Here is a 115343-nt window from a genome sequence, read left to right on the forward strand (position 1 = left end):
GCGCAGCTGGACAAAAAGCTTACAGATCAAGTTTACGACGAGGAAGCTTTCATCGCGCAGGAGAATGCTTTGAAAGAAAGCTCCCATCAGCTAAAAGTGCTCACAGAGAATGTTGCCAAATACGAGCAGGAGCTGCATCAGCTGGAAACTGCTTATAAGAAAAAGGAGGTTTTACTTCAACAACAAGCAACGTTAAACTTGCGTAATGACAATCTAAAACAGCTCTTTAACCTCTTTAAGGGTGCAGGATTTGTGCAATATGTATCTTCGATCTATTTACGTCAGCTCTGCGATCATGCGAATATCCGCTTTCACCGCATGACCCGCAACCAACTGAGTCTACAGATCAATGAAAACAATGAGTTTGAAATCATAGACTATCTGAATGAAGGAAAAAGCCGGAGTGTTAAGACACTCTCCGGGGGGCAAGCTTTTCAGGTGTCATTGAGTCTGGCCCTGGCCCTGGCCGAAAGTGTACAATCCAATACCAAAGCCACAAAAAATTTCTTTTTTATTGACGAAGGTTTTGGCACCCAAGACATCGCATCCGTCAATATCGTCTTTGAGACCTTACTTGATCTTCAAAAAGAAAATCGGATCGTAGGTATTATCTCCCACGTGGAAGAGTTGAAAGAACGGATTCCACTATCACTTTCCATAGAAAAAGATGAAGAACGGGGCAGTCAAATTTTTATCAATTAATTGCAAATCTTGAGGAAATTTTGTAAATTAGGGATAGCACCGGTAGCCAAAAGACTGGTGCCATAACCAAAAACGAAAGATTATGGGCTTATTTTCAAATAACAGAAAAGGGAAAGGGTCGCATCCTTTTTTTCATAAATCAGCTAAATCAACCGTTCATCCAGCTGCTGCAAATACCAATCCATCCATTGTGCAACGGACAACACGATCCGTGCTCTTCATCAAGCAATATGATATTATGACCATCTTAAAAGAAATTTTAATGCCACAGAATCAGAATTAACGATACCAACTTATTTAAGCGGAATGATCGTTGTTCCCTTCTCGTTTATTTATATCGCTGCCTATTAGATGACATTGTTGTTTCTCTGCATAGTGTTCGCCACCTATTTACTGGATTCGCCCACCTGAAAAAGAAATAAAAAAAACCATTGAAATTCTAAAAAGGAAATTTAATTTAACAATATAAAACATTTACAGAAAAATATTGTCATACGATACATACAAATTTAGAGCGATACTTATTCCAGACACATGAAATACAAACAGATAAACAACAATTCCATTAACCAGATCATGCTTATCGTCATTATTCTGCTGATATGCATCTTAATATTTACGAGTTTATTCTATTATCTTCCCGGCTTTTTGGGCGCGATAACATTATATGTCCTGTTCCGAAAAATCAATTTTAAATTAACCGAAGAAAGAAAATGGAAAAAATCCCTCGCAAGTCTTTTATTAATTCTGCTCACAATTGTATTTCTGGTCGGCCCGCTTTACTTGCTGATCAATTATATGGTCCCTCAGGTAACTGATGCAATCAGCAATAAAGATGAGATTATGGAAAAATTTGATTCCATTAAAACCTATTTCAAGAATAGTCCATACCTCAGCAGCATTGATCTATCGGATACCGCTTTGATGGGCGGACTACAGCGGGCGGCAAAGTTTATTCCGAATATTCTGAATTCCGTTGCCGAAGTTGGTGTTAATGTTTTGGTCGCCTTATTTGTACTTTATTTTATGTTGGTAAGCAGCAAGGAGCTAGAACGGACCATCTATAATGCCATCCCATTTTCCACTGGCAGTAAAGCAGAACTATGGAAAGAATTCGACATGATGGTCAAATCAAATGCTATCGGTATTCCGATCCTTGCCATGTGCCAAGGTGTTGTTGCCGGTGTAGGCTATTGGATTTTCGGGCTTGAAAGCCCCATTTTTTTAGGCATCTTAACGGCGGTATCGACCATTATCCCCATTTTAGGCACAATGGTGGTCTATCTTCCGGCAGCTGTATTTCTTTTGGCAAATGGACAATCTGGCAATGCCATTGGACTTGCACTATACGGTATCATTATCATTGGGAGTATTGACAATGTCCTTCGTTTTACGATCTTAAAAAAACTTGGCGACGTCCATCCTTTAATTACTGTTTTTGGTGTATTGCTGGGATTAAATCTATTCGGCATGCTTGGATTGATATTTGGACCTCTAATTCTTTCTTGCGTGGGCGTACTCCTTAAAGTCTATAGCAATGAATTTGGCCGTGGTACACCAGAAATCATCCAATCCACCTCGCTGATAGACCCAAACAGTCCACCTGACATCAGAGACAGGTCAGAGTAAGACAAATCCCGGGACTAATGGCGGCGGCCAGTGATATCGATGTTTAACCAGTAAACTGTCATAACTTAAGATTAGACACTGCATAATCCCATTTTTTTTATAGTTTTGATCCTTCATTGATATCGTTGAGGCATGGCTGATATTCAGCTAAAGTTGAGTTAAAAAACACATCCTGTTGACGAATCTAAAAAAATAAAAAATCACGGAAACTGATTTAAAATCAAAGGTAGTCTATGAACAAAAAAATAATCTTAGGAGCAGCCGCTGTATTCGCAGCAGCCATGCTTTATTCATGTGACAATAAAGGCAGTCAAAAGGCAGCTGGTACGGAAAGTAGCACAGCGGAAAATACCGCAGATAGTCACGATCATGCTGGTCACGATCATGCTGGTCACGATCATGCTGGCCATGACCATGCGCAAGCGGCCCCCGCGCAGTCGTCCGAGCCGGCAGCAATTCTTCCTAATTTCACTTTTTATCAACTTCGATCAGGTATACGGGTCAGCAATGAGAACCTTGCGAAAGATAAGAATACCGTTTTTATTTTATTTGATCCGGGATGCAGCCACTGCCAGCATGAAGCAACTGAACTTGAAAAAAATATCGATCGTCTAAAAGATGTAAACATCTTCTACATTTCCATGAATGATCCGGCATTGGTTTTAGGCTTCTTCGACAGTTTTGCCCCAAAATTATCCAAATCCTCCAATGTGGAGGTGTTGATAGACAAAGATCAAACCTTTATCCAAAGCATACATGTCCCTTCGCAATTCCCGGCAAACTATGTCTACGGTGCTGATGGCAAACTAAAAGCACATTGGGAAGGTGAAAAAAATATTAATGAGGCGATAAGCCAATTTCATAAATAAGTTGAAATGCTGAATATAGCAATAAACGGATTCGGACGTATCGGAAGAAACACTTTGCGCAATATTTTTCTGCGTGATGTTTTTGACCAGCTGCAGGTAGTCGCCATCAATGATTTGGCTGATACCCAGACTTTGGCGCATTTGTTCAAATATGATTCAGTACATGGGCCTTTCCGTGGCACGGTGACACACGATGAAGATCATATTATCGTGAATGGCCATCCCATTTTGGTGACCAATGAAAGAGATCCGGCTCTACTGCCCTGGAAATCCTTACATATTGATGTTGTTATTGAATCCACAGGCCATTTTACAAGTCGCGATAAAGCGACACTACATTTAACTGCCGGTGCGAAAAAGGTGATCATCTCCGCTCCGCCGACAGACAAAGATATTCCAACAGTGGTATTGGGCATCAACGATAATGCGGTGGACCTCTCCGACTCCATTCTCTCGAATGCCTCCTGCACAACAAACAACGTTGCACCCTTGGTCAAAATATTAGACGACAATTGGGGGATAAAAGACGGATATATTACGACTGTACACTCCATGACGGGAGATCAGAATCTGCATGATGCACCGCATAAAGATTTGAGACGCGCACGGGCAGCCTCTTCGGCGATCATACCGACAACGACAGGTGCTGCCAAGGCAATTACCAACGTCTTTCCGCATTTACAGGATAAATTGGGTGGCGCGGGTATACGTGTTCCTGTACTGAACGGATCATTGACAGATTTTACCTGTACCTTGGAAAAAGAAACAACGGTTGAAGAAATCAACAGCGCATTCAAAGCTGCAGCAGAAAATGAATTAAAGAATGTATTGTTTTATACGGAAGATCCTATTGTATCTGTCGATATCATAAACAATCCCTACTCGTGTGTTTTCGATGCACAGTTGACCTCGGTTGTGGGAGGATTGGTAAAAGTCGTGGGTTGGTATGACAATGAATTTGGTTATTCCAATCGTTTGGTTGACCTCTTGATCAAGATCGACCAGCTTGTTTAATATCTGTCTGCTGAAAATAAAGAAAGCCCGTATCTTAAAAATACAGGCTTTCTTTATTTTCAGCTTTTAGATGCATATTGGATGCATATCAACGACATAGATCAAGCATAGATAAGATACAGAAAAAGTACTTTTCCCTTTGTGTAATATTAGTCTATCACGACTAGCTCACTAGTACATGTTTCGGACGATCAGTATGCTGAAGAAGACATTCCACGCCCCTGTGTACCTGTTGGCCGTATGCCCCGTTGTTGGGATAATACTGCTATATGAGTACAAGATCTGTGTAATATCTGTACCGGAGTAAGGTAGTTGAAGGGACTTGAACGGAGTTCAACGAACTTGAAGGGACTTTAAAGCTCCCTTTCCACCCCTAAGCCGAAAAGTGCAAAATCATACTTGACCGGATCATTTGGATCCAGTAGGCGAAGGTTTGCCGTTAGTTCCTGAGCCGTCTTCCAGTTGACTTTTTCCAAGGTTATCAGTCCAAATTTTCGTGCGACACGCTCCACATGGACATCACATGGGCAGATCAGATCTTTTGGTGACAGGCGGTTCCAAATACCAAAATCAACGCCATTGTTATCTTTTCGGACCATCCAACGCAAAAACATATTGATGCGCTTGACAGTGGATTTTTGTGCCGGGCTGCTGATATGCTTACGCGTACGTTGCGGATAGTCGGGCAGGGAAAAGAAATATGTCTTAAACGCGTTGAGTGCCTGTTCTAAATTGACCTCTGTCCGGGTTTCCTGTCCTACCAAAAAAGCATCCTCCAAAGAGTTAAAGTGATTGTAATGATGCTTAAAAAAAGCGACAAAATAGAGTATATCCGTATCATTGAACGTACGGTGCTTAAAACCAAGCAGGCTTTTAAGATCTTGGTCTCGATGATTCATCATAAAATCATAAGGAGCACCATCCATTCTTTGGATCAACTCATTACATTTATTGATGATCGTTTTACGTTGTCCCCAAGCCATAATAGCTGCCAGGAATCCCATAATTTCAATATCATTCTTACTAGAAAACTGATGCGGAATGGAGATCGGATCATTGGGAATAAAATTAGGCTGATTATATTCATCAACCTTTTTATCCAAAAAATCTTTTAAATTAAAATCTACGGCCATTATCCCGATCTATCGTCCTGTCTGTAATATTCCTTTGCAAATATTTGCAATCAAACCCGGTCCCTCATAGATAAATCCGGTGTAGACCTGAACAAGGCTAGCGCCAGCATCCAGCTTTTCAATAGCGTCTTTTGCAGAATGAATGCCACCGACACCAATAATCGGAAATGCTTTATTGGATTTTTCGCTTAAGTAACGGATTACCTCGGTAGAACGCTTGGTCAATGGGCGTCCGCTTACCCCACCCGCTTCTTGGGTCAATTCTTGTTGGCTCTTTAAACCTTCTCTAGAAATTGTGGTATTGGTCGCGATAACCCCAGCGATCTGAGTCTCCATGACGATTTCCACAATATCATCCAGTTGGTTATCGGTAAGATCAGGAGCGATCTTAAGCAAGATAGGCTTTGGCGCCGGTTTTGCTTTGTTCAGATCCTGCAGCGTATTTAATATATTTTTTAACGGTTCTTTTTCCTGCAGGTCCCTTAGCCCTGGTGTATTGGGAGAGCTGACATTGACAACAAAGTAATCCACATAATCAAAGAGTGCATTGAAGCAATAAATATAATCGTTCACCGCTTCTTCGTTCGGTGTCACCTTATTTTTCCCGATATTACCGCCAATCAAAAGCCCTTTTCGGTCTTTTAGATTCTTCAAGCGATTTGCAGCGACATCCGCTCCCTGATTATTGAATCCCATGCGGTTAATCAACGCTTCATCTGGTACAAGACGGAACATCCGGGGTTTGTCATTTCCAGGCTGTGGTTTTGGTGTTACTGTTCCAATTTCGATAAAACCGAATCCTAAATTAGTCATGTCGGATATATATTCGGCATTTTTATCGAAGCCCGCAGCCAGGCCTACCGGATTTTTAAATTTCAATCCAAATACCTCACGTTCCAAGCGAGGATCTTCCACGGTAAAAATAGCATTCAATAATTGCTTGGCGCCCCAGATTTTTGAGAAGACATTCAATCCGCTGGTCACTTTGTGGTGAGCCATCTCCGGATTCATGGTAAAGAATATAGGTTTGACTAATTTATACATAATCGCAAAGTTACTCAAACAAGAAGAAATATTCATTACTTTTGTACTTTTGCATTTGAAATGATATCAATAAATAACTTAACATTTGAAATAGGGTCCCGTGCGTTGTATGACGAGGCAAACTGGCACATTAAACCGGGTGATAAAGTAGGCTTAATTGGTGCCAATGGAGCCGGAAAATCTACCTTATTGCGGTTGATCGTGGGACAGTACGCCCCAACTTCGGGAACGATTTCCATGGCAAAAGATCTTAAGATCGGTTACCTCAACCAAGACTTACTGTCCTATCACTCCGATAAGAGCATACTATATGTAGCCATGGAAGCGTTTGAACGCCAAAATCAATTACATGCCGAGATCGAGGACTTACTTGCTAAATTAGAAACAGATTATTCGGACGATATTCTAAATAAACTCAGTGACAGACAATTGGAATTTGAAGCGCTGGACGGTTACAATGTGGAATTCAAGGCCCACGAAATCCTGGCCGGTCTAGGTTTTTCAGAAGAAGAACAAAAAAGACCGTTAGCGACATTCTCAGGAGGCTGGCGTATGCGTGTGATGCTGGCCAAAATCCTGTTGCAAACTCCTGATATCCTCTTATTGGATGAGCCGACCAACCACATGGACTTACCTTCGATCAAATGGCTAGAGAATTATTTACAGGCATTTGACGGCGCTATTGTCATCGTATCGCACGATAGGTATTTTCTCGACCGTATCATCAAAAAGACAGTTGAATCACGAAAAGGAAAATTAACACTTTATGCGGGCAACTACAGTTTTTATCTGGAAGAAAAGGAATTAAGAAACGAATTACAGGCCAACCAGTTCAAAAATCAGCAAGCGAAGATCAAACAGGAAGAGCGACTTATCGAACGTTTCCGTGCCAAAGCTTCCAAAGCAAAAATGGCGCAGTCGCGGATTAAAGCCCTGGATAGAATGGAGCGAATTGAAGATGTGGATGATGATAATCCAACGGTCAACTTTAGCTTCAAGTTTTCAAAACCTTCCGGCCGTCATGTGGTAACTTTAGACCATATTTCTAAATCTTATCCGAATTTAGAAATATTAAAAAATACCTCTGCAATCATTGAAAAAGGGGATAAGATCGCCTTGATCGGTGCAAATGGAAAAGGTAAGTCTACCCTACTCCGTATTGTGGCTGGCGCAGATAACCAATTTGAGGGAAAATCGGAACATGGGCATAATGTGTCGCAAACGTTCTTTGCACAGCACCAGCTCGAAGCACTTCACCTCGAAAACTCGATCTTGGCCGAACTGCAGGCTTTTGCTCCAAAGCATACGGAGACCGAATTGCGTTCAATATTGGGCTGTTTCCTATTTACAGGCGACGATGCCTTCAAAAAAATCAAGGTATTATCAGGAGGTGAAAAATCCCGTGTAGCTCTTGCTAAGGCATTGACTGCCGATGCCAATTTCCTGGCACTCGATGAGCCCACCAACCACTTGGATATGCAATCGGTCAATATTTTGATTCAGGCCTTGCAGCAATTCGAAGGCACCTTTATTGTTGTTTCCCACGACCGCTATTTCTTGGATCACGTGGCCAATAAAATATGGTATATCGAAGACAAAGAGATCAAAGAATATCCGGGTACGTATCAGGAGTATGAGGAATGGGCTTCAAAGCGCCTTGTAAAAACAGAGGTCAAACCAGAGAAAAAAGTCAAAGAAGAACCAAAAGTTAAAAAAGAGAAACAAGCGCCATCTGAAGACCGCACCCGACTGCTGAGCAAAAAGAACAAGGAACTTTCCACATTGGAGAAAAAGATCGAAGAACAGGAAATATCGGTCAAGGACCTTGAACAGAAGCTGGCGGATGAAGCTGTTTATTCGGATGCGACTAAGTTACAGGAAACTACGCGAGCTTACAATTCGGCCAAGGCCGAGTTAACCCATTATCAGGAACAATGGGAGCAATTGGCCGAAGAAATTATGGAATTGGAAAATGATTAATTTTTTTTGCTTAAAATCAGCTTTTTAAGCTGATGAGTGCGATTTAAAGCCAGAAAAATTTGCAGGAATAGGATTAAAGCCCTACTTTTGCATCACTTCAAAAAAGGAACGATAGTTCAAAAAAGAAGTACGATTCCGTAGCTCAGCTGGTAGAGCAATACACTTTTAATGTATGGGTCCTGGGTTCGAATCCCAGCGGGATCACAGAGGAAAAGCTAATCGCAAGATTGGCTTTTCTTGTTTAAGCAGATTAGGATTCTTTTGCCAACGTAAACGAGGATCATACCGAAAGTTTGGGGGTTAAAGATAATTAAGCATACAATTTCATCACCCTATACAAGAAAAAAGTAGTATCTCTTACACCACGGAATACACTGCGAAAAGCCTTTAATTTAGCATTGAAAGACTCAGCTGAAGCATTTGTGCTCCTGTTGTCAAAGTAATGCAGGATTTCAGGGTGGTGTGCTGCAATAGACTTTGCTACACTCTCAAAAGATAGGATGCCCGCATTCTCCACTTGATTATGCCACAGACCCAATTTGGTAAAGGCAAGTGTTTTGTCTTTGCATTTGGTAAAAATAGCACCCAGAGCAATCCCTAAATCATATGCTTGTCTTAGCTTTGGGAAGCGAATAAACAATAACTCTGCACGATGTTTTTGACTTTCTGTCCACCGCCCAGGGTGCTTGAACAACAGATGTCTAGATCTAGCCAATAGTTGCCTGATGGTGTCTCCATTGGATAATACCTCTGGCTCATAAGGAAGACTTTGCTTTCTTGCATCCTTTATTTTTTGGCTTTCTATATCCAATACTTCCCAGCGATACTGGATCCGTAGTTCCTGAACAGCATCGTATGCTAGCTTTTGAACATGAAAACGATCTATTACCCGCCTGGCATTTCTGAAACATCTACGGATAGCCTTAGCCATATTAGGAGCCATATCCATGGTCACCTCTTTAACCTTGTTTCTTGTACCAAGAGGAATTCGCTCTAATACAGCGATAATATCTTCCGCTTTTGTTCCCTTGATTGTCGCTAGAATGGTTCCTTTCCTACCTTTTGCAGATTTACTACTTACAATGGTATAAAGTTCACCATTACTAAAACTGGTCTCATCAATACTTAAGTGTTCAGCTATATTCTGTGGAAATAGTGTCCAATTCTCTGCATGTGATTTTTGATCCCAATCATGGAAATCGCTCAGATGATTCTTATATTGATCTTGTAGCAGCTTGCCATCCATCTGAAAGAACAAACCTACTAACTGGGCACTTACAGGATGGTTATCCAAATATCTTCTTTAAAAAAAGCCCGAATTCTGTTGTCATTCGGGTACCCTCACGTACTAGATTCCAATCTCTTGTGATAATCTCTCCAGTGTCCAAAACAGTCCAACGACGACGACGGATATGCAGGGTAACTTTCTGCCCCCGAATGGGAAAATCGGAAATCTCCGTAGAAGGCATAAAACCTTTTGATTCTAGGTTACTATTTTCATAACCCGCTGGAGTAATATTAAGCTCATCTAAATAGATATGAAGTTGATCTTCTACCTGATCTACTTCTAAAATCTGAAAATATTCTAATAGCCCTTCGGGCATTAACAAGGATAATAATTTACGTTCGGCAGCTTCCAAGTGTTCTCTAGTTTTTAAAAACACTAAACTAAGTATTTTTTCAATTCCCCCAAGAATTATGCTTGATCCGTAAACGACTGAATAGATCATATACTGAATAGATCATATAAAGTCAAGTTTAATCATTTTATAATCATGTTGCGTTTCTGAAGTCACTAGGTGGCCTGAATAATCCGTATCAAAAAATAGTTCATGACAAAACCAGTTGTTATTTCCAATGTGAACAATATCTTTTTTTACGCAAACTTTGTCCGGATCAGTTAGGAACCCTGTCCCTTCGGCTTTTAAAGCTGCTTCTTTTAATGTCCACATCCGATAAAACTCTCGCAATGGGTCAATTGCAGCCCTAATATATAGCCATTCCGTTGCATTCATGATTTGATGCACTTCTGAGAAATTGATTGGCTTCAACTCTTCAATGTCAATACCAACCTTCGATCCTTCTGCTATAGCGCAGAAAATATAATTGCCTGAGTGACTTATATTAAAATCGATATGGTCATACAGATAAGGCTTTCCAAAAGGGTTATATTTCACTTCGTCAAGAGATATATTTGGTATTCCGAAATCTCGCATGCCTTCGATTAACAATAATCTACCCAGTAATTTTCTTGTTTTATCTTCTTCCAACTTATACCGTGAAATGATATCTCGAAATTTAATGGGCAGAAATGACAGCCACTGCGTTAGAATGGCTGTCTTATTTTCTGCGTTGAATTGGGTGTAAAATATTTTTACGCTCATTTTATAGCACACCTAGATATTTACAGAATGCCTCCACGCTGTTGCGATTAACTTTGGTGATCTCTATATCGCTATTTTTTATAAAGCGCTTGGTGTTGCTTATATCAAAATCAGGCGTATTCTGGTGAATCTCGATAAGCGACTTGTTGTCATAAGCTTTGAATTTAAATAAATTGAGGAGCGGATATAGCGGACTGTTTTCGTCAGCTTCCCAGAGTGCTAACCAATCCTGATAAGGAACTGGCTGTAAGTCAAATTTAAATTCATGCCTAAGCATTTCAAAAAATTCCGTTACTGTCATGTTGTCTTTCGGTTCCGGACTTAAATGAAAAACCTCGCCTATTGATGCTGGATTTTTGGAAATATGTGCAATTGCCTTGCTCACAAAATCAACCATAATCAACTCCTCCTTCTGATTGACCAGCGTTGGATATGTTTTTAACTGAATACATGTTTTGATCAAGAGGGACCACCATTGATAACTCGCTGTTGCGCCTGTCTTACTATGGCAAAAAACATAGCCAAGCCGGAAAATGATGATGGGAACACCTTGTTTGATCGCTTCTTGTGCAACTTGCTCCATGACCCATTTACTCTGGATATACCCCATGTCGCGGCTCAGATATTTAAAAGCACTTTGTATGTCGGTATCTTCCTTCAGAAGAGCTGGTTTGGTAAAATAATGTTCCCAGCTAAAAGCGCCTACGGTCGATAGCAAGGACAACTGTTTTAATTTGTGGGTTGTCACAAATCTGATCAATTTATGTAATGCGTCAACATTTGCTGCCCGCATATAAGAATATGGTTGTATAAAATTCACGGAACTACCAGCGTGGTATACTACATCAATGATTTTAGTTAAGTGGTCATAACTGTCGGCATCCAGTCCTAAAAACGGTTTTGCAAGATCTCCGCATAAATAATTGATGCGCGCTTCGTTGTAACTATCTAGTGAAATATGCTGGTCAGTCATGGTTTTTAACAGACGAATTTTGGCCTGTTTTTTATCTTCAGCACGAATTAATAAATATATGTCGGCCGTGGTTGACTTGAGCAGCTCAACTAAAATATTGATTCCAACAAAACCAGTTACACCGGTCAGCAGAATAGCACCAGGGTTTTCAAAATCTCCTTTCTCTACGGTGTTGAACATAAAAAAATCAGAAGGTATTGTCGCATCTTTTTTTATCTCTCCGCTCAACGGATCTTCTCCCAAGCCGTATTCGTGAATGTGTGGATTTGCATCCCTTTCTTCTATTAAATCCGCTAGCTTTCTGATCGTACTGTTTAAATAGAGTTCACCTAACGTGAGCTTATTTGGATATTCTGCATACAGTTTATTATAAAGTTTGGTAAGTAAGAGCGAATGGCCCCCAAGATGGAAAAAGTCATCCTCCAGACTTGTTATTTTGGATTCAAGAACCTCGTTCCAGATTTTTTTTATTGTTTTCTCATACTGATTTAGGCTATCTTCATCCAGATCTTTTGTTTCTTTAATCCTATCTTCGGCTATTGAAGAAAGCACCTGCCAGTCAATTTTACCATTTGTTTTCAAGGGTAAGTCTTCAATGTGGTAAATCTCATTTGGTATCATATACGCCGGAAGTTTTTTGCTTAATTCATTTCTAAGATCTGAAGCTTGAGCCTGCCCTGTCACAAAAGCACGTAACAATTTCACATCTTCTGAAGACTGATGAACATGGACGGCCGCGTTTATTACCCCTTTCGTCTGACAGATCACTTTCTCTATTTCTGACAATTCAATCCGATTGGTTAAAACAAAAGCAGATGGGGACATTTGTGGATATCCGCCGAAGCTTCAAATAGTTTGCAATCTGGCTCGATCGCGCTTCCAACTCTGAGAACGAAATTTTGTTTCCTTCGAAAATAAGAGCCGTCTTTTTGGGATTGAGACTTGCTGAAGTTTCAAATAAAGATAAAACTGACGATTTTTGTGTTAACACTTTGTTTACTTTGATTTATTATGGCATTTATTTTTGTTGTAACATAAAATTATAATAAAAAACAATTAAATTCACACATTATTGAATTTAATTATAATATTTTTTTATAGAAAGATTACTTGAACAACCACAACTGACCTTTAAAATGTATGAATTGATCAGCGGATACTGAGTGGCATGTTGTATACATGTCGTAACACAACTAAGTATAGCGGATATACTACTAAAGGGTCCCAAAACACTAGCTGAACTCGCTGCAGAAGCACAGTCAGATGCAAAATCGTTAAGTCGCCTATTAAGAGCCGTTACTAGTGTCGGAATTTTTACAGAGAAGGAAGACGGCACCTTTGAACTGGAATGATTTTGGAGCAACTTTACTTAGTGATGTTCCCAGTTCGGTAAAACCTTGGGCATTAGCAAATATGGGAGAACATTATCCTGCATTCGGCGCATTAACATATGGTGTGCAAACAGGAAAGGTGCCATTCGAACATGCGCATGGAAAACCTGTCTGGGAATATTACAAAGATAATCCGGTACGTGGCGCCAATCTTGCAAAAGCAATGGCCGGAATGTCTGGTGCTGTCCTTAAAAACTATTATTGATGCCTATGATTTTAATCCATACAAAAAAATGGTTGAATTATTAATCATAGATTCCGTTATTCCAGATTATTCTAGAAATCGTCCTCATGCAGGAAAACTTTTGGATATCAATATTCTAGCGATGACCACTGGACAAGAACGGACGCTGAGTGAATTTAAGACAATTATCGAAAGAGCTGGGCTCAAATTTAACAGGTTAATTGAAACTGAAACTGAAACTGAAATTTCAAGTATAATTGAGTGCGGGAGATATTAAGTTTTATAGCATCAGCCCCCCCCAAAAAAGCTAATCTTTTGATCCGCTTTTTTGGGGGGCTCCTAGGTTTTTACCGAATATCTTCTAAAAGTGTGTTATGCCAAAAGGACTTTACCCTCCTAAAAATGGGAGGGCAAATTTAATGGTTTATCTGTATTGCGATAGTTGCCGAAACTTAATATGTTTGTCAATGGATAGAGCTTGTCATTTTAAAACACTGATCAGCACGCAATTACTAGCTCCCAATGAAGAAACTCCTTTTCCATTTGATCTATGCGATGCTATCGCTACCGCTGGCATATAGTCAAGAGACTGGTACGATAGATAGTTTAAGAACTGAATTTATAGCGGCCAAATCCGACACCGCTAAACTTTCACTCTCGAATAAGCTCACCCGAGAATATTTTATGCGTGGAGATAGTAGTTCTGCCTTTCAATATGGCTATAGATCGCTAGCGCTGTCAAAAAAAACGAAGGTTCCGTTATATCAGGCAAAGGGCAGACAGATCATGGGTTATCTGCATACGATATTGATCCACCTGGACAGTGCGGAGTACTATAACAATCAGGTTATCCAGATCTTAAAAAATGCAAAATCCAATGAGGAAATGCGGGTTGTCGCCTATGCGAAAAATAACTTAGCAGCCAACTATCAGGTTACCGGGCACCTCAAAAAGTCAGCTAAGTTATTAATTGACAACCTCCCCATATTTGAAAAAATAAAAGATAATAGGCTTTATCATGTAACTTTAGAAAATATCGCTGCCACCTTTAATGAACTGGAAGACTTTGAGAAAGCGACATTTTATATTAAAAAGGGAATCGATTTTCTGAATAAAAATAATTTTGATGAAGAACATAAAATTGGTACTTATCTCATAGCCAGTTTGATTGCCTATGGCCAGAACAATCTTTCATTGATGAAAAATCACTTGGATCAGGTGAAATCCTATTTGGAGCATGTGGGCCCAACCACATTATACTCAGGCCGTTATTATTCCTATCTGACTTGGTATTATGTAAAAAAGAAGGACCTAAATAATGCAAGGAAAGCCATTACACAGGCGGGAAAAGCGCTCGATAAGCTGAAGAGCAGAACCAATTATTATGATTTTTACAATTCCCAATATGAGCTTGCCTATTTCGCCGGAGAGTACAAAAAAGCGCAACGAGCTGCACTCACATTATATGAGATGGCAAAAGAAGACGATCGGAAATCGGTCGCAGCAAAACATGCGCAGGATGTTGCTCTTCTGGCTAGCATGTCCGGTGATTATAGGACAGCCTATGATTTTCAGAAAAAATATTCGGATATCTCAGATAGCACGAAATTTGAAAATATGGAAGTTGAGATTCAGGATCTGGAAATTGACTATCAAACAGCTGAAAAAGAGAAGCGAATAGCTTTATTGGAAAATGAGAAACGGGAGGCCACACTGAAAAACAAAAATCAGGTTTTGCTTAATTTAGTTTTGGGCATTGGCGCATCCGCACTTTTAGTGATCCTGTTTTTTCTTTTCTATGTGTTAAGAACAAATAAAAAAAATAATAAAAAACGGCTGGAAGAAATTGAAAAAGATAAGGAATTAAAGATAGCACAGGCTCTTCTGGAAGGTGAAGACCGTGAGCGCATGCGGCTCGCCCGGGACTTACATGATGGCATTGGCGGAACCTTGAGTGGTATAAAACTAAAACTTTCCGATCCAAGCGGAGATAAAGCAATTAAGGTACAGCATGCAAATGAGCAATTAGGCATCGCTATTGGTGAGCTCAGAAGAACCGCAAGGGGGATGATGCCCGAAAATCTTCTAAAAAACGGACTTGCAACAGCAGTGCATGACTTATGCGCGGATAGAATAAGCTCAGAAGTGCAGATAGAGTTTCAGTCCAATAGTTTATTCGCTGATCTTTGTCCAAATAATACCGTTCATATTTACCGTATTGTGCAGGAATTATTAACGAATGCGATCAAGCATGGTGAGGCTAAAAATATCCTTATCCAACTTATTCAAGAAAAGGACAGCATTTTAATCACAGTAGATGACGATGGTAAAGGATTCGACCCGACAAAACTTGCAAATGCGTCGGGAATTGGCTTGAAGAATATCCAGAATCGGGTTAATTTTCTCAAAGGGAAATTGTCGATAGATAGTACGCCCGAACATGGCACCTCAGTAAATATTGAGACTTATGTGCGATAAAGAACTGATTATCGTTTTCTAGATGAAAACCCAATAGTATTACGGAATTCAAGAGATTATCCAAAAAAAATCGCTCCAATGCGACAGTGATCGACATCTTGCCTGTTTCGCTGTTTACTGATATTATTCGGCCCAAATCTGTAGACTTACTGTTGGTGGACATGTTTCTCGGCAATGGCTGTGTATAGAAATTTAACGTGGGCAGCATCATTGCATTATTATCGCTTGTTCCTAGCAATAATATGCTAGGAAAATCCTAAATTTAATAAAAGCAATCGGATGAAAAAAACTGTTTTAACCATAACATTAAACCCCTCGGTCGACAAGAGTACCAGCGTTCAAAATATTGTTCCCGAAAAGAAATTGCGCTGCGATCGCCCAAAGTATGAAGCTGGCGGTGGCGGCATTAATGTAAGTCGGGCGCTCAAGCGACTTGACATACCTTCAGATGCACTTTTCACATCTGGCGGAAAAACGGGCAGTATGCTCGAGAATTTATTGAAAAAGGAAGATCTCGATATCCTACCCGTGCATTTAGGCAGTGAAACAAGGGAAAATTTTATCGTAGTTGACAAGACCACTAATCAACAATACCGATTTGGATTTCCAGGTGAGGCGTTTTCGAAAAATGAACAGGATGAGATTCTGGCTCTTATCGACCAAATAAGCCCAGCACCGGATTTTGTCGTCATTAGCGGCAGTCTCCCCGGCGATGTTCCTGCTGACTTTATTGGACTTCTTATCAATAAATATAAAGCGAAAGGAAGTAAGGTAATCGTGGATACTTCAGGCGATGCACTGAAAGTAGCACTTAAAGAAGGAGTATTTTTATTGAAACCCAATGCCGGTGAGTTGGCGGCCCTTGTTGGAAAAGAGGAACTGGAAAACGCCGATTTAGATCACGCTGCTCAACAGATCATTATGCAAGGTCAAGCCAACATTGTTGTCGTCTCTTTGGGCGCTCAAGGAGCTGTATTGTACACCGCGACAGAAAAAATTCAGATGGTACCACCACTTGTAAAAATACGGAGTACTGTCGGTGCCGGAGATAGTATGGTTGCCGGCATGGTATCCGTCTTGGTCAACCAGGGCACAACTGAAGAAATACTCCGTATGGGAATCGCATGCGGTTCGGCCACCACAATGGCTGAAGGAACTGCGCTCTTTCAAAAGAAAGATGTTGACAGGTTGTATAACGAGGTCAGAAAACAATAAAAATGTAAACCTCTGCTAGCGCTTAGCCTGTCTTATCATTGTTGGTTGCTAACTTACAAAAAGGAGATTTTTAACCTATTCAGTTACCATTATCTATGCATTTTAATAAAATTCAGCACCAAAATCTTTTTGCCTATCGAAGATTACGCAGGGCGATCGGTTATTTGGGCATTTTTTTACCCATTATCTTAGTATTACTTTCGCTATTCAAGTTTTTCGGTACCGGTATCCAACCTTCGATAAGTCACTATTACTTCTCAAACCTGCGGGAAATTTTTACCGGAACATTATGTGCTGTAGGTCTATTTTTAATTTGTTATAAGGGTAATGGCAACAAAGTCTTCTGGAAGAACGATAACTACCTCACAAACCTTGCGGGATTCATGGCTATTGGAGTTGCATTTATACCGACGGATCCGATCGGCACCAGCTGTACACAATGTACATTGATCTCTTTTGGCTTAAAGGAACTGCATTATGGATTTGCTGCAGTGCTTTTTCTCACTTTTGCCTTCCTCTCTATTCACGTATTTACGATTGGCCAGGCGCTCAATACAGCAATTCCAATCAGCATGGTCAATGAAAATAACATCTACAGATTTTGCGGTTATGGTATAATCTTTTGTATTGCCTTAATCCCATTTAAGCTTTTTGAGTATGCCACATTGGTCTTTGAAGCACTTTCACTGTTTCTATTTGGCACGTCATGGCTTATTAAGGGACGGGCCTTGGGTGACAAAGGTATTATTGGCAGAAAATTGTATCGTGAGCAAAATATCATAGACACCGAAGAAACGGTGCCTCAATAGGGATTTAGCAGCTGCTCCCCTCCCCGACAACCTCCGCCTAGCTCATGGCGTCCTAGCTCCGGAATCAGATTTCTGATCAGATACGACCTGTTTCTCCTCCTGCGTAAGCGGGGCTGGAGGAATCTCTCCGTCCGAGCGTTCGATCTCCTGAGTTTCGACATGTACCGCAAATTGAGCCGGCTCAATCGGAATACCCATCACGGTTGCATACTCTCTGGTGTAGATTGCTCCAAAATATAATATAGCAGCCGTATAATACACCCATAGTAAAATCAGGACAAAGGAACCTGCAGCACCATAGGTATCCTGGGTTGCCGAATGTTCCAGATATATTCCAATCAGGTAACGGCCCAGCACAAATAAGATGGAGGTAAATAGGGCTCCTGCACGTACATTACGCCACTGAATATTGACGTCGGGAAGAACCTTAAAGATAATGCTAAAAAGTACGAATATAATACCAAACGATAATGCAAAGTTGATTCCGTCAACCAACATGACGGTCATGTCAGGAAAATAGCGCTGTAACTGTCCAGTCAATGCCAAAATTATACCATTGATGATCAGGGTAACCACCAGTAAAAACCCTAGGCCGATGACTAAGGAAGAAGATAACAAACGATCCTGAATTAACTTCAACCAGCCTTTCTTTGGCTTGGCCCGCACATGCCAGATTTTATTGATCGAATTTTGGATATCCCCAAATACACTTGTTGCCCCTAAGATTAGGGTGATACTACTGATCAGCAGGGCCATATTGGATTTGCCCGATAGTTCGAGATTTTGAATAACTTCCTGAATCTGTTTGGCGGCACTGTTACCGACTAATCCCCGTAACTCCATAAATACCTTGCCTTCAATGGCATCTTCGCCGTAAAATATGCCCGCTAGGGAAATGATCAACACGAGTATCGGGCCAATGGAAAAAACGGTATAGTAAGATAAGGAGGCACTATATTTCATGGAATCTTCATTCAGAAACCCGGCAACTGAACTCTTCAAAATTCGCCAGTAGGTCTTTATTTTACTTCGACTTTTAGTCCTTATATCCATATTGATGGTCTTTTTTAATATGAATAAACCACCTACTGGCAAAGAATGTTTTGGATTTACGAAGAAACGCTGCCGGGTAACTGGCGAATTCCCTTGTTATTCATACGAATAATCCCGAATGGTCCCCTGAAGAATAAGCTGATTGGACCGGACAACTTTCAAACTCAGATCCATATCCGATGCAATGGCCTTTAGCATTAAAACCGGAGGCACTTTGAGGCCATTCGGCCAGTCTGCAAGATGAATCGCCAGGTGCGAAAGACTATTGGTCTTCGCGTATTTTGACTGTAATTTATCTATCGTTGGGGCAGTAGATAAGATACTGACCTGATCATCTCTTTTCTGAAACCATTGGTAAAATAACTTATTGGGCAAAAATTTTGGTAATCCTGCATCACCTCTTACGCTCAACCTAACATTAGGCACTTTACTTTCATAAGGGGTTTTCTCCTCCACGGTTTCAAAATTGTCGTTGACGGCATAATTAATAATGGTATCCGTTTGTACAACTTGATTATTCAACACTTCAATGTCAACATAATCCCCATTTGCATGCGCCATAATCGAGTCCGCGGCTAACGGTAGATCAATAAGAATATCCTTTATCAGGGTTTTCAAACGTTTGTCCGGAAAATTGACCCAGCCTTTGCCAATATAATCCGCATCGACCAGCTCACGGACAAGATATTCTTGCGGAAAATTCCATGTATTTGACTGAAGCTCCCCCATAATTTCAATGCGGCTGCCTTTCAGGTCAAATTCTATGAAATTTTTTGTTGAAATATCGCTATAACGCAACGATTTACGTGTTAATTCACTCGGGTGATTAATGAAACTTTCAATGGAGATACGATCAGAGTCTGATTGGATTAAGCGCAGCATCTCTTCCTTCTTTTTGTCAAGATGAAAGCCCAGTCCTACCAATAGAGCGTCTCCTTTCCAGACAAATGCTATTTTATTCGCCTCCTGGTATGCATAATTTACTCCCGGAGCAGCATTATTTTCAATGGAATCCACAGAAAGGCCTTCTTTTAAAAAGGTCAGAAATTGCTTTTCATTTTTCAGATCCAAAAATGCATAGAAGTTCTTCGCGCTATCTTCAAGAGAAAAAAGAAATACATTGGCCTTGATATCGATTCCATTATCCTTTAGCTTAGTCAATTTTTTAGCGAAGTCCTGTCCTCCCTTTGGTGCCGTCTGCCAATTATCAAAGAGTTGGTTAAGCAAAATATCATCCAATGAGATGGTTAATAATGCCTTACTCTTTTTATGAACGACAGATTTATACGACTGCTGCTGTCGAACGATATAGATGCCCCAGCCTATTATCGCTAATCCTACGATAATTCCTAAAGTCCAAATTATTCCTTTTTTAATCATTGTCAGTTACATCAATTGGTTCATCCAAGTTGTATTGTTCATCCGGCACAATTCCATCTAGCAATTGGTTGATCACAAACTGTAGCGCATTGTTTGCCTTTGTCGGTAACTCAAGTTGCAAATCTGTTTCCAATCTATCACCAACAATTCCTTTCGAACTCAACGTAAAATTACCATAATTATTCAATTCATCTAATGTAGCGCGCCAACTATTGCCCAATATGAGATTCAAATCTTTTGTTAACCCTGGTATTTTCTTTGTTTGGAAAGCCGCAGAAAATTTACTTCCTTTCATAAGCTTAACAAAAGATGCATTGGATTTGGTCGAATAGCTATCTTTGTGCAAAATTTTATTTAGCTGCAGGCTATCGTTGCTGATCATCACCAGATCTTCATGGAACATCAGGTATAAAGGAAATTCTTTGCCATTGCCTTGTTTGATTTTGTAGATACCTCCAGCAAAGCTTGCATCGGCCTTTGATACCGCGACATCCAATGCCTTTTTAAAAATCCTTTGATCTTCAGATGTAAACATCCAGATAAAAGACGGTACCCGCTCCTCCTTGGTTTTATGAACCTCCTTTACATCGTAATTATCGTCGTAATCGTAATCAACATAGTCGATCTTTAAATTAGTGATTCCATTGACGACAACCAAATTATCGCCGGGCATAATTTTGGCGATAGCCTTTTCATCCAGTGCAATTTCAAGTCCAAGGGCCATAAGCTCAAGGACCTCATTTTCTTTTCCAAAATATTTTTTCAGGTTTTTTGTAAAAAATACTGGTATTTCCTTCAGGTAAGCTTCGGTGTTCACATTGACATTAAAATATGCGAATGTTTCCGCTGTTAAATACTTAGCGAACTTCGGATTGGGCTTCCTGGCGTACAATTTTTTGGTTAGGCTTATCAAGTCTTTTCCCAAAGTCACGCTGGTTTTCAGCATAATTTTATTGCGTTGCTGGGCCAGATCAAAAAACATGTCCCTATATCCTCTTTCCAAAGAAAAATTACTGGTATTATAATAAGCGTCCACAATCGAGCGGACAGAATGAAGCTCGTTATAAAAGCCGTCAATTTTTGGTAGCCACACACGCACAAGATCGATATTTTTTACTAATCGAGCCTGCTCCTGCGCACTTATACCTGGATATTTACCACTCAATAATTGCTCTTGTTCATGCAGCAGCCATTTTTCCAACAATATATTTTTAATGGAATCATTTCGTCTATCCACTTCCTCAAAAGTCGTATCAAGTGAATCATAGTTGATAGGGTTGTCATAAATCTCCAACGGTTCTCCTTCCTCTTGCTGTAGCTCAGTTTGCAATGTATCAAAGTCAAACGCGTCCCACTCCATTGTGGCGGAATCCGTTAATACAGAATCAGCACAATTAGCAGCAGCCTCATCTGCCGCAGTAGCAGCAGATACCGCAGCTGCGGCATAATCTATATTTTCAATACCATATACCCCTGCGATAGAATCGTTGGCAAAATAAGTTGGTCCAACCTCTCCCTTCAGCACCCTAAGTTCCTTTGCATTCCAAGCGAGCAATTGACCATCCGCCGTTCTAAGTCGGCTATAACCGTTCAAGACCGGAAGCGAAGTCCCTTCCATCTTCAGCAATCTTTCAAAGTGATCGATATCAGCGATCGGGAGAATCAGCTCGCCATACAGCAAACTATCCCTATTATTTCTGTAATATACAGCGACACCTTTTGCGTCCACGCCAGTCTGCTGAAAATCATTTTGCAGATCAAGGTCTTTCTTTTCAAAGTATTTGAAAAAACCAATACGATCCAACAATTTATTCAATGTGGCAGCTTCAGCGGGTTCAACGACCTTGGCTAAATTAATAGCCACTACTGTATTCGAGCCATCGGGTATTTTGCTCACAGATCCCTGCGCATAAACGGTACCGAAACCAGCTCCCAAGCACAATACTACGCCAAAACCATAACGCAGCAGTCTTCTTCCCCGATAACTCGACAAACAATTTGATATAACCATACATTTGATACTTTCTACTACTTATCTATCGCATCAAAAGTATCAAATGCAAGAGGCTATTCTCATCCCTGAATTCAGGTAATTCGAGGATTTCCTTTAAGCTTCTCGTATCAAACCGTATTCTATGGCAGATTTCACCGCCGCGGTCACACTTTTTGTCTGAAATTTTTCCATTAAATTTTTACGATGGCTTTCCACGGTGTGTGAACTGATAAATAAGGATTCAGCAATCTGATTGGTTGTCATTCCTTTAGCCACAAAGGTCAGTATCTCTTTTTCGCGACGGGTAAGTTTGGGAACTTGCTTCAGTCCCGCTTCCGTCTTCTTATTGAGTATAACCTGGGTTTTCGCACAGATGTAGCGCTTACCGACCAAAACATCGGATATAGCGGCAATGATCTCCGTGCCGGTGGCATTTTTTTGAAGATAAGCATCCGCCCCCTCATTTAATATACTGTTGATTACAGCCAGTTCGTTATGAACACTAAAAGCTATAATTTTTAGTTCTTTATAGTTCTCTTTCAATCCCTTTACCAGATCAATTCCATTTGCATCTGGAAGGTTGATATCCAGTAACAATACAAGCGGCGCATCCGATGCAATGTTTTTGGATAAGTCCAGAGCACTTGCATACATACCCACCACCTCAAAATCTTCATGGGTATTAATAATATTTTTTAGTCCCTCCAACAAAAGAGGATGATCATCTGTAATCGCTATCTTTATCATTTTACACTATAATTAAACAAGCGGCATTTCAATTTCTATCGTAGTTCCCTCACCTGGCGCGGACATAATCTTCATATCACCATGTAGAAAAGAAAGCCTTGACTGTATGTTGTGCATTCCTGCGGAATGTTGCAAATCTATCTTTTCAATATCAAATCCCTTGCCATCATCTTCTATCGTTATATGTAAACGCTCATTGTATACAGAAAGTTGTATGATGATATTGCTTGCTTCGGCATGCTTCAATGCATTGTTCACAAGCTCCTGAATGATTCTGTACAGCGAGATCTGGTGCTCTACACTAAAATTGGATTCAAACTGAAGAAATTCGCACTCTACCTGACAATTCGGCTGACTCATCCGTGCGGCATAATCCCTTAGGGCTTCCTGTAAACCGTATTTGACAATCAGATCCGGCATCAGGTTATGTGCGAGTTTACGAAGCTCATCGACGGCATCATCCAATAGTTCAATACTCCGCGTAATGCCCTCCTTCACTGCGGGCTGATTGGCTCCCTTATCGCTGAGCGAGGACAACCCAAGTTTTGTACTCGACAATAATCCCCCCAAACCATCATGTAAATCCCGAGCTAAACGTGTCCGCTCTTTCTCTTCTCCGGCCAGCATGGCGGTCAGATTTTTGATAGCATGCTGCTGGTTATTCTTCTCGATTTCAAGGCCATGTAGGTGCTCCTTTTGCCTCAACGTGTTGGAACGCTGCCAATAGGCATAAAAAAGTAAGATAACAGCAATTAAACAACTAATAAATAACCAGATATAGATCGAGTTCATACGCGATTTAAAAGCAATTTCCTGTTTGGAGACATCAAGTTCCTGCAATCGCTGTTCATTTTCCAGGCGGCTTAATTGCAGGTCTTTTTCCTTTTTGTCTCGTTCCAGCTGAAGTACTTTCAACTGTTGCGTCCGATTTAGTTCGTTTAGCTTTAAATTCTCGACCAATTGATTTTGTCGGTCATTAAGGGCTTTCATCAACTTGATCTGTTGTTCTTTTTTCTCCCCTTCCAATCGCAACCGCATTAATTTTTGGTTCTGCAGTTCCCGTTCATATTTAATTTCAAGTTGTTTGGTTTTATCCAGCTTATCTGAATTGAAAGCCTCCTCGAACACTTTGATATAACTCTTTTGATACTGAAATGCTTCCTCATATCTACCTTCTTCGACGCTCACTTCAGCAAGTCTACTGTAGAGACTGAGCCCTACCTGGTAATCGTAATGTGGTTCCCGCTGTAAGTTATATAGCGCCTGCTGTAAATACTTTTTTCCCTGATCCCGACGTCCATTTTTGAATGCTTCATCAGCCAATATGCCATAAGCTGGTACAGTAAGCGAATATTGTCCGGTCTCCTGCGCAATTTGCAAGGCTTGTTGAGCAAATGAAGTGGCTTTTTTAGCCGAATTTTCGGGATAGAATTCGTGATATAGATTCGCTAAATTAACGGAAACATAGGCCATATCCGTTGGGTTGATAAGATTCTTCTGGTTATTCTTAGCTATTCGATAAGCTTCGAGATAATGTTCCTCAGCTTTCTTCAATATGTTTGGGTCCGTTCGATCTGACCGATATTCTTCCTCAAACAGATAACCTGCCTGCATATAGGCATCGAACAAACTATTTATATTTCGGCCGGCTTTGGCTGTCTCCAGCAAAAGGTTTGTGTACTTCTCCTGAAAATCATAATTCCGCTGATTGGCGTAAATGGCTGTTAACTCCTTATAAATAGCCAATTTCCGCGCTATGTTGGCATCTGTTTGTGGTGCCTTTTCCAAAAAGGTAATTGCTTTGTGAAACTGTGAAACCGCCTGATCCTCTTTGCTCTGTCTTGTCATAATCCAGCCATCACAATAATAAACATACCCCTTGGTACTGTTGTCATTGATAATGGGCAGCACGGACTTTGCATGCTCCAGATAAAAACGTGATTTCTCAAAGAGATGATCGTTGTAGCTATTCATTGCTGCAATGCAATTTAAATAAGCGTAGTACTGTTTATCCGGATAATTTTTGGCCAGTTGAATATTATCGTTGAGCAACTGACTTGCCAATGCTTTCTCATTCGCAAAATATAGCGCCTGTGCATATTTTCCGGTCAGCAGAAAACGCTCTTTACTTCCTAAGGGAAGATTATAATATGATTTCTGTAGCTCCTGCAACTGCTCCTGTGCATACAGCTGACAGCAAGAGAATAAGAAAACTAAGCATATAATAAAGGTTTTAAAAAAAACATGAATACACCCCATAAAGTCTATTAATTCCCATTAGTGGATTGGTCAAACTTAGATAAATTTACTTTTATAAACAATTATAATTGCTGCCAAAATCTACCAAAACCACATAGATCCGCGTCATTTGCGCCATTTCAATAGCCACAATTTCGCAATTACAATGCCCTATACTTACTCTTCGCTATCGCAGCTGAAATTTTTGCCACCACTTTTACCAGTAGGTGCCTCCTATGCAATCTGGTCGGGCATTGGTATTGTCGTCATCACATTGATTGGTATGATTTTATTCAAACATATCCCAGATACAGCTGTAGTGATCGGAATGTTACTGATTTTCGCCGGTGTTATTATTAATGTATTCTCAAAAATGGACACACATTAGCTGATCTCAAAAGTAAATGTGTATTTTTGCAACTTACATAAACTATAGGATACGTGTCGTTAGAGAAACTAAAACTAAGCAAAAGATTGACTGCAACAATGACCGAGCTCGGTTATTTGGCTCCAAAGGAAATTCAGAGTAGGTGTATTTCCAGAATTCTTGGCGGACAAGATGTGATTGCGATTGCTCCTGAAGGTGCTGGCAAGACTACAACTTATGTATTATCGACCTTGATGAAATTAAAGTTCACAAATGATGAAGCACCTAAGTTTTTAATCCTTGCTCCCAATGAAGAGCGCATCGACGAGATCGTTGAAAAATTCTATCAACTCAGCAAAAATAGAGATCTTCGCATCATCGGCTTACGGGCTGGCGGAAGTATGGAAGATGAAATAGAAGAATTAGTTGCCGGAAAGGATATTGTCGTAGCAACACCTAACCGTGCGCGGGCAATCTATCTCAAATTAGCCCTCAATCTGAACCGTATCCAAACATTAATTATCGATGATGCAGAAGAAATCATCAAACAGGGAATGCAAAATCCTGTAAGGGAATTGGCCGAAAGCTGTGGTAAAGTACAACATCTGGTCTTCAGTACCGTTGCGCATCAGAAACTATATGACATGATAGATACGCATCTAAATGAGGATTATGCATTGGTGGAAGTCGATGAACTGGAAAGCGAAGCTATTGACACCTTGGATCTTTTATTGTATCAGCTTCCCAATTTCACCACCAAGATAAATTTGTTAAATTATCTTTTGCAGGATAAAGAAGTTTTTCAGAAGGTGATTGTTTTCGTAAATTCAAAGCTTACGGCACAAAAGTTGGCAACGAGCTTGTTTCAACAGAACAAAACGGAGATCGCAATTTTAAATCCATTGTTTTATGATGATTTTGGGTACGAAACAACAGCAGATTTTATAGAAGACGAACAAGCCCGCGTATTGATCATTGCCCGCGAAAATACCAATGCGGTTGATCTCGCCAATATCCCTTTTATTTTTCAATTTGAATTACCGAATGAAAAGGAGGAATTTTTAAACCATTTAGTCAAAAATGAACAGAATGAGGATAGCGTGGTATTGACATTTTCGACCGATCTGGAACTTCCTATGGTCAGAAAAATAGAACAGGCCGTCGGCAAGAGAATGGACGTATTGGATCTGCCAGAAGATCTTCAGATCTACAATCCCGCAAATGATAAAAAGAAAAAAGCAACTAAGGAAGAACAGGAAGATAGTTCCCGTGGTGGAGCATTTCATCCAAAGAAGGAAAGCAATGCAAAAACTTTCAATTATGGCGGGGGTGAAAAAGCAAAGATGACGATGAAATTGAAAAAGAAATAAAAAAAGGAAGTTAAAAACTTCCTTTTTTTCTGCATGTATCTTTTTTATTGATCCGTATTTATTATTCCGGTATCCATGAGCTCGCCAAGTCCGGATGATTGCCCAGGAAAAATACTTCAATGGATTTTCATCGCTTTTATACTTGTGAAAGCAAGAATGTTTTATTTTAGCACTTTCTTCAGCAGCTTAATATAAGCATTGGCGATACGTTCCATCCCCTGATCATTCGGATGGGCATAATCTACCGTAGAATTTAAGTCCAGCCTCAATTCGCCGCTGGATAGCATAAAAAGCTGGCGAACACCCTGAGACTGTAATTTTTCAAATGTTGCTTTTAGTACACGGCTGCTCTGTTGGTATTCTTTATTTTTATCTTCATTAAAAACCGTATGAATATTTCCCGAACTGTGCTGTGTTAAGATGATAGGCGTTGTTGGATGCTCTTTTCTCAGGTAGGTAACTGCGTTGACCAATAAGGAGTCCAGCTGTTTTTCTGTCAGTGATTTTGTAATCGCGAGATTGGGGATACAGTCCAAAACATAACATGCTGCGTCCACTTGATTCATGACATTTAGGATAGGCTGTTCAAGACGGCCGTTCCCCGAAAAGCATAAATTCACCACTTCGTTATCGAAAGCACGCCCTACCTGACTTGTCCAGGCAAGTCCCGGGCGACTGGTACATGCCCCCTGACCGATAGAGGTCCCGTAGACCACAATGGGTTTTAACGTAGCTGTATGTGTATAGGTCAATTTCGCATGCCCCGGGATACCAATCTTCAGCCATTTAACTGTATTATATAAAGGAAGGTATAAACGATAATTAAAGTTATCATTGTTACCAATATTTTTCCAGGTGTAAGAAATGGTATCCGAAAAATGATAATTACCATAGGCCCATTTCCAGTCTTTATTGGTTCTATCGTAGGCGTAGAGATCCAGACCACTCACACCTGTAGTAGGCATGTGGGGCATATTTAATCCACCAGCAACTTGATATTGCACTGTTATTTCTGACGCCGATGTCTGAAAATCAATGTAGACTCCGGCAGCATTTTGCCCCAGCTCCCATACGGGCTTACGGACCTGCTTCTCCAGTTCATCTGGAAGTCGGCTAAAAGCGGTCAGCGTTTGGTTGTCAAGCCGGCCTTCGACGTGTTTATCTTCAAGCGGAGAAAACCAGGTATAATTTTGCTGTCCTTTGACAGCCGAAAGCGAGAACAGCATGAATGCCATGAAAGAAACTTTTGAAAACATGCGGTAATTTAGATCTAAGTTTGATTGATTAAAAAAGGAGCCTATTGGCTCCTTTCTATTGCGATTTATTATTATACTATAAAATAGCTTGTCTAACACGTACTAATTTTTCCATCAGTCCTTCGAGTAGGTCAAGGTGCAACATGTTTGCGCCATCAGATTTTGCATTTGCAGGATCAGGATGGGTTTCGATAAATAGGCCATCAGCACCCACAGCAATCGCTGCTTTGGCAATGGTTTCGATCAATGCTGGCTTTCCGCCAGTTACTCCGGATGTTTGATTCGGTTGTTGAAGTGAATGTGTACAATCCATTACTGTGGGTACATTAAAGGAACGCATTTCAGGAATCCCCCTGTAGTCAACAATCAGATCCTGGTAGCCAAAGGTATTCCCACGGTCTGTCAAAAAAACTTTCTCATTGCCAGACTCCACAATCTTATCTACAGCAAACTTCATGGATCCGGCACTTAAAAATTGTCCTTTTTTTACATTAACGACTTTATTGGTTTTTGCCGCAGCGACCAATAGATCCGTTTGTCTGCATAAAAATGCCGGGATCTGAAGGACATCGACATATGCTGCTGCCATTTCTGCCTCGTGGCTTTCATGGATATCCGTTACGGTCGGAACACCGAAAGTCTTCCCGACTTTCTCCAAAATTTTCAATGCTTTTTCATCACCGATACCCATAAAAGAATCCAAACGCGAGCGGTTGGCCTTACGATACGAGCCTTTGAAAATATAAGGGATATTAAGTTTATCTGTAATAGTAACAATTTTTTCAGCAATCCGCAAAGCGATTTCCTCACCCTCAATCGCACATGGTCCTGCCATTAAAAAGAAATTCTGCGAAGTTCCATTCTTTATTTCAGGAATGTATTTGTTGATCATATAAATTATATAAAAATTTTAATTACCCAATTCAGATAAGAATTTGATACGCATCAATTGGAGATCTTCAAACGTATAATCGTCTCCTCCCAATTCTTTAAGCGCATCGTTGATCGAATCAGTTTCAGCTGTTTTAAAGTAATCGTATACTTCATCCTGACGATCCTCATCGATAATCTCATCTATAAAATAATTGATATTTATCTTCGTACCGGCATTAACGATCGTTTCGATTTCCTTTAATATTTCCTCGTAGGTAATCCCTTTTGCTGCAGCAATATCATCCAGAGCGATCTTGCGGTCAATATTTTGGATAATCGCCACTTTCAGTGCAGATTTATTTGCTGTACTTTTGATAACCAGGTCTACAGGACGGTCGATTTCATTTTCCTCCACATAGTCTTTGATCAGCGCAATAAAGGAAGCGCCAAATTTAATCGCTTTACCATTTCCTACACCTTGAATCTGTTTTAATTCGTCAATATTGACGGGATAATGTGTACACATTTCTTCCAAAGAAGGATCTTGAAAGATAACAAAAGGTGGCAGGGATTTACTCTTGGCAATCTTTTTACGCAGGTCTTTGAGCATACCCAGTAAAGTGGTATCAAGCGCTCCGGTACCATGACCGGCATCTTCTCCACTTGTACTCTCTCCGCCTTCAATAGGACGGTTTAAAACAAACTTTAACTGATATGGATTGTCCAGATAACGTCGGCCGATGTCGGTCAGTTTCAGTAAGCCATAATGATCAATATCTTTCTCAATGAAATTATCCAGTACAGCCTGTCTTACCAAAGATTTCCAATAAATGACGCCTTTGTCTTTTCCTGAACCGAACAAGCGGTGTTCGTCATGCTTATAGGAAGATACAGGTTGATTGTTCTGTCCGATCATTACATTAATGACATGATGATCATCAAATTTCTCGCCCTGCTCCTTAATAAAGCCTAATATGTCTTTTAAGGACTCTTCAGCTTCAAAATATTCTTTTTCCGAACGACAATTGTCGCACATGTTGCTACAGCCCTGTTCGTCAAAATTTTCACCGAAATAATGAAGAATCTGTTTACGGCGGCAGACCGCTGATTCGGAATAATCAATAACTTCTTTAAGTATCTGTGTACCGATCTCTCGTTCGGCCACAGGTTTATCTTTCATGAATTTCGTCAGCTTCTCCACATCTTTCTCTGAGTAGAAAGCCAAACAATAGCCATCTCCTCCATCCCGGCCTGCCCGGCCAGTCTCCTGGTAATAGCCTTCCATGGATTTCGGAATATCGTGGTGAATAACATAGCGGACATCCGGCTTGTCAATCCCCATTCCAAAAGCGATTGTAGCGACAATCACTTCTACATCTTCCATCAGAAATTTATCTTGTGTATCAGCTCTGGTCTTCGCATCAAGTCCGGCGTGATACGGCAGTGCCTTGATCCCATTCAGGTTCAATACCTCACTTATTTCCTCCACCTTTTTTCTGCTCAGGCAATAGACGATACCCGTCTTACCGGATTTTGTCTTGATAAACCGTACAATTTCTTTGACGACATCTTTTTTGGGACGTACCTCATAGTATAAATTGCTTCGATTGAATGATGATTTGAACAATACTGCATCATTCATCTGTAAGTTTTTGCGAATATCGGATTGCACTTTTGGAGTAGCAGTTGCTGTCAAGGCAATAATAGGAATATTTGCCCCTATCTCATTGATAACCTGACGTATTTTACGATATTCCGGTCTAAAGTCGTGTCCCCATTCGGAGATACAATGCGCTTCGTCCACGGCCACAAAAGATACGGTTATCTGATGCAAAAACTCGACATTATCTTGCTTTGCAAGTGACTCCGGAGCTACATACAGTAACTTGGTCTTGCCCGCAAGCACATCCTCCTTTACCCGGGTGATTTCACTCTTGTTCAGTGAGGAGTTCAAAAAATGAGCGATACTGTCTTCGCCGCCGAATGCACGAAGCTGATCAACTTGGTTTTTCATTAAAGCAATCAACGGGGAAATTACAATTGCGGTTCCCTCACTCATGAGTGCTGGCAGTTGATAACAAATTGATTTCCCTCCCCCGGTTGGCATAATAACAAACGTATCCTTCTTTTGAAGAATACTGGTTATAATAGCCTCTTGATCTCCTTTAAAAGTATCAAAACCAAAAAAATCCTGTAAATTGTCGAAAAGTGATTTTTCTATTTCCATTGCGCCTTGGGCAAAAATAAGATAGATAAATGAAGAAATAATCCTGAAAAATAATCTATTTTTGCAATCTATTCTAATACATAAAAGTAAGAGTATTTTTTGTGAAAAACAACTACGAAATAAAAAATATAGCTATTGAGGCTATTCAGGAAGAAGCGAAAGCAGTAGCTGCTCTGGCTCAATATATTGATGATGATTTTGTTACCGTGATAAATAAAATCCTCCACCTCCAAGGCCGGGTAATCGTCACAGGCATCGGAAAAAGTGCAATCATAGCACAAAAGATTGTTGCAACTTTGAATTCCACCGGAACACCGTCCATCTTTATGCATGCTGCCGACGCCATCCATGGGGATTTAGGTATTATTCAACAGCATGATTTGATCATTGCCATCTCTAAAAGCGGCAATACCCCAGAAATCAAGGTGCTGGTTCCTTTTCTGAAGCAAACGAAAAACACGCTGGTTGCTTTGGTTGGCAATACAGCATCCTACTTGGCCAAAAATGCGGATTATATCCTGAATACCACGGTGGAGAAAGAAGCCTGTCCAAACAACTTAGCGCCAACGTCAAGTACGACAGCGCAGTTGGCCATGGGTGATGCACTAGCTGTCGCGCTACAGGAATGTCGTGATTTTACGGACCAGGATTTTGCCAAGTACCACCCCGGTGGTGCCCTGGGCAAAAAGCTCTACTTAAAAGTGGCTGACTTATCTGATCAAAACGGCAAACCGAGCGTGCAATTGAATGCTAATGTCAGAGATATCATCATCACGATCACGCACTTTAGGCTCGGAGCCGTGGCTGTCTTAAAAGACACACAGATTGAGGGTATTATTACCGATGGTGATATCCGTCGCATGCTCGAGAGACACACTGATCTGACAACAATCAGTGCTGCAGATATTATGGGCAAATCGCCAAAGGTGATCGACAAAAACGAACTTGCGGCCAACGCACTGCATATTATGCGAGAGAACAACATCACGCAGCTGCTGGTATCGGATCAGGGGAACTATGATGGTGTCATTCATATACAGGACCTGCTCAAAGAAGGTATAATCTAACTGTAATAAAGTTGTTAGATGAGTAATAAATTAGCAATAAATACTACATTTGGCATATCAGTTGTACTATTTTAATCACAAAGTAATATCTTAGAAGCATGAAAAAGTATATAACAATCTTAGCAGTGATCATTTCCTTTATCGGTTTATCGTCTATGCAGGCTGGCCAAGGGGAATTTAAATTTGAAAAAGAAACACATGATTTCGGCAAAATTCCAGCCGGAACACCTGTATCATATAATTTTAAATTTTCAAATACAGGCAGTGAGCCTATTATCATTTCGAACGTAGTGCCTACCTGTGGTTGTTCGGTGGCTGAATTTACCAAAACGCCTATCAAACCGGGGGAAACAGGAACAATCAAGGTTACTTATAACGCCGCGGCGAAAGCACCTTTTACCAAAAGTTTTACGGTACAATCAAATACAAAAACACCTGTAAAGACACTTTATATTAAAGGGATTGTGGAATAAAAATCCGACAGATAAAACGAAAAAAGCCACATCCTGATGTGGCTTTTTTCGTTTTATTTTGGTTAGCTTTGCACAACTAATTTTAAAAAAACTATAATGCCAGTAATATCAGAAAAAGGGCTGAATATGCCTGCGTCACCAATCAGAAAACTGACGCCTTATGCTGATCAAGCAAAAAAAGATGGTAAAAAAATATACCATTTAAATATCGGGCAACCTGATATCCAAACACCTGAAATTATGCTTAATGCATTGAAAAATATTGATTTCAAAGTTTGGGCTTATACACCTTCTGAAGGTACGGCCTCCTACCGTAAAAAATTAGCCGAATACTATAACAAGCTAAATTACAATATTGAACCTACGGACATCTTGGTGACCAATGGTGGCTCTGAGGCAATCACGATTATCATGCAAGCATGTTTGAATGAAGGTGAAGAAGTAATTATTCCGGAACCTTTTTATGCGAATTACAACGGCTTTGCCTGCTCATCTGATATTGTGATCAAACCGATCATGTCCTATATCGAAAGTGGATTTGCATTGCCTTCCATTGCTGAATTTGAAAAAGTAATTACGGAAAAAACAAAAGCAATCTGCATCTGTAATCCCAACAACCCGACAGGTTACCTGTATTCGAGAGAGGAGCTGGAAGCTTTGCGTGAACTTTGTCTTAAATATGATCTTTATCTATTTTCGGATGAGGCCTACCGTGAATTCTGTTACGATGGCAGGGAGTTTATATCCCCTATGCACCTAGAAGGTCTTGAAAATAATGTCGTCATCTTTGACACCGTTTCTAAACGTTATTCAGCATGTGGTGCTCGTATTGGTTGTATCATTACCAAAAACAAAGCGCTTTATCAGACCGCATTAAAATTTGCGCAGGCGCGCTTAAGTCCGTCCATGGAAGGCCAAATTGCGGGAGAAGCTGCTGTAGATACACCTGATAGCTACTTTGAAGCAGTATCCAAAGAATATACAGCTAGAAGAGACACCCTAGTCAAAGGATTAAATGCAATTGAAGGCGTTTACTCCCCTAATCCCGGCGGTGCATTCTATGTGGTTGCCAAGCTCCCCATCGATAACGCGGATAAATTCTGCCAATGGATGTTGGAAGAGTTTTCTTACAATAATGAAACGGTCATGATGGCTCCAGCAACTGGTTTCTACAGTACAGAAGGCGCCGGAACAAATCAAGTTCGCTTAGCTTATGTACTGAATCAGAATGATCTAAAAAATGCATTGACCTGTCTGGAGAAAGCGTTAGAAGTATATCCCGGAAGAACAAATTAAAAAGCAAAGTTACGCTTTGCTTTCAGCCAGCCCAAAATAAGGGCTGGCTTTTTTTGCGCCACAACAAGTGATAAAGCCTATTTTTTCTAGTTTTGAAAAAAAACAAAACAAAGTTTCGAGCGGCATTGTTCTTATTACAGTATAACTAAAGATATTGCATATGGATAAATTGAAGAAATTCCAATTGATGGAAAAAATAGCAAGAGAGTTAGAAGATGTCAGAAACAGTCAACAAGCTGTTTTAGAAAAAATAGGCAAAATCGAAGTTGATAACATCGAACTTGGAGATAAGAATATTGAAAAGACAATTCCTGAGATTTATCAACGTACAGCGGATAATTCAGAGGCTATCAAAGCGCTACTGGAATCTTTTCAAGAACAGACTGCAGAGTTTGGAGAAAAAAACAATGTAGGCAAATTACTGGAGCAACAGCAAATTAATAGTATTAAATAGCTGGGCCAAAATACAAAAGATGCCGATTTTTCAATCGGCATCTTTTGTTATGTACTAATTTATACTTGTATCCTGGCTGCTTTGACTTTCAGATATTCTTCTTCGACAAAATGCAGCTGTTGTTCTGGAGTCAAATTTGAGTTATCCAGCACGATGGCATCTTCGGCTTGCCGCAAAGGACTCTCTGCACGGGTACTATCAATTCGGTCCCGATTGGCAAGATTTTCCACCACCTCTTCAAGTGTGACATCCTCCCCTTTTTCCGTTAATTCCAGGTATCTTCTGGCGGCCCTAACTTTAGGATCAGCTGTCATAAAGATCTTGAGATCGGCATCCGGAAAAACCGTGGTACCAATGTCACGACCGTCCATAATGATATTTCGGCGGCTGCCCAGCTTTTGCTGTTGCGCAACCATGGCGGTACGTACCGCTTTAATCGCACTGACCTCGCTCACCTTATCGGAAATATACATCTGACGGATCTCTTCCGAGATATCTTCATCGTTCAGGTGGATCTCCGTTTTGACAGCGTTTGGAATAAAGTCAATATGAATATCATTTAGGGCACTATCAATCGCTTGCTGATCGTCCAAAGCAATATGATGGCGTATAAAATAGAGCGTTACTGCTCGATACATCGCGCCACTGTCAATAAAGGCAAATTTTAATTTTTTAGCCAGAGCTTTCGCCAGTGTACTCTTTCCACAGGAAGAAAAACCATCTATGGCAATGATAAAATTGTGTCTTGTGCTCATTATTCGTTTCCTCCTATGATGACACCGGGTTTATTGACCAAGGGAACCTTAGTCAGGTTGCCATCGACGATGCTTTCGGGTAAAAAGATATATTTTTTATCGTAAATAATATTGTCAATATAAAAACTCAACCAATATTCATTGGTCAGGCCAAATACCTGCTCGTCGATTGCCTCGACCCGATCAAAGGATTTTGCTTCAATATTTCCGATGAAATGCCGCAAAGTGGTGGTGGTTACTTGCCGACCATCTTTTTCACCGTAACCTTTTGAGCTGATCAGCACATTCTGTATCGCTATATTTTTATCGTTAATAACGTACACTGTCCAGTTTTTTGTCTCCACGGTCTCGCCTTCCAAAACCACGGCAATCATAATATCTTTTACTATATTTTCTGGCAAATCTGCTTTCATCCTTATTTAGACTTTGTCGTTTTCTTTGCTGGAGCCTTCTTTGCTGTCGCTTTTTTAGCAACTGTTTTCTTTTCGGCAGTTTTTGCTTTAACAGCTTTACCTTTCGGTGCATCCGCTTCCGCCCACTTCAGCACATCTTCATAGCTGATTTTTTCGATTTCTGTTCCTTTCGGAATTTTCAAGTTCTGCTTTCCAAAACGGATGAACGGTCCCCAACGGCCCTGTTCGATCTGTGCATCCGGATTTTCATCAAAAACACGGATCACTTTTTCAATATCTTTCTGACGTTTCTCCTGAATAATCTGAATGCATTCCTCTTCGGTAACGTCCAAGGGATCTACGCCTTTTGGCAAAGAATAGAAAGCGGAATTATGACGGATATAAGGTCCAAATCGACCGATAGCAACTGTCATCTCTTTATCTTCAAATACACCTACTTTTTTGGGGAGTTTAAATAGCTCCATGGCATCTTCAAAGGTAATCGTTTCAATCATCTGTCCTTTGCGCAACGATGCGAATCGAGGTTTTTCCTCATCATCTGGCGAACCGATCTGAACCAGAGGCCCGAATTTTCCGATACGTACAGAAACCGGTTTTCCGGAAACTGGATCTATACCCAGTTCACGTTCATTATTGGCACGATCCGCATTTTCCAGCGTATCCTCCACTTCGGAGTGAAAAGGGCCATAGAAATCGTGTAGCATTTTTGTCCACTCGGTCAATCCATGCGCAATATCGTCAAACTCTTTCTCGACATTCGCCGTAAAGTGAAAATCTACAATACCATTGAAATGCTCCACCAAGAAATCATTCACGACAATACCGATATCAGTGGGGAACATTTTCCCTTTTTCGGCACCTGTAATTTCTGTTTTTGTAACGGCTTTCAGTTCGGCATTCTCGAGAGTCAATACCCGATAGTCGCGTGATCTTCCTTCCCGTTCTTCTTTAACAACATAACCACGATTTTGAATTGTAGAAATGGTTGGCGCATAGGTAGACGGTCTACCGATACCTAGTTCCTCTAATTTTTTCACTAATGCCGCTTCCGTATAACGTGCCGGAGGTCTTGTAAAGCGCTCCGTCGCTGACATGTTTTTCAACGTCAGCTGTAATCCAACCGTCAATGGTGGCAGGATGGCGTTATCGCTATCTTCATCCAGTGTTGTCTCCTGATCATCATCTACGGATTCCATATAAACTTTCAGAAAACCGTCAAACTTCATCACCTCTCCTGAAGCATTCAGATCTTCCGGACGTGTAGAAATAGAAATCTTAGCCAGCGTACGTTCAAATTCTGCTTCACTCATCTGAGATGCAATTGCTCTCTTCCAGATCAGTTCATATAACCTTTTTTCAGCCGAATCACCTTCAATGGTATGTTCCGAAAAATAGGTAGGACGTATAGCCTCGTGTGCCTCTTGCGCACCCGAAGTTTTTGTTTTATATTTTCTTACTTTATGGTATTGATTGCCATAAGCCGATTTAATTTCTTTTTCTGCCGCTTCAATAGCCGTATCACTCAAATTGACGGAATCTGTACGCATATAGGTAATACGTCCCGACTCATATAAACGTTGAGCAACCTGCATCGTCCTTGCGACCGAGAAGCCAAGTTTTCTACTTGCTTCCTGTTGTAAGGTTGATGTGGTAAATGGCGCAGCCGGCGAACGTTTTGACGGTTTTGTTTCCAGATGTTTAACCGCAAACAAAGCGGCTTTACAATCTTCCAAAAATCGTGTCGCTTCTGCTTCCGTCGCAAATCGTTGTGGAAGCTCGGCTTTAAAACTATCTTTAATCTTGCCCGTATGGAAAAACGCAACAATCTTAAAAGCCGCCTCCGGTTCAAACTTGTTAATCTCACGTTCGCGGTCTACAATTAATCGAACTGCAACAGATTGTACACGACCTGCTGATAAAGAAGGTTTCACCTTTTTCCATAAAACCGGGGACAGTTCAAAACCCACCAATCTATCTAAAACTCGTCTCGCCTGTTGTGCGTTGACAAGATTATAATCTATTTTACGGGGATTGTCGATGGCTTTCAATATCGCCGGTTTGGTGATCTCATGAAACACAATACGTTTTGTACTTTCGTCTTTCAATCCCAATGTCTCAAATAAATGCCAGGAAATAGCTTCTCCCTCGCGGTCCTCATCGGATGCAAGCCAAACAGTTTCCGCTGCCTTAGCTAATTTCTTCAGCTCACTCACGACTGCTTTTTTATCAGAGGGAACTTCATACTTCTGTTCAAAATTCTTCTCTGTATTAATCGCATCATCGGTTTTCACCAAATCACGGATATGCCCATAACTCGACTTTACCAAAAAATCGCTTCCTAAATATCCTTCTATCGTTTTTGCTTTCGCCGGAGACTCAACTATCAATAAATTTTTCGCCATCTAATTTGAGATTTGTGCAAATAAAGGGAATTCTAAAAGGAATGACAATAATTTCTTGCAAAAAAGACAAAAAAAATAGATTTCCTCCTTATATATATGTGTATTGTATTATTTTCAGTCACGCTACAATCGTCCTCTAAGCGTCTTACTGCTTCTAAAAAATGATATTAACAGAACTTCAAAACTTCGTTTTTTTTCATTTCAACAATTTCGACAATTCATTTTAGTTTATTCTCTTTCGAAAACACTTTCGAAAGAGAGGAAATCAACGATTCAAAATTGTCAAAAATAAAATAGGTTATGTATATTCGCCTATTCAAAACGGGATAATTTACCCTTATTTTGTTTTAAATATAATAATAAATGAAAATATTTTTTCTTAGAATAGCCTTTTTGGGCCTATTATTACCGTTTGCATCTTGTTCAGTTAGGAAAGATTCGGCAAAAACAGAAAACAGCTTTCCTAAACTTAGTTTGGAAGCCCACCGTGGAGGGCGAGGTCTATACCCCGAGGAGTCCATTGCCGCAATGAAAAATGCCATTGACTTACCGCAAGTGACGACGCTGGAAATGGACTGCCACATCACCAAAGACCGTAAAGTTGTTGTTTTTCACGACGACTATCTCAATCCAAAATTTGTCCTAAAGCCGGATGGCAGTGAGCTCGCAGAGAAGGACAAATCCTTGAAAATTTTTGCAATAAACTATAAAGATCTCCTTAAGTATGATATCGGTTCGAAGTTTTACAAAGAATTTCCTGAACAAAAAAAACAGGTGACGCGCATTGCAAAACTCGCTGACCTCATTGATAGTACAGAAGCCTATGCCCTTCAAAAGAGTAAGGCCCCCTTGTTTTATAACATCGAAGTAAAAAGTAGCGAGAATAAGGATGGTATCTATCACCCTAGAGTGGAAGAATTTGTTGATTTAGTGGTACAGGTGATTACTGAGAAAAAGATTGCTGCCCGCACTGTTATTCAGTCCTTTGATATTCGAGCAGTCAAGTATCTAAACAAAGCTTACCCCCAAATAAAAGTATCGTATCTGATTGATGCCAATTATGCAAAAAATGCAACGGAGACAATCGCAGCGTTAGGCTTTACGCCTTTCATCATCAGCCCCCAGTATAAGTTGGTAAACCGCGACTTTGTCAAGCAATACCACAAAGCAAATGTTAAAGTTATTCCATGGACGGTAAATACAAAAGCGGAGATAGAACAACTAAAAGTACTGAAGGTGGACGGAATAATCAGTGATTATCCGAATCTGTTTTAAAATCCTGATATTTTAATAGCATAACAAATCGCCGTATGTAATAGAAGACGGCGATTTAATTATACATAGACCAAAATTAAGCTGGTGCAATGCCAATGACTACTTTATTTTGGTTTTATTTTTAAGAGCCTTATCGATATACTCCCTACCCTTTTGAACTAAAAATTCGGCACGGTGGTAATCCCACAAATTACAGATATTATAAGGAATATCAACAACGACATCCGGACGGTAGAGATCAATAATCATACGGCTCATTTTTCGGCGCATGACATAATAGGATGCCTGAAGAATATCCAGGGAATTTGAGGTCTTTGTGTCCAGCTTTTTGATAACGGAATATTGTTTATCGGGCTTCGATTCCAGATTGACCGCGATAATTAAATTCTCTTTTTTTGTGACATGGTTAATCGGCAAAGGGTTGAGCACTCCGCCATCCACATAGACATGGGTATCATCCTCGACCGCAGTAAATACAGCTGGTATGGCTATGGAGGCCCGGATCGCATCATACATGCTCCCAAAATCCAGGACAACTTCTTCCTCATAGTTTAGGTCTGTCGCGACAGCCTTGAATAAAATAGGAAAAGTTTCAATATTTGCATCGGGAATCACCGATTTCAACGCATTGAAAACTTTGATCCCTTTCATCATCCCTAGTCCCTTCCAACTGAAGTCCATCATATTGAAAACCGATTTCTTTGTGAGATTATGCATCCAGTCTTCCAGTACATCCATCTTTCCCTGGGCATAGATCCCCCCCACCAGCGCACCGATAGAGCAACCGACGATCTCATCTATCTCGAAACCCATTTCCTCCAATTTACGGATAACACCGATATGCACCAATCCTCTTGCTCCGCCACCGCCCAGGACGAGTGTTACCTTTCGGTTCAAAAAATCTTTCTCTGACATATGCTTAAACCTGCATTATAATGATGTTGACATTGACCCAACAATGTAATCCGATAATCATCGTTATAATATGTATTTTTGATTACAATATACGGAGTAAATTAAGAATTATGAAAATAGAAATTTGGTCGGACATCATTTGTCCATTTTGTTATATTGGTTTGACAAAGCTGGAGCTGGCACTACAGGAAGCTGCGCCTGAGGTTCAGACAGAGATGATTTGGAAATCCTATCAGCTCAACCCTGAGTTTCCGGAAGATGCCGCAGGCATGCCAACATACGATTATCTTGTCCGGACAAAGGGAATGAGCATGGACGATATCGTGGCAATGACAGGGCAGCTCAGTGCGCAGGGGAAAGAACTGGGGATTGCGTTAAACTTCGATCAAGCAATCGTTGTAAATACCAAAAAGGCACATCGCCTTCTCCATTTTGCACAGGCACATGGCAAGGGAACAACATTAAAAAAAGCATTATTTAAAGCACATTTTACCGATGGTCTGGATGTCAACGATAACCCTACCCTTATTGAGCTGGCCGGACTTGCGGGCCTGCCCGAGCAGGGTGTCCGGGAACTTCTGGCCTCCGACAATTATGCTTACGATGTTAGTCAGGACATTCAAGAAGGAGTCAACCTTGGTCTCCGCGGCGTACCTTTCTTTGTGTTTGACCGTAAATACGCGATTCCCGGCGCACAACCCATGGAGGTTTTTCACAATACGATTCAAGAATGTTTGGCTAACCAAGTCACCCCGCTGCAACAAAGAGGCGAAGATGGACCTTCCTGTGATCCTGAAACCGGAAAATGTGAGTAAAGAAAGAAAAAAGTTTTAGTTTAATTTACTATTTTCGCAAGCTTATAACGACAAACAAATTTGGTATAAATGCAGTTAACCAAACTAGAAATAAAGGGATTTAAAAGTTTCGGAGACAAAATCACGATCAACTTTAACGATGGTGTGACCGCTATTGTTGGACCAAACGGATGTGGAAAGTCCAATGTAGTGGACGCAATACGCTGGGTACTTGGTGAACAAAGTACAAAGATGCTACGTTCTGATAAAATGGAGAATATTATTTTTAACGGAACGAAAAATAGAAAACCAGCCAATCTTGCCGAAGTTTCCTTAACCTTCAATAACAATAATAATATCCTCCCAACGGAATTCTCGACCGTCACTGTCACCCGTAAATTATTCCGCAATGGCGATAGCGAATACCGTTTGAATGACGTAAAATGCCGTTTAAAAGATATTACGGATTTATTTTTGGACACGGGAGTTGGTGCGGATAGCTATTCCATCATCGAATTGAAAATGATTGATGAAATCATCAACAACAAGGACAATTCGCGTAGAAATCTTTTTGAGGAAGCCTCCGGAATCTCAAAATATAAAGTGCGTAAAAAACAGACACTAACAAAATTGAGAGATACAGAAGCTGATCTCAGCCGCGTGGACGATCTACTCTATGAAATCACAAAAAATCTCAAATCGTTAGAAAATCAAGCAAAAAAAGCAGAGAAATATACCCTGCTCAAGCAAGAATACCGTCAAAGCAGCATTGATCTCGCTTATTATAGAATTGCTGATTTTTCGACAGAGCTTGACCGGCTTCAAACACAGGAGTCTAAAGTTCAGAAAGACGCCGCAAATTCTCAGGAATTGATCCTGAACGCAGAAACGCAATTGCAGTCGTTGCGTCAGGTAAATTTGGAACAGGAGAAAAACCTTTCCGTACAGCAAAAGGCAACACAGGAATTTGTGAACAAAATCCGTGGCTATGAATCGGAAAAAAAGATAAAAAATGAGAAAGTAAAAAATCTTCAGGACAAAGAAAACAGATTAAATCTAGACATCAATAGCGACAAACAACAACTTAATCACGTTCTCTATACGATTAAAAGGTTAAACGAGGAGTTGTTTGATGAACAGAATAAACTTGATTCATTAAAAGACAACCTGGAGTCCAATAAATCTGAAGTGGAAGCTTTACGCGGCCAGCAGCAGTCTGCCAAAGGTAAATTGGATATCTTCAACAAAAGTAACGCTGAACTTCAATCCAAAATTTATAAACTGGAGAAAGACCTAGCTGTTTTTAATATTCAAAAAGAAGCCCTTCTTCAGGAAGCTGTGCGCAACAGCGCGGATACCGAAGCAAAGGAAACCGAGCTAGTACAATTTGACAATGCTGCAGCTGAATTGGAAGGCCGTGTTGAGGCCCAACAAGCACATTATGAATCGGCCAATGCACTTGAAGAAGAGTTACAGGCGCAAATTCTTCAATGCCAGACAAATCTGGAAGAGTTTAAAGCACAGCTTGCGAAAGACCTCAGGTTAGTTGATGCCAAACAAAATGAATATAACCTGACAAAATCACTTATTGACAACTTGGAAGGTTTCCCGGATTCCATCCGATTTTTAAAGAAAAATGCAGGCTGGAAAAAGCAACCGCCACTGTTCTCGGATGTACTCTTCTGTCAGGAAGATTATCGCGTTGCAATTGAAAATTACCTGGAACCGATCATGAACCATTATGTTGTCGAAACACAACAAGATGCTGTTCAAGCAATCCAGCTACTGAGCGATGCCGCAAAAGGTCGAGCTCATTTCTTCGTATTGGAAGCAATTGATACCGCGGTTACTTCGTCCATTCCTCCAAATAATAATCTCATGTCTGCACTGGATGTGATCACGGTGGATGAAAAATATAAAGCCCTCTGTACCCTACTTCTTCAGCATGTCTATATATTAAAGCAGGAAGGTGAAAAGGAACTGGAACAAGCGCTACCTGAAACAGGTCGAGTGATTCTACAAAAGAATGGTCGCTATGCCAAACATCATTTGGGACTTTCGGGTGGATCTGTCGGATTATTTGAAGGAAAGCGCATCGGCAGAGCGAAAAACCTCGAGGTTCTTGCCCAGGAAATTAAAACGCTCAACCAAGAGATTGCAAAACTTGAAGACAAGATAACAGCCGAAACAGCGCGTGTGGAGGCTTTACGCAGCAACTCACAAAAAGAACGCATTGATGAACTCCGTTTTCAACTCAATAGACTTAACAATGAGCTGATCACGGTAAAAACGAAACAGGAGCAATACCAGTCTTTCATCAGCAACTCGCAGCTACGTAAAAGAGATATCCAGGAAAAAATTGCAGGTATCGAAACTGATCTTACCCTTGCCGAACCTCAGCTGCAGGAATTGCGTATACAAAAAGATCAGAGTGTGGCGGAGCTATCGGAATTACAGGATCAGTTCCATGAAATTTCGGAGATTTTGAATGAAAAATCCATCGCCTATAATCAGGAAAACATTAGTTATCATCAACAACTAAATAAAGTCTCCAACATCAGCAAGGATCTTGAATTCAGGGAGACTCAAAAAGATGATCATGAAATCCGTATTGAGCGAAATAGTGCTGAACTTGTTGAAGTACAGGAAGCGTTGCGAACGACAATTCCTTTTGAGGACGAAGAAGATGCGGACCTTATAGCGATGTATGAGCAAAAGATTGCATTGGAAGATGGTCTAAAGGAGCTGGAAGAAAGGTACTACGCAGACAAACAACAGATCAATAATCTGGAGGATTCGCTCACACAACAACGTCGTTCCAAAGAACAGAGTGATTTTCTTGTCAGTGAAATTAAGGACAAGAAAACGGCCTTACAAATAGACCTCAATGCGCTTAAAGAACGCCTGTCTGTAGAATTTAATATCGAACTTAAAGATCTGATTGAGCGCGAAGAGGTACCAGAAATTGCGGAAGATCAATCTACGTTAGCGACAAAATGCAGTAAACTCAAAAAGCAGCTCGATGAATTTGGAACGATTAATTTAATGGCGAAAGAAGCCTTTGATGAGATGAATGAGCGCTATGATTTTATCAATAAGGAAAAAGCAGATCTGATCGAAGCCAAAGGCTCTTTAATGGCCACAATTAAAGAAATCGACGATACCGCTAAAGTGCAATTTATGTTCACCTTCAATGCTGTAAGGGACAATTTCATTAAAGTGTTCCGTTCATTATTTAACGAGGAGGACAGCTGTGACCTCGTCCTGACTGATCCAAGCAATCCATTAGATTCGGATATAGATATCATTGCTCAGCCAAAAGGAAAACGTCCGTTATCAATCAATCAGCTTTCGGGAGGTGAGAAAACCTTGACTTCAACAGCATTGTTATTTTCACTCTATCTTTCAAAACCAGCACCTTTCTGTATTTTCGATGAGGTAGATGCGCCTTTGGATGATACCAATATTGACAAATTCAATAATATCATTCGTGATTTCTCCAAAAACTCTCAGTTTATTGTTGTATCACACAACAAGAAAACGATCGCAAGCACCGACATTATCTATGGTGTGACCATGGTAGAACAAGGAGTCTCACGTGTTGTTGCTGTAGATTTAAGGGAAGTGGCTTAAAAAATATAGACTTAAAAATAAAAAAGCCTTACATAATCGTAGGGCTTTTTTATGCTTATAGAATTCCGACCCTTGAAAACAACACTTATTTTTTGGCCATAGATGAAAATAAAAAGCCCAGAGTGGGGAACTCTGAGCTTTCGTTAGCCATATATTAACCTATTTTATGAAAAGTATTTGCAATTAAAACGACACTTGTTTCAATTAATTATATAATTACTATTCCTTTAACATTTTTTAACATTTAAACAATATCAAGTGCAATCACTAGTATCTTTCAGCTATAGGTTCAAACCATGGCTATAGGAAAGTATTTCGCATATGAATTGCAAACAGTTTTGAATGTATAAAAAAAGCCCGAAGTTGAGAACTCCGAGCTTACCTAACCAATTATTAACCTAAATTTATGAAAAGTCCAATTACTACTAAAAGCATCCTTTTGCATTGCTTTACCTAATAACGCTCGCCTTTCCGTCAATATTACATTGGCTGGTCGGATTTATTCGAATTTTGACATTTTTTAACAATTCAATAACTAACTTTAGATGAATAAACTTGATAAAACCAATATATTATGGCAGAATATGATTTAAAAGAGCTTCAAAAAATCCGTCAAAACAAAGATGTTCTTGACTATTTAGAGCAGCATAAAATTTTGGAAATCAAAAAATTTAACGATGTCTGTGACTATGAACAAGAGCTCTATGATCTACAGGTTACCCTGCTCAAATTACAATATGATATTATTGAAAAAGGGAAACGTGTTGTCATTATATTTGAAGGAAGGGATGCCGCTGGAAAGGGTGGTACAATTGGTCGGGTGACCGAACATTTAAATCCAAAAAAGGTACGTGTTGTAGCATTACCGAAACCAACCCCCGAAGAAAATGGACAGTGGTACTTTCAACGGTATATCAAACATTTGCCCAATGCAGGAGAAATGGTAATCTTCGATCGAAGTTACTATAATCGCGCTGTGGTAGAACCGGTATTTGAATTCTGTACCAAAGAACAGCACGAATTATTCATGAAACAGGCCCCGGAATTTGAAAAGCAATTGATTGACGATGGAATTATCCTGATCAAACTGTTTTTGAGCATCAGTAAGGAAGAACAGGCTGAACGGCTGAAAGAAAGACAAGAAGACTTTCTAAAACGTTGGAAAATTGGAGTATTAGATCAGCAGGCTCAAGAAAAATGGGATATTTACACCGGTTATATTGAAAACCTATTTAAAACAACAGGCACAAAAAAATCACCTTGGTTTGAAATCGACAATGACAATAAAAAGAAAGCCCGTCTGGCCTCCTTTCGGATACTTATCAACGTAATTGTCGGCAATGAACAGGAAAAGCTGGATTCTTTTGTCAAAAAACATGATTAGCAAATCTTTGTAAAAAATACTTCCAGAAAGAGAGCCCCTTTCTGGAAGTATTTTCTTGTGAAATTCGCTATACTTTTATACGAGCACTGTCGCAGGAATTTTAGGTCCGGCCATCTGTACCGAAGCAGGCATTTCGTTGTCAAATTTTTCGAAGTTTTGAATAAACAGTTTTGCTAAACGTCTGGCTTGCATATCATAAGCTTCATTATTATTCCATAATCCTCTAGCGTCCAGAATCTGTTCAGGAACAAATTCGCCACAACTTGTTGGATAGTCCAATCCGAAGATCTCGTGTTTGTTAAATCGGGACTCTAACAGCGATCCATCCATTGCCGCACGGATCAAAGCACGGGTATAGTTCAATTTAATTCGACGTCCGATACCGTATGGTCCGGCAATCCAACCTGTATTAACCAACCATACTTTAATGTTGGGGTTTTGCTCCAATTTAGCGCGCAGTAAAGAGGCATACCTAGCGGGATGTAAAGGTAGGAATGCCTGGCCGAAGCAGGTAGAGAAGGCAGCAGTAGGTTCTTTTACTCCTACTTCAGTACCGGCTACTTTTGCTGTATAACCACTGACAAAATGATAGACAGCCTGATCTACTGTTAACAACGAAATCGGCGGCAATACGCCGAAGGCATCCGCCGTCAGGAAGAAAATATTTTCAGGAGCATTCCCGACCCCGGACATTTCAGCGTTTTCCATAAAGTCTATCGGATAGGAAACCCGTGTATTCTCCGTTTTACTAATATCATCGTAATCCGGTTTATCACATTCGTCCAGGACCACATTTTCAAGCAATGACCCAAAACGGATCGCATGATAAATCTCCGGTTCCTTTTCTGCTGTGAGTCCAACACATTTGGCATAGCAACCACCTTCAAAGTTAAAAATCCCCTTCTCACTCCAACCGTGTTCATCATCACCGATCAACTTCCTATTTTTATCTGCTGATAGCGTTGTCTTTCCGGTTCCGGAAAGACCGAAAAATAACGCTGTTTTGCCATCCTTGGAGGTATTTGCCGAACAGTGCATGGATAATACATTATGCTCAAATGGCAAAATAAAGTTTAGAATCGAAAAAATACTTTTCTTGATTTCACCGGTATAGCCTGTACCCGCGATCAGCACTATTTTTCTTGTAAAATCGATTGCTACAAAATTTTCGTTGCGAATACCATAATTCTTTGGATCGGCAATAAGCAATGTTGGTGCAGCTAATATGGACCATTGCGGTTGATTGTCGATATCGACCTCCGGTCTCAAAAATAGGTTATTTGCAAAAATACTTTGGTAGGCAGTTTCTGTAATCACACGAATGGATAACTGATAAGCTGGGTCCGCCCCTGCGGCACAATCCCGCACATAAATTGTCTTGTTGCTCAAGTGTGCTGCAACCTTCGAATATAAAGCATCAAAATTAGCCGGAGTCATGGGCTGATTGATTTCCCCCCACCATACTGTATCCTTGGTCAGGGAATCCTCCACCAAAAAACGATCTTTGGGGGATCTTCCAGTAAATTTTCCCGTATCAGCAGCCAATGCGCCAGTATCAGATAGTCTTCCTTCTTGATTCGCTAGCGCATGCTCGACCAACTCTGAAACAGGTAATTGATAAAATACATTTCCTGTATAATCAATTTTCAAATATTTCAAATCAGGCGCGTTTCCAATGTTACCCTTTTTCATATTTTTTGTTTGTTTTAAAATGTGCCCAAAGTTAAAGGCAAATTTCGCTAAAAACAAAACCTAATTATCTAAAAATCAGGCTTATTGTATAAAAAACACAAAAGCAAACAGTTCATTACCAAACACTTATATAGATAAAAAAAATTAAAATTTTTAGCATATTTTTTTAGCACAATATCTTCCTGTACCGTCCTTATGATTTAGATTTTTCGTAAATTGTTCCAAGCTTTACAAATATTAATAAAATGAAATTACACGCGATAGAAACAGGCTTCTTTAAATTGGATGGCGGTGCGATGTTTGGAGTGGTTCCAAAAAGCATTTGGAACAAAACAAATCCAGCCGACTCCAACAATATGTGCACATGGGGCAACCGTTTACTCCTGATTGAAGAAAGTAATAGATTAATGTTGGTAGACACTGGCCTCGGCGACAAACAAACTGAAAAATTTTTCAGTTATTACTATTTACACGGTGATGCCACACTGGACAAATCGCTCACAAGTCTAGGTTTTGAAAGAAATGACATCACGGACGTCATCCTGACACATTTACATTTTGACCATTGCGGTGGTGCGATCGTTCGTGAAGGTGAAAAACTATCTCCTGCATTTAAAAATGCAAATTTTTGGAGCAATGGTGATCATTGGGCTTGGGCAACAGCTCCGAATCCGAGGGAAAAAGCATCCTTTCTGAAAGAGAACATTCTTCCTATTCAAGAAAGCGGCCAGTTAAAATTTGTTGAAGATATTGAAAATCCTTTTGGCAAAGATATCAGCATTCGGTATGCCAATGGCCATACCGAAGCGATGATGTTGCCGCAGATTCAATATAAGGGAAAAACGGTACTCTATATGGCAGATCTATTGCCTTCTGTTGGTCATATTCCCATTCCCTATGTCATGGGCTACGATGTGAGACCGTTGGTTACCATGGAAGAACGCAATACATACTGGAATGAAATCGTAGACAATGAATATATTCTTTTCTTTGAACATGATCCGATTAACGAATGCTGTACCTTACAACATACAGAGAAAGGGATTCGGGTCAAAGATATCTTTAAATTAAGTGATATTTAGGAAGACTTCGTTGCGCTCATGAAATGATCTTGTTCCCCGACGGAAATATCATAAGAAAGGGGCTGTTGTTGACAGCCCCTTTCTTATGATATTATAAATTGAAATCGTTAGAATCTAAAGCCCAGGGCCCAATAGTTTTCAAAAAACCAGATCTGCTGTGTGGCTTTGTCGACGCCTCTTCTACCTGTTGTGCGGATATTGTACAGATCTGTCCAACCCGTTTTAAAGTTTCCTTGCAAGTAAAGTCCTTTATAAAAACGGTAGTGTAAGCCTACTTTTGCCGAAGCACCGTATCCAGCTATATTCCAGAAGTGATTGGCGCCCTCGCCAAAAAGGCGAACATCAGATCGTGGTATCAAAAGCCCAACATCTATACCAGACTCCATGGTGAGCACCTGTTGACCTTTGCGGTTGTTGATGATATCATCGTATCGCTCTAACCCTACCGAAGCAAAATTGTAGCCGTCTGTATGTTCAAAAGTTAGCATCGCAGAATCCACCGTAATCATTTCGCCGTTGTATTGTCCAGCCCGGTTTCCCGTCGGTATACTGGGATTGGAGATTTCATCGCCAATATATCCTGTGATCTTAACCTGCTGTGGGATATCCATTACATATTTCATGTGATCCCAACCTAAAGAGATGGAATAGTTATCTTTGATATAATAGCCAAAGTGCAGATTAAATTGTGGAATAGTCAAACGGCTGGGATCAAAGTAGGTTGATCCAAATTTGGTCGGGCGATCTCCTGCTTTTACATCATGGAGAATGAAGTCATAGTTTGGACCTGTAAAATGTATATCAGATTTTGCATACGAAGAAAAGTTATATCCCCAAAAGAAGAAAAACTTCCCTTTATTACTTTCTGTCCTTAAATTCTTTGGCTTAAAGATGCTTTTTCCTATCTCGGGATTTTCCTGTGCAAATAAACTCGAAACACTTAATGCAAGTGCTCCAATCGTCAAAAATATTTTTCTCATATCAGCGCTAAAAACGTTGGGCAAAAGTACCCCCATTCTATTTTATAACCAAATAAATCATGTGGAAATTAGGAAAATATGACGAAGATCACAGAAATGTTTTTATGTAGAGCTTGCATAAAAAAAGCTGCTTTCGTTGGAAAGCAGCTTTTAAGCTAAAATTTTATGGAATCAATTTATTTCGCTTGATTTTTACGAATAATATTCAAAGCACCACCTGCTTTAAACCATTCGATCTGTTGTGCATTATAGGTATGGTTTGCCAAAATTTCTTCTTGTGTTCCATCTGCATGGTGTAAGACAAGAGTTAATGGTTTTCCGGGAGCAAATTCAGTCAAGCCGAGGATATCAATCGTATCATTTTCTTGAATTTTGTTATAGTCATCCTTGTCAGCGAAGGTTAACCCTAACATACCCTGTTTTTTCAGGTTTGTCTCGTGAATACGAGCAAAAGATTTAACCAATACTGCACGGACGCCTAAATGACGAGGTTCCATGGCAGCATGTTCACGGGAAGACCCTTCACCATAGTTCTCATCCCCTACTACAATTGATCCAATACCGTTTGCTTTATAGTCACGTTGTGTTGCCGGAACAGGACCGTACTCTCCTGTCAACTGGTTCTTCACATTATCGGTTTTTTCATTGAAGAAGTTTACCGCACCGATCAGCATATTATTTGAGATATTATCCAAGTGACCACGGTATTTCAGCCAAGGACCAGCCATAGAAATATGATCTGTCGTACATTTACCTTTAGCCTTGATCAACAACTTCAAACCTTTTAAATCTGTACCTTCCCAAGCGGCAAACGGCTCCAGCAATTGAAGACGATCTGATGTTGGCGCAACGTCAACGACAACTGCACTACCATCCGCCGCTGGGGCCTGATAACCTGGATCATCTACAGCAAATCCTTTTGTTGGTAACTCATCACCCACAGGTGGATCCAACTTCACTTGCTCGCCTTTATTATTTGTTAGGGTATCTGTAACCGGATTAAAGCCCAAATCACCGGAAATTGCTATCGCAGCAACAAGTTCTGGCGAGGCAACGAATGCATACGTATTTGGATTACCATCCGCACGTTTCGCAAAGTTACGGTTGAATGAATGAACAATTGTGTTTTTCTCTTGCTTATCCGCCCCCACACGATCCCACATACCGATACATGGACCACAAGCATTGGTGAATATCGTTGCGTTAAGATCTTCAAATGTCTTTAACAAACCATCACGATCTGCCGTAAAACGAACCTGCTCAGAGCCTGGATTGATACCGAATTCAGCTTTGGTGATCAGCCCTTTATCCACCGCTTGTTTCGCAATGGAAGCAGCACGCGATAAATCCTCATAAGAAGAGTTTGTACAAGATCCGATCAATCCCCATTCCACTTTCAATGGCCAGCCATTCTTATCGGCCTCCTCACGCATACGTGATACCGGCGTATATAAATCTGGCGTGAATGGACCATTCAATGAAGGTTCCAGTTCCGAAAGATTGATTTCGATCAATTGATCAAAATATTGCTCAGGATTAGCATAGACTTCAGCATCAGCTGTCAAATGTTGTTTGATGGCATTGGCAGCATCAGCAACTTCAGCACGACCTGTCGCACGAAGGTAACGCTCCATGGACTCATCGTAACCGAATGTTGAGGTTGTAGCACCAATTTCAGCGCCCATATTACAGATTGTTCCTTTACCTGTACAAGATAGAGACTCTGCACCTTCGCCGAAATACTCCACGATAGCACCAGTTCCCCCTTTTACAGTCAAGATACCGGCAACTTTTAGAATAACATCTTTTGCTGCTGCCCAGCCACTTAATTTACCGGTTAATTTAACACCGATCAATTTAGGGAATTTTAGTTCCCAAGGCAAGCCTGCCATCACATCACAGGCATCAGCACCACCTACACCGATGGCTACCATACCCAGACCGCCAGCATTCACGGTATGTGAATCGGTACCAATCATCATGCCACCCGGAAATGCATAATTTTCCAATACAACCTGGTGGATAATACCAGCACCGGGTTTCCAGAAACCGATACCATATTTATTTGAAACAGAGCTCAAGAAGTTAAATACTTCTGAACTTTCGTTTTTAGCACGGGCTAAATCTTTATCTGCCCCTTCTTTGGCCTGGATCAAGTGATCACAATGAACCGTAGAAGGAACTGCTACCTTAGGACGTCCGGCCTGCATAAATTGCAATAAAGCCATTTGTGCAGTTGCATCTTGCATCGCGACACGATCAGGAGCAAAATCAACGTAAGAAACGCCGCGTTTGTAATCTTCTGTCGCATTACCATCCCAAAGGTGGGCATATAAAATTTTCTCAGATAAAGTCAAAGGTTTGTTCACCACCTGACGAGCCGCAGCAATGCGTTCGTCATAACGGCTATATACCTTTTTTATCATATCTACATCAAAAGCCATATCTCTCTTATTTATGTTATTTAATTAAGTTACTGAAACCCTGATAGCTTTTATTTTGTCGGAATAGGCGCAAATTTAGTTAAGTTAATGCCTTCGACAGCAGCTTTATATTCCTCAATATTAGGGATACGTCCTAAAATCGCTGAAAGCACAACAACAGGTGTAGACGCTAATAAGGATTCTCCTTTTTTACCATCTCTATCTTCAACGACACGGCCTTGGAACAAACGCGTTGACGTAGCCATCACCGTATCACCTTTTGCAGCTTTCTCCTGGTTACCCATGCAAAGGTTACAACCGGGACGCTCCAGATACATGATATTTTCATATTCTGTACGGGCAGTACTTTTTGGCAATGCATCGCTAAATTCAAATCCTGAATATTTTTGCAAGAATTCCCAGTCGCCTTCTGCTTTCAACTCATCGATAATATTATATGTTGGCGCTGCAACAACCAATGGAGCTTCAAAGGTAACGACACCTTTTTGCTGCTCGATATTACGCAACATTTTGGAAACGATTTTTAAATCGTCCTTATGCACCATACATGAACCAACGAAACCTAAATCTACCTTTTTGTTTCCGCCATAGTAAGAAAGGTCACGAATCGTATCGTGCGTATAACGTTTAGAAACGTCCGCGTTATTTACATCTGGATCTGCAATCATTGGTTCTTCAATTAGATCCAAGTCAACCACAACCTCAGCATAGTATCTGGCATTGGTATCTGGCGTCAATGCTGGTTTAGCACCAGATCTGATTTCTTCGATACGTTTGTTAGCCTTATCGATCAAACCTTGTAAAACATTGTTTTTATTTTCCATACCCTTATCAATCATGATTTGGATACGGTTTTTAGCAATTTCTAACGATTCAATTAACGTATCATCCTGAGAAATACAGATGGATGCTTTTGCTTTCATCTCCGCAGTCCAGTCCGTAAAAGTAAAGGCTTGATCGGCAAGTAATGTACCGATATGAACCTCAATGATTCTACCTTGGAAAACGTTTTCTCCAGCAAATTGCTGCAACATCTGTGCTTGTGTTGCATGTACAACATCACGGAAATCCATGTGTTCTTTCATGCTACCTTTGAAAGTCACTTTAACAGATTCAGGAATCGGCATAGAAGCCTCACCCGTAGCCAATGCTAATGCAACAGTACCCGAGTCAGCACCAAAAGCAACTCCTTTAGACATCCGTGTATGCGAGTCACCACCAATGATGATGGCCCATTCGTCAATCGTAATATCATTTAACACCTTGTGGATCACATCGGTCATGGAGTGATAAACCCCTTTTGGATCACGTGCAGTAATCAAACCAAAATCGTTCATAAATTTCATCAATTTTGGAATATTCGCTTGCGCTTTCTTATCCCATACAGATGCGGTGTGGCAACCTGATTGATAAGCACCGTCAACTGTAGGAGAAATTACTGTAGCAGCCATTGCCTCCAACTCCTGAGCAGTCATTAAACCGGTCGTATCTTGAGAGCCGACAATATTCACTTTCACGCGTACGTCAGAACCAGCATGCAATACTTTTCCTGGAGTCACCCCAACAGCGTTTTTGTTGAAGATTTTTTCTACAGCAGTTAAGCCTTGACCGTCAATGGTAATTTCTTTCGAAGGAGCAAATACTGTCGGCGCTTGGATACCTAAAGTTTGTGCAGCAAAAGTTTGGATTTTTTTACCAAATACAATGGCATAAGAACCGCCTGCTTTGATAAACTCCATTTTTTGTGGTGTTAGCGCTTTTGAAATATCAATAAGCTCTTGTTCACCATTATATAACTTCTTTGTTTTTGTATTGATGGTTAACACAGTACCTGTGGCAACAGAATAAACCTCTTCTAGAATAGGCTCATTCTTTTCATTGCGAACCACATTTCCGTTTTCATCAACTTTTTTCACCCAGTTTTTAAGGTCGATACCGATACCGCCCGTAACGTCTACTGTCGTCAAGAAAATTGGAGAGATACCATTTGTACCACCTACAATCGGCGCAATGTTTACAAAAGGAACGTAAGGGCTTGCCTGTTTACCGGTCCATAAGGCCACATTGTTCACTCCTGACATCCGTGAGGATCCGACACCCATTGTACCTCTTTCAGCGATCAACATGACGCTTTTACCGGGATGTTGTGCCTGTAAGTCCTGAATTTGTTGTTGTGCCTCTGGCGTGATCATACATTTACCATGTAATTCACGGTCAGAACGGGAGTGCGCTTGGTTACCCGGAGACAATAAATCCGTAGAAATATCACCTTCACCCGCAATAAAAGTAACCACCTGAATTTCTTCTGCTACTTCAGGAAGTTTCGTGAAGAATTCAGCTTTTGCATAGCTCTCCAAAATATCTTTTGCAATAGCATTACCTTGTTCAAAGGCTTCTTTCAAACGAGCCGTATCAGCATCGTATAAGAAAACCTGCGTTTTAAGCACCTCTGCCGCCTGACCTGCAATCGCAAGATCAGTACCCAGCGCCAGGTCCAATAATACGTTAATAGAAGGCCCACCCTTCATGTGAGACAACAGCTCAAAAGCAAAATCCGGTGTGATTTCAGCAACAACTGATCCCCCTAGAATAATCTCCTTTAAAAACTGCGCTTTAACACCAGCAGCTGGCGTAGTGCCCGGCAAAGTATTATAAATAAACAATCTTAAAGATTCTGCTCTATTTTCATTGTTTAAATCTTTAATCTGAGCAATTACCTCACTTAGTAATTCTGCTCCGTCAATAGGCTTAGGATGTAACCCTTGGCCTTCTCGTTCTACAACCTCTTGTACGTAATCGTTGTAAATACTCATAGATATCAATCTTTCTATTTTAAGGGTAGTTCAGAAGATATACTCTTACCTTCCTGCGCTACCGTGTCTGTAATATAATTAAGCAAATATAATAACTCCTGTAGTTCACTACATTACATTATAAATCAGCCCCTTCAGTTCGTGTTTTTAAGTTGATTCATTTACCGTAAATCAACTATTATGACTAAATACAAAAATAGTGAAAATCCAACTTTAAACGCATGCATTCCATTTATTTAAATCAATTTGGAATTGTTCTAAACAGTACTTATGCAATCCGGCCATTTTTTTTTGAATCTATTTTTTCACCCTTATCAATCTTAAAAAAAAGAGGTGATTTATTTTATTAAATCACCTCTAAATACCGCTATATGCTTTCTATATTGATATCTATATCTTTCAATTTTTTGATGGTCTCCAATGGATCCGAAGCATTAAAAACAAAAGAACCAGCAACGAGTACATCAGCACCCGCTTTCAACAGCTGCGCTGCATTTGCAGTCGTAACCCCGCCATCAATTTCAATAAGCAAACCATCGTTTATGCCGGCAGCCATTGCCCGGAGCTCCTGAACTTTTGTATAGGTATTTGAAATGAACTTTTGTCCACCAAATCCAGGATTGACAGACATCAGACAGACCAGATCCAAGTCAGCTAAAACATCTTTCAAAAGAGCAACCGGCGTATGTGGATTCAATGCAACCCCTGCTTTACAGCCCAATTCTTTAATAGCTGCCAATGTACGGTGCAAGTGCGTGCAAGCCTCATAATGCACGGTAATTATCTCGGCACCGGAATCTTTACACACTTGCAAATAACGATCAGGATCAACAATCATCAAATGTACATCCAATGGTTTTGTGGCATGTTTCGCAATAGCTTGCATTACCGGAAATCCAAAGGAGATATTCGGCACAAAAACACCGTCCATAATATCTATATGAAACCAATCAGCCTCACTATTGTTTACCATGATGATATCATCATATAATTTTGCGAAGTCTGCAGCAAGAACGGATGGTGCAATAAGATGTGATTTTGTTGACATGTTGTATTTTTTTTCGCAAAGATAACAAGTATTTTTCTTTCGACACAGCGTTGTACATATTTAACATGAATCAAACTGTACCCAATAGAATTCACAAAAAATAAATTATAACTACATTTGTATATTAACTTAATATAAAAACATCGTTCACAGTGGGAAGATTAAAAATAAAATACAAAAGAGAGCTCAATACAACCGAAAATCTCATCCGAAAAATTGGATTAATACTAATCACAATCGTCCTGATTTGTATTTTTCTTCCCAAACAACCACGATTCCGATATGAGTTTCAAAAAGGAAAAGTCTGGAACCATGAAAATCTCATATCACCTTACAATTTTGCGATCCTGAAGACACAGGAAGAGCTCAATGCAGACAAAAAAAGTATCTTAAATACGATCCAGCCGATTTATAATGCCAATTCGACAACAAGTAAAGAGCAGATCGACCAATTCAATACCGATTTGTCCGAAAAATGGCAAAGCAGCAAACTGGATACAACACATGAAAATATCAACGATTATCGCAGTGCCGGAAATGCAATATTAAACCACCTCTATGGGAAAGGTATTCTCTCGCTGAATAACCGGTTTCAAAACCGCAACAATGACAAATCCCCAGCTTCGAAACATTATAATTTTACATTAATACAAGATAAGGTTGCTTCACAAAAAAATACGGCGGACTGTTACACCATTGAAAGCTCTTATGAATATATGGACAATTTAATGCCCAAGCTGACCAAAATCAAACAGAAAGGCTGGCTCGAGGAGACATTAAAAAATTACATCACGATTAATTACATTTATAACGATCAGCAAACCGAAGCGCTTGAACAAAATGCGATCACAAATATATCCGCCACGCGAGGTGTAGTTCAGAAAGGTGAACTGATTGCGGAAAAAGAAAAAATTATATCCAATGAGACTTACCAGAAGCTCGAATCGCTACGTAAAGTGTATGAAGATGAAGGCAAAATAAGCGGAAATCAAAACTATGTCACTCTGGGACAATTTCTGATCATATCCCTCGCTCTTTCGATACTCATGGTATTTCTTTTCCTTTTCCGAAAGGACATTTATTTCAACAATAGGTTATTGATGATTATTATGATTGTCATCATCGGGATGCTTGCCGTACTCTCTTGGGCTATCAAGATCAAAATACCCAATTTGTATTATATTCCGTTTTGTGCCGTCCCCATTATCATTCGCATCCTGTTTGACACCCGTGTCGCGCTGAATATCCATCTGTTGATGGTGCTTTTGGCCGGACTCTTTGTACCGAACAGTTTTGAGTTTGTCTTTTTACAATTTATGGCAGGCATTGTTGCAATCTATAGTATCAAAACATTGGTAAAACGTGAGCAGCTGTTTGTTTCTTCGGCAATTATCTTGGGGACATACTGGATCGCTTACATCGGGCTAGTGGTCACAAGAAATGGCTCTATTGACACCATCTACTGGTCGGACCTCCTTCCATTCCTGGTCAGTGTCATGATCACGTTGCTGGCCTATCCGATGATCTATGCTTTCGAAAAACTCTTTGGAATAGTATCTGACCTGACCCTGATGGAGCTCACAAACAGTAACTCCAAATTATTACGGGAACTATCGTTCAAAGCACCGGGTACCTTTCAGCACTCCCTACAGGTAGCAAATCTGGCTGAGGCCGCAATTTATAAAATTGGAGGCAACCCGCTGTTGGTTCGCGCCGGAGCACTGTACCATGACATCGGCAAATTGACCAATCCACAATTTTTTATTGAAAACCAAAAAACGGAAAAAAATCCACACGATGAACTTTCTCCGGAACAAAGCGCACAGATCATTATCTCCCATGTCATCAAAGGTGTGGATATCGCTAAGAAACATCAGCTTCCCGAAGTGATCCTCGATTTTATCCGGACGCACCATGGCACCACCCGTGTGGACTACTTTTACAATGTGTTTGTTAAAAACAATCCGGACAAACTCGTTGACGAGTCTTTATTTACCTACCCCGGCCCTATTCCTTTCTCTAAGGAAACGGCTGTACTCATGATGGCCGATTCAGTGGAAGCGGCGTCCAGAGCTTTAAAAGAACCGTCAGAGGAGTCCATCAATAATCTTGTGGATAAAATAATCGAACATAAACTGATGCGCGGACAATTCAATAATAGCAATATTACATTGAAAGATATTACCGAATCGGCCGTTATCTTCAAGGCTATGCTCAAAAGTATTTACCATGTACGGGTGGATTACGATTTAAGCAAAAAAACATTGTAATTTTAATTGCTAAACAACAAATTGAAATTCAAATGCTTATTGTAACGTTACGTTTTTTTTGCATTTTTTTTGATATTTAGGCTTTGCAGATTCAAATAATTGCCTTATGTTTGCAATGTCAAAACACGGAAGGGTGCCTGAGTGGCCGAAAGGAACAGTTTGCTAAACTGTCGTACTGGAAACGGTACCGCGGGTTCGAATCCCGCCTCTTCCGCCAAGACTTTAAAAAAGCTCAGCTAATGTTGAGCTTTTTTAATTTAAGTGCAATTCCCTAAATCCCTTCTTCCCGCAACCGCCAAAGAACCTCCAACAACTGGCTAGTTATTTTTTAGGTGGAAAGAAAAAAGATTTTGGATTCATCTTAAAATAAATCCATACCGCCTTGGCCATTTTCGCCAGCTCCTTAGACGACAGGTTTCGCGAACGGAACGCGAGCACCAATGATAAACCAAAGCTTACCAGAAAATTAAAAAGTCCAATTATACCGATACCCAAAATTCCCCATATCCAAATATCCGTGGACAGCTCCATATGATGCCCAAATAGACCAAGCGCCAGATTCCCGCTCGCAAAAGTGATATGTCGAATATCCAAATTCAGACCAAGAAACATCCCGATCGAAGCAGTTGACCCCATAAAAACACCAAACCAGAGATTGGAAACGATACCAGCCCATTTCTTCTCATAAAAAGAGGCTATCTTGTCCGTCTTCGTTTTCCCAAATATCTTTTTCAACAAGGGATGCTCCTGAATTCTGTAGTAAACAGAATTATGTTTATCTCGATTTGAAATACTTCCAGCGATAATCCCCGACAGAAATAAAAATACACCCGCAATAGAAGCATGCAAGATAACGGGAGTCTTCGTCGGGTTTAAATCGTCGACCAGATGTAGCCATTTTGCACTTGCTATATTTACACCTGACAGCTGCTCTATTCCCCAAATTAACAACAGACTAATGGGAAATGCCATAACCACATTACCAACGAAAGCGATAAACTGCGAACGAAATAAACGTGCAAAAAATTGCGCAAAAATCCAATAACGGTGTCTGTCTGCACCTTGATCAGAAGCCCCCTGTTCGATCGCGTTCACCAGCGATGAGGCTGTCATCGCCGGCTGCTTCGTCGCCAAGGTCGCACCAAAAAGATAGATCATCGTAAAACCGATCGCATAATTCAAGCTATACAAAAACGCATGTCCGAATTCGCTTGTCTCCACTTTTCCCAACAATAGTTTTACGATACACATCGCCCCCACAATTACACCGCCGCCGCAGGCAGAACGAAACATCTTCCAATACTCCCGATGGGTCGATGTAATATAGTGTTCCCCCGTCTGCGCTGTATGATGCGTAATTTCATAGGCCAGCAACTGCGTTCTCTGCCCTATTAATTTACGGATATTGCTTTTTCTGGAATTATATCCAATCAGCGTCTTCGCCAATTCAATGCTTTTATCTGCTTTTTGGGATTCCGTATCAATCACCAAAAAAGAGAGCATCTCCTTGATGCGCTCCAGCTGTTGACGAATTCGCAATAAGGATTGATTCACTTTGATAGAAATACCAAAACGATGTGAATTGCTAAAAGCCGTTTCTATATATGTTTCGCATTGCTTATGAAGCACCAACAACTGTTTGTATGAAAGATCCTCAGATGTAATGTATTTTGTCTCCGACTGTAAAATACGATCATTTAACTCAGTAAACTCCCGCATGATTGCGATAAATGGGCTATCGAAGTTCTGAAACTCAGGCACCATTTTATTCACATCAGTTTCCATGGCACGCCCCGTGATACGTTGCACCAGCAGTTCTATGCCATATAAGATTTCTATCATTTCAAAATCCGTCTCATCATCATAAATCGAATTGAATTCACATAATCGAAAAAGCTCATGCAATTGCTCCGCAGGAATCGTTGACACCCAATCTCCGTCTTTCACGGTATAAAACACCTGGTTCAGTAAATATTGTAAGGTCGGCTTCGCCGGTTGATAAGGCAGATAGCGCTCCGTTATTCGCTTCTTGAGTTCATAAATAAAGTCGGCATAACTAATAATTCCCGTATCGGACACCAATTGATCAAAATCTCTCCGCCAGAGAACACGTTTGAGATACTGAACAAATTGACGCCTTGTATCGGGCAACTCCTGCAAAAAATCAAGAAAAAACCGGATATCAACCTGATAAAATAACTGAACTCTTTTTGGACGAATAATGGCTACAATTAAAACCAAAAGTTCAATTTCATCAAACGCTGGATTATCCAGATTATTTTTATAGCGATCAAACAATTCAGCCATTTGCTGTTTCTGATCCATTTTTTTTCTCATAAATTCTTATTATTCGCTTTCAATGGCCCTTTGAATAGCCTGTATAAACTTTAACGTCTTAAGATACCATATTTAGTACCAAATTGTTTTAAAATATACAATCTATTTGCTCCAAAACAAGGAGATTAGGGAGCATATACCCTGTCGCTATTCCCACCGGCGTTGCAGGCAGGAAAATACCTGAAACCAGTGATAAACCTCCGTAAAAATTCTTCTATTTTTGCAGCAGCAAACAGGACAAAGATGAATTTAAGAAATTTCACACTCGTATGCATAAGTTTATTGCCCATACTGCTAAAAGGACAGGAAGGCATCTCATTTGACGACGATTTTAACCTTTGGAATATACAGAAAGGGCAAACCACCACTATTTTTGTTGAAAAGGCCTACATCCGTTCCGCTCCAGGACTCAGCTCAAAAGCAATAGATTCATTAAGCCATGGCGCAACCGTTACCATCACCAGCGATCCATTTAAAGGCTGCACAATCAAAAATTTCTATGCCCCCTGGTATCAGATCAGCTATACGAAGAATGGCGAGCTTAAACAAGGTTTTATCTGGCTTGGCTTATTGGCGCTTGGTAAGCAAGTCGACAAGGAAGGTTTTCAATACCTATACGGTTTTGACCGCTTTATCAAACAGGGAAATGACGAAGAAACTGCGTATTTTTTAACCAGAGTAAAAATATTGAATACGAGCGACTCGCTAATCGCAAGCCAGTCCTACACATTTGCATTTACCGGCCAGCTGAACTCCCAAAGTAAATTGTTACCCGACATGGGCTTAACTAATGTAAAACAGATCTTACGAATGGAGTTTCTTTCGGGCGCATGTGGCGTTCCGACTGAATATTATTACACTGCCTGGACCGGCCGGAAATTAATCAACTTACCCAGCAGGTATACTGTCGCTGATGCAGGTGTCTTCTATTACGACGAGAAGATCCTATTTCCTTCAGAACACAAAAAAAATAACCAATTGATCTATAAATACATCGAACAAGGGGAAGTAAAAGATGATAGTCGGGAAGACCCCAACTATAGTGTTTCAAAAAGAGAAGAACATTTTCAATGGGATGGCAATAAATTCAGAAAACTCTCGCTGTTGAAATAATTTTCAATAAAATTTAACATATTAGGGAAAATAACAAAAGAAAAAAGCAAGGAATGGAAGAGCAAAATATATACGATTTATTTTACAGTGGACAACTGGATTTATTTATCATTGAAGGTGAAAATCAATTAAGACAAAACAACCGAGATGTGCCGCTTTGGACACATCTTGCCGTTGCGTATCACGACCAGGTATTCTACGAAGGACATGAAGCTGTTTTTGATATCATCCAGGAGAAGATGATTCCTTATCTTCAGAAGGCACTAAGCGTGGAGCCTGAAAATGAAACAACCCTTTACCATCTGCTCAACTACGTCCTAAGTAATGAGGCTTCACTGGCTCTGATCAATCGCCCGAGGAAACACATCAACGAGAACAACAAAGATCAGTTTATTCGCTATGCAAAACAGTTGATCGCCATACCAAAAATGACTTCGTATGGTTATGGCTTTCTGGCGAATATTTATGAAGGACTTCAGGACGATGCAGCCTTGTTGACGGTATTGGACGAAGGGATCAATTATTTCAACGAAGCTTTTAAAGACGATCGGGAAAGTGCAGATCATAATTTCTCCCTATTTTGGATGAAGAAAATATATCTCTTGGACCGCACAAAGCAAATTTCCGGAGCTGCATTAACAGCATTAATCCGGACGCATTTTGACCGTTTCGTCAGCAGTCATGAAATGCAGTATGTGGACCTTGCTGAAATCGCTTATGAAAACAAGGATATAGACCTGGCTTTAAAGGTATTATTAAAACTTATTAAAGGCGAAAATTCAGCTGCACATATCCACCGCGAATTGGTCAAATGGCACAATCGTTTTGAAGATCTGATCGCTGACGGTTATGAGAATCCTGAGGTATTCTATTATCAGCTGATCATTGAACGTAATTATTCCGAAGATATCGGTATACCATTCGATTATTATTACCTACATGCATTAAAACTGATTGACCAATACCCTGACTTGTACGCTGGCTATCATTTTGCAGGCGCATACCTTTACGACGATGGACAGCACGAAGCTGCTCTACCTTATCTCCAACAATCTGGAGAACGCCAATGGAATGCGACATCTTGGCGACGTCTTGTGGAATGTACCTACCTAACGACAGGTGATATATATACGCATATTCCGGTTTTTGAAGACCTCCCGCGCGAACTCTATAATGAAGCGATTAATCTGTCCGACTTTGTCGATGCGTTGGATACGCTGTCAGCTGAAGATACATTGGCCTTGCGACAACTATACCTTGCTATTTATCGCCAAGCCTATGATGCATTTGCGGCTTATTTCGAGGCGGGAAAATATGAAAGTGATTATTTCGGGGGAAGCCACAATCGTGCAATGAATTGCAATAACCTGGCAATTGCTTTAAAGAATGTGGATCTCCTCGAAGATAGTTATCAAATCGCAACTGAAGGATTAAACTACTCAGATTTTGAAGAACTACATCAGACGAGAACAGATGCATTGTCGAAATTGAAGGATTATGAACGCTTAAAAGACGCCCTCGTACTATATTTCGACACATACCAAGTCACTTTGAGTGACCTCAATGAAATGCGCGATGAGGTAATGGAAGAACAGTCTACTGAAGAAGACTCAGATCTGGTATTTCCCAGCTGTTATCAAATGTTTGTCCACCAGCTCGAAGTGAATTATCACCTGGGACTTTCTCCCGATATACAGGCAGAAGCACAATATCTTCTCGAGCACATTTATCAGTTTTATATAAACCATCCTACCCTGAACGACTATCATTACCGGGATTTTGAGGCCGCTAAAAATGGTGTGGAGGGCATTATTTATGATATCCTCGAGCCAAACGATCGTGATTACCGTATCCATTATTATGAAGGTATGGCACAGCAATATCCGCATGAAGCACAACCGCAGTATATCCTCATGCAGCTATACAATGAGATATCCGACTATAGCGATATTATAGCTGCTGCACAAAAATACCTCAAAAATAAAAAGGAATTTATCATCGATGACTTTGATAAAGCAAAGACTTTGTATTTGATTATAAAGGGGCATTACTTCCTATCCGAATTTAGATCGGGTGAAGAAGTATTTCAACGCCATGACAGTTGGGTTGCAACCGTCATGGATCCGGAAGATTATGTGCTCTGGCTTAAATTCGGAATCCTGTTGTATGCTGAGCAGAACAAGCTAACGGAAGTAAGTCGTTGTGTAATGATCTTTAATGGAATATATACACAACATGAATGGGGGTATGATGATGACTGTGAGTCGGTAAAGCTAGCAGAAGCTCTAGTCAATTACAAAACAGGTAACCTAAAAAAAGCCCATAGCCTGCTCAACGAAGTGCTGGCTTATTCCGATCATAGCCCGTTGGCTGATGAATATAAAAAGACCTGGAGGAAACCCGGATTTTTATCGAATTTCAAATTCTAACGGGACCTTTAAAGCCTAAATAAAGGAAAAGAAGCGTAGTAGATAGTAAAACTTTCTGCTACGCTTTTATACTTTACGGAACAACTGGAATCCCAATACAGTATCCCCTCTCCCCGGCAGCAACACTAGTATGAATAGAAAGAAAAAGCTCGAACAGACATAAGAATGAATGTATTACTTATGCAAAAAAACTTATCTTTGAATTGTGACCGGACTGAAACATCTAATCGGATTATTGCTCTTTCTTGGCTTATGGTTCAAGCCAATAGTTGCGTTACCCTGTCATCAAAGTAAAGTTCAGACTTGCCGTATGGACAGTACGGAATCTGGGAGTAAAAAAAATAATTGTTGTAAAAAGTTCCAAGGTAAGGAGAAAAGCATGTGCCAGCACCGCAGGCAATGTTCTGACTGTAGCTGCCACTGTGCTTCTGTAACAAGTGTATTGGCTGTCTCGACAGTGCCCGTACAGCTTCCTAAAATTTGCTCTTCATTCTTAAAAAAATCATATCGCGGCTTGCTATCCGTTTACCTTTCGGACGGTTACTTTTATCCTTGGGTTCCGCCAAAAATAAGCTGACCACAAACTTATTAAGCTTAAAAATGGAGATCGGGGCATACATTGACAAAAAAAATGTATCTCAAAACTCCAATGGGAACCGGATAAAGTCGGTTACAAGTCCATTAAATCAACAAAATATTTTAAAAATTGGATACATGAGAATTCTAAATAACATCATAACAGCTGGCCTTCTCTGCGTGAGCATAACGACTTATGGTCAGCATACTACCATGACAACCCCAACCGTAAAAATCAGTGGCAATTGCGGCATGTGCAAAAAAACAATAGAAAAAGCTGGAAACTCTGCGGACTCCAAAATAGATTGGAACGAGGATAACCAGACCGCAAGTATCTCTTTTAATGCAGAAAAAACCTCGCTGGATGCTGTTTTGAAAAAGGTCGCATTGGCAGGTTATGACAATGAAAAATACCTAGCGCCAGCAACGACCTATGCCGACTTGCATGGCTGTTGTCAATATGACAGAACCTTAAGTGCCCCACCGGCCAATCCTGAAAATACGCCTGAAAGCAAAGAAGAAAGCAGTGGATTGACATCTGTCGTTAAGGCGGGTAGCTTCCAGACGATTTATGACCAGTATTTCCAGTTGAAAGATGCACTGGTTGCCTCCGATTACAAGACTGTATCTACTGCTGCTGCAAAACTTTCAAGTCTGCTAACGGCCTTAAAATCGAATGACTTAACTGCCGCCGAGCAACAAGCCTGGAAAGCACAGGCAAACGCCATAACACAGCATGCGAAGGCGCTCCAGGAGGCGAAAGATCTTGCAAAGCAACGTGTGGCATTTGTTTCGGTCTCCGAAGAGGTCTATAAGTTGGCAAAAAGTTCCAAACCTGCACTTCCGGTTTATCAACAAAAATGCCCCATGTTTAACGGCGGCAAAGGAGCAACCTGGTTAAGCCTCAATAAAGACGTCAAAAATCCATACTATGGCGCCCAGATGCTAACTTGTGGAAGTACAATCCAAACCATACAATAAAGAGACCAGTACCTCAAAGAGATCAGTCTCTATACCAAAGGTTCGTCCGCAATGCAGACGGGCCTTTTTTATGACATATTCCAATTTGGCTGCTCCATTTTGACTCGGGATATAAATTACCAAACGAAATTCGTAAAAACAGATTATTTCAAAGGATAAACCTTAAATTGTAGCTTCTTTTATTGATTCAAAATAGTATATTAGGAGGAGTATCAGGCTAAGCACACAAAAGATAATTAAGGAAAATAATAAAGATATCGTGATCAAATAAGATGAAATTTAATCCATGGAAAAAGTAATTATTACAGGAGGAACAGGTGCTATTGGCCTCCATTTAGCAAAGTTGCTGGTCGCCAATTTCTATGAAGTAATCATCTTCACGAGAGATCCAAAGGCTCATCCGACACAACATAACGTCCGGTATGTCGACTGGAACCCGAAAAAGCAAATCATTGATATAAAATCAATCCAGGAAGCTGATTACATCATCAATTTAGCTGGCGCCAATCTCAATGCCGCACGATGGAGCAAAGCGTACCAACAAGAAATTATATCCAGCCGCGTAGAGAGTGGGCAGCTGATTTATCAGACATTAAAACAGATTCCAAACCAGGTAAAGGCCGTTATATCAGCATCAGCAATCGGGTGGTATGGAGCCGATGACAGTTATCAAAAAAAGCCGTTTGAAGAAGGTGATCCTCAGGGCGGCGATTTTTTATCCTGGGTCTGCAACCTTTGGGAAGGCAGTGTCAAACCTATCGAAACCCTCGGAAAAAGGCTCGTCGTCTTTCGATTCGGAGTTGTGCTCAGTAAAGATCAGGGTCTATTGAAAGAGATCAATCAGTTGTTACGTTTTCGGCTGAATCCCATTTTGGGATCAGGCAAACAGATGTTGAGCTGGATCCACATGGAGGATCTTGCCCGAATGCTTCTATTTGCAATACAAAACAACGCTGTCGCCGGCGTTTATAATGCCTGTTCATCCGAACCTATGCCGATTGGCCAATTCACCAAACGGATTGCAAGACGACGATACGGCATACTGTACCTCCCTTTTCCTGTACCAGCATTTTTGATTAAGCTATTTCTTGGAAAAAAAGGACAGGAAATGGTACTCAACGGAACCTGGGTGAGCAACAAAAAGATCCTCGATGAGAAATTTCCGTTTAAATATCCGACTTTGGACAATAATTGTATAGATAATTTACACATTGGTTAATTGTTAATTCCCGTTAATTTCGGCCCTTTTTGGGACAAAATCCGTATATTTGCGGCTTATGAAGATTTTTAGATATGGCGCAAAGGGCTCCGAAAAAGCGGGAGTCATTTTGAATGAAAAGAAATATGATGTTTCAGAAGGAAATTTTCAATATAACCGTGATTTCTTTGCAAATACGGCAAATTTGGAGAAACTTCAGGCATATGTAGAAAAGAACAGTGAAACCCTAAAAGAAATAGATGTCAATGAACGTATCGGCACTCCTTTAGAAACTCCTTCCAAAATTCTTTGTGTTGGATTGAACTTCGACGATCACGTCAAGGAAACCAACTTGCAACAAGCTGCAGAACCTATTGTATTCATGAAATCGGTTTCTGCGTTTAATGGACCTTTCGATGGTATTACATTACCTAAAAATTCCGTGAAATCCGATTGGGAAACTGAGCTTGCTATCGTTATCGGTAAGAAAGCATCTTATGTCAGCGAAGAAGAAGCGCTGGATTATGTATTTGGTTATGTCTTGCATAACGATGTGACCGAACGAGAGTTTCAGATCGAAAGAGGTGGTACCTGGGACAAAGGTAAGGGTTGCGACACCTTCGCTCCTATAGGTCCGTTTATCGCCACAAAAGATGAGATTCAAGATGTAGATAACATGAGAATTTGGCTTAAATTAAACGGTGAACTGATGCAAGATGGTAATACAAGCGATTTTATATACCGTGTACCAAAATTGATATCTTATTTAAGCCAGTTTATGTCCCTCCTTCCCGGTGACATTATCTCAACAGGGTCGCCAGCAGGTTCGGGTATGGGAAAATCTCCACAACGATTCCTCCGCGATGGCGATATTATTGAATATGGCATAGAAGGACTTGGATCTGGAAAACAGGTTGTATCAGCTTACTCCTTATCCTAGAAATTTGTTCCTGTAGACCGGTCTTTCCATAGCGTAACTGCAGCATGGAAAGACCGACTCAACTGCCATTTTTTTCGTCATTTCATTGTAATTTATCAACCGCATTTATGTACATTTATATCGACATCCACTTTGTTAACATAAATGCGTAAATCCCTAGAGGGTCAATGATTCAACTAAACAACATATCTAAATCATTCCAGGTCAAATCCAGACGAATCGATGCATTGAAAAGCCTTTCGCTGACCATCGGTAAAGGAGAAATATTTGGTGTCATAGGAGCTTCCGGCGCCGGAAAAAGTACACTGATCCGCTGTGTCAATCTTTTGGAAAGACCGGATACAGGCCAAGTCATTATTGAAAATGAAGACTTGATGTCCATGTCGCCCAAAGTCTTAATGATGAAAAGGAGAAAAATTGGAATGATATTTCAGCATTTCAATTTACTGTCGTCCCTAACGGTCTTTGAAAACATCTCTTTTCCATTGCAGCTTGAAGGCAAATCAAAAACGTTTATCCGGCAAAAAGTTTCCGAGTTACTGCACTTGGTAGGCTTGGAAGACAAGGCCGAAAGCTATCCGGCTAACTTATCCGGAGGACAAAAACAACGGGTTGCTATAGCACGGGCTTTGGCCAATGATCCACATATTCTGCTTTGTGATGAAGCGACCAGCGCATTGGATCCTGCAACGACCAAATCTATCCTTACTTTATTAAAACAAATTAATAAACAACTGGGACTTACCATCTTATTGATCACCCATGAAATGGATGTGATCAAAAGAATATGCGATCAAGTCGCCGTTCTGGATCATGGAACTTTAATTGAAAGTGGTTCCGTTGAAATGATTTTTGCAAACCCGCAGCAGGAAACTACGAAAAATTTTATTCAGTCCTCGTTGCAGGTTGAAATTCCTTTAGGTTTTCAGGAGCGATTAAAAGAGCAGGGAAATCCTCTTGTAGAGATCTACATGACATCGAGCGAAGAATCTATTCCTTTTATTCAACAATTGGAACAGCAATTTCAGGTTAAAACAAATATTATCACCGCACAGATCGACTATGTCGGTGACATGAAATTCGGTGTTATATTAGCTGAATTGTCAGGTGATATCGACAAAATAAAAGCGAGTCTCTCCTATTTAAAAGAACAGCATCCGCAAACTAAAATATTAGGTTATGTCTGATCAAGTACTAGAATTACTATTATCAGGAACGCTCGAAACACTCATGATGACATTCCTGTCTGGCTTTTTTGGATTTATAATCGGGCTTCCACTTGGAATCTATCTATTCCTCACACGGAAACATCAACTGCTGGAAAACAAAACCATGCATCAGATTGTTTCGCTCTTAGTGAACGTGTTTAGATCTATTCCATTCATTATTCTCATTGTCTGGATGATCCCATTTACACGTCAGCTTGTAGGAACATCAATAGGTATGTCGGCAGCATTGGTACCCTTAAGTATTGGCGCAGCACCATTTATTGCGCGATTGGTGGAAAACAGCTTACTGGAGATTCCCAACGGATTAATTGAAGCCGCCAGAGCCATGGGGGCAAGCACGCAGCAGGTTATCTTCAAAGTGCTGCTCCCCGAAGCACTCCCATCATTGGTCAACAATGCGACGATCACCTTAATTACACTTGTAGGTTATTCCGCAATGGGCGGTGCCGTTGGAGCCGGAGGACTAGGACAGATCGGCTATCAATATGGATATGTAGGTTATGACACCTTTATCATGAATTCTGTTCTTATTTTATTAATTTTAATCGTATTCCTGTTACAGTATACAGGTGATTACATATCAAAAAAAGTAAACCATCGTTAACATTAATTGTATCTTATGAAACCATCATGATTTATTCGATCATACTTTGGAGTGAATAACCGAGCAAAAGCGACCTCATCAATGCCGCTTAAAACATACACTCGATGAATAAATCTGATAGCTTCATCACAAATGGAAACCGCCGAAGGCAGCATGAAACGAGCTCATGAATACCATTGAAAATAAATATTTATGAATAATGCCTTAAAGGGAAAACTGACTAATGAATAAACAAATTTATACAGATGAAAAAATTGAACTATGCATTTGCAATCTTAGCCTTTAGTCTGACGACTATTGTAGCTTGTAATAACAGGGAAAAGAAGGAAAATACCCTTAAGGTTGGTGTGGTAACAGGTCCTGAAAAGGAACTTGCTGAAACGGCTAAGAAAGTTGCAAAAGAAAAGTTCAATCTGGATGTGGAACTAATTTCCTTCAATGATTACGTTGTGCCAAATGAAGCCTTGAATCAAGGTGATATCGATGTCAATGTATTTCAGCACCAGCCTTATCTACAGGAGCAGTCCAAACAACGTGGCTTTACCAAATTAACTATCGTGGGCAATACGTTTGTATTCCCGATTGTCGCCTATTCCAAAAAGATCAAAACCATTACCGAACTTCAGCCGGGTGCGACTATCGCTATCCCAAATGACCCTACAAACGGTGGGCGTTCGCTCTTACTTCTCCAGCGTGAGGGAATCATCGGCTTAAAGGAGAATGTGGGCATACAACCAAAAGTGACAGATATTGTCAGCAATCCGAAGCAGATCAAAATCATTGAGATGGAAGCTCCACAGCTCCCACGCGTACTAGATGATCCTCAGGTTGTAATGGCGATCATCAATAATAGCTTTGCTTCACAGGCTGGACTGGACCCTGAAAAACAAGGATTATTTACAGAGGATAAAGAATCCCCTTATGTCAACTTAATCGTTGCACGGGCAGATAATAAAAATGACGAAAAAGTACAGCAGTTTATACAGTCCTATCAATCTCCGGAAGTAGAAGCAACAGCGAAAAAGGTGTTTAAAAACGGTGCCATTAAAGGCTGGTAAACGTTAAAAATTGTGACTGAAACAACTCATTCTTGCCCTTGTGGCTCAGGACTAACTTTTGCGGACTGCTGTCAGCAAGTGCACAGCAGCCATACCAAAGCAACTACTGCCGAAGCACTTATGCGGGCACGCTACAGTGCTTTTGCTGTAGGAAACATTGACTTTTTGTACAACACATTCCACCCTACAACAAGAAGATTCCAAAATAAGAATGCTATTGAGCAATGGGCTAAGGAAAATAAGTGGATGCAGCTCAATATACTGAAAGCAACATTTTCGACGGTAGAATTTGAAGCGCATTATTTGGATTCGGAGCTGCAAGTACAGATCCACCATGAAAAGTCTACATTTAAACAACAAGGTGATCTTTGGTATTATGTAGATGGCCGGTAAACTATCCTGGAGATTTTATACAAAAAAAACTGCGCTAACAAGAAATATTAGCGCAGCTTTTTTTGTATATGTTAGAACGGATAACTTAAACCAATTCCTCCGTATCTTCGCGGTAAGGCGCTTCTTCATCAAACTCACCCTCCCACTTTGCGACAACTACCGTTGCAAGGCAGTTACCAACAACATTAACTGAAGTACGTGCCATATCCATCAATTCATCTATACCCAAAATCGCGGCGATAACAAAGGTTGGCAGACCAAACTGATCAGCCGTTGCTATTAAGATAATTAACGAAGCACGGGGCACTGCCGCTACTCCTTTAGAGGTAATCATTAATGTGAAGGCAATCATGAGCTGCTGTCCAAACGACAAGTGAATACCAGCTGCCTGCGCAACAAAAATTGCAGCCAGCGATAAATACAACGAAGTACCGTCCAGGTTAAAGCTATAGCCTGTAGGGATAACAAATGAAACGATCTTACGCGGAACGCCAAATTTCTCCATTGCGCTCATCGCTTTCGGTAAAGCAGCATCTGAACTTGTCGTGGCGAAAGCAATAGACACCGGTTCTTTGATGGCGTTAATAAAACGTCTGACAGGAATTTTTAAGTAAAGTGCAACAGGAAGCAACACCAAAGTCAGAAAGCAAAACAATGCAAAATACAATGTTGCCAACAGCATAAATAGGTTTTTCAAAATATCAACACCAAGATGACCTACCGTATAGGCCATTGCAGCTCCCACCCCAACCGGCGCGAAATACATAATGATATTCGTGAACTTAAACATTGTCTCAGACATGCTTTCCGTAAAATCCACCAAAGGTTTCCGCTTCTTCTCATCAACCATTGCAAGCCCGATTCCGAATAGCACCGAAAAGACAACAATCTGTAACACCTGATTATCGGCAACAGATTTTACGATATTTTCAGGAAAGAGATCTCGGATAAATGAAGTGAATTTGTAAACGGGATGTACATTATCGGGCAGCGATTTCAAGACATGTTCATCCATACTTTCTTTAGGTGCGGGCAGCTCCTCATGTGGCATATGTGCAACATCCACACCTACACCGGCACGGGTCAGATTAATCGCACCCAAACCAATAAAAATAGCACAGGTCGTTGCACAGAAGAAATACAGCATAGATTTCCAGGCCATACGTCCCACCTGTTTCAGATCAGAATGCCCAGCAATACCATAAACCAGTGTAGCAAAAAGAATAGGCCCTACAATTGTTTTCACCAGCTTGATGAAACCTTTGCTCAATGGCTGCAAAGAGATTGCCAGATTGGGAAAATCCAGCCCGACAAAAATACCCAGGATCATACAGGTCAGGATCCAGGTAGTCAAATTTTTCTTATAAAGCGCATTCACAACCAAAACGGTGGCAACTATCCAACGGACAGCCATTAGAAATTCATGCGAAAAGCCTACAACATCAAATTCGTATAATACAGCAATGATACAAGCTAATGTAACTGTGATCAGGGTGATGTACCCTATTTTGGTTTTTAACATTTAAAAGATTTTAATGGTCAAAAGAACAAAAATAAAAAAATCCTATGCTTTTGCAAATATTATTATTTAAACAGCCGCTGTTTCACAACAAAATACCGATTTCCCAGAAATGCAGGAGCATAAAAAAAGCAGGATAATTTCTTACCCTGCCTTATATTTTAACGGAATCAAAAAATTATTCCGCGTGTAACCAAGCTTTTTTCGCTAATAGCTCATCGTTAGACTCGCGTACATCTTCGTCATCCACACAACAGTCTACCGGACAAACAGCCGCACATTGCGGCTCATCGTGGAAACCTACACACTCCGTACATTTATCCGAAACAATATAATAGACTTCATTTGAGATCGCGTCCTGTGATTCATTCGCATCGAGCGTAACGCCATCACCAAAATCTATAACACCATCTAAAGCAGTCCCATCTGAGAATTTCCAAGTTACACCAGCATCGTATATTGCATTATTTGGGCATTCTGGTTCGCAAGCACCACAGTTAATGCATTCGTCTGTAATTTTAATCGCCATTTATAACCTCACAATTATGATAAATAAACTATTTTTGCATTATCAATATGAAAACAAAGTCTGATTGTACAATAAGGCTAGTTGATTCACGTTGATTAATGTTAACAGCACAAATATAACACAAATTTGTGTATTCATCTTTTAAAAATTTAATATTTTGACAAAGCAACAACGAATAAATGCGTTTGTAAAACTGGGTGAACTGTTGAAAAAGCAGCCTGAAGATCTTATTCAGATCATTCAACTGGCGCAACATAAAAACCCTTGGTATACCATAAAAAATGTTGAAAATGCCCTACATGCGATTACTTCCAACTTAACGGCAGAACAGCTCAATTACTGGTTACAGGACTATCCGGATAACGAGTCGGCTAAAACAGTAGGCTTAATTCTCGCCGGAAATATTCCACTGGTTGGTTTTCATGATATCCTTTGTGTATTAATCAGCGGATTTAGGGCAAAAATTAAAGTATCCTCAGATGACGCTGGTTTAACAAACTATGTACTCAATCGTTTAAAACAAATCGAACCCGCTTTTGAAACAGCTTTTGAAATCGTAGATAAACTCAAAGACTTCGACCTTGTCATTGCGACCGGATCAAATAATACGGCCCGTTACTTCGATTATTATTTTGGAGTTAAGCCGCATATTATCCGACGCAACAGAAATAGTGTTGCCGTTATTACCGGTACGGAATCCGCTGCACAACTACAGGCTTTGGGGCACGACATCTTCGATTATTTCGGACTCGGCTGTCGTTCCGTTTCCAAAATTTTTGTTCCGAAAGGCTATAATGTTTCCCATTTTTTTGAAGGAATAGCAGATTTTAAAGATGTGGCTGACCACTATAAATACAATAACAATTACGACTACAATAAATCCATCTATTTGATCAATGGAGACAAACATTTTGACAATGGTTTTCTATTGCTCAAACGGGATGAGCGTACAGCATCTCCGCTATCTGTCGTTTATTATGAAGAATACGACAGCCTTGGAGATGTCGAAAACGAGTTGAATCAACAAGCCGAAAATATCCAATGTGTGGTCTCGGAAGTGCAATTGAACATTCAGTCGCCAGTTTTTCATTTTGGTGAAAGTCAGTGTCCTGCTTTAGATGATTATGCAGATGGGATAAATACCTTAGACTTCTTATTTACAAACTAGTAAGCTTCGGTTAATTTCGTAGTACGGAAATTGCATTAAAAATACTAACTTTGAAATCATGTATATCATTAAAGTAAGAGGTGTCGCCAAAATCCCCGACTATGTGCAGCTGCGAGATGATGCCTTCACCTTGTTAGCATATTTTAGAGTGGATCGGCCTGACAAGTCTCTTGATAAGATCGGATTAGGAGAAAAGGCAGAATATATCATGCAATTGGTCAAAGAAATGCCTTTTGGCCAAATTAAAAAATTAGAGTTTTAACGCCCATGATTGAAAATAAAGTAATTACATTAAAGAACGTTGATATCTTTCAACAGAAACATCTGGTATTATCCAATGTCAATTTAAGTATCGGCAAAGGAGAGTTTCTCTACCTTATCGGACAGTCTGGCAGTGGAAAAAGTAGTTTATTAAAAATCATCTATGGCGATTTGTATATCGGCAATGGCGAAGGAATGATTGCTGGCTTTGATTTAAAGAAACTTCATGAAAATGATGTCCCCTATTTACGCAGGAAATTGGGAATTGTCTTTCAGGATTTTCATTTACTCTCAGACCGGACGATCGAAAAGAACTTGGAGTTTGCCTTAAAGGCGACGGGCTGGAAAGATAAAAAAATGATCGATGCACGTATCTTGGACGTCTTGGAAAAAGTCGGACTCCGTTCTAAATTAAAGAAAATGCCCCATGAGCTTTCAGGTGGTGAGCAACAACGGATCGTTATTGCTCGTGCACTACTGAATAATCCGGAGATCATTTTGGCGGATGAGCCTACGGGTAATCTGGATCCGGCAACGTCGGAGGAAATTGTCCTTTTACTGCGTGACATTGCCAATTCTGGAACTGCAATTTTAATGGCTACCCACGATTATACCATTATTCGCAATATGCCATCCCGGATTATCAAAACCGGGGACGGTATTCTACAAGATGATGTCAGCATCTAAACGAAAAACTGACAGTTAAAAAGACATTTTTACAAATTCCGACAAATTGTTAGGCTTTTTTGATAAAATCTGACAAGCTGTCGGAATTTTATTGTTTGGCAAAAACTTTGACAAAGGAAGGTATAGTAAATTTTTGAATCTATTTTAGCATTGAAGATATGAATGAGCAAGATAATTATTATGATGAGAGTCAAGATCAAGTAGAAACTAATTCTTCTGATCAACAGGAGCAGCCTTCGGAAAATCAGGTAGAATTGTCTCCTGAAGAGAAGCTGGCAGCCGAATTGGCAGAGGCAAAGGATAAATACATTCGTCTATCTGCTGAATTTGACAATTACAGAAAACGTACGAGCAAAGAGCGTGTTGAATTGATTCAATCAGCCGGTAAAGATGTGATCGGAAAGTTATTACCTACCTTAGATGATTTTGACCGTGCCTTAAATGCCATGGAAACTGCAACAGATGTGGCATCTGTCAAAACGGGAATGGATATCGTTAACAACAAACTAAGACAGACATTGTCTCAATTGGGGTTAAAAGAAATGGAAACGATCGGTCAGGCATTTGACCCTGAATTGCAGGAAGCTATTACATCTATTCCAGCACCAACGGCAGATTTAAAAAATAAAGTAGTGGACGTTATCGAAAAGGGGTACTACCTAGGTGACAAAGTGATCCGTCACGCGAAAGTAGTTATAGGTCAATAATAGTAAGACGATGTCAAAAAGAGATTATTACGATATACTTGGTGTCGCGCGTTCAGCGGACGAGAAGGAGATTAAATCAGCTTATCGCAAATTAGCGATTAAATATCACCCGGATAAAAATCCCGGTGACCATGAAGCTGAGGAAAAATTTAAGGAAGCTGCTGAGGCATACGATATCTTGAGCAATTCACAAAAACGTCAACGCTACGACCAATTTGGCCACGCCGGTAATTCAGCAAGTGGTGGCTACGGTGGTGGTGGCGGCATGAATATGGACGATATATTCAGTCAGTTCGGTGATATTTTTGGTGGTGGACATCCGTTCGAAAGCTTCTTTGGAGGTGGCGGCGGAGGTCAACGTGGAGGACGTCGCGTAGCGCGTGGAAGCAATTTACGCATTAAAGTTAAATTGACTCTTGAAGAAATCGCTAAAGGTGTTGAGAAAAAAGTTAAAGTAAATAAACAAGTTTCCTGTCATAGTTGTGAGGGCACAGGAGCAAAAGATAAATCGTCTTTCCATACCTGTAAAACCTGTGGTGGCTCAGGATCAGTACGCAGAGTGACCAACACCATCTTGGGACAAATGCAAACCACCAGCACCTGCCCTACCTGTAATGGCGAAGGTGTTGAAATTACCGCAAAATGTACAACTTGCCGAGGTGAAGGATTAGAACGCGGTGAAGAAACAATTGCGATCAATATTCCTGCAGGCGTGAGCGAAGGAATGCAGCTCTCAATGAGCGGTAAAGGTAACGCAGCTCCACGCGGCGGTATTCCGGGAGACCTGATCATATTAATCGAAGAAGTACCTCACGAAAGCTTAAAACGTGATGGCCTAAATGTCATTTATGATCTGTACATCAATTTTGTGGACGCTACATTAGGTACTAGTGTAGAAGTACCTACAATTGACGGAAAAGCCAAAATAAAAATTGAACCCGGAACGCAGGGGGGCAAAATATTACGTCTAAAAGGAAAAGGTATTCCCGAGGTCAATTCCTACCACAAGGGGGATCAACTTGTTTATGTGAATATCTGGACACCAAAAGCTGTATCCAACGAAGAAAAAGAACTATTAAATAAACTCAAAGAATCACCGAACTTCAAACCGCAGCCCGGTAAAAGTGAGAAGTCATTCTTTGAACGCATAAAAGAATATTTCGAATAAAAAAGTCGGATTTAAACAACGACATGGAGAGTCCTATATCAATTGATATAGGACTCTTTTTTTTGCTTTCTTACGTCAAATTGACAAATAATTACAAAAAGTCAACACTCTTCAGACATTGTTAAAACAATAAGCAATTTATAAAAAAAGCATAAAATTTAATCAATTGAACCACTATCATTTACGATTTTGGTAAAATATCTAGACAATATAGTGACAATAAAATAAAATAACTTTGCGATATTTGACTAATGAATTAAAAAAGTCAGAAAGTAATTACTGGCTCATTAGAACAAACTATTAAAATAAAAAAGACATGAAAAAAGTTTTACTTACATTAACTGCCATTGCAGGTTTAACAATTGCAGCAAACGCACAAACTGAAAAAGGAAAAATTATGGTTGGTGGTCAAGTTGGCTTCGAAACTTCTAAAGTTAAAGATACAGATCGCAAAGATAATTCATTTTCTATCAATCCAACTGTTGGTTACTTCGTAAGTGACAACTGGGCAGTAGGTACTGGCGTTGGTTACAACTGGAGCAAAAACGAAGTTGACAAAAACCACAGTACTAAAGTTGACGCTTTTCAAGTAGCTCCATTCGTCAGAAAATACTCTGCTAATGGTCCATTAAGATTCTTTGCACAATTATCCGTACCAATGTCATGGGGAAAAGTGACAGCTGAATCAAATAACGTTGAAACAAAAAACAAATTCGAAAACTATGGTGTTGAATTAGCACCAGGATTGGCGTACTTCCCAACAAGTAAAATTGGTATCGAATTAAAAGTTAGAGGTTTATACTATAACTATAATAAAGATAAAACCAACGATATCACAACAAATACATTTGGTTTAGATGCGAACTCTTTAGCACCAACTTTAGGTGTACAGTTCCATTTCTAATAGGTAGTTGATAAGAAAGAAAGAAAGGGGCTATAGGTACTGATACTTATAGCCTTTTTTCATCATTAGGTATAGCGTTTAATAATTCGCAATTTATGGGAATAGCGATTTAGTTCCTGATTAAAAATGCCTTCATTGTCCATTCGGTCAATACGTACTTTCGCTGAGGCATGAATAATGGTATCCCGATCCAGCATAATGCCCACATGAGTAATCCGTCCATCCGCGTTGTCAAAATAAGCTAAATCCCCGACTTTAATTTCCGAGATAAAATCAACTGTCTCTCCTAGTTCTGCTTGCTGATACGCATCCCTAGGCAGAGCTATGCCAAAACAGCTATAGATCAACTGCGAAAAACCAGAACAGTCTATTCCCCACTGAGAACGTCCACCCCATAAATAGGGTGTATCCTTATAGCTCATGGCCAGTTCGGCAACTTTAGTTTCAAAATCAGCCCCAGAAAAAGAGTTGATACTGCCTTGGTAAGTCATATCCAGCTGTGCTACCCGAAACCGATCTCCCTCAGCTAAATAGAGCTTTGTACCATGGCAGAGGTATAGCCGCTCCGTACCATTCAGAAGCAAGCCTCCTTCCCTGCCAACCAGTCTTAGATCTGCGGCAAGATATTCCTCCATTTCCATAGGATCAAGCTTCCTAAACTGACCATTCTGAATCCAGCCCAAGTAACCTGTTTCTAACAGCCTTATCGATGTCCATTCCGTCTGTATTTCCAGAATTTCAAATAATTCAGCAAACAATACCTGGGAAACCATCTCACTCCGATGTGCCTGTTCCGCACGCAACGGAACGAGAGCTAACGTACAAATACCATATTTCATTGGCCCAACAAAACAAAATTGTCAAATATGTGATTATATATTATAAAACGAAGATAAATTAATTATAGTAGATATGGAGAATACAAATTTAAAATTCAAAAGAATACTCGTTGCAGTCGATGATGCTCCATGTTTAGAGAAAGCCATTCTCTATGCGAAGGAAATGGCTCAGGTATTTAACGCCTCAGTTGCGCTCGTCACGGTTATTCCGCCCACCTCACCGACTAATTTTGGAGCTGATCCCTTATTGGGTCAGCAACCGATCATTGTGCCGGAGGTATCCGAAATGGAACAGGAAAATGCGCAAAAATATCTTGAAAAATTAAGCCGCGAATTTACGGAATCGGGAGAAGTATATCTTTTCAATCGAATTGGATCCATCAAAGAAGAAATTCTTGCTGCTTCGCATGAATGGTCGGCAGATCTCATCATTATGGGATCAAATGGACGAACTGGGTTCGACCATTTTATTTCAGGTTCTGTATCGGAGTCCGTTATCCGCAAAGCTACCTGTCCGGTGCTGGTCATTCCAAGCAAATGCGATTAACGGATCTGTCCGAATTGCAATGGTCGAGATAAAATAAAGAGCCTATTCTTAGGGAAAAGAATAGGCTCTTCTATATTTCTAGGCCAATCTGCTTATTTTTTGATCAACCGGGCGACAAACATACTATCCGCTCTTTCCGTATAACCATCCAGACAACGCATGCTTTCCAGTTCAAAACCTAAATTATTTAAGATGTAATCTACCACCTCTTCATTCTCAGCCTTAAATATCGAGCAGGTAATATAGATCAGTGGCTTCCCCACTTTCACATAACCGGCGACATGACTTGCAATTGTCTTCTGCAATGTGCTAAACTCCTCGATCTTGACGGTTTTAAACTGCCGGATCATCTCTGGTGTGCGCCCCCAGGTCCCGGAGCCCGTACAGGGTGCATCCAATAATACCCCGTCAAATTTTTCATTCCCCAATATGGGATATGGGTCTTTTGTCAGGTCCAGTATTTTCTTTCGGTAATGCTTAATTCCCACCAGGTCAAATCGCTCGTCCAGATTTCGGAGGATACTCATACGAAGATCAGATACCAATAGGTTTATCGAGGGACAGGCGTCCATTAACAAAAGAGATTTACCCCCGGATGCTGCGCAAGCATCCCACCAAGATTCCCTTTCCGCCGGTTTCATAAATGCAAGTGTACGCTGTGAAGATAGATCCTGCACTTCAACAAGTCCTTCTAATGTGGAAAATCGCTGCAATGAGGTACCATTCGCTAAAGCGATAGTCTGATCGTCCAATTCATGATAGGGAATCTGATTTTCGTCCAAAATCGCACGTACGATTTTATTTTTACCCCTTTTTATTCGAATATAGAGATGTGGTTGTACCAGTTGGCTCTCCAAAAAAAGTTTGGTATCAATCTGGGGCGAAAAATATGCGGTAAATGGAAATAGATCCTCGCTTTTTATTAGTCCTTCAGATTCTAGAAAAGCAATCTTTTCGCCTACGGATAAACCCAGCTTTTCAAGATATGCAGGTTCGAGTAAGCTCACCAATGGGCTGTCTTTTTCACATAAAAACTCAGCAAGGACCAGTCGTCGCTGCTGTGACAACTGTGGGGCCGCTGCCCCCAAACGAAAATAGTTATAGCACAAACGGGAAGTAGACTTCCGATCCGAGGATCCCATCTGTTTATTTTCCTTAAAAAAAGTCGTCAAATATCGTGAAAATGGCTGATGTCCCTCAAAACCATCCATTGCACGCTCAAAATTACGTATTTGTTGGTAAACACGTTTTTCACTCAATTCAGCCATTCAAAGATTATTTCCTTTCAAATTTCCTGTTGTGATAGACCATTATCCCTAAAGCTCTATTGGCATAGCCCCATTTTGGATAAAACTCAAATTTATAATCACTATTGAGCCCCGAGAATTTTTCCTGGGTGATATGGCTTACATAGTCAACACCATATTTATGGAGCAAACGGCCAAAATAAACAGCCGCATCGTAGCCCTTATAGGAAAACTCCGAAGGATCGACTTTATACAGCGATTTATAATTTGCTATAAACTTTCTCGTATCACCATCCGATTCATCGGCCAGACTCGAAGATGTAATCGTCAAGCCATAAAAGTCCATATTTTCAAAATTTTCAAAAGAAAGCTTCGAAAAGTTTGGATGTCCATACAACTTAAATTGATTACCGGGGTTCAAGAAACGCTCATCCATAGCATCCAACAATCCTTTGACGAGATTCTTATTAGCGGTTCCGGACACCACATGATTCGTTCCTGCGAGTACAAGACTATTATTGAGCTCATTGATGCTCATCACTGTTTTTATCTTTGCCTGCGCATTTGCCTTTGTAACTTCATTAGCAAAATTAACCAAAAACTGTTTGCTCTCATCATCACCGGCATCATAGATCAAAATCTGATCGCCATTATAATACTGATCGGCAACGTATTTTGCCAAGGTTTCAGCATGTGTCCGTATCGACGGTGTCATGGACACAAGGTTGGGCAGGCTAAATTCTGAAGCCATCGTTGCTGCCAATGGAGAAACCTGAAGAACATTTTTGTTGGCAAAAGTCTGCGCAAAACTTCGAATTTCCCTTGGATAGACAGGTCCGACAACAAGCGCGGCATCCTTTACTGCCGCCGCGGTTCCCAGCGACGCATTATAGGCAACATTATCGCGCGAGTCGATAACCTGCAAATCAAAAAGCATCCCGTCTTTAGCGATCTTATCCAGACCTAATTGAAAACCTTGGTAAAAATCCAGTGCCAGAGCAGAGCGCTCGACGTCTTCTGTAGTCACCGTTTTAGCGATGCTATTTAATTCAAACGGCAAAAGCAGTGCAATTTTATTGTTCTTAACCGAATGGCCATTTACATTTTGCACATCACCTACCTTTATGGCAGGTTTATCTTTCTCACTGTTTGGTTTAGTGACAGCAGTTTGCTGTTCGCCCCGACTAGAAGAGGGCGAACGCAATACTGTGCTTTTTTTGGTTGTACAGCTCGCTAAGCATAATGCCACGAGTGCTGCAACCCATATTTTATTCCCACTCAATCGTAGCGGGTGGTTTTGAACTGATATCATATACAACTCTGTTAATTCCTTTCACATGGTTGATAATTTCATTTGAAATTTTTGCCAACAGGTCATATGGTAGATGTATCCAATCTGCAGTCATCCCATCAAGCGATCCTACAGCTCTTAAGCTCACGACATGCTCGTAAGTACGTTCGTCACCCATTACCCCTACTGACCGTACAGGTAAAAAGATCGTACCAGCCTGCCATACTTTATCATACCAACCGGATTCTTTCAAGTTATTGATAAAGATCGCATCTGCTTCCTGAACAATCCGTACTCTTTCGGCAGTAATATCACCTAAAATACGAATGGCCAAACCTGGACCGGGGAACGGATGTCTGCCCAAAATCGCCTGATCTACCTCTAATGCCCTACCAACTCTTCTGACCTCATCTTTAAATAACGTCTTCAATGGTTCAACAACTTTCAATTTCATAAAATCAGGCAAACCGCCTACATTATGATGTGATTTTATGGTTGCTGAAGGCCCTTTAACCGAAACTGATTCAATAATATCAGGATAAATTGTACCCTGTCCCAACCACTTGGCTTCAATTCCTTCCGGTAATTCTTTTTGAATTTCCTTCGCAGCTTCGTCAAACACATCAATAAAGGAATTACCGATGATCTTACGCTTCTCCTCAGGTTCAGAAACTCCTGCCAAACGACCATAGAACAGGTCTTTTGCATTAATTCCCCTAATATTTAAACCCATATTTTTGTAAGAATCCAATACTTGCTCGTATTCATCTTTACGAAGCAAACCATGATCCACGAAAATACAATGTAATTTCTGTCCGATTGCGTGGTGTAATAAAACTGCAGCAACAGTAGAATCAACACCTCCGGATAAAGCCATGATCACATGGTCATTACCCAGCTGTTCTTTCAATGATGCTACGGTTGTCTCTACAAAAGCATCTGGAGTCCAGTCCTGCGCACAACCACAGATCCCGACAACAAAATTTTTCAATAAAATGGCACCATCCGTGCTGTGTGTTACTTCTGGATGAAACTGTATACCATAAGTGCGTGTACCTTTTATCTGGTAAGCCGCTACGCGTACTTTATCTGTACTGGCAATGATATCAAAGTTTGCTGGCACCTCCTTAATCGTATCGCCATGCGACATCCATACTTGAGATTGTACGGGTACACCTGCCAACAATTCATTTTCATTATTGAGAAATTGCAGATTTGCACGACCATATTCACGGATTTCAGATGGCAATACATCTCCACCTGATTGTTGAGCAATGTACTGTGCACCATAACACACCCCTAAAAGAGGAAAGCGCTCCTGAATAGCGACAAAATCAATTTGAGGTGCATCCTCTTGTCGAACCGAAAAGGGGCTTCCGGAGAATATAACACCTTTCACAGATTCGTCAAAATCTGGCAATTTATTAAACGGGTGTATCTCACAATACACATTTAGTTCTCTGACACGTCTTGCAATTAATTGCGTGTACTGAGACCCGAAGTCTAGAATGATAATTTTTTCTGGCATGCTGCAAAGGTAAGTATTACGAATGAATTATTAAATGTCAAATCAGGAAATAATACCTGCTTTTAGCAGTTCAATTTCCATCTCTTTTTGTAATTTCAAGGCTTCCTCACGCGCGCGTTCCGCAAAATCACGTCCTTTTGAAGCATATATAATTCCTCTGGTACTATTCACCAAAAGTCCACAATCTCCATTCATCCCATATTTACAAACATCTTCTAGCGAGCCGCCCTGTGCACCTACCCCCGGTACCAATAGAAAATGTTCCGGTGCATGTTCACGAATCTTAATAAAGCCTTCTCCCCTTGTCGCCCCCACAACATACATTAAATTGTCTATATTCCCCCAAGTATTTACTTTGTCAATAACCTGCTCAAATAACTGAAGCCCTTCCTTATTCTCAAAATTCTGAAAATCCCGGCTGCCTTCATTCGATGTTAATGCCAGTACAATAGCCCACTTATCCTTGAAATCCAAAAACGGTGTGACCGAATCTTTCCCCATGTAAGGAGCAATGGTTATGCTATCAAATCCTAAACCGGAGTTTGACTCATCAAAAAAAGCCATAGCATAACGACCTGAGGTATTTCCGATATCGCCCCGTTTGGCATCTGCGATACTAAAACAGTCTTTCGGTAATGCAGCCCAAGTTTTTTGAAGCGACTGCCATCCCTTTAGTCCGTAACATTCATAGAAGGCGATATTTGGTTTATATGCGACACATAAATCAGCTGTAGCATCAATAATAGCTTTATTGAAACTATAGATCGGATCCTCATCATCCAAAAGGTGCTCAGGAATCTTAGTAAGGTCTGTGTCCAATCCGACACATAAAAACGAACGTTTCTCTTTAATTTGATGGATAAGTTCTGCTCTGGTCATGCTAATGTATAGATCGTAATTATTTATTGATTAAATCTTGAATAAAGGTTGCCACATCGGGTGTAGAGTAATCGGCCATACCCTCATGCCGTGTCGCTAACTTGCCATCCTTGCCCAAAATCACGGTACTTGGAATAGACTCTGAAAGCCATTCTTTGGGAATATCGCTGTTTGGATAACTAATCGGCAAGGTTAACTTCTCATTCTTGACAAAAGCAGCAGCCTTCTCTTTATCACCCTCTATCTCCACAATCAGAAATACAATATTCGGATTGTCCTTAAATTTATCGTAAAGCACATTAATAGAAGGCATCTCGGCTCGGCATGGCCCACACCAAGTCGCCCAAAAGTTGATAAAAACGACCTTACCCTTTAAGTCCGCTACTTGAATGGTTTCGCCCAGAGGATTAACAAAAGAAACGGTGTTGCTCACCGGTTTTGCTACAGCATCAATCGGCTCGGCAACCTGTTTTGGTACTTCCAATTTCGGTTTAAATAAACCGATCTTCATCAACAGCTGTTGAAAATAACTCCTACTGGTCGGCCATATCAATAAACCAATGAACAGCACAAACACAACATTGCCAATTATCTTTTTTGTTTTTGGATTCATAAATAAGATTTACGGCAGATTAAGAATCAAATTTATCCAACAGCTTCAGCAAAGTCGCAAAATCTTTCGGATAAGGTGCCTCAAACACCATTTGTTCATCATTCAATTCAAATTCAACATGCTTGGCATGCAAGGCAAAACGTTTCATAATTGGTTGTTCTTCTTCATCCTTGGATAAAGTATAGCCTCTTTTCTTAATTTGCGACAGGTAAACAGGTTTTCCGCGGTACATACTATCCCCTACAATTGCGGCATGCTGTGTAGCCAAGTGAATACGGATTTGGTGCATGCGCCCAGTGATCGGTTTACACGCTACTAAGGTATAATTCTTATAATATTTAAGGGAATTAAAGATGGTTTCCGCAGGCTTGCCATTTGCGCGGTCAATGGATACATTTTTATTACCTAAGTTTAAAATGGGCAGGTCGACGACAAGATCGTTAAAAGTATGCGTGCCACTGATAATGGCATGGTAGATCTTATTGACTCTGCGCTTCTCAAAAGCGATGGAAATCGAACGGTAGGTTTCCGGATTTTTCGCGATCAACAAAATACCGGAAGTCTCCTTATCCAGACGATGGCAGACTTGAGCGTCAGCATGATATTTCTTTGCCAAACGGAGAATATTAATCTCTCCCCCCTCCCTTTCATCCAAAGAAGCGACAAAAGGGGGTTTATTTATAACAATCAAATTTTCATCCTCATGGATTATTAATTCTGAAAATTTGGGAAATTTAAATAGACGGGTTTCATTCTGTATCATTTGACAAAAATACAAAACACAAGGCAGAATATTGGCCAATGTATGATAAAAACCTTACTTTTGGGTTTACAATATAAGTTAAGATGTCTGTAAACAAAGAAATAAAAAGAGTAAGCACAGCGATGCTGCAAGCAATGAAAGAACGTCAGGAGAAGATTTCGATGCTGACCAGCTATGATTACTCCATGGCCCAAATGGTAGACAGTGCCGGTGTGGATGTTATTCTGATCGGAGATTCTGCAGCCAATGTATTTGCTGGCTATGAAACCACCCTACCCATCACGCTCGACAATATGATCTACCATGCAGCGGCCGTTGCACGTGGCACTGAACGCGCCATGGTCTTGGCAGATTTACCTTTTGGTAGCTACCAGGGTTCTGCAAACGAAGCCTACAACGCCGCTGTACGCATGATGAAAGAATCCGGTGCCCATGCCCTGAAATTGGAAGGCGGTCTTGAAATTATTGAAAATATCAAAAAGATTATTTCCGGCGGAATCCCAGTTTGTGGGCATCTGGGTTTAACGCCACAGTCCATTAACAAATTTGGAAATTTTGGTGTCCGTGCCAAGGAAGAACAAGAAGCAGCCAAACTTATTGAAGATGCACTGGCCCTACAAGAAGTGGGCTGTTTTGCCATTGTATTGGAGAAAATTCCAGCAGCTTTAGCCAAAACGGTAACCGAAAAATTGGATATTCCAACAATCGGAATAGGTGCAGGTGCCGATTGCGATGGCCAAGTATTGGTAATTAATGACATGTTGGGGATGAATGCGGATTTTAAGCCCAAGTTTATGCGACATTTTGCCAATCTTCACGAGCAGATTACAACAGCAGTGAGCAATTATGTTGCTGAAGTCAAGGCTGTCCAGTATCCAAATGCAGAAGAACAATATTAACCAAGCATCATGAAATTGTTGATCGTTGGACTAATTCTCCTAGCTGCTTATCTTCTGATCCGGAAAAAATTTAATTTTTCCGGATCAGAAGACATAAATTCCAAAAATTTAAAGTCGGGCTTCCAATTGATCGAAGCACCCGCTGCACTCATTCAATCCACCCTCAAGAAAACAATCTCTAATGTCATTATGGGTGTGATACTTATTCTCATTACGATATTACTCTTTGTAAAAATCAAAATTGTATTGTTTCTGCTTCCAATCGCCTTCTTTTTAATTGGTTACCTTTTTCTTTTCAACAATCACTTCCGCAAGATCAAGAGTCAGCAGATATGGTTTAACGCCAAAACAAATGAGGTTTTTGTGGAACAGCTTCGTGCGGATAATTATACTTTCAATATTTTCCGGGACATTCAGGGCGTACAACAGGTTGAGTCCATTCAGACCACCAGAGGTCTGCTCTATGGTTACTATCGGATCAAATTAAAAGATCACATCCTGGAGATCCCGTATCTGCTGTCCGAAAATAAACCGGCCAATAACCTGTTCTTTGATACCATCAGCCAAAACTTTAAAATAGACATACAGAAAAGAATTTTCCCAATCATTTAATATTAAGTAAATTGCAAATCCAAAAGGAATATGGTATATTTAAACTTATCAATAATGTATTGTTAAAACCAAAATATTTTATACTATGGGAAAAGGTGATATCAAAACCAGAAGAGGAAAAATATCAAACGGTTCTTTTGGAAAAAGAAGACCACATTTATCGAAAGCTTCCATCAAACCAAAAGTAGATGATTCGACGCAAAAAGAAGTCGAAAAGAAAACAGTCAAAGCGAAAAAATAATAAGCATAAAGCTAGAACAGGTTTCTAGCTTTTTTTATAGCCGGCATATTGCGCCATCAACGGATAGATGGTTGCTTCGTATTGTAAAATCCTTTTGACAACCGGTTTCATCATTAGAATAAACCTATCTTTATCCGTCAAATCAAAAACCACATAAGGACTATACCACAATGAATAAAAAAACGACCATCTACATCCTTCTAGCCTGTGCTGTTATCGGAGGTGGATATTTCCTCATAAATTCAAAAAAAGACAAGAAAGAAAGTGGCCAATCTGCTGTCAAAAAAGATGCTCCTGTCGCCGCGCAAGCGATTATTGCGAAGTCATCCGTAGCAGATCGGTCGATCAATTTATCTGGGAGTATCGATGCCGAAGAAAAAGTTGAAATCAGAAGCGAAGTAAGTGGTCGAATTACAAAAATTTACTTTTCCGAGGGGCAACGTATCCAACAGGGACAGCCGTTGATCAAGATTGATGATATTGAACTTCAGGCACAACTGAAGCAAGCACAAACGACAAATCAGCTTAATGCAGAAAATGAGCGTAGGGCAAAACTATTACTTCAGAAAGGCGCAATTAGTCAGGAAGAATTTGACATTGCCAGTGCGGCGTTAAAAACTGCACAGGCGCAGATCCAGTTGATTCAGGCGCAGATTTCCAAGACAACTGTGCGTGCACCATTCAGCGGTATGATCGGCTTAAGAAACATTTCCGTAGGTGCAATCGTCTCATCCAATACCCTAATCGCAAATTTAGTCAAAGACAATTCAGTCAAGATTACATTTGCCATTCCTGAAAAATACAGTAATATGGTTAAGTTAAATGCCCCCATCGAATTTAGCGTCGCCAATGACCCAACAGTCATAAAAGCAAATATTTATGCGATCGAACCTGAAGTATCCCTTGACACCCGAACATTGACTGTCCGTGCCCGGACAGCGAACGAACAAGGTCGGCTTCGGGTAGGGTCCTTCGTCAATGTTATCCTGCCGATTGAAGTAGAAAATGATGCTATCGCCATCCCAACGGAGGCCATCGTTCCTGTTCAAGACGGAAAAAAAGTATTTATCCTTCAGAATGGGCTGGCTAAAGAAACCAAAGTTGAAACCGGTTCGCGCACGGATAAAGAGATTGTAATTTTATCTGGAATAAGTGCCGGAGACACGGTACTGACAACAGGTGTTCTGGCATTAAAAGATGGAGTGAAGGTTAAAGTTTCACTAGCTAACTAACTGTACATGAATTTATCCGCCGTTTTTATAAAGCGCCCCGTTTTAACTATTGTTGTCAATATTACAATTATTCTATTTGGCTACATTGGTTTTAGTTTTCTAGGCGTTCGTGAATACCCCTCCATTGATCCGGCCATCGTATCGGTTCGTACCAACTATGCTGGTGCCAATCCCGACATTATCGAGTCCCAGATCACAGAACCTCTGGAAAAGGCGATCAACTCCATCGATGGAATTCGCAACATATCCTCTTCGAGCAATCAGGGATCAAGCAATATTACCATCGAATTCGATTTAAAGAAAAATCTGGAAGAAGCTGCCAATGATGTGCGTGACAAAGTATCGCAGGCTGTCAGAAGCCTGCCTCAAGATATTGACGCCCCTCCTGTCGTATCAAAAGCAGATGCAGACTCCGACCCGATCATTACGCTGACTCTACAGAGTGAAACCAGAGATAAGCTTTCACTGAGTGATTACGCTGAAAACGTTATTTCCGAAAGGCTACAGACTATTCCCGGGGTCAGTAGCACGCAAATTTATGGTCAGAAACGTTATGCTATGCGCCTCTGGCTCAATCCCGACCGAATGGCTGCCTACGGCATTACCGCTTCCGATATCCGGACTGCGTTGAACAACCAAAATATTGAACTCCCTTCTGGTAAAATTGTTGGTAATACCACTGAATTAACTGTAAAAACAGTTGGCAACCTTTCCACTCCCGAGCAGTTTAACAACATTGTCCTAAAAGCAGATAGCACACGACTGGTCAAATTTATTGACATCGGCCGTGCTGAAATTGACGCTGAAAATTTAGAGACAAAAATGGTCAGCAACGGTAAACAGCTGGTCGGTGTGGCCATTATTCCTCAACCGGGAACAAATTACCTGGATATCGCCGATAATTTTTACAAGATGCTGGATCAGATGAAAGAGGATATTCCTCAGGATATCAGCATCAATATCGCTTCTGACAATACCAAATTCATCAAAAAGTCCGTTGTTGAGGTAGCAGAGACCTTACTGATCTCCATTATATTGGTTACACTGATCATCTATTTTTTCTTCCGTGACTGGGGAATAGCTCTACGGCCCTTATTGGATATCCCCGTATCACTGATCGCAACTTTTTTCATCATGTACATTTTTGGGTTTTCGATCAATGTGCTTACCCTACTGGCGATTGTTTTGGCAACAGGACTCGTCGTGGATGACGGAATTGTTGTCACCGAGAATATTTTTAAGAAGGTTGAAGAAGGCATGTCTCCTATTGAAGCTGCTTTAAAGGGTTCAAAAGAGATTTTCTTTGCGGTCATTTCCATTTCAGTCACACTTGCTTCTGTTTTCTTACCGGTGATATTTCTGGAAGGCTTCGTCGGTCGTCTGTTTCGTGAATTCGGGGTGGTTATAGCTTCGGCCGTCCTGGTATCGGCCTTCGTTTCCCTAACCTTGACCCCCATGCTCAATGCTTACCTGATCAAAGGTGGAGGACATAAAAAGACCCGCTTTTATGAATGGACCGAACCCATGTTCGTGAAAATGAATAAGGGGTATGCCAATAGCCTAGATAAGTTCATGAAGATCAAATGGATCAGCTTCCCGATCTTACTGGTCTGTTTTGCCATTATTGGAGTGATCTTCTCTTCCATCAAAAAAGAAACCGCCCCTTATGACGACCGAAGTAGCATTATGGTCAATGTCACAGGTCCCGAGGGAGCCACTTATGAATATATGGACCGTTATATGCAAGAACTGGACAAGCTCGTTTACGATTCCATTCCGGAAAATAAGATTAGTTTAAATATCACTTCTCCGGGTTTTGGCGCCAGTTCCGTCAACTCCGGACGGATTCGTATGACCCTGGTCGATCCGGAAGAACGTACAAAGTCGCAGGATGATGTTGCAAAAGAGCTAACCAAATGGACAAAAAAATACGATGGCGTGCGTGTCAATGTTTCGCAGACACCAACCATTTCCATGAACCGTAGAGGCGGTTTACCGGTACAGTACATTATTCAGGCACAAAATTTTGAAAAGCTCCAGGAGAAGATCCCGGAGTTTATGAATGAAGTGAATAATGATCCTACATTTTCAACAACGGATATCAACCTGAAGTTTAACAAACCCGAACTTCATGTCGAAATTGATCGGTTAAAAGCCTTGAGTATGGGGGTATCCGTACTTGATGTCTCTCAGTCACTTCAGCTGTTGTTAAGCGGTCAGCGTTTCGCTTATTTTATGCGTGACGGAAAGCAATATCAAGTAATCGGACAGGTGGAAAACGATAGACGGGCCACGCCAACAGATCTAACCTCAATTTATGTCCGCAATAATATCGGACAGCTCATCCAATTGGATAACGTCGTCAATGTCAAAGAAGAAAGCAGTCCGCCACAACTTTACCACAATAACCGTTACATGTCAGCTACTGTTTCCGCCGGACTTGCACCCGGTATGAGTATGAGCGATGGCATCGCTGCGATGGACCGTATCAAGGAGAACGTACTGGATCAGAGTTTTACAACCGACCTTAGTGGCGAATCCCGCGATTTTGTGGAAAGTAGCTCCAATACCCTATTTGCTTTTGGGTTAGCCCTGTTGCTGATCTATTTGATATTGGCGGCTCAATTTGAGAGCTTCCTCGATCCATTTATCATTATCCTTACCGTGCCAATGGCAGTAGCAGGTGCCTTGATTAGTTTATGGCTATTTGATCAGACCTGGAATATATTCAGCCAGATCGGAACCATTATGCTGATCGGTCTGGTGACGAAAAACGGTATTTTAATTGTTGAATTTGCCAATCAGATGCGGGAAGAGGGTATGGAAAAATTTGAGGCCATCATGCATTCGGCCGAGTCTCGTCTGCGACCTATTTTAATGACCAGTCTAGCCATCGCACTAGGCGCCTTGCCAATTGCCATGTCCCTGGGAGCCGCCTCGACAAGCCGTATTGGTATGGGGGTTGTTATTGTTGGCGGTACCATATTTTCGTTGATACTGACCTTGTTCATTATCCCTGCAATCTATTATATGTGGTCAAAACCAAAGAAACACAGACCTGAATTTGATAACATTAAAAGCTACGAATAGATCAGACATGAAGAGAAATATAATCATCACACTGTTGCTTAGCTTCATCCTGTTTCAAGCCCGTGCGCAACAAGTACTAACGCTGGAGGAGGCTTTGACAACCACCCTGAGCAACAACTTCAATATCCTGTTGGCAAAAAATGACAACAAAATAGATATCGAAAATACAAGTCTCGGTAGTGCCGGAATGCTCCCTGCGGTCACCGGAAGCTTTAGCCGGAGCAATTCTATTCAAAATTCCCGTCAGGTAAGAAATGACGGACAGGTGCAGCAGATCTCCAACGCCAAGAACGACAACATGTCCTATGGAGTCAATCTTAACTGGACAGTATTTGACGGATTTGGTATGTTTGCCCGTCGCGATAGATTCAAAGAAATACAGCGCCAAGGTGAAGCCGAAATCAAATTTGAAGTGATCAGTCAGTTAAGCGAGGTCATTGCCACCTATTACAACCTGGTACAGCAAAAACGTTTATTGAATGCCTTAGACACGACCATTACGCTATCTCAATATCGTGTCACGCTGGCCGAAAACCGTCTGGAAATCGGAAAGGGATCCAAACTGGATCTGTTGAATGCAAAAGTCGACCTAAATACAGATCAGACCAATTTACTCCGTCAACGCGAGAGCTTCCAAAATACTAAGACCTACTTGAATCAGCTAATGACCCGCGATCTGGACATCGATTTCCAGGTCGAAGATGAGATGAAACTGGATACGGATCTTAAATTGGGTGATCTGATCCAGATAGCGGATCAGCAAAATCCACAAATTCAATTGGCACTCATCAATAAAAGAGTCGCTGAACTGAATCTAAAATCCGTCAAAGCGGAACGTTATCCCAAAATCGGACTGAATACAGGGTATAATTGGAATGAATCCCACTCCTCTTTGGGTTTCTCGACTGAAAACAAAAATAAAGGGCTCAACTATGGTGTGACGGCTTCACTGAATATTTTCAACGGCTTTATCCAAAACAGAAATGAACGAATCGCGAAATTTCAGATGCAAAGCACAGAAATACAGATACAGCAGCAAAAACAAAATATACAGGCACAAGTTCGGACACTCTTTCAAACCTATATGACCAATATCGAATTGGCGAACGTAGAAAAAAAGAACGAAGAGCTGGCCAAAGAAAATCTAAACATTACCATGGATAAGTTTCGTATCGGAACGATTACGACCCTGGAAGTAAGGACGGCACAGTTGAATTACATCAATGCAATGACCAGAAGCTATACGGCGCAGTACGATGCGAAAGTTTCAGAAATACGCCTGAAGGAACTCACTGGCGAAACCTATTAACTATGATAGACAATCCTTTCAGTATGAATTGCCAAGAGAAAGGCTCCTACGAATGTAGGAGCCTTTCTTATTAATAGTCAATTGCAATAATCGACCGAAGCGGGATTAATACCCCACTTTTAATCTGGATATATCTATCGGTTAATGACCACACTGTGGTTTCGATACGCTTTGGTCCGGAATCTGTTTGAAAGGCTATTTCAGTTTTGGACTTAAATTCATTTCCCAACCGAAGGGCCCCTTTCAATTTATCCATAAACGTTGCTGACTTATCTTCGCTCGCAGGGATAAATTTAAATTGAGGAATTTCCTCTTTAGCTATTAGTTCTCCAACCATAATATTAGCATTTAATGTGTAAATTTAAAGTTTCGCGCTACACTAGATATAACGCGATAAAACCAATCTTATTTTATTATTTTATGCCATTGGCTTATTTAAATCTACCTAATCTGATGATAATAATCAATTAAATAATTGAAAACTATCATTTATTTTACAATAAAAAAACGATTGGCGGTTTTCGCTTTTTTCTTCCGTTAATGCCTGAAATTTGCCATACAATACAATATTATCTGAATATCTTAAAATTATGTCATTTCATTTTGATTTAAGGGATCAAATCAGTCATATTGCCTAATTTTGCAAAAAAACTACATAACAGATGGAAAAATCAGTCTTTGAGAAAAACTGGGAAATTTATTTCACACAATGCTACTCCAATGGTCGTATACGTTTCTCCGACTTGTCAAATATTCTTCAGCTTACTGCTGGCGAGCATGCAACTAATATCGGTTTCGGTTTTAAGGAAATGGCCAAACACAACCAAACCTGGGTGCTCAGCAGAATGCGTATTGAAATCAACAGACTGCCCAAATGGATGGACATTGTTCAGGTAAGAACATGGATACAGGAACTGGAAGGTGCGCGCTCTACGCGTAATTTTGAAATTCGGGTAAATGGACAAGTATATGTCACGGCCACAAGCTATTGGGCGGTGATCAATACAGTTAAAAGAAGTTCTGAGGATCTGGCCATTTCTACAGATGATTTTACAACTTATCCGGATCGCCCTGCTACACAACGACCTTTCTCAAAATTAGATATTTCTCAATCTGTCAAAAATATTGATCAATATAGCGTCAAGTTATCCGATCTTGATATTGTCAACCATGCCAATAATGTCAAATACCTGGACTGGTGTATGGATAGACTGCCAATCGAACTGGTTCTGACCAATCAGATCAAATCGTTGGAGATGAATTACCTCAGAGAACTTCGTTATAATGACACAGTTGACATTAATGGGGATTCGACCGACAAGGGCTATTTCATGACCGTCACAAAACAACAACGTATTCATTTTGCACTGGAGGTAGAGACAAAATAAAAGCGGAGGCCAAGGCCTCCGCTTTTATTTGACACAACGCATAGGTATTATGCGAATGCTTTATCGCCTTTTTTGTACGGAAAGTTTCCGTCATATTTTCCGGGGATTTTAACAAAACGCAATGCTTTTGTACAACCTAATTCCGAATTAAAGAAACCCGTCAATGTCAATTGTTTAAACATCGTGAACCAGTGTGGTGGATCATTTTCTACGTAATTATACAATTGATTTTGTTTTTCTTTATTTTTCTCCAGGATATCTTTTTGCTCTTCGCCCTGTTTCTTGTTAAATTCGTTTGCTTCTTTATCTAAAGCTGCAGCTACCGCTGTCCGATCTTCAGCTGAAAGTTCAAGGAAAGGTTTTCCCTTCACTTCTTTCGCTTTATCATCCAAACTAGCAAAACCAGTTAAAAATGCTTTTTGCTGCTTTTCCGTGTAACAGTCACGGACCATTACAGGAATAAAGCTTCCCACGCCAGCTTCTTTTGCACCGGGAGTTGCAGTTGCCGGTAGGATAGCTTCCGCTAAATCACCTAACAAATCTGTTGTTTTTGCCTCAAATAAAGCCTGCACATCCTTTGTAGCCGAACGCGTACAGCCTTCCAAAAATAAATTGGCGCCGATAACGGTACCTCCTAAAATCAAGGCAACCCGTTGTAATGCTTCTCTTCTATTCATACTACTAAATATCTTAATTTTAGAAATTATATTTCATTTCCCAACCTTGTCTGTAATTACGTTTGACATACTGATTCACATGATCAAAGTTTGTCACACGCATATTGTCATTATCCCATAACAATTTTAGATTACGTCCTGGATATTTTCCATCTAAACGTAAATCAGCGCCTCTAATTGCTAGGTTAGCCATCAACAAAGCTTCAGTTAATGGACCAGCAATTTCAAATGGTGAACTTACTTCTTTTTTACCATAACCAGCTTGACAAGCTTCCACCCATTGTGCATAGTGACCAGCTTCTTGTCCGGGTACACGAGCATATTTCTGCGCAACTTGATCTTTTCTTGATGTTGGTAACAAACGTGCATTTTGACCGTAAGTATCAGCCAAGATCTTACCTTTTGTACCGACCAACAAAATACCGTTACCACCGTCACCGAAGATTTCATTTGGCCCCAGTTCATCCGGACGAGCAGGTTGAATACCACCGTCCATCCAATGTAATGTTACAGGACCATTTGTACGCGGAGTTTTAGGGAACGTCAATGTCGCATGACTTGACGGCGGACAGCTTTCTGGGAAATAACCACGTTTGAATTCATCCACATAAACAGAACCTACTGTTGCCTGTACATCTTGTACATAAGTCAGGCCTAAGGTGCTGAAAGGAACTTCCAATAAGTGGCAACCCATATCACCAAGTGCTCCGGTACCATAATCCCACCAGCCGCGCCAGTTGAAAGGTACCAATTTATCCACATACTCTTTGTATGGGGCAGTTCCCAACCAAAGATCCCAGTCCAGCTCTTTCGGAATTTCCGCTTTACCCGTTGGCCATGCAATTCCTGAAGGCCACACCGGACGGTCAGTCCAACAGTATACCGTGTGTACATCGCCGATTAAACCAGCTTCGTACCACTCACGGACAAAACGAGGACCATCATTTGATGCACCCTGATTTCCCATTTGGGTAACCACTTTGTATTTCTTGGCAGCATGCGTCAGTGCTCTTGCTTCCCAAACATCATGAGTCAACGGTTTCTGAACATAAACGTGCTTGCCCAGTTGCATTGCCGCCAATGCCTGGATTGCGTGCTGATGATCCGGAGTCGAAACAGAAACAGCTTCAATGCGTTTATGTTCTTTGTCCAACATCTCACGATAATCTTTATAATATTTTGCTTTTGGGTAACGTTTCAATGCTCCAGCAGCACGACGATCATCCACATCACATAAGAACGCCAGATCCGCTTTGCCTGAATCATGAAATGCGTTAATGTCGCTGAACCCTTTACCACCTACACCTATACCAGCCACTTGTAACTTGTCACTAGGAGCAATGAAACCATTTCCTCCTAATACATGACGAGGAACGATCATGAAAGCTGCCGCAGCAGTTGCCGCAGTCTTTAAAAAATCTCTTCTACTCGACTTATTTGAGTTATTTTCCATTTGTTATCAATCTTTAGCTATTAGATATTACCTTTTTTCAATTCACTAACCGCAAAATCGACTGCACGTGCAGTAAGCGCCATATATGTAAGTGATGGGTTGACACAGCCTGCAGAAGTCATACACGCACCGTCCGTAACAAATACGTTCAATGCATCCCAGACCTGGTTATTCCCATTTAATACCGATGTTTTAGGATCGCGTCCCATACGAGCTGTTCCCATCTCGTGGATACCTTGGCCAAGTCCATATACATTATCATAAGTATAAGTATCTTTTACGCCAATGCTTTCCAGCATTTCCTTCATCTCATTTTGCATGTCACCACGCATCTTCAATTCATTATCTTTGATTTCGGCATCGAACGATAGCACAGGTAACCCCCATTTATCTTTTTTGCTCTTATCCAGCGTAATTTTATTTTCATGGTACGGTAAAGTCTCTCCAAATGCCGTGAAACCTACATTCCAGGTACCAGGTTCACAGATCGCATCTTTCCATGCACCACCAACTTCCATCTCGGCAACAGCACCGGACCAACGGCTGCGGCTTGCAGCACCCTGATAACCAAATCCGCGAACATAGTCACGTTTTTTCGTATCGCCTTCAACGTTTACGAAACGCGGCACATAAAGACCTGTCGGACGACGACCAAAAACATAGCTATCCAAATATCCTTCTACATTACCACCGGCACCACAACGGAAATGGTGATCCATCAAATTGTGTCCAAGCTCACCGCTGCTACTTCCAAGACCACCTTCCCAAACATCGGTCGCTGAATTCATCAGCACCCAAGTCGAGTTCAATGCCGACGCACAAACAAAAATTACCTTCGCAAAGAACTCATAAGTCTGATTCGTTTCAGCATCAACAATTTCAACACCTTTTGCCTTTTTGGTGTTTTTATCGTAAATAATCTTTGTTACGATAGAAAACGGACGTAATGTTAAGTTATTCGTTTTTTTTGCGGCTGGTAAAGTTGCCGATTGTGTACTGAAATAAGCACCGAAGTTACAACCCAACCAACATTGGTTTTGATATTGGCAGTTGACACGGCCCTCATGTGGAACCGTTATATTCGCTGTACGTCCCATGATGAAATGACGTTGGCCTCCATATTGTTTTTTCAAGCGCTCAGCCAAATCTTTTTCAACAATGTTCATCGCCATTGCGGGCATATAATCACCATCTGGCAAAGATGGCACGCCATCTCTATTTCCCGAGATACCAGCAAATTTTTCAGCATAACTATACCAAGGAGCAATATCTTTATAACGGATTGGCCAATCTACACCATGACCATCCTTTAAATTTGCCTCGAAATCCAAATCCCCCAAACGATAAGATTGTCTTCCCCACATTAAAGAACGACCACCGACGTGATACCCACGGTACCAGTCAAAGCGTTTTACTTCTGTATAAGGACTCTCTTTTTCGTTCACCCAAAAATCCAGGTTCTTTTCATTCAAGGGATAATCTCTACGCAAAACCGGATAATCTTCGATCATCTGCTGCGTACGACCACCAGCATGAGGCCATTCCCATGGATTTTTATTTGGCGCAGTATAATCTTTGATGTGTTCGATGTTACGACCACGCTCTAGCATAATTGTTTTCAGCCCTTTCTCTGTCAATTCTTTCGCAGCCCATCCACCACTTATCCCAGAACCGATTACAATCGCGTCATAAGTATTTGTTGCCATCTCTCTTCTAATTATTTGTTTTTAAATAGTTATTTTTTCTGTTTAGTGTGCAGCGTTCGCATTATCCACTTTCTCATCTTTAAAAAGAGCTAAGAAGATAAAAAATACCACCGCGGCAATAATTGCGGGTACGACCCAAGTATGGTTCCAAAAACCTGCTAAATCAGTTGCCTTTAAATCTTTGTATTTGTCCCCTACGTAACCTGCTACCCAGAAACCGATCAACTGACCAACACCATATGTTGCCAAAGTGATTAAGCCCTGTGCGGCAGATTTGTATTTAACTCCAGCTTTACTATCTGTATAAATTTGTCCCGAAACAAAGAAAAAGTCATAGCAGATACCGTGTAAAGCGATACCAATAAGCAACATAAATGAAAGTTCACCCGCATTACCATAAGCAAACAGCAGGTAACGGATCACCCATGCCAACATCCCTACCAAGATCGTCTTCTTGAATCCAAATTTTGTAAAGAAAATTGGTAATGCCAACAAAAACAGTACTTCAGATGCTTGACCTATCGTCATTTTACCAGTAGCATTTTCTAGTCCTATTTCAGAAAGAAAAGGGTTTGCATTGGAATAATAGAACGCCAATGGAATACAGATTAATACTGAGGATACAAAAAAGATCAAAAAGTTCTTGTCTTTCAACAATTTAATGGCATCTAAACCAATAATTGATGCAAATGATGGTTTTTCATTTTCATCCAATTTCACCGGAGGTGTTTTAGGCAATGCAAAAGAAAATATACCCAATACCAAAGAAGCAATCCCAGATAGTAAGAAAGTATTTTTTAATGCTCCCTCAGACGCCTTTGCATCCCAAAAATAGCTGATAACTAACCCTGCAATGATCCAACCAATTGTTCCCCAGATACGTATAGCTGAGAACTGCTTTTCTGGATTTGTTAATTGACGAAATGAAACCGAGCTTGTTAAAGCCAGTGTTGGCATATATAGCACCATATAGGCCAATACATAGGGATAAAAAGTAGACATATCGGTCGCACCATACATCTGATACATTAATACGGCACCCACCAAATGCAAAACACCCAAAATACGCTCGGCATTAAAATAACGATCGGCAATCATTCCTACAATAAAGGGAGCGATAATAGCGCCCAATGACTGTGTCGAAAAAACATTAGCCTTTTCAAATTCTGTCGCATGCAGATTCTTACTCAGAAAAGTGCCTAATGTGACAAACCATCCCCCCCAAATAAAAAATTCAAGGAACATCATGAAGGACAGTTTAAATTTTATTGTTGATGAAATCATAAATAAATGGTGTTTTACAATACTACTAATTGGTTTTACCTGCTCAATTTAAGAAATTAAATCTAATTGTCAATAGTACACTATTAAAATATTACAAAAAGCTATCTACTTCACGGTAGGCAGTGACCAATCGATCTTCGCCCTCCTTGCCTGGCTTAGAATTACCATGTTCCATCCCCATGATACCTCTATATCCCTTACTATGAATGTGTTTGAATACGTTTTTGTAATTGATTTCGCCCGTCGTGGGTTCTTTCCGTCCCGGATTATCGCCAATTTGGATATAGGCAATTTCATCCCAGCAACGGTTCATGTTAGCAATCAAATCTCCCTCCGTACGTTGCATATGATAGATATCGTACAAAATCTTACAGGATGGGCTGTTGACAGCCTTACATAGGGCGTAGGTTTCATGCGTTTGTTGCAAAAATAACTCCGGGGTATCGCTCAGCGTTTCAAGCACCATCACCAACCCGTGGGGCTCGAAGATCTCTGCACCTTTACGCATTGCTGTAAGAATATTGCTGAATTGATTTCCCCAGGGAAGTCTTCGCTCATAGAATCCAGGGACTACCGTAAGCCATTTTGCGTTACAGCGTTTGGCCGCTTCGACAGACTTATGACAAGTTTCGACAAATTTATCCAAAAATTCCTGTTTGCCTGTTGCCAAGGAAGGCATCCAATTTTGGCCGCCATCAACCACAAATACCCCCATGGTCATCCCCAATTTGGCCAATAGTTCCCCTATTTTCTTTTGCTCATCTAATGTACGGCCGAGATAGCCATTATCTTCAATTCCACGAAATCCCAAATCATACATGTAACGAATTTCGTCCAGAAAATTGTCACCTGCATGATTCTTGAACATCCCTTGATGGGGTGCATAATTTAGATTAAATGTCTTTCCTTTATCCATCATATTGGTTGCATTTTGATTTGTTGAGGCAAATGTATGCCCAGATAATCCGGCTCCAGCAGCCAAAAGGCCACTTTTAATAAAATCAGATCTTTTCATTTTTGTTTATAGTTGATTAATTTTTAAATAATTTACCAAATCCATCCGAATAAACCGTTTGAATGGCTTGGTTTTTATTTTTATAAATGACAAAAACCTCCACATCTTTAAGTTTCTTGGCCTTAGCGATAATTTCGGCAGGCTCCATGCTCATAAAGTAATTGTCCAGGGCATCGGCATCCATGGCCGTTCCGGCGTACACCGTAACGCTTAAGATGCTGGTCGTATAGGGAAAACCTGAAATGGGGTCTATGTGGTGTCCCAGTTTTTTATCTTTATATTTAATAAACTTCTCAAAACTACCGGCCGTAGTTAACGCCCCGGACCGGAGCTGCACAACAGCCGTCATAGTCTCTTCCTGTCTACTTTCATCGGGTTGTACAATACCGATTGAAAAACCTTGTTGCCCGGGAGCTGTTCCCGAAACCCGGATTTCGCCTCCCACTTCCACCATGTAATCCGACAGTCCTTTATGTTTTAAGTATTCTGCCAGCACATCCACCGTATAGCCCTGTGCGATACCATTTACATCAATCTTAACACCCGGTTTTTTCTTTACCAATTGATTGTGATTGACTTTGAGGTAGTGCATCCCGACAAATTGCTTTGCCTGGTAAACGGTTACCGAATCTGGTACTACTTCGCTTTTTCTCACACCAAAGCCCCAAAGGTTGACCAGTGGGGCAATGGTAATATCGAATTGGCCTTTGGATAGTTTGTTGTATCGAAATGAAGCTGCAATGACACGAGCCATATGTTGATCCATTTCGATATGCGTCACCGTATCCCGGTTGAACAGCGATATCTTAGAATCCTTGCGGTAGACCGACATGGATAGATCAATAACTTTTAAGATACTATCTATTTCCGACCGCTTGACAATGCTATCCGTAGCAAAATAAGTAAGGTGAAACTGTGTGCCTTGTGCAGGGCCTTCCAGTCGAATCTTGCTTAATTCTTTTGAATCCGTTTGCGCCTGTAAACCAAGCGACCAGATGATAAAAAAGAATATATGGCAAATTTTTCCTTTTGGCCCCATCACCGCACAGCTATTAAATATAAAGGTTTGTATTTTGACCCGGATTAGCTACTGCATAAAAGCCCTCGGTATCAGGCAACAACTTCGGTTTAGCATCCCAAGCCAAGACATCTGGGCCCAATTTGATCGTTGATTTCAATGCCTCATCCCATTTGATGACCTTACCTGTATAACAAGCAATACGGCCAATGATACCAGTTAAAGTACTGTAAGCACCGTACTCCGCATTATCAAACTTATACTCCCCATTGGCAATCGCTGCGAAAAGTTCTTTATGTTCCTGTTGGTAAGGGTTAGGATTACCTTTCGCATCATGACGATAGATTTCTTTACCTTTCCAATCATACAATATGGCTTGTCCACCGGCAGAAAGGTATACTCGGCCTTTTGTTGCCTGAAACTGCTCATCAACACGGTTTTGTATCCCTTCAAAATGTCTACATTGGCTATATACCACACTGTTGTCCGCATAGGTTAATTCCAACGCAAAATTATCGTAGATCTCACCATATTCTTTGCCTGTACGGTGCGCCCTGCTTCCAGTTCCCTGGATAGATACCGGATAAGAACCTTTCACCCAGTTGGCAATATCAATATTGTGTACGTGCTGTTCAACAATATGGTCACCGCATAACCAGTTGAAATAGTACCAATTGCGCATTTGATACTCCATTTCTGTTTGCTCAGGCTTACGTGGGCGTACCCATACCCCGCCTGAATTCCAATACACCTGTCCCGAAGTTACATCACCGATTGCACCATCGTGAATACGTTTGATGGCCTCACGGTAATTCGTTTGATAACGGCGTTGCAAACCTACGACAACATTCAATTTTTTACGTTTAGCTTCAGCAGCCGCACGGATAACTTGTTGCACTCCGGGAATATCCACAGCAACAGGTTTTTCCATGAAAACATGTTTTCCCTGACGGATTGCTTCTTCAAAATGTGCTGGTCTGAACCCTGGAGGCGTAGCCAGAATAACCACATCTGCCAATTTGATTGCCTCTTTATAGGCGTCAAAACCCACAAATTTATGGTTGTCGCTGACATCAATTTTATCTTGCCATTTTTCCTTAAGGGTATTATATGTACTATCTAAATTATCTTTAAATGCATCAGCCAAAGCGACAACTTTGATGTTCGCTCCCGAACTTAGCGCATCAAATGTAGCCCCTGTACCCCTACCTCCACAACCTACTAAAGCTACTTTGATCACATCCGAACCAGCAGCATAGGCTCCAGATAAAGGCAGCGAACTTAACATGGCGCCGCCAGCAACCATGGCAGAAGTTTTAATAAAATCTCTTCTTTCTAGATTTTCCATAATAGTTTTATATTGATTATTTTATTTTTTTAAAAATCTTTAATTGGTTTTTTATCATAATAAGCCATAATCTCTTCATGGCTAGGGGGATTGAGCGGTCTAACTAAACGCATACCAACGAAGGGGGCCTCAGGGAACCACCAATTACTTTTGGGAACTTGCGGGTCCAATTGTTTCCATATAGGATCCGATGCGCCACGGGCAGCCGAACGCAGATCAGCAGCGGCACTGTCAAATGCACCACCACGGACAACATTAGGATACAACGTCGTAGGAACAACAACAGGATTAGTCAATACCTTGTCCTTACCTTCCGCATAGCTATCGGCCTTGTATTGGTCGTAAGTCCATTCACCCACATTTCCATAAATATCATAAAGCCCCCAAGGATTTGGCTTTTTCTCTCCTACCACATGCGTTTTTTGCTCAGCATTATCCTTAAACCAGGCATATTCGCCTAATTGTGTATCGTTGTCGCCAAAAAAATAAGCCGTCTTCGCACCAGCACGAGCCGCATATTCCCACTCTGCCTCCGTAGGAAGACGATAGAACACACCCGTACGAACATATAACCACTTGCAGAATTGAATCGCATTATAATGAGTCATAGCAAGTGCGGGATGCCCCTCTTTACCAAAACCAAATGTCATATCAAGATAGGGCTTCGTAGGCCGGGTTACGGCGTCTATTTCCGGAGCAACCTTACCATCCTTACTTTTCGCGATTTCATAATCTTTGTACAAAAAGGGTTCAAACAAGTCCCAGGTTACTTCATATTGTCCCATCCAAAAAGGGTCGAGCTTAACCTCGTGCGCTGGCTTTTCATCTTCCTTACCGCCAGATACAGATCCCATTTTAAAGCTTCCGCCGGGGATAGCCACCATTTTAAACGAAAGATTGGTCCCCGCAATGGTCTGCTCATAAGGATCCAACTTGTTTTGAGCAATGGCATGTACTCCAGCAAACAGTAAAACAGGAATTAAGAATCTTTTTAACATATTTAGGTTTCTATTTAAAGACTAAAATATAAAATAAGGTGTATACTTTACACTTTGGCACTATAACTTTTTTATTACAGTTTAATTCTTAATGAAAGAATCTATTTATAATAACGGTTTAGCAAATTGACTTACCGCGTCTTAAGACGAGTACAGTAAACAAAAAAACTTCCGTCAATAAAAAAGGTTTTCCATTCTCATGGAAAACCTTTTCATCTTCTCGCTAGTCTATACCCTTTTACAGCAGAATTTTCCGGCTCACCGCCTTATCTATGGTAATGTATCCCGGATAAAATACCGACTGCCCAGCGATATTGATTGAAGGTTTAATTTTTAACGTAAATATTCCCTTTTTATTCTCATCACTGGACATTAAAAAATTTTGCAGGTCAGAATTTACCAAAAGGTCATAAATATTGGTCGCAATACGCACATTGGCCATCGTTGATCCCCCAGGTTCAATTTGCAAGGATTGATTGACAATTCCTTCGACAAGCTGTTGACCGCCATACAGGATGATATACTGAAACTTATTGATTGACGCCTTTTTTAAGGTTGGGTTATCAATTTTAAGGCGAATAACCGCATCCAATGGAATATCTTTTCGTAAATAGGCCAAAGCCAAACTGGGTGCTGCCCCTAGATCAATCTGATTATTTTTTATCAGACGTTGCAATGATGTTCCTGCCAATCGAATACTGTCTACAGACTCTACATCAAACTTACATTTCGCCAAGTTCTCGATCTGTGCCTTTTGTCGATTCACGCCGCATCCGGAAATGAATAAACTCAAAAAGACCAAACATCCAAATAAAATTTTCTTGCTCATAGCCGCTATTTTCCTCCAAATTTATACAAAACTCCCAGTGTAAACAATGGGTAACCCGCTTTTAAATAGGTATTACTTTTAAAGCCGAAAACCATTCCGTTCGTATACTGCAACTTCCACCCTTTCCCAAGCCCCATCCGTGTATAAAATATGGGCTCAATCAGCATGTTATCTTCTTTCGCTATAGGAAGACCATCAATAGCGAAGTTCTTCATACGCATATTGCTCAGTCTGATAATCGTTCCATAGTCAATATCATGTCTATTTCCAAACAATTTCAGAGCGTCTTTCTTCTCCGATGAAAAGTTCACCTGCACAAACACTTTGTCAAAATCCATATCCTGTGTCTCGACAATAGCCTGCCCCATGGTAGAAGATCTTTTATCAACGACACTCGTGGTCCCTAGTCCATATCCGCCATACACTTCAAATACACGATTATTTTTTCGGCCAAAACGCGTGTAGTACCCGATCCCCGCTTCCCCCATTTTCTGTGCATAGTCTTTCGTATTGGATCTATTGTCCATATAAGATCCATTGGCAATAACAGCCACATGATCGGTCACGGCTACCCCCAGGTTTGCAGAAACGTTTGCCTTTGTGTTTATATTTCCGGAAACATAAACCTCACCAGCTTCCGTAAACATAGGTGCCGAAGGCACATTGGGCATATAGATCGAACTACAGGAATATAATGAACAGGCAAATAATCCAACGCACAGGCCATATCCAAACTTGTTATATTTCATATATAAGTAATTATTCAGTTGTGTCTGCATTCAATGGTATCCACGAATGCTTCGCATTTTGTATTTTAATGGCCATATGGAATATCCTCATTATATATGCCCCAGTGCTTAACCCCAGAGGGCATGCATGCTTAAAAACACATATCCTTTATAAAAATTGTACCAAAGCGGTTACATTTAACAGAAAATAACAATTCATCGCAGGATTTAAGCGGATAATTTATGAACAGACATCATATTTACCGCTGGCACTGCTCAGCAAGTAACTCGTATCCAGACAGATGAAACGCCGCAGATTTTTAACAAAATCATTGCAACTGTTAAAAAAAAATTAAATAATAAAAGTGACGTGCATAAAAAAAGGCATCAATTGCTTGATGCCTTCTTCAAATATTGTTGCAAACCTTATGCTTGTTCTGTAGGAACTACAGATACATAAGATTTATTGTTAGCTTTTTTACGGAAAACTACTTTACCGTCTACTAAAGCGAACAATGTGTGGTCTTTACCAATACCAACATTTGTGTCAGGATTGTGTTGTGTACCGCGTTGGCGTACGATGATGTTACCTGCGATTGCTTGTTGACCACCGAAGATTTTGATACCTAAACGCTTGCTATGTGACTCACGGCCGTTCTTAGAACTACCCGCACCTTTTTTGTGTGCCATTTCTTTATCTTAATTTAAGACTGATGTCTGATTAAAAATTCAATTATAACGTAATACCAGTGATCTGGATTTTAGAAAATTGTTGACGGTGACCGTTTTTCTTTTTGTAGCCTTTACGACGTTTTTTCTTGAAAACGATAACTTTATCGCCTTTTAAATGAGACAAAATTTTAGCCGAAACTTTTGCACCAGCAACGCTAGGTGTACCAATGGTAAATTTACCACCGTCTTCTGCTAACAATACATTGTCAAATTCAATACTAGCGCCTTCATCTCCTTGTAAACGGTGTACAAAAAGGAACTGGTCTTTTGCAACCTTAAATTGCTGTCCTGCTATATTTACTATTGCGTACATTGTTAATTAATTAAATGTGTTATTAAATGAAGGGCAAAAGTAATTAGTTTTTACCACAATTCAAAGATAAATCTATCTTTTTCCATTCATTTATTCCCAGCTGATCCGCTACTACCATCGGGAAATAACAGAATAGCAGGTAATAACGACTTACCAAACTAAAATTCTTTTTTCTGGGGCAACGTACATTTTAGCTGTTGGCTGTACATTAAATGCTTTATAAAATGCTTCCATATTATAGACAGGGCCGTTCACACGGAATTGCTCCGGACTATGTGGGTCGACCTTCAATCGTAAACGCATGCGCTCGTCGCTGCTTTTGACCCGCCATACCTGTGCAAAACTTAAAAAGAAACGCTGATCCCCTGTAAAACCATCGATCTTCTCATTCCCCTGCCCTTGTTTGGTCAGTTTAAACGCATCGTAAGCAATGTTCAAACCGCCGATATCAGCCAGATTCTCTCCTAAGGTCAATTCTCCATTGACATGTTGATTATCCAATAAGGTGAAGCTTCCATACAATTTCGCAACCTGATTTGCACGTTCGGTAAACTGTTTGGCATCCACAGGTGTCCACCAGTCGTTGAGGTTACCAGCCTTATCATACTGTCTCCCTTGGTCATCAAAACCATGGGTCATCTCATGACCTATGACAGCACCAATGGCACCATAGTTGATCGCATCATCCGCATTGGCATCAAAGAATGGAAACTGTAGAATTCCTGCAGGGAATACAATCTCGTTGTATGGCGGATTATAGTACGCATTGACCGTCGGCGTAGTCATCAGCCACTCTTTTTTGTCAACAGGTTTACCTATTTTACCGACCATCTCCTTATAAGCATGCTTGGCCGAAGATTGTAGATTCGCATAATAGGTATCTTTTGCAACTTCTACATCGCTATAATCTTTCCATTTTTCAGGATAACCGATCTTTTTAACAAAAGCTTCCAATTTTTCGATTGCTTTTTTCTTGGTTTCCGGTGTCATCCAGTCCAATTTTTCAATTCTTGTCTTGTAGACCTTTTGCAAATTATCGACCAACTCCATCATGCGCTGCTTTGCTTCAGGCTTAAAATAGTCATCCACATAGAGCTTGCCAACAATCTCACCCAGGTTTTCGTCAGCTGAGCTGACCATCAATTTCCAGCGTTCTTTCTGTTGCTTCTGTCCATTGAGGGTTTTGCCAAATAGTTCGAATTTTGCATCGCGAAATTCTTTGCTCAGTGCAGTCGCAGAAGCATTTGCCAAATCCGCTTTTAACTTTGTTTTCCAAACCTCTACAGGTTGCGATTTTAACAGATTGTTTAACGCTAGATAGAACTTAGGTTGCTGCACCAAAATCGTGTCGGTCTTCACCTCCAAACGGCCGAGAATATCTTTCCAGTTCAAATTTGGGGTTTGTTTCTGGAAATCCTGAACCGCAAACTTATTATAATTTTTAATCGGATCCCGCAACTCAACAGGAGTCAGATGGGATTTTGCGATTTCTGTTTCCAGTTTGAGTACTTCTTCGGCAGATTTTTGAGCATTTGCGCCCTCGCCGATCAACCCAAACAATTTAATCAGATAAGCGAGATAAGCTTCCCTGATTTTTTTGGCTTTGTCATCCTGATCCAGATAATAGCTAGCTTCGGGTAGATTCAACCCGCCCTGAAAAAACTGCAGTGCATTTTTAGTGCTGATTCGATCATCGGCAGCTACATAAAAACTAAACAGGTCTCCATCCCCCTCTTTGAATCCATCAGCCGCATAAGCGATTAATTCATCGATATTTTTCAATGCGTTGATTTTTTGGATAGTCCCCTCTATCGGCTTGGCACCAAGTTTATCAATGGTCACTGTATCCATACCGCTCGCATAGAAATCGCCGGCTTTCTGTTGATCCGAACCTTTTTTGCTGTTGGACTGAGCCGCATTTTCCAGCACCGTTTTCAATTTCTGCAAATTTTCATCTGCCAGAATATAGAACGACCCCCAACCGGTTTCAGAAGCAGGTATCTGGGTATTTTTCATCCATGCGCCATTCGCATATTGGAAAAAGTTATCACCGGGACTGACCGTTGTATCCATTCCAGAAACATCAAAAAAATTGGTTCTGACTTCTTGCGGATTCTCCTTGCTCTTGTTGGACTGACATGACAACATCATTAAGACGACAGAGAGCGTTCCCCATTTGACTTTTTGTATCATACTTTATTAGATTAAGAATATAATTAAAGCTAAGCATATTTTGAAGCCCTTCAAAAATACCAGCCAATTATTTCAAAAGTTTTACTTCGTATAAATCCTTGCGTCGATCTTTTTTAACTTTTACCGTGCCATATTCATGCAGGTCCCGCAAAGCATACAGGTCCACATCGGCAATCAGCACCATCTCCGCATTGGGAGTCGCTTCGGCCTTGATGGCATTATTTGGAAAGGCAAAATCCGATGGTGTAAAGACTGCAGATTGCGAATATTGGATATCCATGTTGTTGACACGTGGCAAGTTGCCGACAGACCCTGCTATGGCCACATAACATTCGTTTTCAATGGCACGGGCCTGTGCACAGGTCCTGACCCGAATATAACCATTTTGCGTATCGGTCATAAAAGGCACAAATAGGATCTGCATGCCCTGATCAGCCAAAATACGGCTCAATTCCGGAAACTCCACATCATAACAAATCAGTAGGCCGACCTTACCACAATCCGTATCGAATACCTTCACCTCACTTCCACCGACCATACCATAGTATTTAAATTCATTTGGCGTAATATGAATTTTCTTGAATTCATCCAGCTTACCATTACGATGGCATAGGTAAGAAACATTATAGAGTTTCTTATTTTCCATCAGTGGCATAGAGCCTGCAATAATATTCACGTTATAGGAAACCGCAAATTGCTGGATCCGATCAATAATTTCGGAAGTATGCCGCGCCAGCCTTTCCATTGCCAATCGCTCAGGAAGGTCGTTATATGGACTCATTAATGGTGTGTTAAAGAACTCGGGAAACATAATAAAATCTGTTCCGTAGTCGCTTACCGTATCCACAAAGAATTCGATCTGGTCGTAGAAAGCTTCAATATTATCAAATAAGCGCATCTGCCACTGCACCAGTCCCAGACGGATGGTCTGTTTTGTTGTCGAGATCGAACGAGTCTCCGACTCATAATAAATATTATTCCATTCCAGCAAGGTCGCAAATTCCATCGACTCAGCATCCTCTGGCAAATAATGTTTTAGGATCTTTTTAACATGAAAATCGTTGGAAAGTTGAAATGTCAAAGTCGGATCATATATTTCCTTGCGTTTTACCTTCTCAATATAGACTCTCGGACTCATCTTGTCCGCATAATTATGGTAATTGGGAATCCGTCCGCCGGCAACGATACATTTTAAGTTCATCTGCTCGCACAGTTCCTTACGTGCATCATAGAGGCGCCGGCCCAATCGCAATGCACGATGTTCTGGATGGACGAATACTTCGATACCATACAAGGTATCTCCGTCATCGCTATGTTTGCTGAATTTACCGTCATCAATAATATCATAATAACTATCATAGATGTTATTCTTTTTGGAATTGAGGATAATGGACAGCGCACAGGCAACCACATGCCCATCGATCTCTACGCACAATTGTCCTTCGGGAAATATCTCGATCAGATCCTGAATATTTTCCTTTGACCAGGTATCCCCTACACCATCATAAGCTTGTTCCATTGATTTTTTCAAATCAACATAATCCTTCTTTGTCAAGTTGCGCACTTGAATATCCATATAAATCTCCTTTTGAAATAAGTTTCTCTAAAAATAGCAAAAGTCGGGCCCAAGCCCAAATACCAAGGTAGCCCAGTAACCACAAATGGAGACAAAAAAAGGTGCCAATTGTTTTATTGGCACCTTAATTATCGATAGATTATGCTATTGACTATGCTTGACCTTGAGGAGTTCCGAAAGGAAATGCTACAGTTGGGTCACCACCTTGTTGAGGTTGTTCAGCAACACCTACATCCATTTTAATCGGACCGTTCAAAGCTTCGAAACGATTCACGTTATCAACCAATGCACCTAACAAGCGTTTTGCGTGCTCTGGAGTCAAAACGATTCTTGATTTCACTTTTGCTTTTGGCACTCCTGGCATCACACGGATAAAGTCAACCACAAATTCTGTATTAGAGTGAGTGATAATCGCAAGATTTGAGTAGATTCCTTCTGCTACTTCTTCTGTCAACTCGATGCTCAATTCGTTTTGATTTTGGTTATTTTCCATAATAATTCTAAATGATAAGTTAATATAATCCTAAATTCTATTTTGTAAATGTTCTAAAGTCCTGTCCATCCTCGATATTCAACAACGTCTGATAGATCAAACGGATCACATTGTCAACATCCTCTTTGTGCACCATTTCAACCGTCGTATGCATATAACGTAGTGGCAAGGAAATCAGGGCAGAGGGAACGCCGCCATTGCTGTAGGCAAAAGCGTCGGTATCTGTTCCTGTATAACGTGAACATGCCTGACGTTGGAATGGAATATTATTTTCCTCGGCAACTTTCACCAACAGCTTATTCAAGTTGACCTGAACCGCCGGAGCATAAGACAATACTGGCCCTTTTCCGGAGAATAAATCTCCTTGTGTGATCTTGTTGATCATCGGCGTTTGGGTATCATGCGTCACATCAGTCACAATGGCAACATTCGGCTTAATGCGATCTGCAATCATTTCAGCACCGCGCAAACCAATCTCTTCCTGCACCGAATTTACGATATATAATCCAAACGGCAATTTCTTTTTATTCTCTTTCAGCAGACGAGCGACCTCAGCAATCATAAAGCCACCGGCACGATTGTCCAGGGCACGTCCAATATAATAACGATCGTTCAGGATCGAAAAGGTATCTTCGTAGGTAATCACACAGCCTACGTGTACTCCTAAAGCTTCCACTTCCTCTTTGGAACTGCATCCACAATCCAAAAAGATATTTTTTAGGGAAGGATTTTCTTCTTTCTCGCCCGAACGTGTATGAATGGCAGGCCAGCCAAATACCGCCTTCACAATGCCTTTTTCCGTATGGATGTTCACCCGTTTGGAAGGTGCGATCTGATGATCCGAACCGCCATTGCGTACCACGTATATCAATCCATCTTTTGTAATGTAATTGACAAACCAGGAGATTTCATCAGCATGGGCCTCGATCACCACTTTATAAGCAGCCTTTGGATTGATTACGCCAACCGCTGTGCCATAATTATCAACAAAAGTTTCGTCCACATAGGGCTTCAGATAGTCCAGCCATAAACGTTGACCGTCCCATTCAAAACCTGTGGGTGAAGCATTGTTTATATATTTTTCAAAAAATGAAAGCGAATCTTTTGTTACGACTGCTGTCGTTTTCGGTTCTTTTTTCTTATTCTTTTCAGCCATCTTTTCCTTTTCTATTTACTTTCGTCAAAATATGAAAATTTCAATGAAATGCAAAAGTAAAAATGTTTTTTGGAATATTCCTTTTACATTTCACTTTCATTTTATTGAAAAATAAGATTAAACCTTATCTTTACCTTAGTAATTTAAACAGACATAAAAAAATATGAATTCAATACTAAGTGCAATACATTGGAATGTAGATCCTGAGATGTTCAACTTTGGCGCATTTGCCCTACGCTATTACGCCTTATGTTGGCTCCTCGCTTTCTTTGTGTCCTATGTTATTATGTTGCGCATTTTCAAAAAAGAAGGCCGCACGCAAGAGCAACTGGATCAGCTCTCCATCTATATCTTCCTCGGCACACTGATCGGCGCACGACTTGGTCATTGCCTATTCTACGATTTTGACTATTATAAAGACCATATCCTGGAAATTTTCCTCCCTTTCAAATGGGATAAAAACGGATTCCAGGTGACTGGTTTCGCAGGATTGGCCTCCCATGGTGGAGCCATTGGTATCCTTGTTGCACTCTACCTCTTCTGCCGCAAGACCAAGACTGACTTTTTATGGTTGGCGGACCGATTGGTAGTGGTGGTACCTATCGCCGGTGCGTTGATCCGGATTGGTAATTTTTTCAATTCGGAAATGGTAGGGACACCTACAGATTTGCCCTGGGCAATAATTTTTGAACGTCACGACAATATCCCCCGCCATCCGGGCCAGCTCTATGAGGCCATCGCCTATATTATCATCTTTATTATTATCGGCTCCTTATTCAAATCGAACCCGAATCGTCAAAAAGGAAAATTGTTCGGTATTTTTATGGTTTTATTATTTGGTGCGCGGATGGTGTTGGAGCATTTTAAAATTGATCAAGAAGCCTTTGAACAAAGCATGTTGCTCAATATGGGACAGCTTTTGAGTATACCTTTTATTTTGGTCGGTTTCTATTTTATCTTCCGAAAACCAAAAGCTTAAAATACACGGCGATCTGAGACAGTTCGCAACGTCAATATATAGCTGGCATCTTTCTTACGAAAGATGCCTTTTTTTATCGTTATACTTCAGCTTCTGTTCGACCGCGGTAGCCGCCTGTTCCTACCATGCTCCGCCCTCTAACCGCGATGAATCCGCGGTAAATCCGACATGAGTCCGTGGTAAGTCCGAGTCTATCACGCATTTACCATAAACCCATCCCGCTTCCATATTGCTGGCACCTGCCTTCTGATGCGAAGCAGCCCCGAATTATTCTGCTATCAAGAGTGAATACTCCTCAATTAGCGCTAATCACATGGACTGTATATGCGATAAAAATAAGTCAAATACAATAAGCTAAATTCGATTCATAAACAAAATCACCTTGTTTTTTTCAAAGACTCCAAAGATTACTATATTTAGGCTTCTTTAATGAGCAAAATTTTTACAACAAGAAACTTAAGCCTAAAATGAGTCTAGAAAAGTGCGCATCCGTCGAAGCGAACGAAAACATGCTTCAATACAATGGTAAATATGGTGAGTATGGTGGATCTTATATCCCACCTGTCCTGGAAAATCAGTTAAACAAATTAGCCGATTTTTTTGACAGCCATGTTCAGAAAGAAGAATTCCAAAAAGAATTCATCTCCATCCTCAAACACTATGTAGGACGTCCCTCACCTTTGTATTTTGCAAAGAATCTGAGTGAATATGTAGGTTCCAGGATCTACTTAAAGCGGGAAGACCTGAATCATACCGGTTCGCACAAAATCAACAATTGTATCGGTCAGATCTTGTTGGCAAAACAAATGGGCGCGACGGAAATTATTGCCGAAACCGGAGCTGGTCAGCATGGAGTTGCAACCGCGACTGCCGCTGCTCTCTTAAATATTCCCTGCAAGGTCTTTATGGGCGAAATTGATGCCGCCCGTCAAGCCTTGAATGTGAAACGGATGGAGTTGTTGGGTGCTGAGGTTGTCACAACAAATCTAGGAAGCCGAACACTTAAAGATGCTGTTGACGCCGCGTTGATGTATTATGTCGAAAACCCAACATCGTATTATCTTCTTGGTTCACATGTCGGACCGCATCCCTATCCTAAAATGGTGGGCTATTTTCAGAGTGTGATCGGCAAAGAAGCCCGACAACAAATTCTTGAACAGGAAGGACGCCTTCCAGACAGTATCTTTGCCTGTGTAGGCGGTGGATCAAATGCCATTGGATTATTTTCAGGTTTTCTGGATGATCAGGAAGTTGAGATCAATGGCGGTGAAGGCGGCGGCTCGGGTACTTACCCTAAAACAGCTGCTACCCTATCGTTTGGTAAACCGACCGTATTTCAGGGCACCTATTCCTACTGCCTTGTTGACGATACAGGCAATCCGATCCCATCCACATCCGTATCAGCTGGACTGGATTACCCGGGCATCTCGCCACAGCATGCCGCTTTAAAAGACAGCAATCGGGCCAACTATTATCCGGTTACGGACGACGAAGCGATCGCCGCCTATAAATTGCTTTCCAAATTAGAAGGAATCATCCCGGCAATTGAGTCTTCACATGCTGTTGCCCTAGCGGTCAAACTATTGAAAGATAAAAACAAACTTGCTATCGTTAATCTGTCTGGCCGCGGAGACAAGGATGTCGACCGTGAATTTTAATAGATCACTGAATAATTTAGATAGCCATAGCAGATTGCTCATAAGGCACCTCGCTATGGCTATTGATATAAATCCGGGTTTTCCATGTATGCTAACCGTTCCATTTAGATAACAGCGATTCTTATGAAACGAAATAAAAATCGCCACAACTGGCTAAAAATCATTACTACGGTATTCCTCCTATTGATTCTTGGGATTACCGTCTATAACCTTTATCCTGAACCCCGCTTACCAAAAAATGCGGTGGTTGACAAACTTGTGGTCTATAAATCCAAACGAATCCTATCAGCTTATGCGCAAGGCAAATTGCTCAAATCCTACCGAATATCGCTGGGCGGAGAGCCGATTGGAGCTAAAAAAATCGAAGGTGATTTAAAGACACCGGAAGGATTATATTATATCAACGATA

General features: G+C 40.6%; 101 protein-coding genes and 2 tRNA genes (2 of these 103 running past the window's edge). 52 read left to right on the top strand and 51 right to left on the bottom strand.

Annotated elements, in window-relative coordinates; genetic code table 11:
* Positions 1-702: the 3' end of an AAA family ATPase gene (locus tag DCO56_RS01035; RefSeq protein WP_108631924.1), read on the top strand. 2337 nt of this gene lie to the left of the window's left edge; 702 of the gene's 3039 nt are visible here — the last part of the coding sequence; its start codon lies beyond the left edge, outside the window; the stop codon is at positions 700-702.
* A gap of 82 nt (positions 703-784) precedes the next feature.
* Positions 785-985 (top strand): hypothetical protein, encoded by a 201-nt coding sequence (locus DCO56_RS01040; RefSeq protein ID WP_108631925.1) that lies wholly within the window; start codon positions 785-787, stop codon positions 983-985.
* 207 nt (positions 986-1192) lie between these two features.
* On the opposite strand, the gene DCO56_RS30015 is transcribed toward DCO56_RS01040, so the two are convergent.
* The gene (locus DCO56_RS30015; RefSeq protein ID WP_108632890.1) at positions 1193-1243 is read right to left on the bottom strand and encodes a hypothetical protein; all 51 of its coding nucleotides are present in this window, start codon (positions 1241-1243) and stop codon (positions 1193-1195) included.
* On the opposite strand from DCO56_RS30015, the gene DCO56_RS01050 reads away from it, so the two are divergent.
* The 3 genes from DCO56_RS01050 to gap all read left to right on the top strand — a co-directional run bounded on the left by DCO56_RS01050 (position 1237) and on the right by gap (position 4214).
* A complete protein-coding gene (locus DCO56_RS01050) occupies positions 1237-2331 on the top strand; it encodes an AI-2E family transporter (protein ID WP_108631926.1) in 1095 nt (364 codons plus the stop codon). The genes DCO56_RS30015 and DCO56_RS01050 overlap by 7 nt on opposite strands.
* Positions 2332-2564: 233 nt before the next feature.
* The gene (locus DCO56_RS01055; RefSeq protein ID WP_108631927.1) at positions 2565-3200 is read left to right on the top strand and encodes a TlpA family protein disulfide reductase; all 636 of its coding nucleotides are present in this window, start codon (positions 2565-2567) and stop codon (positions 3198-3200) included.
* Positions 3201-3206: 6 nt separating this feature from the next.
* Entirely contained in the window at positions 3207-4214 is a 1008-nt protein-coding gene (gene gap, locus DCO56_RS01060) for a type I glyceraldehyde-3-phosphate dehydrogenase (protein WP_108631928.1), read from the top strand.
* Between the two features lie 353 nt (positions 4215-4567).
* Here gap and DCO56_RS01065 read toward each other — a convergent pair whose 3' ends face one another.
* Positions 4568-5347 (bottom strand): TIGR02757 family protein, encoded by a 780-nt coding sequence (locus tag DCO56_RS01065; RefSeq protein ID WP_181390425.1) that lies wholly within the window; start codon positions 5345-5347, stop codon positions 4568-4570.
* A gap of 9 nt (positions 5348-5356) precedes the next feature.
* The gene (locus tag DCO56_RS01070) at positions 5357-6391 is read right to left on the bottom strand and encodes a quinone-dependent dihydroorotate dehydrogenase (RefSeq protein WP_108631930.1); all 1035 of its coding nucleotides are present in this window, start codon (positions 6389-6391) and stop codon (positions 5357-5359) included.
* Between the two features lie 60 nt (positions 6392-6451).
* On the opposite strand from DCO56_RS01070, the gene DCO56_RS01075 reads away from it, so the two are divergent.
* Both DCO56_RS01075 and DCO56_RS01080 read left to right on the top strand, forming a co-directional pair.
* Entirely contained in the window at positions 6452-8371 is a 1920-nt protein-coding gene (locus DCO56_RS01075) for an ABC-F family ATP-binding cassette domain-containing protein (protein WP_108631931.1), read from the top strand.
* Positions 8372-8502: 131 nt separating this feature from the next.
* Positions 8503-8575: transfer RNA gene (locus tag DCO56_RS01080), tRNA-Lys, on the top strand.
* Between the two features lie 106 nt (positions 8576-8681).
* Here DCO56_RS01080 and DCO56_RS01085 read toward each other — a convergent pair.
* From DCO56_RS01085 to DCO56_RS01100, 4 genes are all read right to left on the bottom strand, one after another.
* The gene (locus DCO56_RS01085) at positions 8682-9665 is read right to left on the bottom strand and encodes an ISAon1 family transposase (protein WP_245935752.1); all 984 of its coding nucleotides are present in this window, start codon (positions 9663-9665) and stop codon (positions 8682-8684) included.
* On the bottom strand, positions 9658-10035 hold the full coding sequence (locus DCO56_RS01090; RefSeq protein ID WP_245935753.1) for an ISAon1 family transposase N-terminal region protein: 378 nt from the start codon (positions 10033-10035) through the stop codon (positions 9658-9660). Before DCO56_RS01090 ends, DCO56_RS01085 begins: the two co-directional genes overlap by 8 nt.
* Positions 10036-10113: 78 nt before the next feature.
* Positions 10114-10755, bottom strand: coding sequence for a 4'-phosphopantetheinyl transferase family protein (locus DCO56_RS01095; protein ID WP_108631932.1), 642 nt, complete (start codon positions 10753-10755; stop codon positions 10114-10116).
* Between the two features lies 1 nt (position 10756).
* Complete coding sequence (locus tag DCO56_RS01100; RefSeq protein ID WP_181390426.1) at positions 10757-12514, bottom strand: thioester reductase domain-containing protein; 1758 nt, start codon at positions 12512-12514, stop codon at positions 10757-10759.
* A 377-nt stretch (positions 12515-12891) separates the two neighbouring features.
* Between DCO56_RS01100 and DCO56_RS30020 the strand changes: the two genes are divergently transcribed.
* The 6 genes from DCO56_RS30020 to DCO56_RS01130 all read left to right on the top strand — a co-directional run bounded on the left by DCO56_RS30020 (position 12892) and on the right by DCO56_RS01130 (position 17805).
* Positions 12892-13080, top strand: a complete 189-nt coding sequence (locus DCO56_RS30020; protein ID WP_108631935.1) for a methyltransferase family protein — start codon at positions 12892-12894, stop codon at positions 13078-13080.
* Complete coding sequence (locus tag DCO56_RS29155) at positions 13031-13324, top strand: hypothetical protein (protein WP_181390427.1); 294 nt, start codon at positions 13031-13033, stop codon at positions 13322-13324. Before DCO56_RS30020 ends, DCO56_RS29155 begins: the two co-directional genes overlap by 50 nt.
* Before the next feature lie 28 nt (positions 13325-13352).
* A complete protein-coding gene (locus DCO56_RS29160) occupies positions 13353-13580 on the top strand; it encodes a methyltransferase (protein ID WP_181390428.1) in 228 nt (75 codons plus the stop codon).
* Between the two features lie 245 nt (positions 13581-13825).
* Complete coding sequence (locus tag DCO56_RS01120) at positions 13826-15781, top strand: sensor histidine kinase (protein WP_108631937.1); 1956 nt, start codon at positions 13826-13828, stop codon at positions 15779-15781.
* Positions 15782-16060: 279 nt separating this feature from the next.
* Positions 16061-16996 carry a 1-phosphofructokinase family hexose kinase gene (locus DCO56_RS01125; RefSeq protein ID WP_108631938.1) on the top strand — a complete coding sequence of 312 codons (936 nt, stop codon included), beginning with the start codon at positions 16061-16063 and terminating at the stop codon, positions 16994-16996.
* Between the two features lie 95 nt (positions 16997-17091).
* The gene (locus DCO56_RS01130; protein ID WP_108631939.1) at positions 17092-17805 is read left to right on the top strand and encodes a hypothetical protein; all 714 of its coding nucleotides are present in this window, start codon (positions 17092-17094) and stop codon (positions 17803-17805) included.
* 42 nt (positions 17806-17847) lie between these two features.
* Here DCO56_RS01130 and DCO56_RS01135 read toward each other — a convergent pair whose 3' ends face one another.
* The 5 genes from DCO56_RS01135 to DCO56_RS01155 form a co-directional block, all read right to left on the bottom strand.
* Positions 17848-18858: a YihY/virulence factor BrkB family protein gene (locus DCO56_RS01135; protein ID WP_108631940.1), complete on the bottom strand. Its 1011-nt coding sequence runs from the start codon at positions 18856-18858 to the stop codon at positions 17848-17850.
* Between the two features lie 96 nt (positions 18859-18954).
* Positions 18955-20238 carry a hypothetical protein gene (locus DCO56_RS01140; RefSeq protein WP_108631941.1) on the bottom strand — a complete coding sequence of 428 codons (1284 nt, stop codon included), beginning with the start codon at positions 20236-20238 and terminating at the stop codon, positions 18955-18957.
* Complete coding sequence (locus DCO56_RS01145; RefSeq protein ID WP_108631942.1) at positions 20231-22249, bottom strand: hypothetical protein; 2019 nt, start codon at positions 22247-22249, stop codon at positions 20231-20233. The genes DCO56_RS01140 and DCO56_RS01145 overlap by 8 nt, the downstream gene beginning before the upstream one ends.
* 96 nt (positions 22250-22345) lie before the next feature.
* Positions 22346-22978 carry a response regulator gene (locus tag DCO56_RS01150; RefSeq protein ID WP_108631943.1) on the bottom strand — a complete coding sequence of 211 codons (633 nt, stop codon included), beginning with the start codon at positions 22976-22978 and terminating at the stop codon, positions 22346-22348.
* Positions 22979-22990: 12 nt separating this feature from the next.
* On the bottom strand, positions 22991-25237 hold the full coding sequence (locus DCO56_RS01155) for a tetratricopeptide repeat-containing sensor histidine kinase (protein ID WP_108631944.1): 2247 nt from the start codon (positions 25235-25237) through the stop codon (positions 22991-22993).
* A gap of 145 nt (positions 25238-25382) precedes the next feature.
* Between DCO56_RS01155 and DCO56_RS01160 the strand changes: the two genes are divergently transcribed.
* Entirely contained in the window at positions 25383-25604 is a 222-nt protein-coding gene (locus DCO56_RS01160; RefSeq protein WP_108631945.1) for a DMT family transporter, read from the top strand.
* A gap of 53 nt (positions 25605-25657) precedes the next feature.
* Positions 25658-26953 (top strand): DEAD/DEAH box helicase, encoded by a 1296-nt coding sequence (locus tag DCO56_RS01165; RefSeq protein ID WP_108631946.1) that lies wholly within the window; start codon positions 25658-25660, stop codon positions 26951-26953.
* A 161-nt stretch (positions 26954-27114) separates the two neighbouring features.
* On the opposite strand, the gene DCO56_RS01170 is transcribed toward DCO56_RS01165, so the two are convergent.
* The 3 genes from DCO56_RS01170 to recQ form a co-directional block, all read right to left on the bottom strand.
* Entirely contained in the window at positions 27115-28188 is a 1074-nt protein-coding gene (locus DCO56_RS01170; RefSeq protein WP_165306611.1) for an SGNH/GDSL hydrolase family protein, read from the bottom strand.
* A 97-nt stretch (positions 28189-28285) separates the two neighbouring features.
* A complete protein-coding gene (kdsA, locus tag DCO56_RS01175; protein WP_046672855.1) occupies positions 28286-29101 on the bottom strand; it encodes a 3-deoxy-8-phosphooctulonate synthase in 816 nt (271 codons plus the stop codon).
* An 18-nt stretch (positions 29102-29119) separates the two neighbouring features.
* Entirely contained in the window at positions 29120-31309 is a 2190-nt protein-coding gene (gene recQ, locus DCO56_RS01180) for a DNA helicase RecQ (protein ID WP_108631948.1), read from the bottom strand.
* A gap of 101 nt (positions 31310-31410) precedes the next feature.
* Between recQ and DCO56_RS01185 the strand changes: the two genes are divergently transcribed.
* The 4 genes from DCO56_RS01185 to DCO56_RS01200 all read left to right on the top strand — a co-directional run bounded on the left by DCO56_RS01185 (position 31411) and on the right by DCO56_RS01200 (position 34599).
* Positions 31411-32376, top strand: a complete 966-nt coding sequence (locus tag DCO56_RS01185) for a KpsF/GutQ family sugar-phosphate isomerase (RefSeq protein WP_108631949.1) — start codon at positions 31411-31413, stop codon at positions 32374-32376.
* Positions 32377-32474: 98 nt separating this feature from the next.
* The gene (locus DCO56_RS01190; RefSeq protein WP_104382153.1) at positions 32475-32849 is read left to right on the top strand and encodes a DUF1573 domain-containing protein; all 375 of its coding nucleotides are present in this window, start codon (positions 32475-32477) and stop codon (positions 32847-32849) included.
* A 96-nt stretch (positions 32850-32945) separates the two neighbouring features.
* Positions 32946-34145, top strand: coding sequence for a pyridoxal phosphate-dependent aminotransferase (locus DCO56_RS01195; RefSeq protein WP_108631950.1), 1200 nt, complete (start codon positions 32946-32948; stop codon positions 34143-34145).
* Positions 34146-34305: 160 nt separating this feature from the next.
* Positions 34306-34599 carry a hypothetical protein gene (locus DCO56_RS01200; protein ID WP_108631951.1) on the top strand — a complete coding sequence of 98 codons (294 nt, stop codon included), beginning with the start codon at positions 34306-34308 and terminating at the stop codon, positions 34597-34599.
* 59 nt (positions 34600-34658) lie between these two features.
* Here the strand turns inward: DCO56_RS01200 and cmk are convergent, their stop codons facing one another.
* The 3 genes from cmk to topA are packed head-to-tail and all read right to left on the bottom strand — an operon-like array spanning position 34659 to position 38169.
* Positions 34659-35354: a (d)CMP kinase gene (gene cmk, locus DCO56_RS01205; RefSeq protein WP_108631952.1), complete on the bottom strand. Its 696-nt coding sequence runs from the start codon at positions 35352-35354 to the stop codon at positions 34659-34661.
* Positions 35354-35767 (bottom strand): hypothetical protein, encoded by a 414-nt coding sequence (locus tag DCO56_RS01210; RefSeq protein WP_104382157.1) that lies wholly within the window; start codon positions 35765-35767, stop codon positions 35354-35356. Before DCO56_RS01210 ends, cmk begins: the two co-directional genes overlap by 1 nt.
* A gap of 2 nt (positions 35768-35769) precedes the next feature.
* Positions 35770-38169 carry a type I DNA topoisomerase gene (gene topA, locus DCO56_RS01215; RefSeq protein ID WP_108631953.1) on the bottom strand — a complete coding sequence of 800 codons (2400 nt, stop codon included), beginning with the start codon at positions 38167-38169 and terminating at the stop codon, positions 35770-35772.
* A gap of 363 nt (positions 38170-38532) precedes the next feature.
* On the opposite strand from topA, the gene DCO56_RS01220 reads away from it, so the two are divergent.
* Positions 38533-39444, top strand: a complete 912-nt coding sequence (locus DCO56_RS01220) for a glycerophosphodiester phosphodiesterase family protein (protein WP_108631954.1) — start codon at positions 38533-38535, stop codon at positions 39442-39444.
* Between the two features lie 99 nt (positions 39445-39543).
* Here DCO56_RS01220 and DCO56_RS01225 read toward each other — a convergent pair whose 3' ends face one another.
* Positions 39544-40359 carry a patatin-like phospholipase family protein gene (locus DCO56_RS01225; protein ID WP_108631955.1) on the bottom strand — a complete coding sequence of 272 codons (816 nt, stop codon included), beginning with the start codon at positions 40357-40359 and terminating at the stop codon, positions 39544-39546.
* Positions 40360-40469: 110 nt separating this feature from the next.
* Between DCO56_RS01225 and DCO56_RS01230 the strand changes: the two genes are divergently transcribed.
* From DCO56_RS01230 to ppk2, 3 genes are all read left to right on the top strand, one after another.
* Positions 40470-41174: a DsbA family oxidoreductase gene (locus DCO56_RS01230; RefSeq protein ID WP_165306610.1), complete on the top strand. Its 705-nt coding sequence runs from the start codon at positions 40470-40472 to the stop codon at positions 41172-41174.
* A 69-nt stretch (positions 41175-41243) separates the two neighbouring features.
* A complete protein-coding gene (gene smc, locus DCO56_RS01235; RefSeq protein ID WP_108631957.1) occupies positions 41244-44786 on the top strand; it encodes a chromosome segregation protein SMC in 3543 nt (1180 codons plus the stop codon).
* Between the two features lie 574 nt (positions 44787-45360).
* On the top strand, positions 45361-46170 hold the full coding sequence (gene ppk2 / locus DCO56_RS01240) for a polyphosphate kinase 2 (protein ID WP_108631958.1): 810 nt from the start codon (positions 45361-45363) through the stop codon (positions 46168-46170).
* Between the two features lie 75 nt (positions 46171-46245).
* On the opposite strand, the gene pckA is transcribed toward ppk2, so the two are convergent.
* On the bottom strand, positions 46246-47862 hold the full coding sequence (gene pckA / locus DCO56_RS01245) for a phosphoenolpyruvate carboxykinase (ATP) (protein WP_108632893.1): 1617 nt from the start codon (positions 47860-47862) through the stop codon (positions 46246-46248).
* 245 nt (positions 47863-48107) lie between these two features.
* Here pckA and DCO56_RS01250 point away from each other — a divergent pair, with 245 nt between their 5' ends.
* Positions 48108-48944 (top strand): MBL fold metallo-hydrolase, encoded by an 837-nt coding sequence (locus tag DCO56_RS01250; protein WP_108631959.1) that lies wholly within the window; start codon positions 48108-48110, stop codon positions 48942-48944.
* A 107-nt stretch (positions 48945-49051) separates the two neighbouring features.
* Here the strand turns inward: DCO56_RS01250 and DCO56_RS01255 are convergent, their stop codons facing one another.
* The 4 genes from DCO56_RS01255 to rpe form a co-directional block, all read right to left on the bottom strand.
* Positions 49052-49924, bottom strand: coding sequence for a hypothetical protein (locus DCO56_RS01255; RefSeq protein WP_108632894.1), 873 nt, complete (start codon positions 49922-49924; stop codon positions 49052-49054).
* A 176-nt stretch (positions 49925-50100) separates the two neighbouring features.
* Positions 50101-52368 (bottom strand): aconitate hydratase, encoded by a 2268-nt coding sequence (locus DCO56_RS01260; protein WP_108631960.1) that lies wholly within the window; start codon positions 52366-52368, stop codon positions 50101-50103.
* A gap of 50 nt (positions 52369-52418) precedes the next feature.
* Positions 52419-55181, bottom strand: coding sequence for a bifunctional aconitate hydratase 2/2-methylisocitrate dehydratase (locus DCO56_RS01265; RefSeq protein ID WP_108631961.1), 2763 nt, complete (start codon positions 55179-55181; stop codon positions 52419-52421).
* A 367-nt stretch (positions 55182-55548) separates the two neighbouring features.
* Entirely contained in the window at positions 55549-56229 is a 681-nt protein-coding gene (gene rpe / locus DCO56_RS01270; protein ID WP_108631962.1) for a ribulose-phosphate 3-epimerase, read from the bottom strand.
* Positions 56230-56381: 152 nt separating this feature from the next.
* Between rpe and DCO56_RS01275 the strand changes: the two genes are divergently transcribed.
* Positions 56382-58499 carry an HD family phosphohydrolase gene (locus tag DCO56_RS01275; RefSeq protein WP_108631963.1) on the top strand — a complete coding sequence of 706 codons (2118 nt, stop codon included), beginning with the start codon at positions 56382-56384 and terminating at the stop codon, positions 58497-58499.
* A gap of 127 nt (positions 58500-58626) precedes the next feature.
* A tRNA-Ser gene (locus tag DCO56_RS01280) sits at positions 58627-58716 on the top strand.
* A 104-nt stretch (positions 58717-58820) separates the two neighbouring features.
* On the opposite strand, the gene DCO56_RS01285 is transcribed toward DCO56_RS01280, so the two are convergent.
* Positions 58821-60836 carry a recombinase gene (locus tag DCO56_RS01285; RefSeq protein WP_108631964.1) on the bottom strand — a complete coding sequence of 672 codons (2016 nt, stop codon included), beginning with the start codon at positions 60834-60836 and terminating at the stop codon, positions 58821-58823.
* 243 nt (positions 60837-61079) lie between these two features.
* On the opposite strand from DCO56_RS01285, the gene DCO56_RS01290 reads away from it, so the two are divergent.
* The 9 genes from DCO56_RS01290 to DCO56_RS01330 all read left to right on the top strand — a co-directional run bounded on the left by DCO56_RS01290 (position 61080) and on the right by DCO56_RS01330 (position 71357).
* Positions 61080-61949, top strand: coding sequence for an SH3 domain-containing protein (locus DCO56_RS01290; protein WP_108631965.1), 870 nt, complete (start codon positions 61080-61082; stop codon positions 61947-61949).
* A 53-nt stretch (positions 61950-62002) separates the two neighbouring features.
* Positions 62003-64378, top strand: coding sequence for a hypothetical protein (locus DCO56_RS01295; protein WP_108631966.1), 2376 nt, complete (start codon positions 62003-62005; stop codon positions 64376-64378).
* Between the two features lie 714 nt (positions 64379-65092).
* Complete coding sequence (locus tag DCO56_RS01300) at positions 65093-65935, top strand: DUF3347 domain-containing protein (protein ID WP_165306608.1); 843 nt, start codon at positions 65093-65095, stop codon at positions 65933-65935.
* 286 nt (positions 65936-66221) lie between these two features.
* Positions 66222-67154 (top strand): TIGR01777 family oxidoreductase, encoded by a 933-nt coding sequence (locus DCO56_RS01305; RefSeq protein WP_108631968.1) that lies wholly within the window; start codon positions 66222-66224, stop codon positions 67152-67154.
* A gap of 58 nt (positions 67155-67212) precedes the next feature.
* Positions 67213-68073: a fumarylacetoacetate hydrolase family protein gene (locus tag DCO56_RS01310; protein ID WP_108631969.1), complete on the top strand. Its 861-nt coding sequence runs from the start codon at positions 67213-67215 to the stop codon at positions 68071-68073.
* A 167-nt stretch (positions 68074-68240) separates the two neighbouring features.
* Positions 68241-69260: a methionine ABC transporter ATP-binding protein gene (locus tag DCO56_RS01315; RefSeq protein WP_108631970.1), complete on the top strand. Its 1020-nt coding sequence runs from the start codon at positions 68241-68243 to the stop codon at positions 69258-69260.
* The gene (gene metI / locus DCO56_RS01320; RefSeq protein ID WP_108631971.1) at positions 69253-69906 is read left to right on the top strand and encodes a methionine ABC transporter permease MetI; all 654 of its coding nucleotides are present in this window, start codon (positions 69253-69255) and stop codon (positions 69904-69906) included. Before DCO56_RS01315 ends, metI begins: the two co-directional genes overlap by 8 nt.
* Positions 69907-70151: 245 nt before the next feature.
* A complete protein-coding gene (gene metQ, locus DCO56_RS01325) occupies positions 70152-70964 on the top strand; it encodes a methionine ABC transporter substrate-binding lipoprotein MetQ (RefSeq protein ID WP_108631972.1) in 813 nt (270 codons plus the stop codon).
* A 12-nt stretch (positions 70965-70976) separates the two neighbouring features.
* Positions 70977-71357, top strand: coding sequence for a YchJ family protein (locus tag DCO56_RS01330; protein WP_108631973.1), 381 nt, complete (start codon positions 70977-70979; stop codon positions 71355-71357).
* 85 nt (positions 71358-71442) lie between these two features.
* On the opposite strand, the gene DCO56_RS01335 is transcribed toward DCO56_RS01330, so the two are convergent.
* Together DCO56_RS01335 and DCO56_RS01340 are read right to left on the bottom strand one after the other, a co-directional pair.
* A complete protein-coding gene (locus DCO56_RS01335) occupies positions 71443-72879 on the bottom strand; it encodes a dicarboxylate/amino acid:cation symporter (RefSeq protein ID WP_108631974.1) in 1437 nt (478 codons plus the stop codon).
* Positions 72880-73054: 175 nt separating this feature from the next.
* Positions 73055-73405 (bottom strand): 4Fe-4S dicluster domain-containing protein, encoded by a 351-nt coding sequence (locus DCO56_RS01340; protein ID WP_108631975.1) that lies wholly within the window; start codon positions 73403-73405, stop codon positions 73055-73057.
* A 157-nt stretch (positions 73406-73562) separates the two neighbouring features.
* Between DCO56_RS01340 and DCO56_RS01345 the strand changes: the two genes are divergently transcribed.
* The 6 genes from DCO56_RS01345 (at position 73563) to DCO56_RS01370 (ending at position 78300) form a co-directional block, all read left to right on the top strand.
* A complete protein-coding gene (locus tag DCO56_RS01345) occupies positions 73563-74573 on the top strand; it encodes an acyl-CoA reductase (protein WP_108631976.1) in 1011 nt (336 codons plus the stop codon).
* A 58-nt stretch (positions 74574-74631) separates the two neighbouring features.
* Positions 74632-74835, top strand: a complete 204-nt coding sequence (locus DCO56_RS01350; protein ID WP_108631977.1) for a fructose-6-phosphate aldolase — start codon at positions 74632-74634, stop codon at positions 74833-74835.
* Between the two features lie 5 nt (positions 74836-74840).
* A complete protein-coding gene (locus DCO56_RS01355; protein WP_108631978.1) occupies positions 74841-75521 on the top strand; it encodes a cell division ATP-binding protein FtsE in 681 nt (226 codons plus the stop codon).
* 158 nt (positions 75522-75679) lie between these two features.
* Positions 75680-76228, top strand: coding sequence for a nucleotide exchange factor GrpE (locus DCO56_RS01360; protein WP_108631979.1), 549 nt, complete (start codon positions 75680-75682; stop codon positions 76226-76228).
* A gap of 10 nt (positions 76229-76238) precedes the next feature.
* Positions 76239-77396 (top strand): molecular chaperone DnaJ, encoded by a 1158-nt coding sequence (gene dnaJ / locus DCO56_RS01365; RefSeq protein WP_108631980.1) that lies wholly within the window; start codon positions 76239-76241, stop codon positions 77394-77396.
* 316 nt (positions 77397-77712) lie between these two features.
* Entirely contained in the window at positions 77713-78300 is a 588-nt protein-coding gene (locus DCO56_RS01370) for an outer membrane beta-barrel protein (RefSeq protein ID WP_108631981.1), read from the top strand.
* A gap of 65 nt (positions 78301-78365) precedes the next feature.
* On the opposite strand, the gene DCO56_RS01375 is transcribed toward DCO56_RS01370, so the two are convergent.
* A complete protein-coding gene (locus tag DCO56_RS01375; protein ID WP_108631982.1) occupies positions 78366-79139 on the bottom strand; it encodes a C40 family peptidase in 774 nt (257 codons plus the stop codon).
* 73 nt (positions 79140-79212) lie between these two features.
* Here DCO56_RS01375 and DCO56_RS01380 point away from each other — a divergent pair, with 73 nt between their 5' ends.
* The gene (locus DCO56_RS01380) at positions 79213-79686 is read left to right on the top strand and encodes a universal stress protein (protein WP_108631983.1); all 474 of its coding nucleotides are present in this window, start codon (positions 79213-79215) and stop codon (positions 79684-79686) included.
* Positions 79687-79778: 92 nt separating this feature from the next.
* Here DCO56_RS01380 and DCO56_RS01385 read toward each other — a convergent pair whose 3' ends face one another.
* From DCO56_RS01385 to DCO56_RS01410, 6 genes are read right to left on the bottom strand one after another with little or no spacing between them, the layout of a single operon-like run.
* The gene (locus DCO56_RS01385; protein WP_108631984.1) at positions 79779-80954 is read right to left on the bottom strand and encodes an RsmB/NOP family class I SAM-dependent RNA methyltransferase; all 1176 of its coding nucleotides are present in this window, start codon (positions 80952-80954) and stop codon (positions 79779-79781) included.
* Positions 80955-80961: 7 nt separating this feature from the next.
* Positions 80962-82245: an ABC transporter substrate-binding protein gene (locus tag DCO56_RS01390; RefSeq protein ID WP_108631985.1), complete on the bottom strand. Its 1284-nt coding sequence runs from the start codon at positions 82243-82245 to the stop codon at positions 80962-80964.
* The gene (gene guaA, locus DCO56_RS01395) at positions 82202-83752 is read right to left on the bottom strand and encodes a glutamine-hydrolyzing GMP synthase (protein WP_108631986.1); all 1551 of its coding nucleotides are present in this window, start codon (positions 83750-83752) and stop codon (positions 82202-82204) included. The genes DCO56_RS01390 and guaA overlap by 44 nt, the downstream gene beginning before the upstream one ends.
* A gap of 42 nt (positions 83753-83794) precedes the next feature.
* Positions 83795-84631, bottom strand: coding sequence for an orotidine-5'-phosphate decarboxylase (gene pyrF / locus DCO56_RS01400; protein WP_108631987.1), 837 nt, complete (start codon positions 84629-84631; stop codon positions 83795-83797).
* Between the two features lie 19 nt (positions 84632-84650).
* Positions 84651-85244: a TlpA family protein disulfide reductase gene (locus tag DCO56_RS01405; RefSeq protein ID WP_108631988.1), complete on the bottom strand. Its 594-nt coding sequence runs from the start codon at positions 85242-85244 to the stop codon at positions 84651-84653.
* A gap of 19 nt (positions 85245-85263) precedes the next feature.
* On the bottom strand, positions 85264-86007 hold the full coding sequence (locus tag DCO56_RS01410; RefSeq protein WP_108631989.1) for an RluA family pseudouridine synthase: 744 nt from the start codon (positions 86005-86007) through the stop codon (positions 85264-85266).
* An 83-nt stretch (positions 86008-86090) separates the two neighbouring features.
* On the opposite strand from DCO56_RS01410, the gene panB reads away from it, so the two are divergent.
* The 6 genes from panB to DCO56_RS01440 all read left to right on the top strand — a co-directional run bounded on the left by panB (position 86091) and on the right by DCO56_RS01440 (position 93390).
* Positions 86091-86906, top strand: coding sequence for a 3-methyl-2-oxobutanoate hydroxymethyltransferase (gene panB, locus DCO56_RS01415; RefSeq protein WP_108631990.1), 816 nt, complete (start codon positions 86091-86093; stop codon positions 86904-86906).
* Positions 86907-86915: 9 nt separating this feature from the next.
* On the top strand, positions 86916-87518 hold the full coding sequence (locus DCO56_RS01420; RefSeq protein WP_108631991.1) for a PH domain-containing protein: 603 nt from the start codon (positions 86916-86918) through the stop codon (positions 87516-87518).
* Positions 87519-87603: 85 nt separating this feature from the next.
* Positions 87604-87759, top strand: coding sequence for a 30S ribosomal protein THX (locus tag DCO56_RS01425; protein ID WP_108631992.1), 156 nt, complete (start codon positions 87604-87606; stop codon positions 87757-87759).
* A 170-nt stretch (positions 87760-87929) separates the two neighbouring features.
* Positions 87930-88991: an efflux RND transporter periplasmic adaptor subunit gene (locus DCO56_RS01430; RefSeq protein WP_108631993.1), complete on the top strand. Its 1062-nt coding sequence runs from the start codon at positions 87930-87932 to the stop codon at positions 88989-88991.
* A gap of 6 nt (positions 88992-88997) precedes the next feature.
* Positions 88998-92081, top strand: coding sequence for an efflux RND transporter permease subunit (locus DCO56_RS01435; RefSeq protein ID WP_108631994.1), 3084 nt, complete (start codon positions 88998-89000; stop codon positions 92079-92081).
* A gap of 7 nt (positions 92082-92088) precedes the next feature.
* Positions 92089-93390 carry a TolC family protein gene (locus tag DCO56_RS01440; RefSeq protein WP_108631995.1) on the top strand — a complete coding sequence of 434 codons (1302 nt, stop codon included), beginning with the start codon at positions 92089-92091 and terminating at the stop codon, positions 93388-93390.
* 70 nt (positions 93391-93460) lie between these two features.
* On the opposite strand, the gene DCO56_RS01445 is transcribed toward DCO56_RS01440, so the two are convergent.
* Positions 93461-93727: a hypothetical protein gene (locus DCO56_RS01445; protein WP_172394354.1), complete on the bottom strand. Its 267-nt coding sequence runs from the start codon at positions 93725-93727 to the stop codon at positions 93461-93463.
* A 325-nt stretch (positions 93728-94052) separates the two neighbouring features.
* Between DCO56_RS01445 and DCO56_RS01450 the strand changes: the two genes are divergently transcribed.
* Positions 94053-94778 (top strand): acyl-[acyl-carrier-protein] thioesterase, encoded by a 726-nt coding sequence (locus DCO56_RS01450; protein WP_108631996.1) that lies wholly within the window; start codon positions 94053-94055, stop codon positions 94776-94778.
* A 47-nt stretch (positions 94779-94825) separates the two neighbouring features.
* On the opposite strand, the gene DCO56_RS01455 is transcribed toward DCO56_RS01450, so the two are convergent.
* The 16 genes from DCO56_RS01455 to DCO56_RS01530 all read right to left on the bottom strand — a co-directional run bounded on the left by DCO56_RS01455 (position 94826) and on the right by DCO56_RS01530 (position 112297).
* Positions 94826-95455 (bottom strand): gluconate 2-dehydrogenase subunit 3 family protein, encoded by a 630-nt coding sequence (locus DCO56_RS01455; protein WP_108631997.1) that lies wholly within the window; start codon positions 95453-95455, stop codon positions 94826-94828.
* 19 nt (positions 95456-95474) lie between these two features.
* A complete protein-coding gene (locus DCO56_RS01460) occupies positions 95475-96908 on the bottom strand; it encodes a Gfo/Idh/MocA family protein (protein ID WP_108631998.1) in 1434 nt (477 codons plus the stop codon).
* A 20-nt stretch (positions 96909-96928) separates the two neighbouring features.
* On the bottom strand, positions 96929-98614 hold the full coding sequence (locus DCO56_RS01465; RefSeq protein ID WP_108631999.1) for a GMC oxidoreductase: 1686 nt from the start codon (positions 98612-98614) through the stop codon (positions 96929-96931).
* Between the two features lie 42 nt (positions 98615-98656).
* Entirely contained in the window at positions 98657-99895 is a 1239-nt protein-coding gene (locus DCO56_RS01470; protein ID WP_108632895.1) for a nucleoside permease, read from the bottom strand.
* A gap of 94 nt (positions 99896-99989) precedes the next feature.
* Positions 99990-100913 (bottom strand): hydroxypyruvate isomerase family protein, encoded by a 924-nt coding sequence (locus DCO56_RS01475; protein ID WP_108632000.1) that lies wholly within the window; start codon positions 100911-100913, stop codon positions 99990-99992.
* Between the two features lie 16 nt (positions 100914-100929).
* Positions 100930-101952: an FAD:protein FMN transferase gene (locus DCO56_RS01480; RefSeq protein WP_108632001.1), complete on the bottom strand. Its 1023-nt coding sequence runs from the start codon at positions 101950-101952 to the stop codon at positions 100930-100932.
* A 13-nt stretch (positions 101953-101965) separates the two neighbouring features.
* On the bottom strand, positions 101966-103279 hold the full coding sequence (locus DCO56_RS01485; RefSeq protein WP_108632002.1) for a Gfo/Idh/MocA family oxidoreductase: 1314 nt from the start codon (positions 103277-103279) through the stop codon (positions 101966-101968).
* A 29-nt stretch (positions 103280-103308) separates the two neighbouring features.
* Complete coding sequence (locus DCO56_RS01490; RefSeq protein WP_108632003.1) at positions 103309-104277, bottom strand: formylglycine-generating enzyme family protein; 969 nt, start codon at positions 104275-104277, stop codon at positions 103309-103311.
* A gap of 238 nt (positions 104278-104515) precedes the next feature.
* A complete protein-coding gene (locus DCO56_RS01495; RefSeq protein WP_108632004.1) occupies positions 104516-105106 on the bottom strand; it encodes a hypothetical protein in 591 nt (196 codons plus the stop codon).
* 5 nt (positions 105107-105111) lie between these two features.
* Positions 105112-105855: a hypothetical protein gene (locus DCO56_RS01500; RefSeq protein WP_108632896.1), complete on the bottom strand. Its 744-nt coding sequence runs from the start codon at positions 105853-105855 to the stop codon at positions 105112-105114.
* Between the two features lie 405 nt (positions 105856-106260).
* On the bottom strand, positions 106261-106524 hold the full coding sequence (rpmA, locus tag DCO56_RS01505) for a 50S ribosomal protein L27 (protein ID WP_046672918.1): 264 nt from the start codon (positions 106522-106524) through the stop codon (positions 106261-106263).
* Between the two features lie 43 nt (positions 106525-106567).
* Positions 106568-106879: a 50S ribosomal protein L21 gene (gene rplU / locus DCO56_RS01510; RefSeq protein ID WP_028068281.1), complete on the bottom strand. Its 312-nt coding sequence runs from the start codon at positions 106877-106879 to the stop codon at positions 106568-106570.
* A gap of 150 nt (positions 106880-107029) precedes the next feature.
* Positions 107030-109072 carry a M13 family metallopeptidase gene (locus DCO56_RS01515; RefSeq protein WP_108632005.1) on the bottom strand — a complete coding sequence of 681 codons (2043 nt, stop codon included), beginning with the start codon at positions 109070-109072 and terminating at the stop codon, positions 107030-107032.
* A 67-nt stretch (positions 109073-109139) separates the two neighbouring features.
* A complete protein-coding gene (locus DCO56_RS01520) occupies positions 109140-110648 on the bottom strand; it encodes a carbon-nitrogen hydrolase family protein (RefSeq protein ID WP_108632006.1) in 1509 nt (502 codons plus the stop codon).
* 151 nt (positions 110649-110799) lie between these two features.
* Positions 110800-111141 (bottom strand): DUF3467 domain-containing protein, encoded by a 342-nt coding sequence (locus tag DCO56_RS01525; RefSeq protein ID WP_104382326.1) that lies wholly within the window; start codon positions 111139-111141, stop codon positions 110800-110802.
* A 37-nt stretch (positions 111142-111178) separates the two neighbouring features.
* Positions 111179-112297 carry a M42 family metallopeptidase gene (locus DCO56_RS01530; RefSeq protein ID WP_108632007.1) on the bottom strand — a complete coding sequence of 373 codons (1119 nt, stop codon included), beginning with the start codon at positions 112295-112297 and terminating at the stop codon, positions 111179-111181.
* 163 nt (positions 112298-112460) lie between these two features.
* Between DCO56_RS01530 and lgt the strand changes: the two genes are divergently transcribed.
* The 3 genes from lgt to DCO56_RS01545 all read left to right on the top strand — a co-directional run.
* Entirely contained in the window at positions 112461-113276 is an 816-nt protein-coding gene (gene lgt / locus DCO56_RS01535) for a prolipoprotein diacylglyceryl transferase (RefSeq protein WP_108632008.1), read from the top strand.
* 467 nt (positions 113277-113743) lie between these two features.
* The gene (trpB, locus tag DCO56_RS01540) at positions 113744-114934 is read left to right on the top strand and encodes a tryptophan synthase subunit beta (protein ID WP_245935754.1); all 1191 of its coding nucleotides are present in this window, start codon (positions 113744-113746) and stop codon (positions 114932-114934) included.
* A gap of 123 nt (positions 114935-115057) precedes the next feature.
* Positions 115058-115343: the 5' portion of a L,D-transpeptidase family protein gene (locus tag DCO56_RS01545; protein ID WP_108632009.1), read on the top strand. The gene runs 257 nt beyond the window's last position; only the first 286 of its 543 coding nucleotides appear in the window; it begins with the start codon at positions 115058-115060; its stop codon lies off the right edge, out of view.

The organism is Sphingobacterium athyrii, from assembly GCF_003071065.1.
Taxonomy (GTDB): Bacteria; Bacteroidota; Bacteroidia; order Sphingobacteriales; family Sphingobacteriaceae; genus Sphingobacterium; species Sphingobacterium athyrii.

Excerpts from the sequence above, each read along its gene's own strand:
- DCO56_RS01480 (WP_108632001.1), bottom strand. The coding sequence starts at position 101,952 with ATGGGGCCAAAAGGAAAAATTTGCCATATATTCTTTTTTATCATCTGG.
- DCO56_RS01075 (WP_108631931.1), top strand. The coding sequence starts at position 6,452 with ATGATATCAATAAATAACTTAACATTTGAAATAGGGTCCCGTGCGTTG.
- DCO56_RS01410 (WP_108631989.1), bottom strand. The coding sequence starts at position 86,007 with ATGATACAGAATGAAACCCGTCTATTTAAATTTCCCAAATTTTCAGAA.
- DCO56_RS01340 (WP_108631975.1), bottom strand. The coding sequence starts at position 73,405 with ATGGCGATTAAAATTACAGACGAATGCATTAACTGTGGTGCTTGCGAA.
- recQ (WP_108631948.1), bottom strand. The coding sequence starts at position 31,309 with ATGGAAATAGAAAAATCACTTTTCGACAATTTACAGGATTTTTTTGGT.
- DCO56_RS01530 (WP_108632007.1), bottom strand. The coding sequence starts at position 112,297 with ATGGCTGAAAAGAATAAGAAAAAAGAACCGAAAACGACAGCAGTCGTA.
- metQ (WP_108631972.1), top strand. The coding sequence starts at position 70,152 with ATGAAAAAATTGAACTATGCATTTGCAATCTTAGCCTTTAGTCTGACG.
- DCO56_RS01265 (WP_108631961.1), bottom strand. The coding sequence starts at position 55,181 with ATGAGTATTTACAACGATTACGTACAAGAGGTTGTAGAACGAGAAGGC.
- DCO56_RS01170 (WP_165306611.1), bottom strand. The coding sequence starts at position 28,188 with ATGGCATTCATGCTGTTCTCGCTTTCGGCTGTCAAAGGACAGCAAAAT.
- smc (WP_108631957.1), top strand. The coding sequence starts at position 41,244 with ATGCAGTTAACCAAACTAGAAATAAAGGGATTTAAAAGTTTCGGAGAC.
- DCO56_RS01125 (WP_108631938.1), top strand. The coding sequence starts at position 16,061 with ATGAAAAAAACTGTTTTAACCATAACATTAAACCCCTCGGTCGACAAG.
- guaA (WP_108631986.1), bottom strand. The coding sequence starts at position 83,752 with ATGCCAGAAAAAATTATCATTCTAGACTTCGGGTCTCAGTACACGCAA.
- rpe (WP_108631962.1), bottom strand. The coding sequence starts at position 56,229 with ATGTCAACAAAATCACATCTTATTGCACCATCCGTTCTTGCTGCAGAC.
- DCO56_RS01070 (WP_108631930.1), bottom strand. The coding sequence starts at position 6,391 with ATGTATAAATTAGTCAAACCTATATTCTTTACCATGAATCCGGAGATG.
- DCO56_RS01495 (WP_108632004.1), bottom strand. The coding sequence starts at position 105,106 with ATGAGCAAGAAAATTTTATTTGGATGTTTGGTCTTTTTGAGTTTATTC.
- DCO56_RS01130 (WP_108631939.1), top strand. The coding sequence starts at position 17,092 with ATGCATTTTAATAAAATTCAGCACCAAAATCTTTTTGCCTATCGAAGA.
- metI (WP_108631971.1), top strand. The coding sequence starts at position 69,253 with ATGTCTGATCAAGTACTAGAATTACTATTATCAGGAACGCTCGAAACA.
- DCO56_RS01335 (WP_108631974.1), bottom strand. The coding sequence starts at position 72,879 with ATGTTAAAAACCAAAATAGGGTACATCACCCTGATCACAGTTACATTA.
- DCO56_RS01475 (WP_108632000.1), bottom strand. The coding sequence starts at position 100,913 with ATGAAAAGATCTGATTTTATTAAAAGTGGCCTTTTGGCTGCTGGAGCC.
- DCO56_RS01390 (WP_108631985.1), bottom strand. The coding sequence starts at position 82,245 with ATGATATCAGTTCAAAACCACCCGCTACGATTGAGTGGGAATAAAATA.
- DCO56_RS01490 (WP_108632003.1), bottom strand. The coding sequence starts at position 104,277 with ATGTTAAAAAGATTCTTAATTCCTGTTTTACTGTTTGCTGGAGTACAT.
- DCO56_RS01150 (WP_108631943.1), bottom strand. The coding sequence starts at position 22,978 with ATGATAAAGATAGCGATTACAGATGATCATCCTCTTTTGTTGGAGGGA.
- DCO56_RS01225 (WP_108631955.1), bottom strand. The coding sequence starts at position 40,359 with ATGTCAGAGAAAGATTTTTTGAACCGAAAGGTAACACTCGTCCTGGGC.
- DCO56_RS01250 (WP_108631959.1), top strand. The coding sequence starts at position 48,108 with ATGAAATTACACGCGATAGAAACAGGCTTCTTTAAATTGGATGGCGGT.
- rpmA (WP_046672918.1), bottom strand. The coding sequence starts at position 106,524 with ATGGCACACAAAAAAGGTGCGGGTAGTTCTAAGAACGGCCGTGAGTCA.
- DCO56_RS01255 (WP_108632894.1), bottom strand. The coding sequence starts at position 49,924 with ATGAGAAAAATATTTTTGACGATTGGAGCACTTGCATTAAGTGTTTCG.
- DCO56_RS01430 (WP_108631993.1), top strand. The coding sequence starts at position 87,930 with ATGAATAAAAAAACGACCATCTACATCCTTCTAGCCTGTGCTGTTATC.
- DCO56_RS01310 (WP_108631969.1), top strand. The coding sequence starts at position 67,213 with ATGAAGATTTTTAGATATGGCGCAAAGGGCTCCGAAAAAGCGGGAGTC.
- DCO56_RS01525 (WP_104382326.1), bottom strand. The coding sequence starts at position 111,141 with ATGGAAAATAACCAAAATCAAAACGAATTGAGCATCGAGTTGACAGAA.
- DCO56_RS01380 (WP_108631983.1), top strand. The coding sequence starts at position 79,213 with ATGGAGAATACAAATTTAAAATTCAAAAGAATACTCGTTGCAGTCGAT.
- rplU (WP_028068281.1), bottom strand. The coding sequence starts at position 106,879 with ATGTACGCAATAGTAAATATAGCAGGACAGCAATTTAAGGTTGCAAAA.
- DCO56_RS01445 (WP_172394354.1), bottom strand. The coding sequence starts at position 93,727 with ATGGTTGGAGAACTAATAGCTAAAGAGGAAATTCCTCAATTTAAATTT.
- DCO56_RS01360 (WP_108631979.1), top strand. The coding sequence starts at position 75,680 with ATGAATGAGCAAGATAATTATTATGATGAGAGTCAAGATCAAGTAGAA.
- DCO56_RS01230 (WP_165306610.1), top strand. The coding sequence starts at position 40,470 with ATGAAAATAGAAATTTGGTCGGACATCATTTGTCCATTTTGTTATATT.
- DCO56_RS01260 (WP_108631960.1), bottom strand. The coding sequence starts at position 52,368 with ATGGCTTTTGATGTAGATATGATAAAAAAGGTATATAGCCGTTATGAC.
- DCO56_RS01040 (WP_108631925.1), top strand. The coding sequence starts at position 785 with ATGGGCTTATTTTCAAATAACAGAAAAGGGAAAGGGTCGCATCCTTTT.
- DCO56_RS01370 (WP_108631981.1), top strand. The coding sequence starts at position 77,713 with ATGAAAAAAGTTTTACTTACATTAACTGCCATTGCAGGTTTAACAATT.
- DCO56_RS01140 (WP_108631941.1), bottom strand. The coding sequence starts at position 20,238 with ATGATTAAAAAAGGAATAATTTGGACTTTAGGAATTATCGTAGGATTA.
- DCO56_RS01050 (WP_108631926.1), top strand. The coding sequence starts at position 1,237 with ATGAAATACAAACAGATAAACAACAATTCCATTAACCAGATCATGCTT.
- DCO56_RS01200 (WP_108631951.1), top strand. The coding sequence starts at position 34,306 with ATGGATAAATTGAAGAAATTCCAATTGATGGAAAAAATAGCAAGAGAG.
- DCO56_RS01195 (WP_108631950.1), top strand. The coding sequence starts at position 32,946 with ATGCCAGTAATATCAGAAAAAGGGCTGAATATGCCTGCGTCACCAATC.
- DCO56_RS01095 (WP_108631932.1), bottom strand. The coding sequence starts at position 10,755 with ATGAGCGTAAAAATATTTTACACCCAATTCAACGCAGAAAATAAGACA.
- DCO56_RS01355 (WP_108631978.1), top strand. The coding sequence starts at position 74,841 with ATGATTGAAAATAAAGTAATTACATTAAAGAACGTTGATATCTTTCAA.
- DCO56_RS01435 (WP_108631994.1), top strand. The coding sequence starts at position 88,998 with ATGAATTTATCCGCCGTTTTTATAAAGCGCCCCGTTTTAACTATTGTT.
- DCO56_RS01065 (WP_181390425.1), bottom strand. The coding sequence starts at position 5,347 with ATGGCCGTAGATTTTAATTTAAAAGATTTTTTGGATAAAAAGGTTGAT.
- gap (WP_108631928.1), top strand. The coding sequence starts at position 3,207 with ATGCTGAATATAGCAATAAACGGATTCGGACGTATCGGAAGAAACACT.
- DCO56_RS01420 (WP_108631991.1), top strand. The coding sequence starts at position 86,916 with ATGAAATTGTTGATCGTTGGACTAATTCTCCTAGCTGCTTATCTTCTG.
- DCO56_RS01295 (WP_108631966.1), top strand. The coding sequence starts at position 62,003 with ATGGAAGAGCAAAATATATACGATTTATTTTACAGTGGACAACTGGAT.
- DCO56_RS01290 (WP_108631965.1), top strand. The coding sequence starts at position 61,080 with ATGAATTTAAGAAATTTCACACTCGTATGCATAAGTTTATTGCCCATA.
- DCO56_RS01220 (WP_108631954.1), top strand. The coding sequence starts at position 38,533 with ATGAAAATATTTTTTCTTAGAATAGCCTTTTTGGGCCTATTATTACCG.
- DCO56_RS01135 (WP_108631940.1), bottom strand. The coding sequence starts at position 18,858 with ATGGATATAAGGACTAAAAGTCGAAGTAAAATAAAGACCTACTGGCGA.
- DCO56_RS01190 (WP_104382153.1), top strand. The coding sequence starts at position 32,475 with ATGAAAAAGTATATAACAATCTTAGCAGTGATCATTTCCTTTATCGGT.
- DCO56_RS01460 (WP_108631998.1), bottom strand. The coding sequence starts at position 96,908 with ATGGAAAATAACTCAAATAAGTCGAGTAGAAGAGATTTTTTAAAGACT.
- topA (WP_108631953.1), bottom strand. The coding sequence starts at position 38,169 with ATGGCGAAAAATTTATTGATAGTTGAGTCTCCGGCGAAAGCAAAAACG.
- DCO56_RS01485 (WP_108632002.1), bottom strand. The coding sequence starts at position 103,279 with ATGGAAAATCTAGAAAGAAGAGATTTTATTAAAACTTCTGCCATGGTT.
- DCO56_RS01155 (WP_108631944.1), bottom strand. The coding sequence starts at position 25,237 with ATGGGGTGTATTCATGTTTTTTTTAAAACCTTTATTATATGCTTAGTT.
- DCO56_RS01315 (WP_108631970.1), top strand. The coding sequence starts at position 68,241 with ATGATTCAACTAAACAACATATCTAAATCATTCCAGGTCAAATCCAGA.
- DCO56_RS01515 (WP_108632005.1), bottom strand. The coding sequence starts at position 109,072 with ATGATACAAAAAGTCAAATGGGGAACGCTCTCTGTCGTCTTAATGATG.
- DCO56_RS01440 (WP_108631995.1), top strand. The coding sequence starts at position 92,089 with ATGAAGAGAAATATAATCATCACACTGTTGCTTAGCTTCATCCTGTTT.
- DCO56_RS01425 (WP_108631992.1), top strand. The coding sequence starts at position 87,604 with ATGGGAAAAGGTGATATCAAAACCAGAAGAGGAAAAATATCAAACGGT.
- DCO56_RS01375 (WP_108631982.1), bottom strand. The coding sequence starts at position 79,139 with ATGAAATATGGTATTTGTACGTTAGCTCTCGTTCCGTTGCGTGCGGAA.
- pckA (WP_108632893.1), bottom strand. The coding sequence starts at position 47,862 with ATGAAAAAGGGTAACATTGGAAACGCGCCTGATTTGAAATATTTGAAA.
- lgt (WP_108632008.1), top strand. The coding sequence starts at position 112,461 with ATGAATTCAATACTAAGTGCAATACATTGGAATGTAGATCCTGAGATG.
- DCO56_RS29160 (WP_181390428.1), top strand. The coding sequence starts at position 13,353 with ATGGTTGAATTATTAATCATAGATTCCGTTATTCCAGATTATTCTAGA.
- DCO56_RS01055 (WP_108631927.1), top strand. The coding sequence starts at position 2,565 with ATGAACAAAAAAATAATCTTAGGAGCAGCCGCTGTATTCGCAGCAGCC.
- DCO56_RS01350 (WP_108631977.1), top strand. The coding sequence starts at position 74,632 with ATGTATATCATTAAAGTAAGAGGTGTCGCCAAAATCCCCGACTATGTG.
- panB (WP_108631990.1), top strand. The coding sequence starts at position 86,091 with ATGTCTGTAAACAAAGAAATAAAAAGAGTAAGCACAGCGATGCTGCAA.
- DCO56_RS01300 (WP_165306608.1), top strand. The coding sequence starts at position 65,093 with ATGAGAATTCTAAATAACATCATAACAGCTGGCCTTCTCTGCGTGAGC.
- DCO56_RS01455 (WP_108631997.1), bottom strand. The coding sequence starts at position 95,455 with ATGAATAGAAGAGAAGCATTACAACGGGTTGCCTTGATTTTAGGAGGT.
- kdsA (WP_046672855.1), bottom strand. The coding sequence starts at position 29,101 with ATGATCAACAAATACATTCCTGAAATAAAGAATGGAACTTCGCAGAAT.
- DCO56_RS01305 (WP_108631968.1), top strand. The coding sequence starts at position 66,222 with ATGGAAAAAGTAATTATTACAGGAGGAACAGGTGCTATTGGCCTCCAT.
- pyrF (WP_108631987.1), bottom strand. The coding sequence starts at position 84,631 with ATGACCAGAGCAGAACTTATCCATCAAATTAAAGAGAAACGTTCGTTT.
- DCO56_RS01120 (WP_108631937.1), top strand. The coding sequence starts at position 13,826 with ATGAAGAAACTCCTTTTCCATTTGATCTATGCGATGCTATCGCTACCG.
- DCO56_RS01520 (WP_108632006.1), bottom strand. The coding sequence starts at position 110,648 with ATGGATATTCAAGTGCGCAACTTGACAAAGAAGGATTATGTTGATTTG.
- dnaJ (WP_108631980.1), top strand. The coding sequence starts at position 76,239 with ATGTCAAAAAGAGATTATTACGATATACTTGGTGTCGCGCGTTCAGCG.
- DCO56_RS01160 (WP_108631945.1), top strand. The coding sequence starts at position 25,383 with ATGCCCTATACTTACTCTTCGCTATCGCAGCTGAAATTTTTGCCACCA.
- DCO56_RS01405 (WP_108631988.1), bottom strand. The coding sequence starts at position 85,244 with ATGAATCCAAAAACAAAAAAGATAATTGGCAATGTTGTGTTTGTGCTG.
- DCO56_RS01450 (WP_108631996.1), top strand. The coding sequence starts at position 94,053 with ATGGAAAAATCAGTCTTTGAGAAAAACTGGGAAATTTATTTCACACAA.
- DCO56_RS01385 (WP_108631984.1), bottom strand. The coding sequence starts at position 80,954 with ATGGCTGAATTGAGTGAAAAACGTGTTTACCAACAAATACGTAATTTT.
- DCO56_RS01500 (WP_108632896.1), bottom strand. The coding sequence starts at position 105,855 with ATGAAATATAACAAGTTTGGATATGGCCTGTGCGTTGGATTATTTGCC.
- cmk (WP_108631952.1), bottom strand. The coding sequence starts at position 35,354 with ATGAGCACAAGACACAATTTTATCATTGCCATAGATGGTTTTTCTTCC.
- DCO56_RS01285 (WP_108631964.1), bottom strand. The coding sequence starts at position 60,836 with ATGAGAAAAAAAATGGATCAGAAACAGCAAATGGCTGAATTGTTTGAT.
- DCO56_RS01145 (WP_108631942.1), bottom strand. The coding sequence starts at position 22,249 with ATGGTTATATCAAATTGTTTGTCGAGTTATCGGGGAAGAAGACTGCTG.
- ppk2 (WP_108631958.1), top strand. The coding sequence starts at position 45,361 with ATGGCAGAATATGATTTAAAAGAGCTTCAAAAAATCCGTCAAAACAAA.
- trpB (WP_245935754.1), top strand. The coding sequence starts at position 113,744 with ATGAGTCTAGAAAAGTGCGCATCCGTCGAAGCGAACGAAAACATGCTT.
- DCO56_RS01210 (WP_104382157.1), bottom strand. The coding sequence starts at position 35,767 with ATGAAAGCAGATTTGCCAGAAAATATAGTAAAAGATATTATGATTGCC.
- DCO56_RS01465 (WP_108631999.1), bottom strand. The coding sequence starts at position 98,614 with ATGGCAACAAATACTTATGACGCGATTGTAATCGGTTCTGGGATAAGT.